Raw genomic sequence first — 114753 nt, forward strand, 5'->3', positions numbered from 1 at the left:
GCGGTCCAGGACGTTCCAGGACGGGACGTGCGGGTCGTGGTAGCTGACCGAGGCGCCCAGTTCCATCAGGCGGACCGCGATCTCCTGCGCGGGGCTGCCCTGGAGGTCGGCGAGGTCGGCCTTGTAGGTGACCCCGAGGAGCAGCACGCGCGCGCCGCGCGCCGACTTGCCGTGCTCGTTGAGCAGGGCCGCGGCGCGCTGCACGACGTAGCGGGGCATGCGGCCGTTGACCTCCTGGGCCAACTCGGCCATGCGCAGGGTGCGGCCGGCGTGCGCGGTGAGGTCCTGGGGGACGGTGTGGCCGCCGACGCCGGGTCCGGGGCGGAAGGCGAGGAAGCCGAAGGGCTTGGTCTCCGCGCAGCGCAGCACGTCCCACAGGTCGATGCCCAGGTCGTGGCAGAGGGCGGCCATCTCGTTGACCAGGGCGATGTTGACGTGCCGGAAGTTGGTCTCCAGGAGCTGCACCGTTTCCGCCTCGCGGGGACCGCGGGCGCGGACCACCTTGTCGGTGATGCGCCCGTAGAAGGCCGCCGCCGACTCGGTGCAGGCGGGGGTGAGGCCGCCGATGACCTTCGGCGTGTTGGCGGGGGTGTGGTCCCGGTTGCCCGGGTCGACACGGCTGGGGCAGTGGGCGAGGTGGAAGTCGCGTCCCGCGCGCAGGCCGGAGCCGGATTCCAGCAGCCGCAGCAGCGGACCCTCCGTGGTGCCGGGCGGCACGGGCGACTCCAGGATCACGGTGGTGTGCGGGCGGAGCTGCGCGGCGAGGGTGCGGGCGGCCGCCTCGACCTGGCCGAGGTCGAGCCCGCCGTCGGCGGCGGGCGCGGTGGGGGCGCAGATCACCGCGGTGCGCACCCGGCCGAGCTCGGTCGCGCTGGTGGTGACCCGGAAGCCCTGCGCGAGCATGCGCCGCTGTTCGGCGGGGCTGAGGGAGCCGGGCTCGGGGCCGGTCCGGTACCCGACGGTGGCGATGCCGGCGGCCACGGCGGCCTGGGCCAGGGGCAGTCCGAACGGGCCGAGTCCGATGACGGCGAGATCTGCGGGCATGGCGTGGACCGTCCTTCCCAATAGCCGGAGTGCGACAGGTGCGCAAGCGCTGAGGACTGGACAGGCGAGCGCAATGTCAGACTAGGAGTAAATATGACCGATATGTGGGATTGATCGGCTGGTTTTCGGTGAGTCGCCCTGCGGGGCGCCCAACGGTGTCCGGGCGGCGGGGTGTGCACGGGTGGATGGTCGCGCGGTTGTCCACAGCCCGAGGCGGCGTGTGGCTGAAGTCGGGCAACCCGGTCAGAATTTGGGCATGAGGGTGGGAGACCGGGCTTCGCCCGACGGGTGTGGCCGATGCGACCGATGAGCGGGAGGCAGCGGTGAGGGCAGCGACACTGGGGCCGGCGCAGCGCGCCGAATCACTGGCGTCCATGGCGGAGCGCGAGCTGGACGTACTGGTGGTGGGCGGCGGCGTGGTCGGCGCGGGCACGGCGCTCGACGCGGTGACGCGCGGCCTGTCCACCGGACTGGTCGAGGCGCGTGACTGGGCGTCGGGCACCTCCAGCCGCTCCAGCAAGCTGATCCACGGCGGCCTGCGCTATCTGGAGATGCTGGACTTCGCGCTCGTCCGCGAGGCGTTGAAGGAGCGCGGTCTGCTCCTGGAGAAGCTCGCCCCGCACCTGGTGCGCCCGGTGCCGTTCCTGTACCCGCTGCAGCACAAGGGCTGGGAGCGGCTCTACGCCGGCGCGGGCGTCGCGCTCTACGACACCATGGCGATGACCCACGGCCACGGACGGGGCCTCCCCGTGCACCGCCACCTGAGCCGCCGTCACGCCCTGCGGGTCGCACCCTGCCTGAAGAAGGACGCGCTGGTCGGAGCCCTGCAGTACTACGACGCCCAGATGGACGACGCCCGCTTCGTCCTCAACCTCGTGCGCACGGCGGCGGCGTACGGCGCCCGGACGGCGAACGGCGCCCGCGTCACCGGGTTCCTCCGCGAGGGCGAGCGGGTCGTCGGCGCCCGCGTGCAGGACGTGGAGGGCGGCGGCGAGTACGAGATCCGCGCCAAGCAGGTGGTCAACGCCACCGGGGTGTGGACCGACGACACCCAGGCGATGGTCGGCGAGCGCGGCCAGTTCCACGTGCGCGCCTCCAAGGGCATCCACCTGGTCGTGCCCAAGGACCGCATCCACTCCACCACCGGGCTGATCCTGCGCACCGAGAAGTCCGTGCTGTTCGTCATCCCCTGGGGCCGGCACTGGATCGTCGGCACCACCGACACCGGCTGGGACCTCGACAAGGCGCACCCGGCCGCGTCCAGCGCCGACATCGACTACCTGCTGGAGCACGTCAACTCCGTCCTCGCGGTGCCGCTCACCCGCGACGACGTCGAAGGGGTGTACGCGGGGCTGCGCCCGCTGCTCGCCGGCGAGTCGGACGCCACGAGCAAGCTGTCCCGCGAGCACACGGTCGCCCATCCGGTCCCCGGCCTGGTCGTGGTCGCGGGCGGCAAGTACACGACGTACCGGGTGATGGCCAAGGACGCCGTGGACGCCGCGGTGCACGGGCTCGACCTGCGTGTGGCGGACTGCGTCACCGAGGAGACGCCGCTGGTGGGCGCGGAGGGCTACCACGCCCTGTGGAACGGCCGGGCCCGCACGGCCGCCCGCACCGGCCTCCACCCGGTCCGGGTGGAGCACCTGCTCCAGCGGTACGGGTCGCTCGCCGAGGAGGTGCTGGACCTCGTCGCCTCCGACCCGTCCCTGGGCGAGCCGCTTCAGGCCGCCGACGACTACCTGCGCGCCGAGGTCGTCTACGCCGCCTCGCACGAGGGCGCGCGCCATCTGGAGGACGTGCTCACCCGGCGCACGCGGATATCCATCGAGACGTTCGACCGGGGCACGCGCAGCGCGCGGGAGGCCGCCGAGTTGATGGCGCCCGTGCTGGGCTGGGACAGCGGCCAGATCGACCGCGAGGTGCAGCACTACGAGAAGCGGGTGGAGGCCGAGCGGGAGTCGCAGCGCCAGCCCGACGACCTGACCGCGGACGCGGCCCGTCTGGGGGCGCCGGACATCGTGCCCCTGTAGACGGGCAGCCGGCTCGTCACACGCTGCGGCGGGGGCCGGGACCCGGCGTGCCCAGCGGCGTAACTCGGCCATTTGTGCGGCCGGTTCGGGGCCGGTGGTCAGTGCGGCCGCCGTGCCCCGCATCCCCGCCGACCTGGGCGACGGCGCGTCACGACGGCCCGGTCGTGACCGAATCGGCGCGCTTCGGATTTCGTCTTTGTCGTGACCCGTCCGGCAGAGTGGAGGAACGCTTCGTTCCCCCGCCTCTCCACCCTCCGTGTCCGGTGGGCGGACAGGGGCACCCTGGGCGTCGGGCGCTTGTCGGGTGAGGGACAATGAAGGCTCTGTCAGGGCGGGTTGCATGAGGGGACGCATGTCGGAGGCGGAGCGGGCGGGGACATCCCGTCAGGACAAGAGCGCACGTCTCCTCGCCGGGCGGTACCGGCTGGGAGACGTGCTCGGCCGCGGCGGCATGGGGACGGTGTGGCGGGCCGAGGACGAGACCCTCGGCCGCACGGTCGCCGTCAAGGAGCTCCGCTTCCCGTCGAACATCGACGAGGAGGAGAAGCGGCGGCTGATCACCCGGACGCTGCGCGAGGCCAAGGCCATCGCGCGGATCCGCAACACCAGCGCCGTGACCGTCTTCGACGTGGTCCAGGAGGACGACCGTCCCTGGATCGTCATGGAGCTCGTCGAGGGCAAGTCGCTCGCCGAGGTCATCCGGGAGGACGGCCTGCTGGAGCCGCGCCGCGCCGCCGAGGTCGGGCTCGCCGTCCTCGACGTGCTGCGGTCCGCGCACCGCGAGGGCATCCTGCACCGCGACGTGAAGCCGTCCAACGTGCTGATCGCCGACGACGGCCGCGTCGTCCTCACCGACTTCGGCATCGCCCAGGTCGAGGGCGACCCTTCCATCACCTCGACCGGCATGCTCGTCGGCGCCCCCTCCTACATCTCCCCGGAGCGCGCCCGCGGGCACAAGCCCGGTCCCGCGGCCGACCTGTGGTCGCTCGGCGGCCTGCTCTACGCGGCGGTCGAGGGCACCCCGCCGTACGACAAGGGCTCCGCGATCGCGACGCTCACCGCGGTGATGACCGAGCCGCTGGAGGAGCCGAAGAACGCCGGCCCCCTGCGCGACGTCATCCACGGCCTGCTCAACAAGGACCCCGCCCAGCGGCTCGACGACCGCGGCGCGCGCGCCATGCTGACCGCCGTCATCAGCGCCCCCGCCACCAAGGACGCCGACGGAGAGCCGGCCGACGCCACCCGCGTCGTGCCGCTGCCCGAGCAGCCCGGCACGCGGGACGGCGGAGCCAAGCGGGGCGAGGAGGCCGCGGAGAAGCTGCGCGGCGCTCTGCGCTCCGTACGCAAGGCAGCGGTGGCGGCCGGCGCGGCCGGTGCCGCCCGCACCAAGTCCGGCGCCTCCGCGTCCGGCTCCGCGCCCGCCCCCGCGTCCGGTGCGGCGGCCCGCACCCCGGACGCGAAGCCGGCCGCAGCGCGGTCCGCGACCGCCGCGAGCCCCGCCGCCGGGACGCCCGGGACGACGCCCGGCGCCAACGCGGCCACGGGCGGACGTAGTTCGGGCTGGCCCGTGATGACCCCGCCGGACCTGCCCGCACGGCCCGCGCCGCGCGCGTCGATCACCGACGTGGTGCCGCGCCGCACGCTCGTCGTCATCGCGCTGGTCGTGGTGCTCGCCGTGATCGGCACCGTGCTCGCACTCACCCTCGGCGGTGACGACGAGAGCGGCGGCGGCGCCCAAGGCGCCGGCGGCGACCGGACCGCGGCGGAGAGCACCCCCAGGGCGGACACCAGGAACGACGAGGAGGGCGGCACCCGTACCGACGGCACCGCCACCGCGTCCACCGGCACGGACGGAAGCGCGGCGGCCTCCCCCGACTCCACCGGGACGGCAGGCGGCGCCGCGCCGGGCAGCTCCTCGGACGCCGGGGACGGCGGAGCGGGCAAGGCGGAGGCGGCCACGACGCACCGGGGGAAGCAGGGGTACTCGATCGGTCTGCCCGCCGGATGGAAGTTCAAGTCCTCCGACGCGGCCGGCGACCGCTTCACCGGCCCGAACGGCCAGAAGCTGCTCATCGGCTGGACCACCACGCCCAAGGACGACCCGGTCGCCGACTGGACGAACCAGGAGCGCTTCATGGTGCGTCCCAAGTACAAGCGCATACGGATCGAGGCGGTGGAGTACCGCGGCTGGAAGACGGCCGACTGGGAGTTCACCTACGTCGACGGCGGCGTCACGTACCGGTCCGTGGACCGGGGCACCGTCGTCAACGACGGTTTGGGGTACGGGCTGATGTACACGGCCAGGGCCGACGCGTGGGACGGCGAACAGCGCAAGGACACGTGGCGGACGCTGACGGAGACGTTCCGCCCGAAGTCCTGATCCGACCGGCCCGCGGATCGGGACGCCAGATGTGTCATCCCCTCTCTGCGGGTTGCCTCCGGCACGTATCGTGAGTGGTTGCGGACCGTACGGAGCGGGAACGGGCCGTCCGGAGAACGGAACTGACCGACCGTAGTGCCGGGGGAGGCAACGTGGACGACTATGCGGGACGGGTTCTCGCCGACCGCTACCGCCTGCCCCTGCCCCCCTCCGACGAGTACGAGCTGACCGAGAGCCGCGCGTTCGACACCTACAGCGGCCAGGAGGTCCTGGTCCGGCAGGTGCCGCTGCCGGAGGTCGTCGAGGCCGAGGTGCTGGACGCCGAAGGGCTGCCCGAGGGCTTCACCGCCCGGGACGGCGCGCGGCGCGGCAGGGGCGTCCCAGGCGGCGGCCAGGGCGCGGTGCGCCGCCCCGCCGACCCGGTCGTGCGGCGCGCGGTGGAGGCCGCGCAGGCCGCGGCGGCCCTGCCCGACCATCCGCGCCTGGACCAGGTCTTCGACGTGTTCGCGGAAGGCGGTTCGCTGTGGATCGTCAGCGAGTACGTCGCCGCGCGCCCGCTGGCCGCGCTGCTCGCCGAGAAGCCGCTGTCCCCGTACCGGGCCGCCGAGGTCGCCTCCGACGTGCTCACCGCCCTGCGGGTGCTGCACTCCCACGGCTGGGTGCACCGCAACATCACCGCGCGCACGGTGCTGGTCTGCGAAGACGGCCGGGTCATGCTCACCGGGCTCGCGGTCGGCGCGGCCGAGGAGGCGCTGTGCGGCTACGACCCCGTGCCGCCCGCCGACGACGTCGAACCGGAGCCCGGCGCGGCGCTCGAGGCGCTCGGTCCGGGTACCGGAGGCGACGGCGGGCGCGGACCGGCCTGGCCGCCCGGGTTCACCGCCGACCCCGACCCGGACGCGGCGCGCCGCGCGGCCATCGAGGCGCGCGCCGGACGGCTCCCGGGCGGCGGCGGGACCGGCGGGCCCGCCGACCTCTCACCCGTGGTGGCGCCCCGCGCCCTGGACAGCGCGGGGGACGTGCGGGCGGCGCGGGCCGGGGCCATCGCCGCCTACCGCGCCGGCGCCCGCGCCGCGGCCCGCGTGCAGGAGGCCCAGCAGGGCTCCCGCGCGCTGCCCGGCGCGCGGCCCGCCCCCGAGGAGGGCGCCGAACAGCGGCCGTCGGCGCCCCCGGGGCAGATAGCCGACCCCTACGGAGTGGCCGCCTCCGGCTGGCACGGTGCCGCACCCCGCATCGGCGCCCAGGCGAGCGGCACGCCCGAAACCGCAGCCCTCGGACCCGCCGCCTCCGAACCCGCCGCCCCCGAGTCCGCCGCGCCGCCCGGCCGCTGGGACGAGCCCGCCAAGCACACCCCCGCGCGCCGGGGCCCCGCCACCGCGCTGGCCGCCGAGCGCGCCCGGCAGGCGCGGATGGCCGTCGTCGGGCCCGTCACCGAGCGCTGGGCGCCCGAACAGGCGGGCCCCGTGCACGAGAACTGGCAGCTCGCGCCGCCCATCGGACCCGTCACCGACCTGTGGGCGCTGGGCGCGCTGCTGTTCCGCGCCGTTCAAGGGCACGCCCCCTACCCGGAGGAGTCGACGGCCGAGCTGGTGCAGATGGTGTGCGCCGAGCCGCCGGCGTTCGCCGAGGAGTGCGGCCCGCTGCGCCCGGTCGTGGAGTCGCTGCTGCGCCAGGACCCCACCGAGCGCCCCGACTTCGAAGAGCTGCGCGGCTGGCTGCGGTCGCTGGTGCGCTCCGCGCCCGAGCCGGAGGCGGGCCTGAACGTCATCACGGCACCGCCGGTCGACGCGGGACGTCTCCCGGTCATAAGGCGCCGGGGCGAACTCGTGCGCAGGCGGCGCGCCGGACTGCCCGCGCAGCACGGACGGCACAAGAAGGCCGCGCCGCGCGCCGGTTCACCACGCCGCCTCGGCCGCACCCTGCTCCTGCTGGTGCTGCTCGCCATGGCGGCGGCGATCGCCTACGCGGTGCTGTTCATGCCGAAGGCCGGCGAGGAGACCACCGGGTCGCCCTCCGCGGGCCGCACCCCGGCCGCCGGAGGGGCCGCGCCGAGTTCCTCGGGTGACGCCCGCCCGGACGGCAGCAACTCCCCGGGCGGCGGCGACGGCGGGCCGAGCGCGCCGGAGGAGTCGGCCTCCACGAAGACGCAGACCACCGGCCCCGACGTCGCCGACGGCTTCACGCTGCGCAAGGACCCCGAGGGCTTCGAGGTCGCCGTCGCCGAGGGCTGGCAGCGCACCGGCAAGAACGGCAGCGGCCAGGTCGTCTACTCCAAGGGCGACTTCGAGCTCGTCGTGGTGCCGGGCCGGGACAGCGCCCAGCAGTTCGGCGGCGACCCCATGGCCTACCAGCGGGACGCCGAGCGCGAACTCCAGCCGTACCGCGACTCCAGCTGGGCCACCTCGACCGGCCTGAAGACCATCGAGGTCGGCGGACGGGTCATGGCCGAGGGCCAGTTCACCTGGACCGGAGACCGGGGCGAGCTGTACGTGCGCAACCTCGCCGCGCTGATCGACGGCCGCTACCACGTGCTCCAGGTGCGCGGCCCGGACGGCGAACGGGACGAGGTGACACGGCTCTACGAGCAGGCGGCCGCCACGTACCGGCACACCGGCTGACCACCGGTACGGCCGTGAGGGAGGACGCGACACGGGGGGCGCGACAAACCATCACAGTGCGGTCTCTCTGGCACCCCCTCGGTTCCCAGGACGGGCCGGGGTACCTACCCTGACCCTGTCAAGACCATTGCGGGGCAACGTGAATCAGATGCAGGGCTCGCTCGTCGCGGGCCGCTACCGACTCGGCGAATCCATCGGGAGCGGTGGCATGGGCCGGGTGTGGCGCGCACACGACGAGGTGCTGCACCGTTCCGTCGCCATCAAGGAACTCACCGCCGCGCTCTACGTCTCCGACAGCGAACAGGCCACCCTGCTGGCCCGCACCCGCGCGGAGGCGCGGGCCGCCGCGCGGATCAATCACTCGGCCGTCGTCACCGTGCACGACGTGCTGGAGCACGACGGCCGGCCGTGGATCGTCATGGAGCTGGTCGAGGGCCGCTCGCTGGCCGACGCGGTCAAGGAGCAGGAGCGCGTCGAGCCCCGCGAGGCCGCCCGCATCGGCCTGTGGGTGCTGCGCGCCCTGCGCGCCGCACACGCCGCCGGCGTCCTGCACCGCGACGTCAAGCCCGGCAACGTCCTGCTCGGCCGGGACGGGCGGGTGCTGCTCACCGACTTCGGCATCGCGCAGATAGACGGTGACGCGGCCATCACCCGCACCGGAGAGGTCGTCGGCTCCGTCGACTACCTGGCGCCCGAGCGGGTTCGCGGCCACGACCCCGGCCCCGCGTCCGACCTGTGGGCGCTCGGCGCCACCCTCTACACGGCGGTGGAGGGCCTTTCGCCGTTCCGCCGCACCTCTCCGCTCACCACCATGCAGGCCGTCGTCGAGGAGGAGGCCGAGCCGCTCCGGCACGCCGGCCCGCTCGCGCCCGTCATCAGCGCGTTCCTCCGGAAGGATCCGGCCACCCGGCCCGACGCGGCGACGGCCGAGCAGATGCTCGCCGAGGCCGCGGAGGGACGCCGGCCGCGCGCGGCGCAGGAGTACGTGCCGACCCAGGCCGTCGGCGCCCACGTCCCGCTGCCGCGCCAGGCAGGACCGCACCCCGGCGCGGGCGCACAGCCGTACCCGACCGCCACGCCGGCCCGCCCGCAGGGCAGCGGCTCCACCTCCGTGCAGGCGTCGTACGGGGCGCCGACGGTGCCCCGCCGGCGCTCGCGCGGGCGGACGGTCGCCCTGGTCGTGGCGCTGGCCGCGATCATCGGCGGCGGCACGGCGGTGGTGCTCCAGCAGCAGGACGACCGGGGCGGTGCCAAGGCCACACCGGGCAGGACCGCCGAGGCCCCCGCGACGCCCGGCGTGTCGGACACGGAGGGGACCGACACCGGCGGCCTGCCCGAGGGGTGGGTGCGCCGCAGCGACCCCTTCGGCTTCACCGTCGTGCTGCCCGGCGAGGACTGGGAACGGGTGGTGTTCGACGAGGAGACCCAGCAGGTCGACTACACCCCCGACGGCGGCAAGCACTTCCTGCGTATAGCCGCCGACGAGTCCCCGGACTTCGACGACCCGTTCGACCACCTCAGCGACCTCGACCAGCAGGTCGGCGGGCGTCTCGTCGACTACGAGCAGATCGAGCTGAAGCGCCTGACCTACCGCGACCGCGAGGCCGCGCGCCTGGAGTACAGCTGGACCGCGCTGCCCAAGGACACCGAGTTCCCCGGACCGTACCGGGCGGTGGACCACATGTACCTCACGCGCGACGGCGTGGAGTACGCCCTCTACATGGCCGGGCCCGCCGAGGACTGGGACGCGACCATGCAGCAGTTCGAGACGATTCTCAGAGGCTGGCGCGAGCCCTGACCGCCCCCGGCGTGCGCGGACGTGCGCCCGTTGGCCGAATCGCCGTACCGGAGCGGACACATCCGGTGGGGCATGATGGGCTCATGGTGACCGAGGGGGAGCCGGACAACGGGACCGACGGGGCCAACACCCGCGTCGTGGCGGGACGTTACCGTCTGGAAGGACTGCTCGGACGCGGCGGCATGGGCGTGGTGTGGCGGGCCACGGACCAACTGCTCGGCCGGGGCGTCGCGGTGAAGGAACTGCCCTTCGACGACACGCTCACCGCGGCCGACGCCCGGCGGCAGCGCGAACGCACCCTGCGGGAGGCGCGCGCTCTTGCACAGCTCAGCCACCCGAACATCATCGTCGTGCACGACGTCGTCGAGGACGACGAACGCCCGTACATCGTTCTGGAGTTGATTGACGGCCCGTCCCTCGCCGACCGGTTGGCGTCCGACGGGCCCGTGGACGCGGCGGAGGCCGCGCGGATCGGCGTCTGTCTGCTGGGCGCGCTGCGCGCCGCGCACGAGTCCGGGGTGCTGCACCGCGACCTCAAACCCGCCAACGTGCTGCTCGAGGACGGCACGGAACGGGTGCTGCTCACCGACTTCGGCATCGCCCAGATGCCCGGCTCGACCACGCTCACCGAGAGCGGGTCGTTCGTCGGCTCGCCCGAGTACACCGCCCCCGAGCGGATGTCCGGCGCGCGGACCGGGCCCGAGTCGGACCTGTGGTCGTTGGGCGCGCTGCTGTGCGCGGCGCTCAGCGGCGAGTCGCCGTTCCGCCGCGACTCGCTGAGCGGCGTGCTGCACGCGGTGGTGGTCGACGAGATCCGGCCGCCCGCGCAGGCGGCGCCGATCCTGCCGGTGGTGCTGGGCTTGCTGGAGCGCGACCCGGACCGGCGGCTGGACGCCGACCGGGCGGAGCGGATGCTGCGCGTGTTCCTGGCCACCGGCCGGACGCCCGAGACGGCCCCGCTCGACCTGCTCCCGGACCGCGACCCGCCCCGCCGCCGGCTGTGGCGGGAGGTGCCGGAGCCCGCCCCGCCGGGCGCGCCGGCAGGACGCGGCGTACGGCGCCAGCCCACCCGGGGCGCGCTGGTGGCGGCGCTGGTGATCGCCGCGCTGGCCGGGGCGGGCGTGTCCGCGGGGGCGCTGCTGCTCCAGGACCGGGGCGGCGAAGGGGGCGGCGGCACGCCGAGCACCACGGCGCCGGAGACGCCCGCGCCGGGGTCGACGCCCGGCCCGTTGCCGCCGGCCACCACCCCGCAGCGACCGGCGCCGTCACCCACGGGGGCCGGTGCCTCGTCCACGGGGGCCGGTGGCTCGTCCACGGGGTCCGGTGCCTCGTCCACGGAGGCCGACGACCCGGCCACGCCGCCGGAAGAGACGACTCCGCCCTCGCCGGCCACCTCCTCGCCAGCCTCGGCGGCCTAGGGTCTTTCCTCTGCGTCATCCCGGCGTCGCGAGGTCCGGTCGAGTTGACGTCCTCCTCCGCCTTGCGGCCGCACGCACCGGACCCCGCTCGGCCGGCCGAAGAGGGGCGCTGCCTCCCACAGCCAGGGTGATCCAGGCGCAAGCCCCTGGTCGCACGGGTGAGGTCGTACCCGCATAGACGCATAAAAGCGGCATAAGTCCCGGCGTGGGTCACGGGTCTGTGACCGGTGGCGGCCCGCTGTGGAGCGGTGGTGGTCCGGCACGATATGCATGGAGCCATGAGCAGTGACGGGGGAGCCCGCAACGGGGCCGACGAGCCGACCAGTTTTGGTCTGCAACCGCCCAACCAGAACCCGCCGGCGGCCGTGCCGCACCCCGGCAATCCGTACGCGGCCCCGACCGTCGTGGTCCCGCCCCAGGGGGACGGCCAGGCGCACGCGCACGGCCACGCGTCACACCCCGCGCCGGACGGCGCGCGGGGACGGGACGGCGCGCAGGCGGGCGGTCCGCGGCAGGCCGCCCCGGCGGGTGGCCCGGTTCCGTCCGGTCCGTCCGCGCCCGACCCCGGCGCGGGACGGGTGATCGCCGGCCGCTACCGGCTGCTCGCCAAGCTCGGCCACGGCGGCATGGGCACCGTGTGGCGGGCCAAGGACGAGACCGTCGACCGCGAGGTGGCCGTCAAGGAGCCCCGGGTCCCCGACCACCTTCCCGAACGTGAACGGGACAACGCCTTCGAGCGGATGCGCCGTGAGGCCCGCGCCGCCGCCCGCCTCGACCACCCCGCCGTGGTCAACGTCCACGACGTCGCCGTGGTCGACGGCCGGCCGTGGATCGTGATGGAACTCGTCCAGGGCCGCTCGCTCGGCGCGGTGCTCCAGGAGGAGGGCACGCTGTCCGCGCGCGAGGCCGCCCGCGTCGGCCTGGAGGTGCTCGGCGCGCTGGAGGCCGCGCACGCGGCGGGCGTCCTGCACCGGGACGTCAAGCCGGACAACGTGCTGCTGGGCCGGCACGACCGGGTCGTGCTCACCGACTTCGGCATCGCCCAGATCGAGGGCGAGACCAACCTGACCGACACCGGCGGCTTCGTCGGCTCGCCCGAGTACATCGCCCCGGAGCGGGTGCTGGGCCAGCGCCCCGGCCCCGCCTCCGACCTGTGGTCGCTCGGCGTGGTGCTGTACGCGGCGACGGAGGGCGTGTCGCCGTTCCGCCGCAGCAACACGCCCGCCACCCTCCAGTCCGTGCTCAACGCCACGCCCGCGCCGCCCGCCGCCGCGCAGGGCCCGCTGGCCGAGATCATCACGGCGCTGCTCCAGAAGGACCCGGCGCGCCGTCCGGGCGCCGCCCAGGTCCGCGCCGCCCTGGAGGCCGCCGCGAACCCGCCCGCGCCGCAGCCGACCCAGATGGCCCCGCTGCCCGCGCCGGGCCGCGAGAGCGGCATCCGCATCGGCCGCAGGGCACTGCTGGGGCTGGGCGCGGCGGTGGTCGCCGCGGCCGTCGTGGTGGGCCTCGTGATCGCGGACCCGTTCGCCGGGCCGCTGCCCGACGGCTGGAAGACCCACGACCTCGGTGACCGGGTGGGCGTCTCCCTCGCGGTGCCGGAGGGCTTCGTGAAGGACGAGCCGGCCGAGGACGCCGACGGCACCGTCGCCTCCTTCACCGACCCGAGCGGGATGGTGCGGATCGAGACCGACCGCGATCTGAAGGCCGACGACAAGGACGACAAGATCCCGGCGTCCGCGTCCGAGCAGGCGTTCGCCCACTGGAACGAGCTGAAGGACGGCGAGTTCTCCTGGGGGATCGCCGACACGCCGGCGCCGCAGGGGCGGCCCCGGGAGACGACGTACAAGGAGCAGGACGCGGCGACGAACACGATCGTCTTCACGACGACCACCACGCCGCCCCTGGAGCGCGAGGCGCAGGTCCTGTACTACCGGAACAAGGACGGCGACATGTACCGGCTCTGGGTCGTCTACCCCGCGAAGGGCTACTTCGCCGAGGACGGCCGCGAGATCGCCCGCACCGTCTTCGACACCTGGGACGTCCACAAGCGCTGACACTCCGCACGGTCACCGGCACCCCACGGGGCGCCGGTGACCGCAACGCGCTGATCAGCGGCTTCGTTGCCAGCGTTCACTGGCAATGTGTGAGCCCTGCGGGAATCTGTTACCGACGGGTACACAAAGTGTGTTCCCCGGCATACTCTGCGCCTCATGACGGACGCGCAGACCCGGGCAACGACCGGCACCAACCCCTTGGCCCCCGCCCCCCAGGGCGTACGCACCGCCGCCGACGTGGTGACGCCGGAACTGGTCGCCCAGCTCACCAAGGGCGTGGCGGGCTCCGGCCGCACCGCCAACCACACGCCGTTCACCGGCGAGAAGCTGGCCGACCTGCCCGAGTCGACGCCCGAGGACGTGGCGAAGGCGTTCGAGACGGCCCGCGCCGCCCAGGCCGTGTGGGCGCGGACACCGGTCGGGGAGCGCGCCGCCGTGCTGCTGCGCTTCCACGACCTGGTGCTCAGCCGCCAGGCGGAGGTGCTGGACCTGGTCCAGCTGGAGACCGGCAAGGCCCGGCTGCACGCCCACGAGGAGGTCCAGGCGGTCGCCGTCGCCGCCCGCCACTACGGCCGCCGCGCCGCCGCCTATCTGCGGCCCAAGCGGCACGCGGGCGCCGTGCCGGTGCTGACGAAGGTCTCCGAGCTGCGCCACCCGCGCGGCGTGGTCGGCCAGATCGCGCCCTGGAACTACCCGCTCGAACTGTCCGTCGGCGACGCCCTCCCCGCGTTCGTCGCGGGCAACGCCGTCGTCATGAAGCCCGACACGGAGACCTGCCTGACCGCGCTGTGGGCCCGAGACCTGCTGATCGAGGCCGGGCTGCCCGCCGACGTGTTCCAGGTCGTCCTCGGCGACGGCCCGGTCGTCGGCCCCGAGGTCGTCCGGCACGCCGACTACGTCTCGTTCACCGGCTCCACCCGCACCGGCCGCGAGGTCGCCCAGGGCGCCGCCGCCCGCCTGGTCGGCGTCTCCCTCGAACTCGGCGGCAAGAACGCCATGCTGGTGCTGGAGGACGCCGACCTCGACAAGGCCGCCGCCGGCGCCGTCCGCGCCTGCTTCTCCTCCGCCGGCCAGCTCTGCATCTCCATCGAGCGTCTCTACGTCCACGAGGCGGTCGCCGACGCCTTCCTGGAGCGGTTCGCCGCCCGCACCAAGGCGCTGCGCCTGGGCACCGCCCTCGCCTACGGCGCCGACATGGGCTCCCTGGTCGGGCAGCGCCAGCTGGACGCGGTCACCCGGCACGTCGACGACGCCGTCGCCAAGGGCGCCAAGGTCCTCGCCGGCGGCACCGCCCGCCCGGACATCGGCCCCTACTTCTACGAGCCGACCATCCTCGACGGCGTCGAGGCCCCGATGAGCGTCTGCACGGAGGAGACCTTCGGCCCGGTCGTCTCGGTCTACCGCTTCTCCTCCGACGACGAGGCGGTCGAGCGCGCCAACGGAACACCGTACGGGCTCAACGCGTCGGTGTGGACGCGCAACGCCCGCCGCGGCCGGGAGACCGCCGCCCGCCTGCGCACCGGCACGGTCAACGTCAACGAGGGCTACGCGCCCGCGTACGGCAGCGTGCAGTCCCCGATGGGCGGCATGAAGGAGTCCGGTCTCGGCCGCCGGCACGGCTCGGAGGGGATCCTCAAGTACACCGAGGCCCAGACCGTCGCCCAGCAGCGGCTGCTGCCGATGGCGCCGTCGCTCGGCATGGACGACGAGAAGTACGCGGCCTTCATGAGCCGCAGCCTGCGCCTGATGAAGGCGTTCCGTTTCCGCTAGGCCCTCTGCCGGGCACCCTTCCGCCAGGTCCCTCCGCCGGGTCCCCGCTCCCGGCGCCGCGGCTTCGAACGAGAGCTTTCGACGAGGAGAGCACGTGTCACAGGAGAACCCCGTCCCCGCCCCCGACGACGACGCCGGCTACGACTACGACGTCCTCGTCGTCGGCTCGGGCTTCGGCGGTTCCGTCTCGGCGCTCCGGCTGACCGAGAAGGGCTACCGCGTCGGCGTGCTGGAGGCCGGCCGCCGCTGGACCCGCGAGTCGCTGCCGAAGAACTCCTGGGACCTGAAGAACTACCTCTGGGCGCCCAGGCTCGGCATGTACGGCATCCAGCGCATCCACCTGCTGGGCAACGTGATGGTGCTGGCCGGCGCGGGCGTCGGCGGCGGCTCGCTGAACTACGCCAACACCCTGTACGTGCCGCCGAAGCCGTTCTTCGAGGACCCCCAGTGGGGGACCATCACCGACTGGCAGGAGGAGCTGGCGCCGTACTACGACCAGGCGCGGCGCATGCTCGGCGTGCGGCTCAACCCGACGGTGACCCCTTCGGACGTCCACCTGAAGGCGGCGGCCGAGAAGATGGGCTGCGGCGACACCTTCCACATGGCGCCCGTCGGGGTCTTCTTCGGCGACGGCGAGGACGCCGACGGAAAGGTCAAGGCCACGCCGGGCAAGGAGGTGCCCGACCCGTACTTCGGCGGGGCGGGCCCCTCGCGGCGGGCCTGCTCCGAGTGCGGCGAGTGCATGACGGGCTGCCGGCACGGCGCGAAGAACACCCTCAACGAGAACTACCTGTACCTCGCCGAGAAGGCGGGCGCGGTCGTGCACCCGATGACCACGGCCGTGTCGGTGACGGAGGACTCGCGCGGCGGCTTCGCCGTCGCCACCCTCCCCACGAACGACCGGCGCAAGGGCAAGGGCCGCACGTTCACCGCACGCCGGGTGGTGCTGGCCGCCGGCACCTACGGCACGCAGACGCTGCTGCACCGGATGCGCACGGGCGGGCAGCTCCCGCACCTCTCGGACCGGCTGGGCGAGATGACCCGCACCAACTCCGAGGCGCTGGTGGGCGCGCAGACCGACGACCGCCGCTACCGCAAGGCCACCGGCGAGCCGAAGGCCGACTTCACCCGCGGTGTGGCCATCACGTCCTCCATCCACCCGGACGAGAACACCCACATAGAGCCGGTCCGCTACGGCAAGGGTTCCAACTCGATGGGTTCCCTGTCGATCCTCCAGGTGCCGTACGCCGACAACGCCTCGGGCGCGGTGCGGGTGCTGGGCTGGCTGGGCAACGCGGCCCGGCACCCGTGGCTGATGCTGCGGTCGCTGTCCAACCGGCGGTGGTCGGAGCGGACCATCATCGGCCTGGTGATGCAGTCGCTGGACAACTCCCTGTCCACGTACCTCAAGCCGTCGGGGGTGGGCCGTGGGCTGCTGACCGCGCGCCAGGGGCACGGCGCCCCCAACCCCAAGCAGATCAAGGCGGCGTCCGACGGCGCGTCCGCGCTGGCCGCCGAGATCAACGGCTTCGCGGGCTCCAACGTGGGCGAGCTGACGGGCATGCCGCTCACCGCCCACTTCCTGGGCGGCTGCGCGATCGGCGACTCCTCGGAGACCGGCGTGATCGACCCGTACCACCGGCTGTACGGGCACCCCGGCATCACGGTCGTCGACGGTTCCGCGGTCTCCGCGAACCTCGGGGTGAACCCGTCGCTGACCATCACCGCGCAGGCCGAACGGGCCATGTCGTTCTGGCCCAACAAGGGCGAGGAGGACCCGCGTCCGGCGCAGGGCGAGGAGTACCGGCGGCTGAACCCGGTGGAGCCGAAGGCACCGGCCGTCCCGGCCGACGCGTTCGGCGCGCTGAAGCTGCCCTTCCTGGGTATGCCGGCGGTGCCGCCGAAGAAGTAGCCGCGCACGCCGGGCGCCCGGGCGTGACGTGGAGGAAAGGACCTGTGCCCCCCTCCGGGCTCAGGTCCTTTCCCCTTGTCACGGGGCCGCCACACGGGCGGCCGGGGTCACGCCTCGGCGCCGGCCTTGCGACGGCGGACGACGAACAGCGCACCCGCGCCGGCCACGACGGCGACACCGCCGACCAGGCCGATCACCGGCAGGGCGGAGTTCGAGCCGGTCTCGGCGAGGCTGCCGGTGACCTTCACCTCGCTGACCCTGTCGAGCTCCTTGACGCCGCCGGTCTGCGGCTTGGCGTCGTCGGGGTCACCGGCGTCGGAGCCGGCGGCGAGGATGTCGAAGAAGTAGATCCAGCCGTTCGGGTCGTCGGCGATCCAGCAGCCCTCGGTGTCCGAGTACTCGGCGAAACCGCCGGTGAGGCCCAGCGCGTCCGGCACCTTGCCGCTGACGGAGAGCCGCAGCTGGTAGGAGACGGACTGGCCGGCGCCCAGCGAGAACGCGGCGAACGTGGCGCCCTCGCCCGCGGCGCCCGCGAGCGTGTTCCACCTGCCGGTCGCCTTGTCGTACGCCTGGACCGTGATCTGGCCGGAGTAGTCGCGGACGTCCTCCCAGCCGACAGCGGCGACACCGATCAGCGGCCTGATGTTCTTGATCTCCTCGTCGCCGCGGTTGGTGACGTCGAAGGAGAACGTGGTCCAGCCGCTGCCCGCGACGATCGTCTCGGGCAGGCCCGACAGTCCGCTGCGCAGGGCGTCGCTGAGCTCGGCCGTGCTCTCGCCGTCCTCGTCGAGGCAGAGCTCCGGGTCCTCCTCGGCCGGGGTGCTCGCGCTGGGGTTCGGCGAGGGGGAGGCGGAGGTGGACGCCGAGGGCGAGGGGCTGGAGGAGGGGGAGGACGAGGCGGAGTCGTCGGCGCCGTCGTCGGTGCCGTTCCCGTCCTCGCCGTTCCCGGACTCGTCGGTGTCCTGCTCCGGCTGTCCGTCCTGCTCGCCGGTGCCGGACTCCGCGGACTCCGTCCCGTCGGGGGCGGTCGTCGGGGCGGACGGGGCCGTCTCCGTCTCCGTGGACAGGGTCGTGGCGGAGGACGGGTCGGTCGCGTGGGCGGCCGGGGCCGCGAGGAGGGCGGCCGGGACTATCGCTGCCGTCGCGGCCGCTGCGGCCAGGGCGCGGCGAAGCTTCATGAAGACCTCGGTGAGTCCGGCGTGCCGCGCGGTCGCGGCACGAGTCGAAGAGCGCCTCCGTGTGGGGCGCACGGGTCTGATCCCTGATGTCGGTGAGTTCGATCACTGAGGCCCGCGCAGGGTTGTCCTGGATCTCACAGAATCTTTACGTGATGTGGATCACGCGGAGGGATGGTGACCGTTGGGCTGGACTCACCGTCCGGGAGAAGGACCGCCGTCCTGCGGCCGAGAAGCCGTCCGAAGGGCCCCGCCCGGAGCCCGCCGCCCTGCCGGAGAGGCCGTCGACGCGAGAGGGGAAAGCCCGCCGCGCCCGCCCGGTCGAGGGGCCGGCGCACGGGTTCCGCCCTGGCAGGAGACGGTCGGCCGGGCCTCACGCGCTCACGCCGCCGCACGGTGTGGAACGGCGTCGGCGTGCTGACCGCCGCGGCCCTGGCCGTCGTCGCCGTCAGCCCGTCGGCCGCGCTGTGCCGGCTGCCCGGCGGGCTCGGCGCTGCGCATGGGCGCCGCCCGGAGCCCGCCGCCCTGCCGGAGAGGCCGTCGACGCGAGAGGGGAAAGCCCGCCGCGCCCGCCCGGTCGAGGGGCCGGCGCACGGGTTCCGCCCTGGCAGGAGACGGTCGGCCGGGCCTCACGCGATCACGCCGCCGCACGGTGTGGAACGGCGTCGGCGTGCTGACCGCCGCGGCCCTGGCCGTCGTCGCCGTCAACCCGTCGGCCGCGCTGTCCCGGCTGCCCGGCGGGCTCGGCGCTGCGCATGGGCGAGGCCCGGGACCCGTACGACCGCAGCGTGACGGTGTCCCGCGAGGGCGGGTGCGGGGTCGCCACCCGGACCTGCCCCCCGCGTGAGGAGGACACGCGCGTCGGCCGGCCCCGGGCGTCCCCGGGGCCGGCCGATCTCTCGCGTGACCGGGGCGGCTGTCCCCTGCCTCCCGGTCACCGGTACCGGAACGAGGTCCCACGACGCACGGCACGAGCCGTCCGTCTCATCGTTCCGGCGAGCCACGCGTGGTACTGCTCCGGTCCGCCCCTGGCTGGCGCGGACACCGGGACCAACGACCCGCCGGGCCCACCGGTCACGCACCGGACGGGTGAGAGGGGATCCGCACGCCAGTGCCGGGAACGCGGATTCAGATCTTGCCCCGGCACAGCTCCAGCAGGGTCATGGCGAGCGCGGTGCCCGGCTTGCCCAGGGCGTCCCGGTACGTGGCGAGGATCTCCATCTCGCGGGAGAGGTTCACACGGCGGCCGCCGGAGGCGATCCGTTCCTTCTGGATCACGGCGGACACCGCCATCCGTTCCTGCACCAGACCGATGATCCGGTCGTCCAGCGCGTCGATCCGCTCACGCGCGTCGCTGATCAGCTCGGCGGCCTCGGCCGTGCGGGCGCCGGTCTTCTCGGTGGGCTCGGTGGTGACGGCGGTCATGTCGGGGCTCCTCGGTGGGTGGTGGCCCCGGAGCGACACGGTCCGGTGAAACGCCAGGCGCCCCGGACCTGTCGGCCCGGGGCGCCTGGGAAGTCGCTTGTCAGTTGCTCAAGCAGCACGACCATGGCAGCCGGCGGGCCGGGTGCCATAGGTAAAGAGGAAGGTCGGGTGCGTGAGCATGGGGCCAGTATGCCCGGTCGGCCCGGTCCGTCCAACGCCCGGCCCGCATGGTGAGACGTGGCGGGGGGACGCCGGGCGCGGATCGGACCGGGACGGAACGCGTCGCCGTCTCGGTAGAATCGGGAGGCACAAGACCCCCGCCCCACCGCCGGAAGGCACCTCGTGTCATCAGCGACTCCCGCTGCCAACGCGCCCGACACCGTCCTGGTCGTCGACTTCGGCGCGCAGTACGCCCAGCTCATCGCCCGTCGCGTCCGCGAGGCGCGGGTCTACAGCGAGATCGTGCCGAGCACCATGCCGGTCGCGGACATCCTCGCCAAGAACCCCGCGGCGATCATCCTCTCCGGCGGCCCCTCGTCCGTGTACGAGGAGGGCGCCCCCCGCCTCGACCGCGAGCTCTTCGAGGCCGGCGTCCCCGTCTTCGGCATGTGCTACGGCTTCCAGCTCATGGCCCAGACCCTGGGCGGCCAGGTGGACAACACCGGCGCCCGTGAGTACGGCCGCACCGACCTGCACGTCGCCAGGAACTCCTCCACCCTCTTCGAGGGCACCCCCGAGGAGCAGGCGGTCTGGATGTCGCACGGCGACGCCTGCTCCGCCGCCCCCGAGGGCTTCACCGTCACCGCGTCCACGGACGTCGTCCCGGTCGCCGCCTTCGAGAACGACGAGAAGAAGCTCTACGGCGTCCAGTACCACCCCGAGGTGATGCACTCCACGCACGGGCAGCAGGTGCTGGAGCACTTCCTGTACCGCGGCGCGGGCCTCACGCCGAACTGGACCACCGGCAACGTCATCGACGAGCAGGTGGCCGCCATCCGTGAGACGGTCGGCGACAAGCGCGCCATCTGCGGCCTGTCCGGCGGTGTGGACTCCGCCGTGGCCGCCGCGCTGGTGCAGAAGGCCATCGGCTCCCAGCTCACCTGCGTCTACGTCGACCACGGTCTGATGCGCAAGGGTGAGACCGAGCAGGTCGAGAAGGACTTCGTCGCCGCGACCGGGGTCCAGCTCAAGGTCGTCGACGCCGAGGAGCGGTTCTTGAAGGCGCTGGCCGGGGTCTCCGACCCCGAGCAGAAGCGCAAGATCATCGGCCGTGAGTTCATCCGGGTCTTCGAGCAGGCCCAGGCCGAGATCATCGCCGACGAGGGCCCCGCGGTGGAGTTCCTGGTGCAGGGCACCCTCTACCCGGACGTCGTCGAGTCCGGCGGCGGCAGCGGCACCGCCAACATCAAGTCCCACCACAACGTGGGCGGTCTGCCCGAGGACCTCGAGTTCCGGCTGATCGAGCCGCTGCGCAAGCTGTTCAAGGACGAGGTCCGGATGGTCGGCCAGGAGCTCGGCCTGCCCGAGGAGATCGTCCACCGGCAGCCCTTCCCCGGCCCTGGCCTGGGTATCCGCATCGTCGGCGAGGTCACCAAGGAGCGGCTCGACCTGCTCCGCGAGGCCGACGCGATCGCCCGCGAGGAACTGACCGCGGCCGGCCTGGACCGTGACATCTGGCAGTGCCCCGTGGTGCTGCTCGCCGACGTCCGCTCGGTCGGCGTCCAGGGCGACGGCCGCACCTACGGTCACCCGATCGTGCTGCGCCCGGTGTCCTCGGAGGACGCCATGACCGCCGACTGGTCGCGGCTGCCGTACGACGTCCTCGCGAAGATCTCCACGCGGATCACCAACGAGGTCCGGGACGTCAACCGGGTCGTGCTGGACGTCACGTCCAAGCCGCCGGGCACCATCGAGTGGGAGTAGTCCCCGCGGTCACGTCCGTTTGAGCGTGCGCACCGGCGCTCCGGGCTTCCAGACCTGCACGACGAGGTACTTCTCGTCCTCCACGGAGGTCCGCACGACCTCCGTGACCTCGGTGCGGAAGAGGTGGAACGGCTCCGGCGGTTCCACCTCTTCGGCGTACCGGGCGCGGGTCGCCGTGTCGTCCTCCGGCACCTCGACCGCCCGTCCGGCGATCCGCACGTCGCCGCCGCCCATGGTCGTGCCCTCGCCCGGGTTGGCCTGGAGCGAGAAGCGGGGATCGCGGCGCACGTCCAGCGCCTTCATCGACCCCGGCATCATCCCGAACCACAGCTCGCCGTCCAGGAAGCGCACCTCCAGGCCCGTGGTGCGCGGCGAGCCGTCCTTGCGGAGGGTCGCGAGGACGTGGTGCGTGTGGGCGGCGAAGCGCTCCTCGACGGTCCGCGCCAGTTCCGGCTCGGCCGCGGCGAACGCTCCCCAGGTGACGCCGGAGTCTTCCCGGCCGTCCGTGTGCGTGTCCGTGCTCATGCAGCGAGTGTGTCCCGGAAAACCGACACCCTCTGTCGGGTATCCGGGTGGTCCGCCGGGTATCCGGACGGATGTCCGGTGTTACGGAACAGAGCTGTCGTACGGCGCGCCCCCCGGGTAACTTCCGCCCCGTACGCGAACCCCCGCGGGAGGACTCATGCACGGGCCCACTCCGCCCCTGCCGGTGCCCACCGACAAACTGCAGTTCGCCATGCCGCCCATGCACGAGTCCCTCGAGGACGAGCGCAGGCACCGCAAGGAGCGGCTGGCGGGCGCGCTGCGGCTGTTCGGCCGGCTCGGCTACGAGGACGGCGTCTCCGGGCACATCACCGCACGCGACCCCGAGTTCAGCGACTGCTTCTGGGTCAACCCGTTCGGCATGCCGTTCCGGCACGTCACCGTGAGCGACCTGGTGCTCGCCAACCGGGACGGCCAGGTCGTCGAGGGCGGACACCACGTCAACCAGGCCGCGTTCGCCGTCCACGCCCAGGTGCACGCGGCCCGGCCGGACGTCGTCGCCGTCGCCCACTGCCACTCCGTGCACGGCCGTGCGCTGGCCGCCCTCGGCGACCTGCTCGACCCGATCACCCAGGAGAGCTGCGCCTTCTACGAGGACCACGCCCTGTACGACGCCTACACCTCCGTCACCGTCGACCCCGAGGAGGGCCGCCGCATCGCCGCCGCCCTCGGCACCCGCAAGGCGCTGGTGCTGCGCAACCACGGACTGCTGACCGTGGGCGACTCGGTGGACGCGGCGGCCTGGTGGTTCATGACCATGGAACGCTCCTGCCAGGTGCAGCTCGCGGCGCGGGCGGCCGGCCGTCCCGTGCTGATCGAGCACCGCCAGGCGGTGGCCACCCGGGAGCAGCTGGGCGGGGACCTGGTGGCGTGGATCAACTACCAGCCGATGTGGCGGGAGATCACGCGGAGCGAGCCGGATCTGCTGGACTGAACGCGCGTATCGCGGAGGCACGGGGGAGGGCGGGGGAGCGCGTCAACACGGCGCCTGGAGGTTCACCCGTGGCGACCGGGCCCGGCGGACGGGACGGGCGTGGCGTAGGGCACAATTCGCTCTCGACGCGGGGGAGTTGTCCGGCGGCCGCCGAGGGCGGTCGTGGTGTGTCGGGATGTGTCGGGTAGTGCGGGAAGGCGGCTTCGGGCGTGGCGGTGCAGGAGGCGAGACAGGGCGGAGCGGATCCGGCTGCCCACGAGGGCGGCTGCACCTGCGGGGACTGTCCGCACGGTGCGCGTGAGGGGCACCGGCGCGCGGTCGCCGCGTTCCTGGTGAAGCGGGACGAGTTCGCCACCGGCCAGGGACTCCCTGCCGCGGTGGCCCACTCCGCCTCCGCCTCCCGGCAGTGGGTCTCCGAGGAACTCGCCCAGGCCGCCGAGGCGGTGGCCGAACGCGGCCGGGCCGAGGGCGCCGCCTGGCTGGCCCGGCTGTGGCAGCGCACGGCGGTCGTCGTCTGGGCCGGTGTCCTGGCGCTGCTGCTCGTACAGGCGCTCACCGCGATCGGCGCGGGCTGGACCTCCGCGCGCACGGCCGGGCTGCTGGCCGCGGTGCTGGTGGCGGGGGCGCTCACCGCGGCGTCCTGGTTCCACCGGGCGCGCGGCGGCGCGCTCGCCCCGGTCGTCGGCGAGGACAACCGGCTCTCCACGTCCCGGGCGGTGGCCGGCTCCTGGGTGCTGCTCGTCGCGTTCGCCGTCCTCGTGCTGGTGGGGCGGCTCGCGGCCGCCTCCGACCACCGGGAGCGCGACGCGCTGATCGACGGCCTGGAACTCGCCCGCGGCGCCGGCGTCGTGACCGTGCTCGCCGTGGTCTGCGGGATCGCCGTCCTGGTGCGCCGGGTGGTCGGGCTGCGGGTGCAGGGGCAGCGGCTCCAGAAGGTGCGCGCCCACCGGCCCAGGGCGGCCGACCTGCTCACCGACGACTCCGGACGCGGCAGCTTCGCCGACATCCAGTACGTCATCATCAACGCCGTCGCCCTCGCCTTCGCCGCCGTACGGCTGGCCCGCCGCCCCGACCAACTGCCCGACCTGCCCTGGGGACTGGCCGTGGTGGTGCTGGTGTCGGCGGGCACCTACCTCGCGGGCAAGTACGCCGAGGGCGGGCGTCCGGTGATCCTCTCCGTGGTGCGGGCCCGGGAGGCCGGGGACCTGGACGCGCCCATCCGCACCGGGGACGACATCGAGATCCGCGGCACCGGGTTCGTCCCGGCCGGGGCGCAGGGCGCGGACCGCCTGGCGCGCATGGTGGTGCGGGTCGGCCCGGTGAACGTCCATGTGCCGCTGGTGCCGGTGGTGGGCGGCTTCGACAACCCGGCCGACGACCTGCTGACCGTGCCGGTCCCCGCCGACGTGGAGCCCGGCCGCGTCGACGTGCAGGTGGTCACCGCGGCCGGAGTGGAGACCAACCGCTACACCATCGACGTCACGGAGTGACGGCGGGACGACGGAGCGGAGCCGCAGTCGACGGGTCGCTGTCGCTTCCCTGACAAAACGCTGTCGACCGGGTTCGTCCCACGCCGATTGCCGTACGTTCGGTCTGTCCAGGAGGGCCCGGAGTCGGAAGGCGGCGACGACATGACGCACGGCATGCGCGCAGACAGTTACACCCCACGTCCCGACGGCGACGGCGGGCTGCGGGACACCGCCGCCCGCTACGCCCTGCTGCCGCTGCGGATCTTCCTCGGCGTCACCTTCGTCTACGCCGGCCTCGACAAGCTCACCGACAGCGCCTTCCTCAAGGACTCCGGGGCCGGCTCGATCGGCGACATGATGCGCGCCGTCCGCGACTCCTCCGCGATCCCGGCGCTGGTCGACATGGCGCTGGAGAGCCCCGTCGGCTTCGGCTACGCCATCGCCTTCGGCGAACTGGCCGTCGGCATCGGCACCCTGCTCGGACTGCTCACCCGGATCGCCGCCCTCGGCGGGGCGCTGATCTCGCTCAGCCTGTGGCTGACCGTGAGCTGGGCCGCCGATCCGTACTACTACGGCAACGACCTGCCGTACCTCATGGCCTGGACCCCGCTGATCCTGGCCGGGGCCCCGCTGCTGTCGGTGGACGCCGCCCTCCGCGCACGGCGACGCCGCGGAACCTTCTAACCTCCCGTCGTGCGCGCGTGGTCGGCCGTGTCCGTGCCCTCCGGAGCCGGGCGGACGCGGCGGCGGCGCACCAGTCCGGTCACGGCACCCACCCCGCCGGCCAGGCAGAGGCCGCCCACGACGAGCGGGACCACCACGAACCACGGTGTCTCCCAAGCCCCTCCCGCGTCCCCGCCGTAGACCACCGCCGCCGCGACGAGGGCGGTGCCCGCGATCAGCCGGCCGGGCTGGAACTCATGACGCAGCACGGCTCACCTCCGCCTGCCCCGCGCCGACCCGGAGGTCGAGCCGCAGCGTGCCCGCCTTCCCGGCACCGGGCGGTGGCTCCAGGGTCATCTCCTCGTACTTGCCCGGTGCCACGTCCACGTCCTTCCGTCCGTCACCCGGCACCTGGATGTCACCGAGCCCGACCTCGACGCGCAGCCGCACGGTCGCGTCCCGGGGGACGATCACATGGATGCGGCCCAGTCCCACCTCGACCTGCGTGGAGACCGTGTCGCCCGCGGGGACGCGGACCGTCGACAGGTCCAGCTTCCCCTCGCCGGCGCCCAGGTCGTACATCGGACGGATCTGCGCGGCCGAGGCGGGCCGCCAGCCCGTGCGGGTCCAGTCCGTGCCGATGTCGTCGGGCATGGCCGTCGATCCGGCGAGCAGACCCGCCGTGAGGACCGCGAGGACGATCGACCCGGCTCCCGTGCGGCCCAGGAAGGCGCTCACCGCGATACCGAGGCCGAAGACGCCCAGGGCGCACGCCAGACCCGTCTGCAGGCTGGTGCCGAGGGGCTGCGTCTCCCAGGTGAGGCCCGTGCCCAGACCGGCCGCGAGCAGCGCGAACAGGAAGACCCAGCCGCCGATCCCGCGAGGGCCTCTCGGCTTGGGCGGGCGCGCCTGGGGCGGCCGCCACACGTCCTTCGCGCCGCCGCCGCTCCCGGAGCGGACCCCGACGCCGACCGCGGTGGCGATGTCCAGGTCCCGCGAGTCCTCCGGGCCCCACAGGTAACCCGTGCCCCCGACATAGGTGCCGTCCTTGACGATGGGCTCGCGCCACCACGACGGATACGCGGCCGGGGCCGGCGGGGCCTGCGGTTCCGGCGGGGCGTCGGCGGCGGCCTGCGCGGCGATCGGGTCCGGGCTCGGCGTGCCGCGCCGCCGCGACCAGTAGGCGGCGCCCGCGAGCAGCAGGGACAGTATGACGGCGAAGCTCAGCACCCCGTCGTTGCTCAGCATGGACAGGAAGAGGCCGCAGCCGACCAGTGCGAAGAGCACCGCCGCCAGCGTGTGGCCGTCGACCCGGCCGGTGAGCAGCCGGCGGACCTGGTTCTCGTCCTCGTCGTCGTACGGGACGAACAGCCAGGCGAAGCCGTAGAAGATGAGGCCGATGCCGCCGGTCGCGGACAGCACGGCGAGCGTGATCCGGAAGATCACCGGGTCCATGTCGTACTGCCGGGCGAGACCGGAGCAGACACCGCCGAACATCTGGTGCCGCCGGTCGCGCCGGAAGTGCCGGCCGGGGTCGACGGCCCCCGCCGGTGCGCCGGCCGTCCCCTCCTTCCCCGCGCCCGCACGCGAGGGGCCCGCGGCGGGCGCACCGGGCCCGGCCCCGGGACGCGATCCCGGGTCCGACGCGGCGTGCTGGTGATCCGTCATGCGTCCATGGTGACGTCCGAGCCGCCCGAGCGGCAGTCGGAACGACCCTGGCCGGACCCTGATATCCGCCCCCGAGGCCCGCCTCGGGGACGGCGGTTCCGCGACCGGACGCCCCGAAGCCCGGGGCTCGGCCCCTGTCCCTGCGACCCGAAGCCCGGGACTGGGCCCCTGCCCCCTGCGACGCGGGGCCGGGCGGCCCTCGGCCCGGGCCGGGAGCTCCGTGGCCCGTGGCCCGGAGCCGCATCACCCGCGCCGGGGCGGGGCTCCGGTGCACCGGGGCCGCACGCCTTCACGGTCCGGGGAGGCGCCCTGCGGTCCGGGCCCGTCCCGAGGGTCCCGGGGGCCGGGGCGCACGCCCCGGTGCTCGGAGACGGGCCCCGGCGGCTCGGGTGTCGGTGGCCCCGATGTCGGGATCAGGGGTGTTTCCGGGGCGGACCCTGATGCCCTGGACTGCTCGGCGTGTGACCATCGTTGGCATGTCGGAAGCCGCAGCAGCGCCCCTCGCCGAGCCGCGGCCGCCGCGCAAGCTCTACCGCAGCAGTGACGGACGCTGGCTCGGGGGAGTGGCGCGGGGGCTCGCCGGGCATCTCGGCCTGCCCGTGATCTGGGTGCGTCTCGCGTTCGTCGCCCTGTTCATGGCCGACGGTCTCGGGGCCCTGCTGTACGCCGCGTTCTGGTTCTTCGTGCCGCTCGGGGTGGGCGGCGTCGACGCGCAGAAGCCGCCCTCGCCCGTCACCACCGAGACCACCCCGGACGGCCGCCGCAGACTCGTCACGCGGAAACCGGACAAGGGACAGATCGTCGCCCTGCTGCTCATGGTCGTGGTGGCCATGATCTTCGTGGGCAGCGTCAACCTCACCAACGGCGCCCGGGCCTACCTGTGGCCGACCGTCCTGGTCGGCGCGGGCGTGGCCCTGGTGTGGCGGCAGGCGGACAACGCCCGCCGGGCCCGCTGGATGGAGGTCGGCCGCCGCAGGCGGACGGTCACGCTGCTGCGGGCGGTGGCGGGCGTGCTGCTGGTGACGGCGGGCGCCTCCGGCATCTTCGTCCTGCGCGGCTCCGGCAGCCACCTCGGCGCGGTGCTGCAGGCCGCCCTCGCGGTCCTCGTCGGCGTCACCCTGCTCGCCGGGCCGTACCTCGTCCGTATGACCCAGGACCTCTCCGAGGAGCGCCTGATGCGCATCCGCGCGCAGGAGCGCGCCGAGGTCGCCGCCCACGTCCACGACTCCGTGCTGCACACCCTCACCCTGATCCAGCGCAACGCGGACCGCCCCAGCGAGGTGCGCCGCCTGGCGCGGGCCCAGGAGCGCGACCTGCGCGCCTGGCTCTACAAGCCGGAGGGGAACGGCAAGGACGAGGACGAGGAGCCCACCACCCTCGCCGAGGCGGTCAAGCGCAACGCCGCCGAGGTAGAGGACAAGCACGGCGTCCCCCTGGAGGTCGTCGTCGTGGGCGACTGCCCCCTGGACGAGAAGATCGGTGCGCAGATGCAGGCCGCGAGGGAAGCGATGGTCAACGCCGCCAAGTACGGTGGCGAGGGAGGCGCGGTCCAGGTCTACGCGGAGGTCGAGGGGAGGACGGTGTTCGTGTCCGTCCGGGACCGAGGTCCCGGGTTCGACCTCGACTCGATACCCGCCGACCGCATGGGCGTCAGAGAATCGATCATCGGCCGCATGGAACGCAACGGCGGCACGGCGCGGCTGCGCGCGGTGCCGGACGGGGGCACCGAGGTCGAGCTGGAGATGGAGAGGGCGGAGAAGACGTCATGAGCGAGCCGACCGAGGCGAACGCAGCGGCGGAAGCGGCACCGGCGGACGGGACCGCGGAGCCGGCCGGCGGCACCGGGCGGCGCCATGTGCGCGTGGTCCTCGTCGACGACCACCGCATGTTCCGCACGGGGGTCCAGGCGGAGATCGGGCAGACCGAGCAGACCGGCGTCGAGGTCGTCGGCGAGGCCGCCGACGTCGACCAGGCGGTCACGGTCATCACCGCGACCCGGCCCGAGGTGGTGCTGCTCGACGTGCACCTGCCCGGGGGCGGCGGCATGGAAGTGCTGCGGCGCTGCACGTCGTTGATGGGTGACCCGGAGCGGCCGGTGCGGTTCCTCGCGCTGTCCGTGTCGGACGCGGCGGAGGACGTCATCGGCGTCATCCGGTCCGGCGCGCGCGGCTACGTCACCAAGACGATCACGGGTACCGACCTGGTCGACTCGATCTTCCGGGTGCAGGAGGGCGACGCGGTGTTCTCGCCCCGGCTGGCCGGGTTCGTGCTGGACGCCTTCGCGTCCACGGACGCCCCGCCGGTCGACGAGGACCTCGACCGTCTCACCCAGCGTGAGCGGGAGGTGCTGCGGCTGATCGCCCGCGGCTACGCGTACAAGGAGATCGCCAAGCAGCTGTTCATCTCGGTGAAGACGGTGGAGTCGCACGTCTCCGCGGTGCTGCGCAAGCTGCAGCTGTCCAACCGCCATGAGCTGACCCGCTGGGCGACGGCCCGCCGCCTGGTCTGAGCCGGCGGACCGACCCGGCCGGACAGGCCCGGCCCGGTCACACCACCCGCGTCGCCCCCGCGAACGGCATCTGGTCGACGGGGGCCACGCGGACCGGGGCCGAGGGGTTCGGGGCGTGGATCATCTGCCCGTCGCCGATGTACAGGCCGACGTGGCTGATGCCGGAGTAGAAGAACACCAGGTCGCCGGGGAGCAGTTCGGAGCGGGAGACCCGTCGTCCCGCGTCGATCTGCGCGTACGTGGTGCGCGGCAGGGAGACGCCCGCGGAGCGGTAGGCGGCCAGCACGAGGCCCGAGCAGTCGAAGGCGTCCGGGCCGGTCGCGCCCCACACGTACGGGCTGCCGAGCTTCCGGTGCGCGTACGCGACGGCCTGCGCGGCGCGCGCGTTCGGCGCCTGTGACAGGGCGGCGTCCCGGGCCGTACCGCCGGCCGAGCGGGCGGCGCGGTCGGAGCCGCCGGTGATCCGGGCGCGTTCCTCGGGTGACATCCGGGCCAGCGCCTGGCGGGCGGCGGACAGCTTCTCGGTGATCGTCCGCTTGTGGCGCCCGAGTTCGGCCCGGCGGGTGGTGAGCGTCTTCACCTCGACGCGGGCCGCGCCCCGCAGCTTCTCGATCTCCCGGAGCTGGGCGCGCACCCGGCCCAGTTCGGCGTGGTGGCGGCTCCCGGCGCGTTCGGTGAGGGCAGCGCCGTCGAGGTAGGCGTCGGGGTCGTCGGACAGCATCAGACGCAGGGCGGGGTCGAGGCCCCCGTCGCGGTACTGCGCCGCCGCGACCGTCCCCAGGGCCTCGCGGGCCTTGTTCAGCCGCGCCTGGGCGCGGGCCGTCTCGTCCTGGAGGTCGCGCAGCCGCTCCCGCGCCGAATCCGCCTTCTCCTCGGCACCGTTGTACTTCTCGGTGGCGACCTCGGCCTCGCGGTACAGGCGGTCCACCTCGGCGCCCGCCGGAGCCGGCCGAGGAGCCGCGTGGGCCGCTCCGCCCGAACCGGCCGTCGTGGCCGCTCCCGCCAGGACGAGGGTGACGGCCGCACGGGCCGTGGTGCCGCCCACCGGGCGCTGCCGTGACCTGCGGTGCGCTGCCACCCTCGAAGCCGTCCTTCCCGTCGACGCCCGCCGGGGCCGGACGACGGTCCGGCGGTCCGGCGGCGGGGTGACAGGGGAGCCGTCCGCCGCCGGAGCCTTTCCTCGGCGGTGGTGTCCGGCCGCCGCTCCTGACCGAGCGGCGATGCGGAGCCGGTCACCTGGGGCAGGACGCTAGGCCCGGCCGCGCGGCGCGGGATACGGGTTGTGCGGAACTGTCGTCCCCGGAGCATCGGATGACCGTAAGTGACCGTTGAGCCGTGCAGGGCGCTTCGTTCTCACTCAGGGTGATGACCGATGTGGTGAAGGCGGGAAAGACGAGGGCGGCGGAATGCTAGGGGATACCCCTGGCTAGGCTCCGGCCTCATGGACGTACTCCTCCACATCTTCGTCGGTCTGCACATCATCGGCATCGCGTCGCTGCTCGGCGGCTTCCTCACCCAGATGAAGGCGATGGGCGCGGGCACCGCCCGCTTCGTCCCCGCGATGCTGCACGGCGCGCTGACGATGCTGGTCACCGGCGTCGCCCTCGTGGGTCTCAACGAGGCCCAGGATTACTCCGTCGACCACGTCAAGATCGGCGTGAAGCTGGCGCTGCTGATCGTGATCCTCGGCCTGGTCTACGTGAAGCGGGACGAGGAGAAGGTGGACAAGGGCGTCTTCGGCCTGGTCGGCCTGCTGACCGTGGCCAACATCTTCATCGCGGTCCTCTGGACCTGAGCCCCTCGTCCCGGAACACCGGGCGCCGCCGTGGACACGGAAACCGCCGACCGAGCCGTCACCGGCCCGGTCGGCGGTTTCGTTTCCGCGCGTCGAGAGGCCCGTCAGGCCGGGCGGACGATGCTGTGGATCGCGGAGTCGCCGTCGTAGTAGATCGACTCCTCGCGGACGTACGTGCCCGGCTTCGGGGCGTGGATCATCATGCCGTTGCCGATGTAGATGCCCACGTGGGTGACGTCGTCGTAGAAGAAGACCAGGTCACCGGGTTGCGCCTGGGACACCGGGACGGTGGTGCCCGCGTTCACCTGGTCGTACGTGGTGCGCGGGAGGGAGACGCCGGCGGCCTTCCAGGCGGCCTGGGTCAGCCCCGAGCAGTCGTAGGAGCCGGGTCCGGTCGCGCCCCAGACGTACGGCTTGCCGATCTGCGCGCGGGCGAAGGCGAGGGCCTTCTCCGCCTTGGTGCCGTACGACGAGTCGGCCGGCGGGGTCTCGGCCGAGCCGGTGGACCCGGAGCCCTCCGAGGTGCCGCCGCCCTGCTGCGCGGCCTCCTCGCGAGCCTGCTCCTGCTCCGCCTGCTGCCGGGCCAGCTCCGCGGCCTTGCGGGCGGCCTCCTCCTGCTTGCGCTTCTCGATCGCGGCGAGCCGCGCCTTCTCCTCCGCGGTCAGCTTCGACAGCAGTTCGCGCGCGTCGGCGAGCTTCTTCTGGACGGTGGCCTTGGCCGTCTTCAGGTCGCCCTGCGTCTCGGTGAGCGTGCGGAGGCTCTCGGTGGCCTCCTGCCGCTTCTTCATCGTCTCGGTCTGCTGGGTGACGTAGTCGTCCACCGCCGCCTTCTGGCGGCCGGTCATCCGGTCCAGCACCTGACGCTGGTCGAAGATGTCCTGCGGGGTCTCCGCGAGCAGGAACGTCGCGGTGTCCGGCATGCCCGCGCCGGTGCGGTACTGGGCGGCGGCGTAGGAGCCCAGCTCCGAGCGCGCGTCGTTCAGCTTCTGTGTGCGCTTCGCCACGTCGTCGAGGAGGGTGTCGACGCGCTTGCGCTGCTTGGTGGTCTTCTCCTTGGCCGCGTTGTACTTCTCGGTCGCCGACTCGGCCTGGCGGTAGAGGTCGCCGACCTTCTTCTCCACCTCCTCCAGGCTCGGCCGGTCCCCTCCGGGGGAGGCGTTGGCCGTCTGGGAGAGCAGGGCCACAGAGGTGAGCGCGGCCGTGGCGAGGGCCGGGGTGCGTATGCCTGCCACGCGCGTGCCGGGGGTGCGCGACTTGCGGTGCGACGCCAAGGGAGGCGACTCCTTCCGGTGCTCCGCCTACCGGGTTAGCTGTCGGGTTCGGGCGGGTGGAAGGGTTGCCCTACGGCCTCTCCGAAGAGTGGGCCGATTCACCCCAAGTCTCGGTGGGTCCCCGGCTCCGGCTGCCCTGGCGGACAGTGACGGACTCGGCGGGGGCCGCGCGGCCCGGCGAGGTTCGCCGGCAGGGGACGAGCGGCCCGGACGGCACGGTAGCCAACTGGTGTGGCCCTTGTGAAGGTTGATGGGTGATATGCCCGATACATTTTCGTGACCTTCTTGTGGATGTCACGCACGGTGAGGCGCTGGCCGTGGAGGGTGCCCGCCGCGGCGCCCCGGGGAGGGGCCGGGGGATGTTTCCGGGGCGGGCCCGGGTTGTCGGTGGAGCGCCCTAGACTCGGAGAGCGATGAGCAGCCTCTTTGACGACAGCTTCCTGGCGGACCTCCAGGCCCAGCGCGGCCCGGCGGACGAGCCCCCGCCGCCGCCCGAGGACGAGCACGCCCCGGAGCCCCTGCCGGACGACCTGTTCGGCGGGAAGTTCGACGTGCCCCCGGAGCGGGACTCCTACTACCGGGACGGCGCCCCGCGCCCGGTGATCGACTCCGCCGCGCTGCTCGAGGGGCTGAACGACAACCAGCGCGCCGCGGTCGTGCACTCCGGCTCCCCGCTGCTCATCGTCGCCGGAGCCGGGTCCGGCAAGACCCGTGTGCTCACCCACCGCATCGCCCACCTGCTCGCCGAGCGGGGCGTCCACCCGGGCCAGATCCTCGCGATCACCTTCACCAACAAGGCCGCGGGCGAGATGAAGGAGCGCGTCGAGCAGCTCGTCGGCCCCCGGGCGAACGCGATGTGGGTGATGACCTTCCACAGCGCGTGCGTCCGCATCCTGCGCCGCGAGTCCAAGAAGCTCGGCTTCACGTCGTCCTTCTCGATCTACGACGCCGCCGACTCCAAGCGTCTGATGGCCCTGGTCTGCCGTGACCTGGACCTCGACCCCAAGCGCTTCCCGCCGAAGTCCTTCAGCACCAAGATCAGCAACCTGAAGAACGAGCTGATCGACGAGGAGGACTTCGCCGCCCAGGCCACCGACGGCTTCGAGAAGACCCTCGCCCAGGCCTACGCGCTCTACCAGTCCCGCCTGCGCGAGGCGAACGCGCTGGACTTCGACGACCTGATCATGACGACGGTCAACCTGCTCCGCGCCTTCCCCGACGTCGCCGAGCACTACCGCCGCCGCTTCCGGCACGTCCTGGTCGACGAGTACCAGGACACCAACCACGCCCAGTACGCCCTGGTGCGCGAGCTGGTCGGGGGCGCCTCCGAGCACCCCGTCGACGTCCCGCCGGAGGCCGAGGTGCCGCCCGCCGAGCTGTGCGTGGTGGGCGACGCCGACCAGTCCATCTACGCCTTCCGCGGCGCGACCATCCGCAACATCCTCCAGTTCGAGGAGGACTACCCGGACGCGACGACCATCCTGCTGGAGCAGAACTACCGCTCCACGCAGACGATCCTGTCCGCCGCCAACGCCGTCATCGAGCGCAACGAGTCCCGCCGCCCGAAGAACCTGTGGACCAACGCGGGCGAGGGCGCCCGCATCACGGGGTACGTCGCGGACACCGAGCACGACGAGGCGCAGTTCGTCGCCGACGAGATAGACCGCCTCACGGACGCGGGCGAGGCCAAGGCCGGCGACGTCGCCGTCTTCTACCGCACCAACGCCCAGTCCCGTGTCTTCGAGGAGATCTTCATCCGCGTCGGCCTGCCCTACAAGGTCGTCGGCGGCGTGCGCTTCTACGAGCGCAAGGAGGTCCGGGACGTCCTGGCCTACCTGCGGGTGCTGGCCAACCCGGAGGACTCGGTGCCGCTGCGCCGCATCCTCAACGTCCCCAAGCGCGGCATCGGCGACCGCGCCGAGGCCATGATCGACGCGCTCGCCCAGCGGGAGAAGATCAGCTTCCCGCAGGCGCTGCGCCGCGTCGACGAGGCGTACGGCATGGCCGCCCGGTCGGCGAACGCCGTCAAGCGGTTCAACACGCTGATGGAGGACCTCCGCACGGTCGTCGAGTCGGGCGCCGGACCGGCGACGGTGCTGGAGGCCATCCTCGAACGCACCGGCTACCTCGCCGAGTTGCAGGCCTCCACCGACCCGCAGGACGAGACCCGCATCGAGAACCTCCAGGAACTCGCGGCCGTCGCCCTGGAGTTCGAGCAGGAGCGCGGCGAGGGCGAGACGGGCACGCTGGCCGACTTCCTCGAGCAGGTCGCGCTGGTCGCCGACTCCGACCAGATCCCCGACGAGGAGGACGGCGACGGCGTCATCACGCTGATGACCCTGCACACCGCCAAGGGCCTGGAGTTCCCGGTCGTCTTCCTCACCGGCATGGAGGACGGCGTCTTCCCGCACATGCGCGCCCTCGGCCAGACCAAGGAGCTGGAGGAGGAGCGCCGCCTGGCCTACGTCGGCATCACGCGGGCCCGCGAGCGGCTCTACCTCACCCGGTCGGTGATGCGCAGCGCCTGGGGCCAGCCGTCGTACAACCCGCCGTCGCGTTTCCTGGAGGAGATCCCGGCCACGCACCTGGACTGGAAGCGGACCGGGGCGAGCGGCCCCGTGGCCAACGGCCCGGTGTCCGGGGTGGCCGCGTCGCTGTCGTCCTCCCGCTCCCGCTCGTCCGCGTCGGGCGCCTCCGGCTTCGCCACCCGGCGCACCTCGGAGAAGCCCGTGGTGTCGCTGGCCGTCGGGGACCGGGTCACGCACGACCAGTTCGGTCTGGGCACGGTCGTCGCGGTGAAGGGCACGGGGGCGAACGCCGAGGCGACGATCGACTTCGGCGACGAGAAGCCCAAGCGCCTGCTGCTGCGGTACGCGCCGGTGGAGAAGCTCTAGCCGACCGGGCGGTGGCACGTCGCGGGGCCGGAGTCCGCTCCGGCCCGGCAGGCCCTACGTCGGTTCGATGCCGTGGCTGCGGAACCAGGCGAGCGGGTCGATCGACGAGCCGCCGCCGGGGCGGACCTCGAAGTGCAGGTGCGGGCCGGTCGAGTTGCCGGAGTTCCCGGAGAACGCGACCTGGTCGCCGGCCTTGACGGTCGCGCCGGAGGGCACCTGGTAGCTGGAGAGGTGGCAGTACCAGGTCTCCGTGCCGTCCTTCGCCGTCACGATCAGCATGTTGCCGTAGGCGGAGTTGTACTGCGTGCGCACCGTGCCGTCGGTCGCCGCCAGCACGGGCGTGCCGTACGAGACGGGGAAGTCGATGCCGGTGTGGAGGGACATCCAGTTGATGCCGGACTGGCCGTAGTAGGCGCTGAGTCCGTGCTGCGCCACCGGGAGCGCGAACTTCGGGCGGAGCCGCTCCTTGCGGGCCGCCTCCTCGGCCGCCCGCTTGCGCTCGAGCTCCTGCTGGGCCTTGAGGTCGATGCGGCCCTGGGCGCGGCTGGCCCGGTCGGCGAAGTCGTCGGCGCCGGCGGCGACACCCTCGAGCTGGGTGTCCAGCTTGACGTTGACGGCGGACGGCTGGACGGGCTGGGCGTCCGCGGCGGTCGTCCGCGCCTCCTGGCCGCCCTCCTCGGACAGGTCGCCCACCGAGGCGGCGGCGATGCCGGCGACCCCCATCACGCACGCCGAGGGCACGGCCACGGTCAGCAGCGCGGAGCGCTTGGGCGGGGTGCGGCGGCGTGAGCGGGACCCGGAGCGTGAGGCGGCGCGCGGTGCGGGGGCGACCTCCTCCTGCTCGTCGAGGAGGGAGACGGCGGGGAGTTCGCCGGTGTCGGCCGGTTCACCGGCCCCGGGTTCGTCCGGACCGGGCTCGCCGCGGTAGTCGTCCTCCGCGTACGGCTGGTCGGGCGCGCCCTGGTCGTAGGACTCCTGCGCGAAGTCCTCGTGCGCCGCGAGGTTCTCCTGCTCGTACGGCTCTCCGCCGTACTGCGCGTCCGGTGCGGGCGTCGCACCGCCGTCGGAGTTCCACTGGGTGGCGTCGTAGACGCCGCTGTCGAAGGTCTGCGTGCCCCAGTCCCACTGCTGGGTCGGGTCCGCGGGCTGCTCGGCCTGGTCGGGCTGGAGCCACGCGTTCGCGTCCCACTGGCCGGTCTCCGGGGATCCGCCCTGCTGGGGGATCACCGCCATCGGCTGCTGCCCGGTGGTCCAGGCGGTCGCGTCGTGGCCGCCGGTGTCGTACGCGGCCTGCTGGAAGGCGTAGGCGTCGTAGTGCCCGGTGTCCTGCGCGCCGGCCGTCCACTGGCCCGTGGTCCAGGCGGCCTGCGCGGGGTCCTCGCCCGGCATGCTCCCGAAGAGGGGGTCGGCGGCGAAGGTGCCGGCGGTGTGCTCACCGGTGCCGTAGTAGGTGGCGTCGTAGCCGGCGTAGGAGGTGACGTCCCCGTACGGGACCTCCTGGCTGCCGTACGACGCGTAGGGCGCCGAGGCGGCATCGGAGGCCGGAGCCGGGGTCATGGTCCCCGACGGGTGACGGTCGTTCACCAACTTCTCTTTCGCCTCGACAACAGGGGCTGCCAGAGCAGTGCGGCGACTGTACCCGGCGGTATGCGGGCGCGACAATCTTCCACAGGTTTCGCGCCCGCAGGAAACGGGCATTCGGTCGGGTTTCGGTGGCCGGTGGGCGCGGTCTTGGCTCTACGTTCGACTTGTGTTCGAAATTGGGACGCATGGGCGTCGACAAGTCGGCCGTCGCTGACCGTTGTTGTTCGCTTCTGGACGCGGAAGATCGCTCCGTGGGAGGGAGAGGCGCGGGCGTGTCGTGCGCCCCCAGCGCCTCAGGCCACCGTGAGACCGTTCGCCCGTCCGCCGGACGGTTCACCCGGATGCGCCGTGTCCAGCGCCTCCCGGATGCCCGTCGCCACCGCCGGGTGCACCGGCAGCGCCAGGTGCCCCACCCCGCTCACCCGCACGTTGACCGCCTTCAGGTCCGGGTGCTCGACGCACGCGTTCTCCAGCGGATCCATGATGTGGTCGAGGTCGCTCCAGAACGCCACGAAGTGCGTACGGCACCCGGGCGCGGGCCGGGCCAGCTCCTCCAGCACCGGGGAGCCGGGACGCATCTGCCGCACGATCGGATGGGCGTTGGCCAGCGGCGCCACGCGCGTGCCGGAGTGCGGGGTGCCGAGCGTGACCAGCGTCCGCACCCTCCGGTCACCGCCCAGCCGCTGCACGTAGTACCGCGCGATCAGCCCGCCGAGGCTGTGCCCGACCACGTCCACCCGCTCGCTGCCCGTGCGCTCGCAGACCTGCTCGACGTGCCGGCCGAGCAGCTCGGCCGCCGTGCGGATGTCGCACGTCAGCGGGGAGTAGTTGAGCGACTCGATCTGCTGCCGGCCGTGCTGGGCCAGACTGCGGCGCAGCAGGACGAAGACCGAGCGGTTGTCGATGAAGCCGTGCAGCAGCACGACCGGCGGCTTGGCCTCCGTCGGCAGCTGCGCCGTCCCCTCCGGGGCGGTCAGCGCCGAACGGTCGGGGCCGCGCCGCTCCTGGATGATGCCGGCGGGATAGAGGAGGACATGGCCCGCCAGGATCGCCAGCTCCAGGGCGGTGGCCTTCAGCAGGCCCACGGAGAGATCCGCCAGCCGGGCCGGCAGCAGACGCCGGCAGAGGGGCAGGAACGGAAGAGCTGCCTGGGTGACCTTCATGGCCGACCTCCTGTCGGCACGCGAGGGGACAGCCTCGTCCCCCGTGTGCCCTCGTGGAATGGCGCTCCGAGTGCGGTCGACGGTGCGCGCCGGTGAAGCGCGGACGGTGCGCGGTGGTGGGTCGACCTCGAGGCGCATCCCTTATGCGCATGTTCCCACTGTTGTCCCTGTGTCGCACGAGCACTCGGCCTCGGGGCCGGGCCCGGGAACGCTGCGCGACGGACGTGTCCCACCGTGTGATTTCCCCCTCCCTGTGCACCGTGAAACTGCCGGTTGCGGGATGCTGGAGATAACGTTCGTTCACTTCTGCGGCCGGTTCCGGCCGGGGAATCCGTGCGATGTGTGCGGTACTGGTCGATACGGATGGATGTAGTCGCTTCATGGAGGCAGTGATGGGTGTGGCAGCCGGTCCGATCCGCGTGGTGGTGGCCAAGCCGGGGCTCGACGGCCACGATCGCGGGGCCAAGGTCATCGCGCGGGCCCTGCGCGACGCCGGTATGGAGGTGATCTACACCGGGCTCCACCAGACCCCCGAGCAGATCGTCGACACCGCGATCCAGGAGGACGCCGACGCGATCGGCCTGTCCATCCTCTCGGGCGCGCACAACACGCTGTTCGCGAAGGTCATCGAGCTGCTGAAGGAGCGGGACGCGGAGGACATCCTCGTCTTCGGCGGCGGCATCATCCCGGAGGCGGACATCCCCCCGCTGAAGGAGAAGGGCGTCGCGGAGATCTTCACGCCGGGCGCCACCACGGCGTCCATCGTGGACTGGGTGCGGGCGAACGTCCGCCAGCCCGCGGAGGCGTAGGCGCGGGGTCGCCGCGGGGAGCGGGTGGCGTGCCGCCGGGGCGGATGCGCCCGTTGTGGGCGCCGGTGTGGTGGCAGTCGCGGGCGTCCGGGTTTCCCAGGAGGGTGCCGGGGCGTCCGAGGCGGGCGCGCAGAGTGCCGATGAGGTGACGGCGTCCGATGTCGGCGCGGCCAGGACAGCGTGTGCCGACGTCGCGAGGGCCGTCGGGGCCCGTGCTTCCGGTGCTCGCGACACGGGAGCCGTGGCAGCCGCCCTTGCGACGGCGGGCGGCGGGATGCCCGTCTCCGGCCGCCGGCGCCGAGGGTGTCCGTCGGCGTGCGCGGGTCCGCCCCGCACGGCTTCGGTGGTGAGCGTGGGCGTGACGGGACCGGCCGGGCCGGTCAGGGCGCCGGTTCCTCCGGAGCCAGCTCCGCCAGCATCGCGCCGCGCAGCCGCAACGTGGTCACCAGGCGCTGGAACGCCTCCGACCAGTAGCTCGCGGCGCCGGGCGCCGCGTCCTCCGGCTCGTCCGGTATCGCCAGCAGCGCGTCCAGACGGCTCGCCTCGGACGGGTCGAGGCAGCGCTCGGCCAGGCCCATGACTCCGCTGAAACTCCATGGATAACTCCGCGCGTCCCGCGCGATGTTGAGCGCGTCGACCACGGCCCGTCCGAGCGGCGGGGCCCAGGGCACCGCACACACCCCGAGCAGCTGGAACGCCTCGGACAGGCCGTGCGTCTCGATGAACCCGGCCACCCACGCCGCCCGTTCACCGGCGTCCAGGGTGGCCAGCAGCCGGGCGCGCTCGGCCAGGGACACCGCCCCCGGGCCGCCCGCCTCCGGCGCGGACGGCTCCCCGAGCAGCGCGCGCGACCATGCCGCGTCCCGCTGCCGCACCGCCGCCCGGCACCAGGCCGCGTGCAGCTCGCCCTGCCAGCCGTCGGCGACCGGCAGCGCCACGATCTCCTCGGGCGTACGCCCGCCGAGCCGCCCCGGCCAGGTACCGAGAGGCGCCGCCTCCACCAACTGACCGAGCCACCACGAGCGTTCCCCGCGACCGGCCGGCGCCGTGGCCGCCACACCGTCACGCTCCATCGCCGCGTCGCACTCGTGCGGAGCCTCCACCACGATCGTCGGCACGTCCCGCGTACGGTCCACCGCCACGCACACCGCGGCGCGCGCCCCCATCCGCGCGGCCAGCGCCGAGGCGGGCAGCGCCGACAGCAGCTCGGCCGCCGTCGCCCGTACGTTGCGGCTGCGGTCGGCCAGCGCCCGCTCCAGGAAGGTCTCGTCGTCCGGGCCGAGTCCGGCGCGCAGGGAGTCCAGGAACATCAGCCGGTCCTCGGCGCGCTCCGTCGTCCACGTCTCCTCCAGCAGGGTCCGCGCGGCCGCCGCGTCCCGGGAGCGCAGAGCGGTGAGCAGCGTGACCCGCTCGGCGAAGAGGCCCTCCTGCCAGAGCCGCCGTATGCCCTGCGGATCCCGGAGGTCGGGCGCCGAGGGGCCGCCGCCGGGGGCCGCGCGCAGGGCGAACCGCCAGTCCGGGTTGAGCCGGGCCAGCCACAGCGCGCGCGGGCCCGCGAACCGCAGCGCCGCCGGTCGCAGGTCGGTGCGGCCCCGCGCCGCGTCGAGCAGGGCGGGCAGCGCCTGCGGGGGCGCCGCGTAGCCACGGGCGTTCGCCGCCTGGAGCCACTGCGGCAGCAGCTCCATCAGGTCCGGCGCCGCGCCCCGGCGGCCGGCGCCGGACGCGCCGGGACGGTCGGCGAGCAGCGCCCCGAGCCTGCGGGCGGCGGCCTGCGGCAGTGGAGGGCGCGGGTCCTCGGGGGCGGGGCGCAGCCGCTCGGCGGGCCGCGCGGGGCGCAGCCCGGCCCGTCGCCGTACGGTCGCCGCCGCGGCCCCGTCGAGCAGGTCGGACGGCGCCTGTGGTCCGGGCGCCGCGCCCGGCGGGACGCGCCGGTCGGTGCCCAGCAGAGCCGCGGTCACCAGCTCCTCCCAGTGGTCCGGGAGGGACGCGGCCACGGTGGCGGTCGTCCTGCTCATGAGCTTCCTTTCCGACGGGGGTCCCGGTGCGGTCGAAGACTCACGCGCACCGAGTGTCCAGCGATGTCCGAAAGATGCATGGAGGCGGTGGGACCGAAGGTGGTCGAGAGGCGGAAGTGGCTGGTCAGCACAGGGAGACCGCCTCTCCCGGACCCTGCGGCCAGGCCGCCAGGGGAGTGAAACCGCGGGGGCCGCACTCGCCGAACACCCGGACCGGGGCGCCTCCGGAGAGGGCGACCAGCCGCCACAGTGCCGGGCGGGACCGGGCCGCCGCGCCGACCGGCAGGGCATGGTCCTCGTCGGCGTCGGCCAGCTGCCAGCCGTCACCGTCCGGGACCGGCTCCACACGGTCGAGCGTCACCGGGACCGACTCCCGCCACGGGTCGTCGCGCAGCGCGGCGCCGTAGCGGGCGAGCGCCCCGGACGTCGTCGTGCCCGGCGGGCGCACGGTCGTCGGCACGGGCACCCCGAACCGCTCGGTCAGCGCCATCCGTGGCTGCCCGGCGCCCGGGTACGGGGTCAGCTCCGCGTCGACCGCCAGCCCGGCCGGGAGCGTCAGGTCGGGGGCGCGGCCGGCCGCCCCGTAGGAGAGGAGCAGCGCCGTACGGCCCGACGCCGTGCCGTGCAGCCAGATGCGACGGGTGGTCAGGCGGCCGTCCGAGGTGTCGTACTGGGCGAGGACCAGCCAGTCGTCGCGGATCGCGGGGCCCTCCGGCGACGCGGTCAGGCCGACACGGGAGCGGACCGTCGCGGCGAGCGGCTCGGGCAGCCGGTCGCGCCGTAGCCAGGCACGGGCCAGGAGATGGAGCAGAGCGCACTCCTCCAGCAGACGTACGGGGGCGTCGCCGCCCGCGCCGGCGCTCGCGAGCGCCCCCAGGTCCCGGACCCGGCCGGCCAGGCCCGGGGCCTGCGCGTCGACCATGCGGGCCGCGGTCTCCTCCCACAGGGCGGGACCGGACTGCGCGGCCGAGATCAGCCCCCCGCGGAGCAGGTCCGCCAGCCGCTGCTCCAGCTCGGCCGCCCCCGCCGTGATCCGCTCGGTCCGGCGCTCGGCACGCCGCCGGGCGGCCGGGGAGACGGGCGGTGGGGACGCGGCGGCAGCGGCCTCCGCCTCTCCCGCGCCGTCCGACGCGGCGTCACATGTCTGTGCCGGTGCCCGGGTCACGGTCCTGCGCACCCCCCGATCAGTCATGTCTCCGACGGTAGGTCCCGCCACTGACAGTCCGTGTCGGCCGGGCATGTGTGCAGGTCGGGGGTGATTGTCAGTGGCGTGGTGCACGGTGGGTGACAGATCCGAACCGGCCGAGCTGGAGGGGGGACCCAGCCATGTCTGCGTCCGCAGAACCGACGTCCGTCGACCCGCGTCGGAACGGCTCCGTGCCCGCGGACACCGGCACCGTGCGGCCGGACACCCTGCGTCCGCACGCCGAGCACGCCTTCGCGGACGAACTGGCCGCGCTGGCCGCCCAGGACGACCGTCCGCGCCCCGCCCGCTGGCGGCTGTCGCCGTGGGCCGTCGCCACCTACCTGCTCGGCGGGACGCTGCCGGACGGCACGGTGGTCACCCCCAAGTACGTGGGCCCGCGCCGGGTCGTGGAGGTCGCGGTGACCACACTCGCCACCGACCGCGCCCTGCTGCTGCTCGGCGTGCCCGGCACCGCCAAGACGTGGGTCTCCGAGCATCTGGCCGCCGCTGTCAGCGGCGACTCGACGCTGCTGGTGCAGGGCACGGCCGGCACTCCGGAGGAGGCCATCCGCTACGGCTGGAACTACGCCCGGCTGCTCGCCCACGGCCCCAGCCGCGACGCCCTGGTCCCCAGCCCCGTGATGCGGGCGATGGCGGAGGGCAGGACGGCCCGCGTCGAGGAGCTGACCCGGATCCCGGCCGACGTCCAGGACTCCCTGATCACGATCCTGTCGGAGAAGACCCTGCCGATACCGGAGCTCGGGCAGGAGGTGCAGGCCGTCCGCGGCTTCAACCTGATCGCCACGGCCAACGACCGGGACCGCGGGGTCAACGAGCTGTCCAGCGCCCTGCGCCGACGGTTCAACACGGTGGTGCTGCCGCTGCCGGAGAGTCCGGAGGCGGAGGTCGACATCGTCACCCGCCGGGTGGAGCAGATCGGGCGGTCGCTGGACCTGCCGGCGGTGCCCGACGGCGTCGACGAGATCCGACGGGTCGTCACCGTCTTCCGCGAACTGCGCGACGGTGTGACCGCCGACGGGCGGACGAAGCTGAAGTCGCCCAGCGGCACGCTGTCGACGGCCGAGGCGATCTCCGTCGTCACGGGCGGTCTGGCCCTCGCCGCCCACTTCGGCGACGGCGTACTGCGGGCCGGTGACGTCGCCGCGGGCGTGCTCGGGGCGGTCGTCCGCGACCCGGCGGCGGACCGTGTCGTCTGGCAGGAGTACCTGGAGACCGTCGTCCGTGAGCGCGACGGCTGGTCGGACTTCTACCGGGCCTGCCGCGAGGCCGGCGCATGAACGGGGGCCAGGCACGGGACGCGGGGCAGCCGCTGCTGCTCGGCGTGCGCCACCACGGGCCCGGGTCGGCGAGAGCCGTGCGGGCCGCGCTGGAGGCGTCCCGGCCGCGCGTCGTGCTCGTCGAGGGCCCGCCCGAGGCCGACCCGCTGGTCCCGCTGGCCGCGTCGGAGGACATGCGCCCGCCGGTCGCCCTGCTCGCCCACGCCGTGGACGAGCCCGGCCGGTCGGCGTTCTGGCCGCTCGCCGCGTTCTCCCCGGAGTGGGTCGCGCTCCGCTGGGCGCTGGAGCACGGGGTGCCCGCCCGCTTCATCGACCTGCCGGCCGCCCACACGCTCGCCTGGGAGCGGGACGAGGAGGACGAGGAGGACACGGACGAGCAGGACGGGGACGGCGGAGACAAGGACGGGGAGGAAGGCGGCACGGACGCGGGGGAGCAGGACGCCCCGGGCGAGGACGTGCGGGTCGATCCGCTCGGGGTGCTCGCCGGCACCGCCGGGTACGACGACGCCGAGCGCTGGTGGGAGGACGTCGTCGAGCACCGGGGCGCGGGAAAGGGGGACGCGCTCGCGCCGTTCACCGCCCTGGAGGAGGCCATGACGGCGCTGCGGGAGACGTACGGCAGCGGCGGGTACCGGCGGGACCTGATCCGTGAGGCCCACATGCGGCTGCGGATACGGGACGCGCGGCGGGAGTTCGGGGACGGCGTGGCCGTGGTCTGCGGCGCGTGGCACGTGCCGGCGCTCCGGCGGCGTACGGGCGTGACGGCCGACCGGGCGCTGCTCAAGGGGCTGCCGAAGGTGAAGACGGACGTGACATGGGTGCCGTGGACGCACCGCAGACTGTCCCGGGCCGGCGGGTACGGCGCGGGCATCGACTCGCCCGGGTGGTACGCGCATCTGTTCGCCGCCCCGGACCGGCCGGTCGAGCGGTGGCTGACCAGGGTCGCGGGACTGCTGCGGGCCGAGGACCGCACCGTGTCGCCCGGGCATGTCATCGAGGCGGTGCGGCTCGCCGAGACCCTCGCCGCCCTCCGCGGACGGCCGCTGCCCGGCCTGGGCGAGGCCACCGACGCCGTACGGGCGGTGATGTGCGAGGGCTCCGACGTGCCGCTGGCGCTGGTGCGCGACCGGCTGGTCGTCGGCGACGTGCTGGGGGAGGTGCCGGACACGGTGCCCGCGGTGCCGTTGCAGCGGGACCTGGAGCGGACGCAGCGCCGGCTGCGGCTCGGACCGGAGGCGGTCGAGCGGGAGCTGGACCTCGACCTGCGCGAGGACACCGGAGCGGAGCGCAGCCGGCTGCTGCACCGGCTGCGGCTGCTCGGCATCGACTGGGGACGCCCGGCCGCCTCACGCCCCGGCACCGGCACCTTCCGGGAGACCTGGCGCCTGCGCTGGGAGCCGGAACTGGCCGTGCGCACCGCCGAGGCGGGGGTGTGGGGGACGACCGTGCTCGCGGCTGCGACGGCCAAGGCGGAGGCGGACGCGGTCACCGCGCGCGGCCTCGCCGACGTCACGGCTCTCGCGGAGCACTGCCTGCTGGCCGCCCTGCCCGACGCCCTGCCGGTGGTGATGCGCGTCCTCGCCGACCGCGCCGCCCTCGACACCGACGTCGCCCACCTCGCGCAGGCGCTGCCCGCCCTCGTCCGGTCCCTGCGCTACGGCGACGTCCGCGGCACCGACACCGCCGCTCTCGCCGAGGTCGCCGTGGGCCTCGCCGAGCGGGTCTTCGTCGGACTGCCCCCGGCCTGCGCCGGGCTGGACGCCGACGCGGCCGAGGAGATGCGGGGCCATGTCGACGCGGTGCACGGCGCGCTGGGCCTGCTCGCCGACGTCCCCGCGGCGCGCGACGGGAGACTGCGCGCACGCTGGCGGGCCGTGCTGCGGACGCTGTCCGCACGGGACACCGTGCCCGGGGTGCTGCGCGGGCGGGCGGTGCGCCTCCTGCTCGACGAGGGTGAGCTGGCGCAGGACGAGGCGGCGCGGCTCATGGGGCTCGTGCTGTCGCCGGGCACACCCCCGGCGGACGCGGCCGGGTGGATCGAGGGGTTCGTCGGCGGCTCCGGCGGCGGGCTGCTGCTGGTCCACGACGAGCGGTTGTTCGGCCTGGTCGACCGGTGGCTGACGGCGGTCCCGGCGGAGGCGTTCACGGACGTGCTGCCGCTGCTGCGCCGCACGTTCTCGGCGTACGAGCCGGGGGTGCGGCGCACGCTCGGGGAACTGGTGCGCCGGGGACCGCGGCGACGTGACCGCACGGACCGCGCGGCGGCCGGAGCACCCGGCTTCGGGCCGGGCGTGGACGAGACGCGGGCGGACGCCGTCTCGCCGGTGCTGCGGCTGCTGCTGGGGCCGGACGGCGACGAGGGGACGCGCGGGGAGCGAGTGGAGGTGCGGCGATGACGGAGGACGCGGCGGGGGAGCGGCTGCGCCGGTGGCGGCTCGTACTCGGCGGCGACGCGGCCGACGGCACCGGACACGCGCTGTCCGGACAGGACACCGCGGTCGACGACGCCCTCACCGCCCTCTACGGCAGGGACGACACCCCCACGGCGGGGCGCGAACGGGCGGGAGGACTGGGGGCGTCGGCGCCGTCGGTGGCGCGCTGGCTCGGTGACATCCGCACCTACTTCCCCACTTCCGTCGTCCAGGTCATGCAGCGCGACGCCATCGACCGGCTCGGCCTCGGCACGCTGCTGCTGGAACCCGAGATGCTGGAGGCGGTCGAGGCCGACGTGCACCTCGTCGGCACGCTGCTCTCCCTCACCCAGGCGATGCCCGAGACGACGAGGGAGACGGCACGGGAGGTCGTGCGCAAGGTCGTCGAGGACCTGGAGAAGCGGCTCGCCACCCGCACCCGGGCCACCCTCACCGGCGCCCTCGACCGCGGCGCCCGCGTCCGCCGGCCCCGCCACCACGACATCGACTGGAACCGCACCGTCGCCGCCAACCTCCGGCACTACCTCCCCGAGCACGGCACCGTCGTGCCCGAGCGGCTCGTCGGCCACGGGCGCGCCTCGCGGTCGGTGCGGAAGGAGGTCGTGCTCTGCGTGGACCAGTCCGGCTCGATGGCGTCGTCGGTCGTGTACGCGTCGGTGTTCGGGGCGGTCCTCGCGTCGATGCGGGCGGTCGCCACCCGGCTCGTCGTCTTCGACACGGAGGTCGTCGACCTGACCGAGCGACTGGACGACCCGGTGGACGTCCTCTTCGCCACCCGGCTCGGCGGCGGCACGGACATCAACCGGGCGCTCGCGTACTGCCAGTCGCGCATCACCCGGCCCGCCGACACGGTCGTCGTGCTGATCAGCGACCTCTACGAAGGCGGGATACGCGACGAGATGCTGAAGCGGGTGGCGGCGATCAAGGCGTCCGGCGCGCAGTTCGTGTCGCTGCTCGCCCTCTCCGACGAGGGCGCGCCCGCGTACGACAGGGAGCACGCGGCGGCCCTGGCGGCGCTGGGCGCGCCGGCGTTCGCCTGCACCCCCGACCTCTTCCCCGAGGTGATGGCGGCGGCGATCGAGAGGCGGCCGCTGCCGATACCGGACGCGGGGGCGGCCGGGCCCGACTCCCCGCGCTGAAAACGGACATGAGTGCCCATCGGTGACACGGGGGTTGCGGGATCGCGGGCGGCGCGTGCAAGGATCGGGGGCGTTCGATCGAGGACCCGTGAAGGTGTCCCGGTGGTCCCCGCAGTCCGGAGAGGGAACGCCCTGTCGACCTGGTCAGCAACAGCCCTGCCCGGGGCCGCCGCGCGCGTGGTGCGCGCCGCGGCCCGCAGGCGTGCGGTGCGGCTGGCGCTGGTGGCGGGGGCGGTGTTCGTCCTGGGCGTCCTGTTCGGGGAGCGGGCCCAGGCCGCGGACGGCCCGTCCGCCGGGGTGGTGCGGATGGACGCCGGGAGCGTCGGATCCGTGCTGGACGGCCTCACGGCGGGCGGCGACGGACGTGTGTCCAGGACCGACGGGCCTCAGCCCGAGAAGCCGGCCGGGAGCGCCCTGCGCCCTGCTGCTGACCCTCTGCAGCGCGAGCGGGGCTCGCGGCCTGACGCCGGGGCGGTCGCGCAGCCCGTGACCGGGACCGATGCGCGGCCTGCCCAGACGCGGGCGGCGCAGCCGGGCGGTGAGCAGGCGGCGCGGCCCGGCGCCGAGATCCATGCGCGGTCGGGGGTGAAGCGGGCCGCGCTGTCTCTCGGTGAGGCGGTGCGTGTCGCGGACGAGCGGGTGGTGCGACCTGTCGTGGAACGGGTTGTGCAGCCGGTCGCCGGGCAATCGGACGAGCAAGGGCGCCCTGTGGAGCCACAGGTCTCTGCCGGAAGGCCGCTCGGACCCGTTCTGCGGCCCGTCGGGCAGGTGGTCCGTGGCGTGACCCAGGAGTTGGGCGCCGTCACCTCGACCCTGTCCGCAGTGTCCCAGTCCGCCGTGTCCCTGCCTGCCGTGTCCCTGCCCGTCCTGGAGCACCCCGCCGTGCTGCCGCCTCAGGTGTTGCCGGGGCTCCCCGTCCTGCCGGCCCTCCCGGAGCTCGCGGGCCTCCCCGCGCGTCTCCTCCCCGTTCCCGCCGCTCCGGCCGCCCCCGGCAAGCAGGCGCCCGTGCCCCCGCCGACGGCGGTAGACACCCCCGCCACTCCATCTGCCCCCGTCACCCAAGGCCCTCGGCCCTCCGTGACGACCACCCCCGACGGCGTTCCCACCGCCCCTGAGCCGGCTCCCGCCTCCCGGGCGACCGCCGCCCCGCCCCAGGCGCCCCCCGTCCCCACGGACAGGGGGAAGGGCGACGGCGCTCTCGGCAGCCGGTCGTCCGCCGACCAGGGCACCGCCCGGCACGCCGACGCCGGTGCCGTGCCCGCCGCCCACCGGCCCGTGCCCCGGCTCGTGCCGGGTGCCGCCGCGCCCGCGGAGACCCCGCGCACGCGCGAGCACAGCCGGGACGTCCACGTCCCGCCCGCCTAGGCCGTACGGCGACCTTCCCGCGCAGGCGCGCGCAGCCGTCCGTACGGACAGATGCCCCGTCCCGGCCGAAACCGCCGTGGACCGGCCGTCCCTTCGTCCTCCGGTGCGCACCCGCCTGTCACCCGTTCCTGACTCACGGGTAACAAAGGACTCCGCGGGGAAGGACCCGGACAGCCGAAAGCCGTCGGTTCGTCCGGCCGCGACCTCGCGGAGGGGAGGCCGGCCCCCATTGGGGAATGGGGGCCGACCGCCCCGCAACCCCGGATCAGGGCTTCACCGCCCGTCCGGGTTGTTCGGCAGGGCCTCACCGGGCCAACCCCAGCCCGGTGAGGCCCCTCACGCGCGGCACGCGGTGCCGGAGAAGCCGACATCATGTGACAGGTATCACCGCTCACGTGTGACTCGCGATTTAGAGGCTCCCCCCATGCGGCGATAACCTGCGAGACGGACATGCCGCGCGCTCGGACACCGTGTGCGCCTCCCTTGTGACAGAGCGGACGTCACGTTGCCCTTCGCGGCACGCCCACGCATCCAACGAACCGCGAGATCACTGATAGGGACGGAAGCGCGTGGACCTGTTCGAGTACCAGGCGAGGGACCTCTTCGCCAAGCACGATGTACCGGTGCTGGCCGGTGAAGTCATCGACACGCCTGAGGCGGCCCGCGCAGCCACTGAGCGTCTCGGTGGCAAGTCCGTCGTCAAGGCCCAGGTGAAGGTCGGTGGCCGCGGCAAGGCCGGCGGCGTGAAGCTGGCCGCGAGCGCGGACGAGGCCGTGGCCCGTGCGACCGACATCCTCGGCATGGACATCAAGGGCCACACGGTCCACAAGGTGATGATCGCCGAGACGGCCCCGGAGATCCTGGAGGAGTACTACGTCTCCTTCCTCCTCGACCGTGCCAACCGCACCTTCCTCTCCATCGCGTCCGTCGAGGGCGGCATGGAGATCGAGGAGGTGGCGGCCACCCGTCCGGAGGCCGTCGCCAAGATCGCGATCGACGCCATCGACGGCGTGGACGAGGCGAAGGCCCGCGAGATCGTCGAGGCCGCCAAGTTCCCGGCCGAGGTCGCGGACAAGGTCGCCAACGTCCTGATCAAGCTGTGGGACACCTTCATCAAGTCGGACGCCCTCCTCGTCGAGGTCAACCCGCTCGCGAAGGTCGCCTCCGGCGACGTCATCGCCCTGGACGGCAAGGTGTCGCTCGACGACAACGCCGAGTTCCGTCACCCCGAGTACGAGGAGCTCCACGACAAGGCCGCGGCGAACCCGCTCGAGGCCGCCGCCAAGGAGAAGAACCTCAACTACGTCAAGCTCGACGGCGAGGTCGGCATCATCGGCAACGGCGCGGGTCTCGTCATGAGCACCCTGGACGTCGTCGCGTACGCCGGTGAGAAGCACGGCGACGTCAAGCCGGCCAACTTCCTGGACATCGGCGGTGGCGCCTCCGCCCAGGTCATGGCCAACGGCCTCGAGATCATCCTCGGCGACCCGGACGTCAAGTCCGTCTTCGTCAACGTCTTCGGCGGCATCACCGCCTGCGACGAGGTCGCCAACGGCATCGTCCAGGCCCTGAAGCTGCTGGAGGACCGCGGCGAGAAGGTCGAGAAGCCGCTCGTCGTGCGCCTCGACGGCAACAACGCCGAGCTCGGCCGGCAGATCCTCACCGACGCCAACCACCCGCTGGTGCAGCGCGTCGACACCATGGACGGCGCGGCCGACAAGGCCGCCGAGCTGGCCAACGCCGCCAAGTAAGCACTCAGGACGAGGACACAACACACCATGGCTATCTGGCTCAACAAGGACAGCAAGGTCATCGTCCAGGGCATGACCGGCGCCACGGGCATGAAGCACACCAAGCTCATGCTCGGTGACGGCACCAACGTCGTGGGCGGCGTCAACCCGCGCAAGGCGGGTCAGACCGTGGACTTCGACGGCACCGAGGTACCCGTCTTCGGCACCGTCAAGGAGGCCATCGAGAAGACCGGCGCCAACGTCTCCGTCATCTTCGTGCCGGAGAAGTTCACCAAGGACGCGGTCGTCGAGGCCATCGACGCCGAGATCCCGCTGGCCGTCGTGATCACCGAGGGCATCGCCGTGCACGACTCGGCCGCCTTCTGGTCGTACGCCGGCAAGAAGGGCAACAAGACCCGGATCATCGGCCCGAACTGCCCCGGCATCATCACCCCGGGCCAGTCCAACGTCGGCATCATCCCGGGCGACATCACCAAGCCGGGCCGCATCGGCCTGGTCTCGAAGTCCGGCACGCTGACGTACCAGATGATGTACGAGCTGCGTGACATCGGCTTCTCGACCGCCGTCGGCATCGGTGGCGACCCGATCATCGGCACCACGCACATCGACGCGCTCGCCGCGTTCGAGGCCGACCCCGAGACCGACCTGATCGTCATGATCGGCGAGATCGGCGGTGACGCCGAGGAGCGTGCCGCGGAGTACATCTCGAAGAACGTGACCAAGCCGGTCGTCGGCTACGTCGCGGGCTTCACCGCGCCCGAGGGCAAGACCATGGGCCACGCCGGCGCCATCGTCTCCGGCTCCTCCGGCACCGCGCAGGCGAAGAAGGAGGCCCTCGAGGCCGCCGGCGTCAAGGTCGGCAAGACGCCGACCGAGACCGCCAAGCTGGCGCGCGCGATCCTCGCCGGCTGAACCGCCGGCGCGACAGCGCATCGTACGGGTGGGCCCGTTCCCCTGGCCGGGGGACGGGCCCACCCGTCGTTTCCCGCGCGGACGCGGCTCAGCGGGCCTGTGGGGAGAGGCGTTCCGGGCCGTCGAGCAGGGCCTCGCGCAGGTGGTCGCGCAGCTCGCGCTGCTTGTCCGAGAGGGGACCCGGCGCCACCCGGGGCGGCACGCCCCGCACCGTCTCGCCCGGCGGCACGGGCGGTACGTAGTGCGTGGGCGCCGTGCTCAGGGTCATCGCCGTGCTGCCGATCAGGACGACGGTGACGGCCGCCGCCGTCCGCGTCCACAGACGCGCCCGGCGCTCGCCGCCGCCGCGGACCGCCGCCGGTTCCGCCGCCCGCGTCCGGCCGGTGGACGCCAGCTCCGCCAGCCGGTCGTGCAGCTCCCCCGGATCGGCCAGCTCCGGCAGCCGCTCCGCGAGGACCTCCCGCGCGTGCGTCAGCCGCCCGGCCGTGGCGCGCGTGCTGGCCTCCGTCTCCGCCGCGGTCTCGGGCAGGTCCAGGCCGACGCCGTCGTACAGCACGAGCGCGCGGCGGTACGACGGCGGCAGGCTCAGCAGCGCGTCCAGCAGCGCGCGGTCGTCCTCCTCGGGCGGCGGGGGCTCGGGGTGCCGGTAGCGGCGGCGGAGGCGGTGCCAGGGGGACAGCGCCCAGTCGTGCGCGGCCGCCCGTACCCACCCCGCCGGGTCAGGGTCGCGGGCCACCTCCGGCCAGTGGTCCCACGCGCGCTGGAAGGCCCGCTCCACGGACTCGTGCGCGAGGTCGCGCCGCCCGGTGAGCAGGTACGCCTGCCGGACGAGGGCGGGAGCGCAGTACGCGTACAGCGCGTCGAAGGCCTGCGCGGGCGTCAGATACGGCCCCGCACCCCGCGCGGCGGGGACCACCCGTGACGCGCGCTCCCGCCCCGACGGCCGCAGCACCCGAGCCCAGGAGGGTCGCCGACGCCCACCGCCCTCGTCCGCCCGGCCCGGCGCCGGCAGGGCTCCACCGCGGGACGGCCCCCGGCGCGCCGACACGGAGTCGGGCCCGCCCACCGGTACAGCGTTCCGCTCCGGTGGCGACGCGGGGCCCGGTTCAGCTTCACGGGCCGGCCCGGAGGCGCCTGTCGGCGCCGCCTCCCGCCCCGACGCAGGATCGCCCTTCGACTCGGGCCCCCGCTCAGGCTCCGATCCGCCGTTCGACGCCGGCTCGCCGTCCAACTCGGTCCCGCTCTCCGGCTTCCTGCCTGGGCCCGGCGCTCGCCCGGCCTCCCGCGCAGGTCGGTCCGCCGACGACGCGTCCGGACCCGACGACGTGTCAGCCGGCTGCGGCGACACGAGCGCCGTCGGGGTCAGGGCGAACTCGGCGGGGTCCAGGGCTGCCGCGCCTCCACCGCCCTCGACCTGTGCCGTACGGATCGTCACCCCGTCGACCACGTGCGGCGTCTGACGGGCCGTGTCCGCCGTCAGCGTGGACAGCAGGTCCGCGTACGCGACCCTGTTGCGCCCCCGAGGTGTGCTGCGCCCCGACTCCCAGGCGCGCACCGTGTCGGGGCGCACCCCGAGACGTTTCGCGAGCTGAGCGCGCGTCAGCGCGCAGGCCTCCCGCAGGCGTCGGCGTTCGTTCGGCGGGGGGAGCGGAACGGCAGGGCTCCGCGTCACTGGACGTCCCTCAGTACAGAAAAGTACATAAACGTATATTGAGCGACACAGCCGAGCTTCGCCTGTTACGCCGGTAAAGCGCGTGTCGTTGGGAGCATGGCGGGCGTGATCCAGACGACCGTACGCCGATCGATGCCGGCCTCCCTGCTCCGCCGGGTGCGTCACCGCTCGCCCGGGCTGGCCAACGGCCTGGTCGGCGGCGCCCTCGCGGCCGGGCTGGGCCTCGCGGCGTTCACCGTGCTCGTGATGCTGCTGTGGGTCAGCTCGCCCTACCCGGACAGCGGACCCGGCGGCGCCCTGCACGTCGCGGCGGCCCTGTGGCTGCTGGCGCACGGCGCCGAACTGGTCCGCGTCGACACCCTCTCCGGCGCCCCCGCCCCGATGGGCGTGCCCCCGCTGCTGCTGGCCGTGGTGCCGGTGTGGCTGCTGCACCGGGCGGCACGGGACACCGCCGAGGGGGACGCCCGCGACAACGCCCCGCTGATGCCGGGCCGCATCGCCTGGGCGGGTGTCGTCCTCGGCTACCTCGCCGTCGCCGCCCCCGCCGCCCTCTACGCAACCGGCGGTGCCCTGCGCCCGTCGTGGGCGTGGACGGCGCTGTGCGTGCCGCTGGTCGCGTTCGTGGCCGCCGGGGCGGGCGTGTGGACCGCGTACGGACGGCCCAGCGGACCGCTGGAGCAGGTGCTGGGCGCCGTGCTGCCCCGGAGCGCGCGGCACCTGGTGCTGGGCCCCGACGGCCGTCCCGGAGTCGCGGCGCGCGCGGCGGCGGCCGGGGCGACGGTGCTGGTCGCGGGTGGCGCGGTGCTGCTGACGGTGTCGCTGGGCTGGCACCTCGGCGAGACCCGCCGTACGTTCGGACGGCTGACCGAGGGCTGGTCGGGGTGGCTGGCGGTGCTGCTGCTCTGCGTCACGCTGCTGCCGAACGCGGCGGTGTGGGCGGCGGCCTACGCCCTCGGTCCCGGCTTCCTGCTCGGCACGGACGTCGCGGTGACGCCGCTCGGTGCGCAGGCGGCGCCGCTGTTGCCGCCGTTCCCGCTGCTGGCGGCGGTGCCGGACCCCGGAGCGGGCACGGCGCTGCACGGGACGGTCGCGGCGCTGCCGCTCACGGCGGGGGTCGTGGTGGGGTGGTTCGTCGGTCGGGGATCCGTGTCGGGCGGCGGACGCTTCGGCATCCGGACGCCCGGGCGGACCGCCGGTGCGGCGGCGTTCGCGGCGGGGCTGTGCGGGCTGCTGATGGCGCTGCTCGCCGGGCTGGCGGGCGGCCCGCTGGGCACGGCCGCGCTGGCCCGGTTCGGCCCGGTGTGGTGGCAGGTGGGCCTGGCCACGGCGGTGTGGCTCGGGCCGGCGGCCGCCGCGACGGCCCTGACCGTGCGGGCCTGGCGCCTGCGGGGGGCGTACGGGAGGGGCGAGCGTCGTCCGGACCGTGTGGCCGCGCGCCGTCGCCGTCCGGCCCTCCCGCGCCCGGCCCTGAGGGAACGGCTCCCTCGCGGCACCTGGTTCCAGCGGAAGCGCGCAGGACGCTCGCCCGCCCCCGGGCCCGCCGCCGCGGACGAGCCCTACCTGCTCCTCGACGACGACGGCGACCTCGACGCCCTCCGTACGGACGCGGACCCCCTGGGCCTTGTCCCGCGTTCCGCCCCCACCTCACCCCTGGAGGACCTCGCGCCCCCGCGCGACCCCGGGCCCGCGAACGACCTCCCCAAGGACACCGGCCCCCGCCCACCCGCGTGAGCGCACGCACCACACCCACCGCCCGCCCCGCCCGGCCCCGGACGACACCGGCCCCCGTCCACCCGCAGAAGCGGGTGGACGGGGGCCGGTGCGGAAGCGAAGAGCGTCCCGAGGACGAACCGTCAGCTCTCCTCGTCCAGCAGGCCCCGCAGCTGCTCCGGCAGGTGGTCCCCGCAGGACTGGCGTGCCTCCTGCGTGAGGGCGTCGCTGGTGCACTCGTAGTAGTCGCTGTAGATCAGACGGGCGCCGAAGACACCGGCCACCAGCAGCAGCGCCAGGGATGCCGTGACGAGGCCGCTCACCGCCGCCGTAGTCTGCGGGCGGCCCTTCTGCTCGGACGCCGGGGCGTCCGGGTCCTGCCCGCGGGGCTTGGCGCGCAGGGCGCTGATGCTCCAGTACAGGGCGAGCGCGCCCAGGAGCAGCGCCAGGTACGGCCAGTTGAACAGGGCGAAGAAGAAGGCCCACATGCCGCCCAGCAGGGCGTAGCGCGCGCGGCGCTGGGCCGGGTCCGTGGGGTCCCAGCGCATGCCCGGACCCTGCTGTCCGCCGCCCTGCCCCTCGGGGCCTCGGGGACGCTCGCCGAAGCCGCCGGAGGAGCGGCCGGGCTGCCGGTCGCTCCAGTTGCGGCCCCAGGGGTTACGGCCGCCCCGGTCGTCGCCGCCCTCGTCGCCCGAGGGGTGGCGCGGCTGCCAGGGGCGGTCGGGCGTGCCCTCCGGCGGGGGCGCGAACGGGTTGTCGTCCTGGCCCTGGCCGTCGCGGCGGTCGTCGCCGTCACCTCGGGGGGCGTCGGGCGGCGAGGAGGGGCGCTCCCGCAGCAGCACGGCGCCACGCTCCCCTCCCTGGGCCGACTGCTGGGGGAACGTGAGGAGTCGCAGGCTGCGGTCCGGCATCAAGTGAGCGTCTTCCCCTTTGTGAAGCACGGCGTGAGTGCGGTGTGACCGCCTCGCGCGACGTATCGACTACGAGTGAGCGGTGAGCTGGTGCGTTCCCGTCAGCTCCGCGCGGCCCGGGTCCGTCGCCCTGTGAACGAACGGTGCGCGGTCGGCGTTCCCGTGCGCCCCGGCGTCCAGAAGCTGCGTACCCCGGCCGGCTCCTACCAGACGCTACCTTCCGGCCACGCCCCCGTCCCGCGGGGGCCCGTCGGGAGTGCCGGTATCGTTGCTGCCGGTCGGCCGCTTCGTAGGCTTCCCCGTATGAGGGGGCGCGAAGCATTCGTAGGAATGTACAAAGCGCTGTGCCGCCGACCGTACAGGCGCTTCCCGAGAAAGGGCCCCACCGTGGCCGCCAAGCCCGTGGCCGAGCGCGCCAGGCGTCGTCTCGTCGTGCTGGTCTCCGGATCCGGCACCAATCTGCAGGCGCTCCTCGACGAGATCGCCGCCGTCGGACCCGACGCCTACGGGGCCGAGGTCGTCGCCGTCGGCGCGGACCGCGAGGGCATCGAGGGGCTGGCCCGGGCCGAGCGCGCCGGGCTGCCGACCTTCGTGTGCAAGGTCAAGGACCACCCCGCCCGCGAGGAGTGGGACGCGGCGCTCGCCGAGGCCGTCGCCGCGTACGAGCCCGACCTCGTGGTGTCCGCCGGGTTCATGAAGATCGTGGGGAAGGAGTTCCTCGCGCGCTTCGGCGGGCGGTTCGTGAACACCCACCCCGCCCTGCTGCCCAGTTTCCCGGGAGCCCACGGCGTACGGGACGCGCTCGCGTACGGCGCCAAGGTCACCGGCTGCACCGTCCACTTCGTCGACGACGGCGTCGACACCGGGCCGATCATCGCGCAGGGCGTGGTGGAGGTCCGGGACGAGGACGACGAGAGCGCTCTGCACGAGCGCATCAAGGAAGTCGAGCGAAAGCTGCTCGTCGAGGTCGTGGGGCGCCTCGCCCGCAACGGCTATCGCATCGAGGGACGAAAGGTAGTTATCCAGTGACCGCCGAGAGCAACAAGCGGGCCATTCGACGGGCGCTCGTCAGCGTCTACGACAAGACCGGCCTCGAGGATCTCGCGCGCGGCCTGCACGAGGCCGGGGTGGAGCTGGTCTCCACCGGGTCCACCGCCGCGAAGATCGCCGCCGCGGGCGTCCCCGTGACCAAGGTCGAGGAGCTGACCGGCTTCCCCGAGTGCCTGGACGGCCGGGTCAAGACGCTGCACCCCAAGGTGCACGCCGGCATCCTCGCCGACCTGCGTCTCGCCGACCACGGGCAGCAGCTCAAGGACCTCGGCGTGGAGCCGTTCGACCTGGTCGTCGTGAACCTCTACCCGTTCCGCGAGACCGTCGCCTCCGGCGCCTCGCCCGACGAGTGCGTGGAGCAGATCGACATCGGCGGCCCCTCGATGGTCCGTGCCGCCGCCAAGAACCACCCGTCGGTCGCCGTCGTCACCAGCCCCGCCCGCTACGGCGACGTCCTCGCCGCGGTCCAGGGCGGCGGCTTCGACCTCGCCACCCGCAAGCGGCTCGCCGCCGAGGCCTTCCAGCACACGGCCGCGTACGACGTCGCCGTCGCGAGCTGGTTCGCCTCCGAGTACGCCCCGGTGGACGACTCGCAGTTCCCCGACTTCCTCGGCGCCACCTGGGAGCGCAAGAACACGCTCCGCTACGGCGAGAACCCGCACCAGCCGGCCGCGCTGTACGTCTCGGGCACGGGCGGTCTCGCCGAGGCCGAGCAGCTGCACGGCAAGGAGATGTCGTACAACAACTACACGGACACGGACGCCGCGCTCCGTGCCGCGTACGACCACGACGCCCCGGCCGTCGCGATCATCAAGCACGCCAACCCGTGCGGCATCGCGGTCGGCGCGGACGTCGCCGAGGCGCACCGCAAGGCGCACGCCTGCGACCCGCTGTCCGCGTTCGGCGGTGTGATCGCCGTGAACCGCCCGGTGTCCAAGGAGATGGCCGAGCAGGTCGCGGAGATCTTCACCGAGGTCATCGTCGCCCCGGACTACGAGGACGGCGCCCTGGAGGCGCTCACCAAGAAGAAGAACATCCGCGTGCTGCGCGCCCCCGAGGCGCCGTCCGCCCCGGTCGAGGTCAAGCCGATCGACGGCGGCGCGCTGCTCCAGGTCACCGACCGGCTCCAGGCCGAGGGCGACGACCCGGCGACCTGGACGCTGGCCACCGGCGAGGCCCTCTCCGAGGCCGACCTGGCCGACCTGGCGTTCGCCTGGAAGGCCTGCCGCGCGGTGAAGTCCAACGCGATCCTGCTCGCCAAGGACGGCGCGTCGGTCGGCGTCGGCATGGGCCAGGTGAACCGCGTCGACTCCGCGAAGCTGGCGGTCGAGCGGGCCGGCGCCGAGCGCGCCCGTGGCTCCTTCGCCGCGTCCGACGCGTTCTTCCCCTTCCCCGACGGCCTGGAGATCCTCACCGAGGCCGGCGTGAAGGCGGTCGTACAGCCGGGCGGTTCGGTCCGCGACGAACTGGTCGTCGAGGCCGCGAAGAAGGCGGGCGTGACCATGTACTTCACGGGCACGCGGCACTTCTTCCACTGACGCGCGCGAGCGGGCCGTGTCCCCCCGGGGACACGGCCCTCCGCGTGGCGGATCAGCAGGGGCGCAGGGACCAGATCGGGTCCCAGGTGGCCGTGCCCGACTCGTAGGCCGTGGACGTCCAGCGGACGCTGCCGTCCTGGTTGTAGAAGCGGGCGACCGTGCCCGGGGTCTGGTTGTTGGTGAAGGGGCCGTCGCCGGTCCAGTTGCTCAGTTCCCACGTCTGGCACTTGTAGAAGTCGAACTTGGTGTTCTTGACGAGCATGCACAGGTGCCCGTAGTCGCAGGCCAGGGCCTGGGTGCTCGCCTTGCCCCGCGGCGCCTCGGTGACGGTCAGGCCGTCGTAGACGACCGCGTCGGCGGTCACCCGCACGGGCTCGACGTCACCGCCCAGCACCTGCTCGGCCGTCCGCTGGAGCGAGGTGACCCGGGTGCCGTCCGGGTCGGGGGCGGCGGTGGCCGCGACCGAGCTGCCGGCGACGAGGGCCGTTGCCGCGACGAGCAGCGCGGCGGACTTGAAGGTGTTCACTGTTTCCCCCATGAACGAACTGGTCGGTGCACCGCGGAAGCGGTGCGTTCACACCGTGCCGGGGGAGCGCGCCGTCCGGTACCTCGCACCTGTGAGGGTCACCTCCGGCCGGGCGGGCTGTACTCCTTCAGGTAATGGGAGACACGGTCGGCGTAGGAGCGGTACTTCGCGGGGACGCCTCCCGCGTCGTTCACCCTGCGCCACGACGTGCGGTAGGCGGCGGCGATCAGCACCCGCCGGTCCTCCCGCAGTTCGCCGTCCAGGCGGGGCGCGATCCAGCACAGGTAGCGGCCCATCGCGGGCACCGACTCGGCGGGCGGGAACGGCGGTTCGGGCACGGTCTCGCCCGGTGTGCCGTCCTCGTTCATCCACCACCGCAGCACCTTCGGCGTCCAGCGCGCGATGCCGTACTCGTTGCTGCCCGGGTCGGACAGGTCGGGGTCGAAGTCGCTCTCGACCTTCAGCATGGCCGCGATCAGCGGCGCGGTGACGTCCTCGCTGCGGCAGTCGTGCGCGGTCTCCACGATCAGCAGCCGGTAGGCGGCCGGCACGCCCCGGTCGGTGCGCAGCACGTCGGCGCCGTACGCGGCGGAGGCGTTGGTGCGCGCGCTCGGCTCGCCGCCGGACAGGGCCCACCGGTCGACGCCGTACCCGAGGCCGGCCACCGTGGCGGTCGCGAGGGCCGCCGAGACGGCGACCGTACGCCGACGGTAGCCGCGCCGCGCGGGCAGCAGCCGGGGCAGCCGGAAGGGACGCCCCGCGCCGGCCGCGTCCCGCACCCGGCGCAGCAGCTCCTCCACGCCGATCCGCTCCGCGTGCGTACGGGACAGACAGGCGCGGACCACGTCCCGCCAGGCGTCCGGGAGGTCGGGGGAGAGCCGCAGCTCGTCGGTGCCGGCGGCGTACGCGGCGGCTGCCGTGCGACGGGCCGCCGGGGTGGCGCCGGGCAGCGGGAACGCGCCGGTGAGCACGCGATGGGCGAGCACGCCGAACGCCCACACGTCGGCGGACGCGCGGATCCGGCGGCCCCGCTCGTCGATCTCGGACCACAGCAGCTCGGGCGGGGTGTAGTCGGGCGTGGAGAACGCGGACGTGTAGGCGTGCGTGCCCTCCAGCTCGGCGGCCGTGTTGAAGTCGGCGAGGCGGACCGAACCGTCCGCCATCAGCAGCACGTTGGCCGGTTTCAGGTCGCCGTGCACCCAGCCCGCCCGGTGCAGCTGGGCCAGCCCCTCGCAGATCTGGGCGAGCAGGCCGGGACCGGCGCCGGGCCTGGGAGCGGCGTCCAGCAGCGCGGACAGCGAGCCCTCCGCCTTCTCCAGCACCAGCACGGTGGCGCCGTCCAGCTCCGGGTGGCCGGCGTCGTCGACGGTCAGCGTCTCGAACATCCGGATGAGACGCGGCTGCTTCAGGCGGCGCAGCAACTCCACCTCACGCTCGGCCAGCTCGCGCAGGTGGTGCAGCTGGCGCGGGGTGCGGGTGCCGGTGGGCAGGAACTTCAGCGCGACGTCACGCGGCCCGTCCCCGCCGCCTCGGGTGCGGCGGCCGGCGTACACGCTGCCGAACGCGCCCGTGGCGATGGGCTCGCGCACCTCCCAGGAGCCCACCCGGTACCCCTTGGGGACCGGCACGGCGTACGTCTCCGTCACCGGGCCCCCTGGCGGAGCGGGGCCGCCAGGACCGTCAGGTCGTCCTCCCGGACCAGGTCGAAGCGGAGGGCCAGGGAGACCAGCGACTCCTTCTTGCCGTTCAGCCGCGGACCCGGCTCCGCCGTCTCGGGGCCGGGCTTGAGGCGCAGCTTCACCGCCAGGTAGTCGATGTTCCACTGCACCGCGGTGCGGGACGCGGCCGGCCACAGCGGGCGCAGCCGTTCCACCACCTGCTCCACCGTGGGCAGCGGCGCGTGCGGCGCCCCGCGCAGCCGCGGCTCGCACAGCGCGGCCAGCACGGCGAAGTACCGCTTGGAGCGGTCCAGGGAGAAGGCGGGCGCGGTGGCGGCGCCGTCGTCGCAGGCGTCGACGCGGACGTGCTCGTGGCAGGGCGCCCACACCTCCAGCGGCAGCAGGTCGCCGCAGGCCGGCAGCACGATCCGGGAGAACTCGAACGGCACCGGCGCGTCCAGGCGGCCCGGCCCGACCTTGATGTGCTCGCCCGCGCCCTCCGGGTTCTCCACGACGTACGTCTGCTCCCTGCTGAGGTTGCTCAGCAGCCAGAAGGCGCCCTGCGCGGTGATCTCACCCGCTCTGCGGGACACCCCGTCGTGCGCGATGCGCAGGCCGTCGCCCTGCGGGGCACGGCCGAAGGAGAGGCGCTCGCCGGGCGCCAGACGGAGCCGGCCGCGGCGGCCGGAGTCCTCCGGCACGGTCGCCGGAGGTACGACGATGAGGCTGTACACGATGCATCCCCCCATGCCTGACAGCTACTCGGCCAGGGTAGAGGGACGCCCCGCCGCCGGACCTCCCCCGATCGGGTGCGACACGGGCGCGCGGCGGAATTGGCGCGAACCGGACGGGTCCGTCGCCCAGCGCCCCGCCGGAAACACCGAGGCCGTGTCCCCCCGCGTGGGGCGGACACGGCCTCGTGGTGGAACGTCGGCGGGACGGTCTCCCGGGGTCAGTACCTCGGGCGCCGGAACCACTCGGCGCTCGCCCGCTTCGCGCAGAACACGATCACCAGGATCGACACGACCCAGATGACCAGGCCGAGCAGGTAGAAGGCCAGCGCGAAGAGACCGCTGACGATCGCGAACGAGGCGTAGACGATCGAGCAGACGCGGACCGAGTTGCCGCCCTTGGCGTACTGGAGCAGGAGGATCAGGCCGAGGATCGCGAAGACGGCGGCCAGACCGGCGAAGAAGACGACGACGCCCTTGCCCAGGTCGGCGTACTGCTCGGCCTCGGCCGTGAGGTCCGCCTGGCTCATGGCCTCGTCCCACTGCGCCAGCGCCGCGGCGTAGAAGACAGCGATGACGACGTGTGCGAGCGCGATCACGCCGACCATGACCTGCGCGGCGCGCGTGATGCCGGGCATCTGGGTGGGGACGTAACCGCCGCCGTAGGGCTGGCCCACCGGGGGCGCCGACGGGTAGCCGTATCCGGGCTGGGCGGGCTGGCCGGGCTGCTGGGGGTAGCCGTAGCCGGGGCCGGCCTGGGGCTGCTGGGGCGGCTGCCCGTAGGGGTTGTTCGGGTCGCCGAAACTCATGGCGGTTCTTCCTCCGTTGCGCTTCAGTTGCGGGGACGACGCGAGGCACGGCGCGGAGGAAGTACTACAGATGCGGTCCGTCCCCCCGGTGCTGCCCGCGGCACTGTGCGTTCATGGTTCTTGACCGTTCCTTTCCTTGTCCAGCGGTACGACATATGTGTTGTGCAAGTGCAACATCGCGATCTTGCTCGCATTGCCGCCGATGGTGAGCGAATGCCCCGTCCTGGCGTCGCGGCCGACCGGAATGCGGGCTGATTGGAACAGGGGCCCGGTCATCCGCGAGGATGGGGTCATGACCGCCCAGATTCTCGATGGCAAGGCCACCGCAGCCGAGATCAAGTCCGATCTGACCGCCCGCGTGGCGGCGCTGAAGGAGAAGGGCGTCACGCCCGGCCTCGGCACGATCCTCGTGGGGGACGACCCCGGCAGCCAGAAGTACGTCGCCGGCAAGCACCGCGACTGCGCCCAGGTGGGCATCGCCTCGATCCAGCGCGAACTGCCCGCCACCGCCACGCAGGAGGAGATCGAGGCGGTCGTCCGCGAGCTGAACGAGGACCCGGCCTGCACCGGCTACATCGTCCAGCTCCCGCTCCCCAAGGGCATCGACGAGAACCGCATCCTCGAGCTGATGGACCCGGAGAAGGACGCCGACGGCCTCCACCCGATGAACCTCGGCCGTCTCGTCCTCAACGAGCCCGCCCCGCTGCCCTGCACGCCGAACGGCATCATCACCCTGCTGCGCCGCCACGGCGTCGAGATCAAGGGCGCCGAGGTCGTGGTCGTCGGGCGCGGTGTCACCATCGGCCGTCCGATGCCGCTGCTGCTGACCCGGCGCAGCGAGAACGCCACCGTGACCCAGTGCCACACCGGCACCCGCGACCTGTCCGCGCACCTCAAGCGCGCGGACATCGTCATCGCGGCGGCCGGCAGCGCCCACCTGATCCGCCCCGAGGACGTCAAGCCGGGCGCGGCCGTCCTGGACGTCGGCGTCTCCCGCAGCGCCGAGGGCAAGATCGTCGGCGACGTCCACCCGGGCGTGGCCGAGGTGGCCGGCTGGGTCGCTCCCAACCCCGGCGGCGTCGGCCCGATGACCCGGGCGCAGCTGCTCGTCAACGTGGTCGAGGCGGCGGAGCGCAGTGTCGGCTGAGCGGAAGGCACCGGCCGCCCCCGAGGCGCCCGCGACGGAGGAGGCCCCCGAGGACGTCACCGTGCGCGACGCGGTCAGCGCGCCCGACGCCGAGGGCGCCCCGCGCCGCGCCACCCGCAGGTTCCCGCTGTTCACGCGGGACACCGCGCGCCCCGAGGGCGGCGGCCGCGCGGCTCCCGGCGACGCCCCCGCGCCCGCCCGGCAGTGGCCGATCCTGGCCGTGCTGCTCACCGTGGGTCTGGGCCTGCTGCTGACGGCGCTGGACGTGTTCCGGGTCGGGCTGCTGGTGATCGGCGCGGCGCTGGTGGCCGGGGCGGTGCTCCGGTGGGCGGTGCCGGACGTCGGCATGCTCGCCGTGCGCTCCCGCTTCACCGACATCGTCACCTACGGCGGTCTCGGCCTGGTGATCGTGCTGCTGGCGCTGATGATGCAGCCGGATCCGCTGCTGCGGTTCCCGTGGCTGCAGGACATGCTGCACTTCACGGTCGACAGCTAGGACCGGCCCGGCCGCCCGGGCGACGGACGGAACGGCGGCCCGTCCACACCCCCGTGAGAGGAGGGGCCGCCGCCGCGCACCACGTTCCTGCACGGCGGACGGCCCGATCAACGGAGGCCCGGCCGCTGTGGCACGGAAGTAACCGTTCCGGTACGCGCCCCGGAATCCCCGTACACCCTTGCGATGACCCCGGCACCGGTTCGCGACACGGATGACCGCGCAGGGGTGATGTGGCCGCGGACACCTCCGCGTCCGGGCGCCGGGGTGGTAGGACAGGAGGACGGTAGGACGGTCGTACCGGTCCGGTCCGCGCGGGCCGCGGGTTCCGGGGTTCCGTTCGGCCGGGGGGCCGGCCGGTGGGACACTGGAGCGCAAGCGACTGGGCGTGCAGCGCCGCACGCGCCCTGTTGCTCCCGTGCGCCCCCACCCCGGGAACTGAGACCCGTCCCGGTGGCATCCCTGTGGGTAGCCAGACGGGACGTGGCAGTGGGCACCATGCGCGAGGGAAACACCAGCACGAACCGGGGGGAAGAGGGGGAGAGCAATGCCTCGTTGGAAGGCTTTGCCGGATGAACTCGATCCGCAGATCAGGGAGTTCACCAGTCAGCTCAGGCGGCTGGTGGACCGCAGCGGGCTGAGCGTGGCGTCGGTCGCCGACCGCACGGGCTACAGCAAGACGTCCTGGGAGCGCTATCTGAACGGCCGGCTGCTCGCGCCGAAGGGCGCGATCGTGGCGCTGGCCGAGGTCACCGGGACCAACCCGGTGCACCTGACCACCATGTGGGAGCTCGCCGAGCGCGCCTGGAGCCGCTCGGAGATGCGGCACGACATGACCATGGAGGCGATCCGGATCTCGCAGGCGCGCGCCGCGCTGAGCGAGCTGGCCGGGCCGCCGTCGGGCGGAGGCGGTCGCTCCCGCGGCGGCGGGGCCCGCACGGGGGTCGCCGGTCCCGCCGGGGTGTCGCCGAGCGTGCCGCCGCAGCCGACCGCCACCGACGTGCGCGACGCGTCGGGCAGCGGCAACTCCTGGGGGGTCGCGCATCTGGACGCCGGTCACCCGGGGGCGTACGGCCCCGGAGCGCCCGCGGCGGGCGGGTACGGCCCGCCGCCCGCGGAGCCGTCGGGCCAGGCCGGTGGTCCCGGCCGTCCCACGGGCAAGCGGCGCACGGCGATGTTCCTCGTCGGCGCCCTCGGCGCGCTGGTGGTGGTCGCCGCCGGGCTGTACGTCACCGAGACCCAGGGCGACAAGAAGGAGGCCAGGCCCTCCCCGTCGCCCAGCGTCACCAAGGAGGCGCAGCTGCCTCCCGGCGTGAAGTGCAGCGGCAAGAGCTGCGCCGGCAAGGACGCCGAGGTGATGGGGTGCAGCGGCGACCTGGTCACCACGGCCGGCTCCGCGGTCGTCGGCGCCACCACCGTCGAGGTCCGCTACAGCGAGGTCTGCGCCGCCGCGTGGGGGCGCATCACGCAGGCCACGCAGGGCGACACCGTCGAGATCAGCTCGGGCGCGTCCCGGCAGACCGACTCGGTCGACGCGCCGGGCGACACGGTCGCCTACACGATGATGGTGCCGGTCGCCTCCGCGACGGAGGCGAAGGCCTGCGCGGTGCTGGCCGCGACGGGCGAGAAGAGCTGCACCGACTGACGGTCCGGCCGCTCCCCGGGGGCGGCCGGACCCCGGCCACCGGCCCCGCCGGGCCGGGGGTGGCCGATTCCCTCGCGCGAGTAGGCCGTACGGGTCGTGACATGTGAGGGAAGCGTGGTGACGTGAATGCGGCCGCGTGGGGCGGGCACGCGAGAAGTACCCCCACGGGATACCGGCACGGTCGGTCCCGGACGGCGGCCGCCCCGCCCTCACCTCTCCCGGACGGAGCGGCCGCCCCCTCTTCTCTCTCACCTCGCCGCCGCACTCGGTTACCCGCGTGCGTGCGCGGTCACTCTGTGGGACGGGCCACAGGGAGCCCGGCCGTGCGGGTCGGCGGATGCGCGATAGCCTGACCGCTGGATCTCTCTTGACGCCAAGAGATCGATCATTCGAACCGGTGATCGATCATCGTGGCGGCCACCGGTCACGAGCCGGAGCGGGGATCCCGCACCAGGGGGCAGGGACCGCCCCACCGCCAGCTGTCATACGGAGAACGCCATGACCCGCACTCCCGTGAACGTCACCGTCACCGGCGCGGCCGGCCAGATCGGTTACGCCCTGCTCTTCCGCATCGCCTCCGGCCAGCTGCTCGGCGCGGACGTGCCGGTCAAGCTGCGCCTGCTGGAGATCACCCCGGCGCTCAAGGCCGCCGAGGGCACCGCCATGGAGCTGGACGACTGCGCGTTCCCGCTGCTGCAGGGCATCGACATCACGGACGACCCGAACGTGGCCTTCGACGGCGCCAACGTCGGCCTCCTCGTCGGCGCCCGGCCGCGGACCAAGGGCATGGAGCGCGGTGACCTCCTCGAGGCCAACGGCGGCATCTTCAAGCCGCAGGGCAAGGCCATCAACGACCACGCCGCGGACGACGTGCGCATCCTGGTCGTCGGCAACCCGGCCAACACCAACGCCCTGATCGCCCAGGCCGCCGCCCCGGACGTCCCGGCCGAGCGCTTCACCGCCATGACCCGCCTGGACCACAACCGCGCGCTGACCCAGCTCGCGAAGAAGACGGGCTCCACGGTCGCAGACATCAAGCGCCTGACCATCTGGGGCAACCACTCCGCCACCCAGTACCCGGACATCTTCCACGCCACCATCGCCGGCAAGAACGCCGCCGAGGTCGTCAACGACGAGAAGTGGCTGGCCGAGGACTTCATCCCGACCGTCGCCAAGCGCGGCGCCGCCATCATCGAGGCCCGCGGCGCCTCGTCGGCCGCCTCCGCCGCCAACGCGGCCATCGACCACGTCTACTCCTGGGTCAACGGCACCCCGGAGGGCGACTGGGTCTCCATGGGCATCCCGTCCGACGGCTCCTACGGCGTCCCCGAGGGCCTCATCTCCTCCTTCCCGGTCACCGTGAAGGACGGCGCGTACGAGATCGTCCAGGGCCTGGAGATCAACGAGTTCTCCCGCACCCGCATCGACGCCTCCGTCAAGGAGCTCGAGGAGGAGCGCGAGGCGGTCCGCTCCCTCGGCCTCATCTGAACCCGGCCACCACGGCCTTCGCGGGGCCCCGTACCGGTTCGTCCGGTACGGGGCCCCGCGCGTCGTGCGATCCCGTCAACCCCTGTGGCCGATCCGGTTCGCACCCGCCCGCCCTTCCCCTATGCTGATGCCCCGTCACTCCGCGTGGTGGTGACGTCCGTCCGCGTATCGGGGGATCCGCGTGAGCACTGCCTTCGTACCCCAGCAGCCACAGCACCCGGGTGGGACGCCCGACGGTCCGCCGCCCGTGCCCCCGTACGCCAGTGAGGCCTCCCGGCTGCTGTGCGCGGGGACCTACCTGGACGCCGGCTACCGCGACCGGGTGATCGAGGAGCTCTACCTCAACGAACAGCGGGTCGTCGCGCCCTCGCTGGGCTTCGACGCGGCCCGCGTCCTCGCGCACGCGCTGCGCGCGCGGCGGCTGGAGATGCTGTGGGCGGGCGCGGTCGTCGGACTGTGGATCGTCGGCGCGTTGGTCAGCGGCGGCCTGCTCGCCTACTTCCTGATCCCCAGTGTGCTGCTCGCCGTCGCACCCCGGGTGCCCGACGCCGCCGAGCCCCTGGTCCGCTGGAGCGGCCGCGTCCTCACCGCGTTCCTCCTGTACATCCTCGGCGTCGCCGCCTTCGGCGGGGCGGACGGCGGCTCCGGGTACGGGTCCGCCTACGCATCCGGCGGTGACAACCCGCTGAGCGGGATCAGCGACGGCATCGCGGGGAGCGCCGAACCCTGGCAGGCATGGTTCGGGATCGGCGCGCTCGTGGTGATCGGCCTGTGCGTGGCGGGACGGCGTGACCAGTTCGCCCGCGTCCTCGCCGAGGAACTCTCCAGGGAACGCTTCCCCGACGCCGCCGGCGACCGCGCCGAGCAGTCCGGCGGGCAGCGCCTGCGGAGGCTGATCCAGCGCATCCGGCTCGAGCAGCACACGCCGCTCGTCATGTATCACGAGGCGCACCCTTTCTGCGGGGCGGGAACGCGGCGCGACACCTGGGTGCTCGCCGTCGAACTGCGGCCCGACGAGGACGCGGACCAGCAGCCGCTGAGCAACAGGGCCATCCTCGACCGGGTCAGGCCCCTCATCGAGCAGCTGCGCGTTCCGGCCGAACACGCGGGCCCCGGCGTACGGGACCGGCTGCGGCGGCTGGAGATCGACGAGTGCGTGTTCCTGCCCGTCGAAGGGCTGCGGCACCGCGACGAGGCGCCGTACGCGCCGGAGGACTTCGAGCAGCACCGGACGCGGGCCGTCGAGGAGGGCGGCGAGAAGCGGAGGCACTTCCTGCGCATCCGCGTCGGAGGCTGGGAGGAGGAGCTGGTCGTCACCGTCCACGTCCGCGTCCACACCCAGGGCCGGATGCTGACGCTGGAGATCGCACCGCACGTCCTGCTGCCGGTGCGCGCGGACTTCAAGGACGCCGACCGTGCCTTCCAGGACGCCCGAGACGACCGGACGGGCCGGATCGCCGGCGCCGCCGTCCTGGTGCCCCGCTCCGCCGGTGAAGCACTGATCACACTCGGCCGGGGCCTGCCCTTCGCGTGGCGGCTGCTGACCGGCGGCCACGCCCACGCGCTGCCCGACGGGCCCGCCCTGTCCGTGCGGGAGCTGGGCTCGGCGCCCGCCGGATCCACGTTCCAGGACATGGACGTCGCCCGGTACCTGCGCAGCGTCCAGGACCGCGTCAGCCGCGGGGTGCGGCTGGCGCTGGGCGAAGCCGGCTACGAGACCGGCGAGTTCGTGCAGAAGATCGTCAACATCAGCGGCGGCGCGGTGCACATCGGGCGCGCAGACAACTCGTCGTTCGCCTTCGGCGGCCACGCGCGCGCACAGACCACGACCGGCGGCCCCGCGCCGCGGAGGGGATCCGACTGACCATGGCAACCGACGAACCGAACGTCAGCATCGGCCGCGCCGACAACTCCTCCTTCGCCTTCGGCGCCAACGCCCGCGCCGAGACGCACAACACCACGGCCCCGGCGCGCGACGAGACCGCCGAGCAGCTGCTGGCCGCCGTGCGGGAACTGCGCGAGGACCTCGCCCGGCTGCGGGAGAACGAGCAGGTCGCGCGGCTGGACTCCACCCTCGCCGACACCGAGGAGGAGATCACCCGCACCGGAACCGCCGGCGAGAGCCGCGTACAGCGGCTGCGCGAGGCGCTCACGGACGCCCAGAGCGTCCTGACCCTGTTCTCGTCGGCCGGGGCCGTCGCCGGGCTGCTGGGGATGTGAGAGGGGCGCCATGACCGGGGGACAGCGGTACTGGAACGAGGACGCCCAACGCTGGGAGGACGCCGGGGGTGCCGGAGCCGGCGCCGGCTCCGGCGCGTCGGTGACTCCGCCGCCTCCTCCGCCGTCCTTCCAGCCGGTCGTGCCCACGTCCGCCCCGGGCGGGGTGACCGATCCCGATGCCCCGGCGGCCGGGGGGTGGTCCGTCCCGGAGCCGCCGAAGCCGGGGGCGTCCGGCGCGGGGCGGCGGCGGATGGTGTGGGGTGTGCTGGGCGGGGCCGCGGCGGTGGGGGTCGCGGTGGCGCTGGTGCTGAGCCTGGTCGTGGGGGACGACGGCGGGGGTGGTGGCGCGGACGACCGGGCGGGGGGTCCGGGTACGAGTGCCCCTCAGGAGTCGCCGTCGCCCACGCCGGAGGGGGAGTCGGAGGCGGTGCCTACGAAGACCTCGACCACCGGGTCGCCCTCCGCCGACCCGTCGGCGCTGCCCGAGGGGTACGAGCTGCACCAGGACGCCGAGGGGTTCACCATCGCCCGGCCCACCGGGTGGGAGCGGGAGACGGTGCCTTCGCAGCACGGCTTCGACGTCGTGAACTACCGGAGTCCGGACGGGTTCCGTCGCCTTCAGGTGTACGAGATCGCGGAGTCCTCGCCGGAGGAGTCCTTCGAGCTGTACCTGTCGGAGGACACGCCGAAGCCGGACGGCTTCCAGCAGGTCGAGATGGTGCCGTTGGACGCGGGCGTCGAAGGGGTGCGTCTCGAGTACCTCGCCGACTCGCTGCGGGGCGAGCCCGAGGTCGGCAGCTGGCACGTCCAGGACGTCCGCTTCCGGTCTCCGGAGGACGGGAAGGTGTACGCGGTGGCGGCGTACGGGGCGCCGACGGACGGAGTGGACCCGGAGTTGGAACTGGTGCTCGTGGCGGTGGAGCATTTCTGCCCTCCGTCGGCGACGTGCGGCTGATCTGACGTCCCGTCGGCTGTGGTCGGCGGGGGGCGTTCCCGCACCTCGGCGCTGACGAGGTGCCGCCGCGCCCACCCGTGCCGCCCCAGCGGCACGAATGCCCGCGGCTGCGGCGCCCCCAGGGGCGCGGGGAACTGCGCGACCAGCCAGGGACGACCCGCACCCGGCGTCGAAGGGTGCCGCAGGTGACTGCGTGACGAAGCGCACTCCCCGCATCGATTCCGCATGACTTCCGCCCGGAAGGGCAGGCGCACCCGGTCTCGGGGGTAACAGGCATGTGACTCACGGGCGCGGAAAAGAACGGAAGGCAGTACCCACCATGGCGGACAGCACAGCATTGCGGGCGCGCGACACCATCCACGCGGGAGGCGAGTGGCGGGCCGCCGCCTCCGGGGCCACCCGGGAGATCCTCGACCCGGCCGACGCCCGGCCGTTCGCCGTGGTCGCGGAGGGCGACGAGAAGGACACCGACCTCGCGGTCGCGGCGGCGCGCCGCGCCTTCGACGAGGGGCCCTGGCCGCGCACCCCCGTCACCGAACGGGCCGCGCTGCTGCGCCGTGTCGCCGACCTCCTGGTCCGGGACCGCGAGGAACTGGGCGCGCTGGAGGCCCAGGACGCGGGCAAGACCGTGGAGGAGGGCCGCGTCGACATCGACTGCGTGGCCGACGCCTTCCGCTACTTCGCCGACCTGGTCGCCGCCGAGGCGCCCGGCCGGGTCGTGGACGCGGGCTCGCCCGACGTCCACAGTGTGGTCGTGCACGAGCCGGTCGGCGTCTGCGCCCTGATCACCCCCTGGAACTACCCGCTCCTCCAGGCCAGTTGGAAGATCGCCCCGGCGCTCGCCGCGGGCAACACCTTCGTGGTCAAGCCCAGCGAGATCACCCCGATGACGACCGTCGCCCTGATCGGCCTGCTCACCGAGGCGGGTCTGCCCGCCGGCGTCGCCAACATCGTCACCGGCCCCGGTCACACCGTCGGCGCGCGGATGGCCGAGCACCCCGACGTCGACCTGGTCTCCTTCACCGGCGGCCTGGTCAGCGGCACCAAGGTCGCCCAGGCGGCCGCGCCGACCGTGAAGAAGGTCGCCCTCGAACTCGGCGGCAAGAACCCCAACGTCGTGTTCGCCGACGCCTGCGCCACCGAGGAGGGCTTCGACACCGCCGTCGACCAGGCCCTCAACGCGGCCTTCATCCACAGCGGCCAGGTCTGCTCGGCCGGTGCGCGCCTCATCGTCGAGGAGTCCGTGCGGGATCGTTTCGTCGCCGAACTCGCCCGCCGGGCCGAGAAGATCCGGCTCGGCCGGGGCACCGAGGACGGCGTCGAATGCGGCCCGCTCGTCTCCGCGCAGCAGCGCGAGAAGGTCGAGGCGTACGTCGAGTCCGCGCTCAAGGAGGGCGCTGTGCTGCGCTGCGGCGGCAAGCGTCCCGAGCCGGCGCCCGAACGCCCCGCGTCCGGCTACTTCTACGAGCCGACCGTCCTCGACCGCTGCCACCGCGAGATGCGCGTCGTGCGCGAGGAGGTCTTCGGACCGGTCCTCACCGTCGAGACGTTCCGCACCGAGGACGAGGCCGTCGCCCTCGCCAACGACACCGAGTACGGCCTGGCCGGCGGTGTATGGACCGCCGACCCGGGCCGCGCCCGCCGGGTGGCCGGACGGCTGCGCCACGGCACCGTGTGGATCAACGACTTCCACCCCTACCTCCCGCAGGCCGAGTGGGGCGGCTTCGGCAAGAGCGGTACCGGGCGCGAACTCGGGCCGGCCGGGCTCGCGGAGTACCGCGAGACGAAGCACGTGTACCAGAACCTGGCGCCGGCGCCGGTTCGGTGGTTCCGCGGCTGAGGCCGCCGCGTCCCGGCGGTGCCGCGTCGCCTCGTGGGCGGGCGCGGCGCCGTGGGGGCTGATCGCTCAGTTCCCCGCGCCCCTTCCGGGCGCCTCATGTCCTGGAGTACCTCCATGAACACACCTGTCTACGACTACGTCGTCATAGGCGGCGGGACCGCGGGTTCCGTCATCGCCTCGCGACTCACCGAGAACCCGGACGTCACCGTCGCCGTCATCGAGGGCGGCCCCAGCGACGTCGGCCGGGACGACGTGCTGACGCTGCGCCGCTGGATGGGCCTGCTCGGCGGCGAGCTCGACTACGACTACCCCACCACCGAGCAGCCACGCGGCAACTCGCACATCCGGCACAGCCGCGCCCGCGTCCTCGGCGGCTGCTCCTCGCACAACACGCTCATCGCGTTCAAGCCGCTGCCGTCCGACTGGGACGAGTGGGAGCAGGCCGGCGCCAAGGGCTGGGGCGCCGTGCAGATGGAGGCGTACTACGCCCGGCTGAAGAACAACATCGTCCCGGTCGACGAGAAGGACCGGAACGCCATCGCCCGCGACTTCGTCGACGCCGCGCAGACCGCCCTCGAGGTGCCCCGCGTCGAGGGCTTCAACAAGAAGCCGTTCGCCGAGGGCGTCGGCTTCTTCGACCTCGCCTACCACCCCGAGGACAACAAACGGTCCTCCGCGTCGGTGGCGTACCTGCACCCGGTGATGGACGAGCGGACCAACCTGACGCTCTGGCTGGAGACCTGGGCGTACAAGCTGGAGCTGAACGGCACCCGCGCCGAGGGCGTCCACGTGCGCACCAAGGACGGCGAGGAGGTGCTGATCCGCGCCCGCAACGAGGTGGTGCTGTGCGCCGGCGCCGTCGACTCGCCGCGGCTGCTGCTGCACTCCGGCGTCGGGCCGCGCGAGGACCTGGAGGCGCTCGGCATCCCCGTGGCGCACCATCTGCCGGGCGTCGGCGAGAACCTGCTCGACCACCCCGAGTCGGTGATCGTGTGGGAGACGAACGGGCCCATCCCGGAGAACTCGGCGATGGACTCCGACGCCGGTCTGTTCGTCCGCCGCGACCCCGAACACGCGGGCCCCGACCTGATGTTCCACTTCTACCAGATCCCGTTCACGGACAACCCGGAGCGACTGGGCTACGAGCGGCCGGAGTTCGGGGTCTCCATGACGCCGAACATCCCGAAGCCGAAGAGCCGCGGCCGGCTGTACCTGACCAGCGCCGACCCCGAGGTGAAGCCGGCGCTGGACTTCCGCTACTTCACCGACGAGGACGACTACGACGGCCGCACGCTCGTCGACGGCATCCGCATCGCCCGCGAGATCGCGAAGACCGAGCCGCTCGCGCACTGGCTCAAGCGGGAGGTGGCGCCCGGGCCCGACGTCACCGGTGACGAGGAGCTGAGCGAGTACGCCCGCAAGGTCGCGCACACCGTCTACCACCCGGCCGGCACCTGCAAGATGGGCGCCGCCGACGACGAGACCGCGGTCGTCGACCCCGAGCTGCGCGTCCGGGGCCTTCAGGGCATCCGCGTCGCCGACGCCTCCGTCTTCCCGACCATGACCGCCGTCAACCCGATGATCGGCGTACTGATGGTCGGCGAGCGGGCCGTCGATCTCCTCGGCGGTGACGCCCGATGAGCGTGGCGACAGCGGCCGTCCCCGCCGCCGACCCGGCCCCCGCGTCCGACGCGGGGGCCCCGCCCGTCTTCTCCGTCGAGGGACTGTGGAAGGTCTTCGGGCCCCGCGCCGACAGGGTGCCCGCCGACCCCGCACTCGCCTCCCTGGACGCGGCCGGGCTGCGCGCCCGCACCGGCTGCACGGCCGCCGTGCGGGACGTCTCCTTCGACGTCCGCAAGGGCGAGGTCTTCGTCGTCATGGGCCTGTCCGGCTCCGGCAAGTCCACGCTGGTGCGCTGCCTGACGCGGCTGATCGAACCGACCGCGGGCCGTATCGCCATCGACGGCGAGGACGTCCGCGCGATGGACCGGACCCGGCTGCGGGAACTGCGGCGCCATCGCGCCGCCATGGTCTTCCAGCACTTCGGCCTGCTGCCGCACCGCACCGTCCTCGACAACGTCGCCTACGGCCTGGAGATCCAGGGCATGGGCCGCGCCGCGCGGCGGGAGAAGGCCGCCGAGGTCGTCGCCAAGGTGGGTCTCGCGGGCATGGAACAGCGCAGGCCCTCCCAGCTCTCCGGCGGTCAGCGGCAGCGGGTCGGGCTGGCCCGCGCGCTCGCCGTCGACCCCGAAGTCCTGCTGTTCGACGAGCCGTTCAGCGCGCTCGACCCGCTGATCCGGCGGGACATGCAGGACGAGGTGGTGCGGCTGCACCGTGAGGAGGGCCGCACGATGGTCTTCATCACGCACGACCTCCAGGAGGCGCTGAGGCTGGGTGACCGCATCGCGCTGATGCGGGACGGCCGTGTGGTGCAGCTCGGCACGCCCGAGGAGATCGTGGGCGCGCCGGCCGACGACTACGTCCGCGCGTTCGTCCAGGACGTGCCGCGCGAGCAGGTCCTCACCGTCCGGACGGCCATGCGCCCCGCCTCACCGGCGGAACGGACGGCCACGGGTCCGACGGTCACCCCCGACACCACGGTGTCGCAGGCCATCACCACGGTCTCCCGCGAGGGCGCCCCCGCCCGCGTCCTGGACGGCGACGACTGCCTGGGCATCGTGGACGCGGAGACCCTCCTCAACGTGGTGGCCGGCCACCCCACCACACCGACCGAACCGGCTCCCGCTGCCGGAGACGCCGACGGCTCCGCCGTACGGGGCGCGGACGTGCCCGCCGGGAGCCCGGCGGCCGGCGGAGACGCAACGACCGGCCCGGTCGCGGGTGCATCCGCGCCTGACGCTGTGGGCGGTTCCGCCGACCAGGCGCCGGCCGGACCGGCTGCCGCTGCCGGAGACGCCGACGGCTCCGCCGTACGGGGCGCGGGCGCGCCCGCCGGGGGCCCGGCGGCAGGCGGAGACGCTCCGACCGGCCCGGGCGCGGGTGCATCCGCGCCTGACGCTGTGGGCGGTTCCGCCGACCAGGCGCCGGCCGGACCGGCTGCCGCTGCCGGAGACGCCGACGGCTCCGCCGTACGGGGCGCGGACGTGCCCGCCGGGAGCCCGGCGGCCGGCGGAGGCGCAACGACCGGCCCGGGCGCGGGTGAAGCCGCGCAGGACGCAACGGGAGCCGGCCCCGCCGACGAGGCGCCGGACGAACCGGTCGCCGCTGCCGGAGGCCCCGAGGGCTCCGCGGCCAGAGGCGCGGACGCGCTCGCCGGGGAGCCGGCCGCCGGCGAGGCGGCCCCCGTCGCCGGTGAGGAGTCCGTCTGATGGCGGCGGTCACCGCTACCGCGCGGGGGACCGCGACATCCGGCGTCCTGGGCAACCCCCTCGTCCGCAAGCTCGGCGTCCTCCTCGTCCTCGCCGCCGTCGTCGTGCCGTTCGCGGCGAGTCGGTGGGGGAGCGGGGCGTGGCCCGGGGCGTTGACCGTCGACGTGTCCGGGCCGCTCGGCACCGTCAGTGACTGGATCGTCGACAACCGCGACTCCCACCCCCTGTTCCTCTACTTCCTCGGCCACGTCAGCAACGCCGTCGTCATCGCCGTACGCGCCGTCTATCTCGCCCTCCTCGCCGTCGGCTGGGCGGGAGTGACGGCCGTGGCCGCGCTGACCGCCTGGCGGGTCGCGGGGATCCGGCTCGCGCTCGGGACCGCCGCCGCGTTCCTCGCCTGCGGGCTGCTGGGCATGTGGGTGCCCACCATGCAGACGCTCGCGCTCATGGTGGTCGCGGTCGCCGCGTCCGTCGTGGCGGGCGCGCTGCTCGGGCTCGCCGCCGGGCTGTCCGACCGTATGCACCGCGCGCTGCGGCCGGTCCTCGACACCATGCAGGTCCTGCCGGCCTTCGCCTACCTGCTGCCCGTCGTGCTGGTCTTCGGCATCGGCGTCCCCGCGGCCGTGCTCGCCACGGTCGTCTACGCCGCCCCGCCGATGGCCCGCCTCACCGCGCTCGGGCTGCGCGGCGCGGACAGGGAGGTGCTGGAGGCCGTCGAGTCGCTCGGGACGACCGCGCGCCAGCGCCTGCTGACCGCCCGCATCCCGCTCGCCCGCAAGGAGCTGCTGCTCGGCCTCAACCAGACGATCATGATGGCCCTCTCCATGGCCGTCATCGCCTCCGTGATCGGCGCGGGCGGCCTCGGCGACCGCGTCTACCAGGCGCTCGCCTCGGTCGACGTGGGCGCCGCGCTGGCCGCGGGCATCCCGATCGTGCTGCTGGCGGTCGTCCTGGACCGGGTGACCGGTGCGGCCGGCGCCCGGCTCGGGGACGCGCCCGCCCCGAACGCCCGTCTGCTCGGCGCGTGCGCCCTGGCCGCCGCGGCCGTCGTCGCGGTCGCCGGACGTCTCGCGGGCCGGCTGGAGTGGCCGGAGAGCTGGGTCGTCGGCATCGCGGAGCCGGTCAACCGGGCCGTCGGCTGGATGACCGCGCACCTGTACTCGGGCGTGCCCGTGGTCGGCGGCACCGCCGACTGGGCGGGCCGCTTCACCACCTGGGTGCTCGACCCGCTCCGCGACGGACTCCAGTGGCTGCCCTGGTGGAGCGTGCTGCTGGTCGTCGCCGCCCTGGCCTGGCTGATCGGCACCTGGCGCACCGCCCTCACCGCCGTGCTCGCGATGGCCGCCATCGGTGTGCTGGGCGTGTGGGGGCCGTCGCTGGACACGTTGTCGCAGGTGCTCGCCGCCGTCGCCGTGACCCTCGTCATCGGGTTCGCCGCGGGCATCGCCGCCGCGCGCAGCGACCGCGTCGAGCGGCTGCTGCGTCCGGTGCTGGACGTGTTCCAGACGATGCCGCAGTTCGTGTACCTGATCCCGGTGGTCGCCCTGTTCGGCGTGGGCCGCGCCCCGGCGGTCGCCGCCGCGGTCGTCTACGCGCTGCCCGCCGTCGTCCGCATCACCACGCAGGGGCTGCGGCAGGTCGACCCGGCCGCCCTGGAGTCGGCGCGCTCGCTCGGCGCGACCTGCGCCCAGCAACTGCGGCAGGTGCAGCTCCCGCTGGCCCGCCCGGCGCTGCTGCTCGCCGTCAACCAGGGCGTCGTCCTGGTCCTGGCCGTGGTCATCATCGGCGGCCTGGTCGGCGGCGGCGCCCTCGGCTACGACGTCGTCTTCGGCCTCGCGCAGGGCGACCTGGCGACCGGTCTGGTGGCCGGCGCCGCGATCGTCTGCCTGGGCCTGATGCTCGACCGGGTCACCCAGCCCACCGGACGCCGCGCGACGAAGGGAGCGTGACATGCGGATCCGTACGATGCCCGCCGTGGCGGCGGGCTGCGCGCTCCTGCTGCTGACCGGCTGCGGGGCCGCCGACATGACCAAGCAGGCCTCGCCGTTCGCCAACGCGCGCGGGGCGAGGACGGTCACCCTGTCGGTGCAGTCCTGGGTCGGCGCCCAGGCCAACGTGGCCGTCGCCCAGTACCTGCTGGAGCACGAACTGGGCTACCGCGTCGACACCGTGCAGGTCGACGAGGTGCCCGCCTGGGACGCCCTCAGCCAGGGCCGCGTGGACGCGATCCTGGAGGACTGGGGCCACCCCGACCAGGAGCAGCGGTACGTCGAGGACAAGAAGACGATCGTGAACGGCGGCGACCTGGGTGTCACCGGGCACATCGGCTGGTTCGTGCCGACGTACTTCGCCGAGCGGCACCCGGACGTCACCGACTGGAAGAACCTGAACAAGTACGCCGACCAGTTCCGCACCGCGGAGAGCGGCGGCAAGGGCCAGCTCCTCGACGGCTCCCCCTCCTACGTCACCAACGACAAGGCGCTGGTGAGGAACCTGAAGCTGGACTACCGGGTGGTGTTCGCCGGCTCCGAGGCCGCGCAGATCACCCAGATCCAGCAGTTCGCCAAGGAGAAGAAGCCGTTCCTCACCTACTGGTACACGCCCCAGTGGCTGTCCGAGCAGGTGCCGATGACGGAGGTGAAGCTGCCGCCGTACGAGGAGGGCTGCGACGCGGACCCGGAGAAGGTCGCCTGCGCCTACCCGCACACCCCGCTGCAGAAGTACCTCAACGCGGACTTCGCGCGCGGCGGCGGCAAGGCGGCGGAGCTGCTGAGGAACTTCGAGTGGACGACCGAGGACCAGAACGAGGTGTCCCTGATGATCGCCGAGCAGAAGCTGTCGCCGGGCGAGGCGGCGAAGAAGTGGGTGGACAGCCACCGCTCCGTCTGGGAGAAGTGGCTGCCCTGAGACGCGGCTAGTTGTATTGCCCTGTGAGGTTGGGGACGCGGCTGGCGGGTGGTTGCCCTTTCAGCGCGGTGTGTCCGCGGTGGTGATTGTAGGTGTGCAGCCATTGCGGGAACGCTTGGCGGCGCTCGGCTTCTGACCGGTAGGGGCGTGCGTAGGCCCACTCGTCCAGCAGGGTGCGGTTGAAGCGTTCGACCTTGCCGTTCGTCTGGGGCCGGTAGGGCCGGGTTCGCTTGTGGGCGATCCCGGTCGCTGCCAGGGCATCGCGCCAGTCGCGTGAGCGGTAGCAGGAGCCGTTGTCGGTCAGTACCCGTTCGACGGAGATCCCGGCCTGGGTGAAGAAGGTGTGGGCCCGCTGCCAGAAGGCGGTGGCGGTCTCCTTCTTCTCGTCCGCGTGGATCTCGCTGTAGGCGAGGCGGGAGTGGTCGTCGACGGCGGTGTGCAGGTAGCTGTAGCCGAGGTTGGGACGGCCGTGGACGGCGCGGGGCCGGGCGGGGTCGCGGTGCGCGGAGCTGTTGCGGCTGCCCTGAGCCCTGCCATGGACCTTGTGTCCGCCGCCGTCGGGGATGTTGCCCAGTTTCTTGATGTCGACGTGGACGAGTTCGCCGGGCCTGGCGCGTTCGTAGCGGCGCACCACGCGGCCGGTGGTCCGGTCGAGATGAGACAGGCGGGCCAGGCGGTAGCGGGTGAGCACGCGGTGCACGGTCGAGGGCACCAGGTGCAGGAAGTGCGCGATGCGGGCCGGTCCCCACCGGCGCAGCAGACGGACCTTGATGATCCGCCGCTCGGTACGGGTGGGAGTGCGGCCCGGGCTCGTGCGTGGGCGGCTGGAGCGGTCGGCCATGCCGGCTTCCCCCAGGCGGCGGTAGCGGTCGGCCCACCGCTGGGCGGTGGTGGGCGAGACCTGGAAGCGTTCGGCGGCCCGGCGCAGGGGCCAGCCGTCCTCGACCACGCAACGGGCCAGGCGCAGCCGTCCGGTCTCGGTCAGGGGTGCATTACGGTGGGGCACGAGGGCCTTTCTGGTTGGTGTAGACGTCGCAATCCACACCGAACCGGAAGGCCCTCACCCGTTCAAGATCCCTCGGCCGAGACCTGTCTCACCGTTCACAACCTCCCCGGACAGAACAGCAGTGGTGCTGTCCCGGCTGGTAGTGGCCGGGCGTCATCCGGCAGGTCACGCCGAACCGGTTCCAGGCGTTGATCACCGCGATGGCGGCGATCAGCTGGGACAGCTCCGCCTCGTCGAACTGCTTCGCGGCCCGCTCGTACACCTCGTCGGGCACGAAGCCGTCGGTGAGGACGGTGACCGCTTCGGTCAGCTCGATCGCGGCGATCTCCTTCTCCGTGTAGAAGTGCCGTGACTCCTCCCACGCGGACAGCTGGATGATCCGCTCGGCGCTCTCGCCGGCCGCGAGGGCGTCCTTGCTGTGCATGTCCAGGCAGAACGCGCAGTGGTTGAGCTGCGAGGCGCGGATCTTGACCAGCTCGGCCAGCTTCGGGTCCAGCCCCTTCCGGGCCGCGACGTCCAGCCGGACCATCGCCTTGTAGACCTCGGGGGCGTGCTTCGCCCACTCCATGCGGGCGGGCTCCTCCGCCGCGTAGGGGACCGTCCCGGTCGTGTCGGTGTTCGTCATGCCGTCGAGCGTAGGAGCCGGGCAGCCCAGGAGTATGGTCCAGTTCCATGGCGGAACGCTGGGCCACTTTCGGTATCGACCTCCATCTGGACCCGAGCGGTCCGGGGCTGCGGCGCGGCCTCACGGACGCCCTGCGGGAGGCCGTCCGCGGCGGTCGGCTCGCCCCCGGCACCCGGCTGCCCTCCTCCCGCTCCCTCGCCGCCGACCTGGGCATCGCCCGCAACACCGTCGCCGACGCCTACGCCGACCTGATCGCCGAGGGCTGGCTCACCGCCCGCCAGGGTTCCGGTACCCGCGTCGCCGCACGTGCCGTCCCCGAACGCCCGGCCGCCCCCACACCTCACCGCACCCCGGGCCGGCTCCCGTACAGCCTGATGCCCGGCACCCCCGACCTCGCGTCCTTCCCGCGCGCCGAGTGGCTCAAGGCCACCCGGCGCGCCCTCGCCGCCGCGCCCCACGACGCCTTCGGCTACGGCGACCCGCGCGGCAGGCCGGAACTGCGCGAGGCCCTCGCCGGCTACCTCTCCCGGGTGCGGGGTGTGCGCGCCGACCCCGGGCACGTCGTCGTCTGCTCCGGCTTCGCACACGGCCTCCAGCTGCTGTCCCAGGTGCTGCGCGCCCGCGGCGCCCGCACGCTCGCCGTCGAGCCGTACGGCCTCGACGCCCACTGGGACCTCGTCCACCGCGCCGGCCTCGAGACCGCGCCGCTCGCCCGGGACGCACTCGGCACCCGCGCCCAGGACCCGGGTGACGCCGACGCGGTGCTGCTCAGCCCGGCCCACCAGTTCCCGCTCGGCGGGGCGCTCCTCCCGGAGCGCCGGGCCGCCGTGGTCGAGTGGGCGCGCCGCACCGGCGGCCTGATCCTGGAGGACGACTACGACGGCGAGTTCCGCTACGACCGCCAGCCCGTCGGCGCCCTCCAGGACCTCGACCCCGGCCGGGTGGTGCACCTCGGCACCGCCAGCAAGTCCCTCGCCCCCGGCCTCAGGCTGGGCTGGATGGTGGTGCCGCCCTGGCTGCTGCCGGACGTCGTCGACCACGGCGGCGGCCGCACGGTAAGCGTCGTGGAACAGCTCGCCCTCGCCGAGTTCCTGACCTCCGGCGCCTACGACCGCCAGGTCCGCGCCGCCCGCCTGCGCTACCGGCGCCGCCGCGACGCCCTCGTGCGGGCCCTCGCCGACGGGGCGCCGCACGTCCGCGTCACCGGCATCGCGGCCGGACTGCACGCCGTGCTCGAACTGCCGCCCGGCACCGAGCAGTCGGTCCAGCGGTCGGCCACCTGGCAGGGCCTCGCCGTGAAGGGCCTGGACTCCTTCCGCCACCCCGGCGTGACCGACCCCGCCGGCGACGCCCTCGTCGTCGGCTACGCCACCCCGCCCGACCATGCCTGGGCCGGCACCCTGGACGCGCTGCTGCGCTCCCTTCCGTGACGGCGGTCCGGCGGCCCCACGGCGAGTACGTCCCGTGGTCCGCCACGACCGGACTCCGCCGCCCGGCGCGACGGCCCTGCCACCGAACGGCCGGGCGGCCCGCAGCGCCGTACGTACCGGCAGGACGCGCGGGAACAGGCCCACCGCGTCACCGGTACCGGGCTCGTCACGTCCGGCGAACGGCATGCCGAGCACTCCGTCCTCCTCGCCGGACCAGGCGTGCGGCAGCGGGCACCGCACGGGGAGGAGCACCCTGGCGGGGCCGGCGCCTTCGCGGGCGGCGAGCGCGCGCAGCGCGGCCAGGCTTCCCGCGACCCGGACCAGCGGCTTCCCGAGGCCGGGTTCCCCCGCCTGCCCGAGGTCGGGTTCCCCCGCCTTCCGCGACGCGGGACTTCCCGCCTTCCGGGACCCGGGTTTCCGTGCCTTCCGCCTTCCGGGACCCGGGTTTCCCTGCCTTCCACGACCGGGGCCCGTGGTCTTCCGCGCCGGGAGACCACACCCCCCTAGCGGCACCCGCGACCCACACCTGTGGATCTTCCGTGAGCGCCGATCGCCCATACCCTGCCACACGGTGACAAACCATCAGCCGTGACAGGTGCGGGCCCGGGGGCTGCCGTGCGTCCCCGCCGGACGGTCTCTAGGCTGTCCGCCGCGAGCCGGGCGACACGGGAACGGTCCGGCGCGACACGAGGGGGAGCGAAGGGCATGGCGCAGACACGGCGACGGCTGCGGTCCAGCACGGTGGTGCTGGGCGGCATGGGTGTGCTCGCGGCGGCACTTTCGGCCTGCGGGTCCGACCCGGACCGGCGGTGCGTGGACCGCAACAGCTACACGCTCGGCGACGGGTACAAGGTCGTCTCCGACAAGAACTGCTCCGGCGGCTCCTCCGGCTCCCTCGGCAAGGGCAAGAGCAGGTCCCGCTCCACCGACGCCGACTGGTACTACGACTCCGACGTCCGCAACGGCTACGCCGAGCACGGCACCTTCAGCCGCAGCGAGGCCGTCGACCGGGGCGGCTTCGGCTGCTCCGGCAGCGGCGGGGGCTGACCCGCCGTGGAACGGCGCACCATCGAGCCCCGCCCCGGCTGGCAGCAGACCGTCGAGGAGCAGGGGCTCATCTACCCGCTGACCCGCTACCCCGACGACTCCCTGCGCCCCTACTGGGACGAGAGCGCCCACTACGTCTTCGGCCTGGACGAGGTCGAGGCGCTCGAGGAGACCGTCGAGGAACTGCACGCGATGAGCCTGGCCGCGGCCGGTCACATCGTCACCGAGGGCCGCTTCGCCGACCTGGGCATCACCGACCCGCGGGTCGTGGACGCCGTCACCGAGTCCTGGCGCCGCAGGGACGAACTGCCGTCCCTGTACGGCCGCTTCGACCTCCGCTACGACGGCACCGGCCCGGCGAAGCTCCTCGAGTACAACGCGGACACCCCCACCTCCCTGGTGGAGGCGGCCTCCCCGCAGTGGTTCTGGATGGAGGAGCGCTTCCCCGGCGCCGATCAGTGGAACTCCCTGCACGAACGGCTCGTCGACGCCTGGAAGAGGCAGTCCGCGCTGCTCCCGCCGGGCAGTCCGCTGTACTTCGCCCACACCGCGGGCGACGAGTGCGGCGAGGACCTGATGACCGTCGCCTACCTCAAGGAGACCGCCGAACAGGCGGGCCTGGAGACCGACTGGCTGTCCATGGAGGAGATCGGCTGGGACCGCCTCTCGGGCCGCTTCGTCGACAACCGTCTGCGGTTCATCCGCAGCATCTTCAAGCTGTACCCGTGGGAGTGGCTCACCACGGACCGGTTCGCCGGTCACGTCCTCGACACCCTCGACAACGGCGGCGGCACCGGCTCCACCCTGTGGATCGAACCCGCCTGGAAGATGCTGCTCAGCAACAAGGCCCTGCTGGCGATCCTCTGGGAACTCCACCCCGGCCACCCCAACCTCCTGCCCGCCTACCTCGACGGCCCCCGTGAACTCGCGGACACCACCGGCTGGGTCGCCAAGCCGCTGCTGGGCCGCGAGGGCGCCGGCGTCACCGTGCACGAGCCCGGCACCCCGCCGGAGCTCCGCGACGAACCCTGCTGCTACCAGCAGCTCGCCCCGCTGCCCGACTTCGACGGCAACCGCGTCGTCCTCGGCACCTGGGTCGTGGAGAACGAGGCCGCCGGCCTCGGCATCCGCGAGTCCTCGGGCCTGGTCACCGACGGGTACGCCCGCTTCCTGCCGCACGTCATCCTCTGACCGGCCGCCCCGCCGACGGCAGGGGCGGCCGGTCACTCCCGCATCGCGGACACCCGCCGCGCCGCCCCCGGCCCACCCGGTAACCTGGCCCGCGGGCCGTGACTGGCGCGCTGGGATGGGACCAACCATCGGGGAGCGGCCCGCGAGAAACGTGCCGTGCGCCTGGGCCATCCGTACCGTGAACGCTGAACGCTACGTCCGGAGGTCCCCCATGTCTGCCGAGCAGTCGCTCACCCCCGAGTCCACCGCCTTCCGCTCCGCCCTCGACGTGATCCGCGCCGTCGAGCCGCGCGTCGCCGACGCGATCGGGCAGGAGGTCGCCGACCAGCGCGAGATGCTCAAGCTGATCGCCTCCGAGAACTACGCCTCCCCGGCCACCCTGCTGGCGATGGGCAACTGGTTTAGCGACAAGTACGCCGAGGGCACCGTCGGCCGCCGCTTCTACGCCGGCTGCCGCAACGTGGACACGGTCGAGTCGCTCGCCGCCGAGCACGCCAAGGAGCTGTTCGGCGCCCGCCACGCCTACGTCCAGCCGCACTCCGGCATCGACGCCAACCTGGTCGCCTTCTGGGCCGTCCTCGCCGACCGCGTCGAGGCGCCCTTCCTGGAGAAGACCGGCGTCCGCCAGATCAACGAGCTCTCCGACGCCGACTGGGCCGAACTGCGCCAGGCCTTCGGCAACCAGCGCATGCTCGGCATGTCCCTGGACGCCGGCGGCCACCTCACGCACGGCTTCCGGCCCAACATCTCCGGCAAGATGTTCGACCAGCGCTCCTACGGCACCGACCCGGCCACCGGCCTGATCGACTACGAGGCGCTGCGGGCCACCGCCCGCGCGTTCAAGCCGCTGATCATCGTCGCCGGCTACTCCGCCTACCCCCGTCTCGTGAACTTCCGGATCATGCGGGAGATCGCCGACGAGGTCGGCGCCACGCTCATGGTCGACATGGCGCACTTCGCGGGTCTCGTCGCCGGCAAGGTCCTCACCGGCGACTTCGACCCCGTGCCGCACGCCCAGATCGTCACCACCACCACCCACAAGTCGCTGCGCGGCCCGCGCGGCGGCATGGTGCTGTGCGACGACTCCCTCAAGGACCAGGTCGACCGCGGCTGCCCGATGGTCCTGGGCGGCCCGCTGCCGCACGTCATGGCCGCGAAGGCGGTCGCCCTCGCCGAGGCCCGGCAGCCGTCCTTCCAGGACTACGCGCAGCGGATCGTCGACAACTCCCGCGCGCTCGCCGAGGGCCTGATGCGCCGCGGCGCCACCCTCGTCACCGGCGGCACCGACAACCACCTCAACCTGATCGACGTCGCCACCTCCTACGGCCTCACCGGCCGCCAGGCCGAGGCGGCGCTGCTCGACTCCGGCATCGTCACCAACCGCAACGCCATCCCGGCCGACCCCAACGGCGCCTGGTACACCTCCGGCATCCGGATCGGCACCCCGGCGCTGACCACGCGCGGGCTCGGCACGGCGGAGATGGACGAGGTCGCCGGTCTCATCGACCGCGTCCTCACCACGACCGAGCCCGGCACCACCAGGTCCGGTGCGCCGTCCAAGGCGTCCCACGTCCTCGACGAGAAGGTCGCCGACGAGATCTCGCGCCGGGCCACCGATCTGGTCGCGGGCTTCCCGCTGTACCCGCAGGTCGACCTCGGCTGAGGACGCCTGACGGCTCCGTCAGGCGTCCAGGAGCTCCTGGCGGGGTCCGTCGTCCCGGTTACCGCGGTCGCGTATCGCGGCCGCGCCCCGGAGCGCGTACGGGCGCAGTACCAGGGCCAGGACGGCTCCCGCCGCCAGGCCCGGTACCGCCCACCACCAGGCGGCGGCGTCACCGCCGCCGTCCGTGGCGGAGGCGGCCGCCGGCGTGGGGGCCACGAGCAGGTCCTCACGCGGGGTCGGCTGCGCGGCGGGCGCGGAGACGCCGGTGCCCGTCACGCCGAGCTGCGCGAGCAGCGCGCGGAGCTTCGCCGGGGACGTGGCGCGGTGCCACACGCCGTCGTTGCCGTCGGTGATGCGGGTGGAGGTGTGGATCCACACGTCCTGGCCGCCGTCCGGGAGGGCGATCTGGTCCACCCGCCACGGGGTGACGTCGTGGACCATCCAGGTCACGTTGATGTGCTGGCCGGAGGCGGTCGCGAGCCGGGGCGGCTCGGTGCGGGTGCCCTGGTGCATGGGGCCGAGCAGGCGCTCGAGTTCCGTGTAGCGCTTGTCGGCGTAGTGCAGCGAGGCGGTCTTGCCGGTGGTCGCCGAGACGATCAGGACGCTGGTGGGGCCTCCTGCGGAGGCGGGTGTGCCGCCGCACAGGATCAGGGTCAGCACCGTGAGCGTGATCGCCGTCAGGTGTCGTCGTACGCAGTCCTTCCAGGTGTGCATGTCGGTCCCCCACTGGGCTGGTCGAACCTCGTGCGGCTCTCTCTGCGAGCCGCCTGCCACTTGTGATACACCGGCCGGTCCGTCGGGGTTCCCACCGGGGGTTTCCTCGCCCCCGCCGCCCCTTCCCCTCCCGTCCCCGGGGCTGCGCCCCAGACCCCCTCATCGGCCCTGGCGGGCCTCGTCCTCAAACGCCGGACGGGCTGGGATCGACGGACGCCGCGATCTCGTGGGCCCGCGCGCGGGAACCCACCCCCTCCAGGCGGAGGGTGATCTCACCCGCGGGGCTCCACAGGAGGGTCGGTCCCGCCGTACGCTCCTCGCGCGTCAAGCGGCGGCCCTCCGCATCCGTCATCCAGAACGTCAGCACGTGAGGCCGTGGGAACCACAACGCCTGACCGCCCACGTCCAGCCACTGCGGCTGTTCCCGCACCGTCTTCGTGAACGAGAAGTCCAGGCGGCCCGGGAACTGGTCCAGGCGGACCGTCCGGCCGTCGTCGCCCCTCCAGCACAGGCTGACCAGGGACCGCCCGTGCGGCAGTGCGCCCACGGAGACCGCGTCCGGCGGGCCCAGCGCCTCCGGGACCACCGGGGTGAAGCCGGCCCGCCGCGACGCCTCCTCCAGCCGCACCGGAGCGGCGCAGTCCGGCACCCGGCCGCCCGGCGAAGGCACCACCGACGGGTCCTGCCGTACCTGGACGCCGTGGAAGCCGAACCAGTCGCTCACCGTCGCCCGCACCGGCGGCGTCAGCACCAGCACCGTCAGCAGACCGCACAGGGCGGCCAGCAGGGTGCGCCGGCGGGCCCGCGCCCAGTGCCGGACCGCCCGCAGGCGGGACCGGGGGGCCGGCTCGGGGACGGGGGCCCGCTCGGCGAGTATCCGGGCGACCACCCGCTCGGCCATCGTCTCCGCGCCCGCCGCCCCGTCCGGCGCGTCCAGGGAACGGCCGTAGGCGCGCAGTTCCTCGCGCAGGCGCCGCAGCTCCTCCTCCCGCGGTCCGCTCACGCCGGCGCACCCCCTTCCGGCAGCAGCCGCTGGAGCCGGCGCAGGGCGCGGTTCAGCCGGGACTTCACCGTGCCCCGGGGCCAGCCCAGGGCCTCGGCGGTCTCCCGCTCGTCCATCTCCAGCAGATAGCGGTACGTGACGACCAGCCGGTGCTCCTCGCTCAGCTGCTCCAGGGCGGCCAGCAGGGCCGCGCGGCGCTCGGTCTCCAGCGTGGCGACGGCGGGGTCGGCCGACTCCGGTATCACCGGCTCCGCCCCGACGAGGGCCGCCTCCCGGCCGGCCAGGGTCGTCCTGCGTGCCGCCGCGCGCACTGTGTTCCTCGTCTCATTGGCCACGATCGACAACAGCCACGGCCGGAAGGCCGCGCAGTCCCGGAAGCGCCCGAGCGCGCAGTACGCCTTGACGAAGGCCTGCTGCACCACGTCCTCCGCGTCCGGCCCCGCCCCGAGCGCGGCGGCCGCCCTGAGCGCGATGCCCGTATGGGCGCGCACCAGCTCCGCGTACGCCTCCGGCTGCCCGGCGCGTACGCGTGCGATCACCGCGGCCTCATCGACGATGCGGCCCCCCTCCCGCGTCCTCACTCTCTTGTTACACCGCGCGGAACGGATCGGTTCCCACCTGTTCCGGACTCGTTCCGGACCGCCCCGCGGAACCTGAGAGAATGGGAGGCATGGCGATTGACCGACCCCGCGTGCTCTCCGGAATCCAGCCCACAGCAGGCTCCTTCCACCTCGGCAACTACCTCGGTGCCGTCCGCCAGTGGGTGGCGCTCCAGGAGACCCACGACGCCTTCTACATGGTCGTCGACCTGCACGCGATCACGGTCCCGCAGGACCCCGAGGAGCTGCGGGCCAACACCCGGCTCGCCACGGCCCAGCTCCTGGCCGCCGGCCTCGACCCGGACCGCTGCACGCTCTTCGTGCAGAGCCATGTGCCGGAGCACGCCCAGCTCGCCTGGGTGATGAACTGCCTCACCGGATTCGGCGAGGCCTCCCGCATGACCCAGTTCAAGGACAAGTCCGCCAAGCAGGGCGCCGACCGCGCCTCCGTCGGCCTGTTCACGTACCCGATCCTCCAGGTCGCGGACATCCTGCTCTACCAGGCGAACGAGGTGCCGGTGGGTGAGGACCAGCGCCAGCACATCGAGCTGACCCGCGACCTCGCCACGCGCTTCAACGGCCGGTTCGGCGACACCTTCACGCTCCCGAAGCCGTACATCCTCAAGGAGACGGCGAAGATCTACGACCTCCAGGACCCGGCGGTCAAGATGAGCAAGTCGGCGTCCACCCCCAAGGGCCTGATCAACCTGCTCGACGAGCCGAAGGCCACCGCCAAGAAGGTCAAGAGCGCCGTCACCGACACCGACACGGTGATCCGCTACGACGTGGCGGAGAAGCCCGGCGTCAGCAACCTGCTCACGATCTACTCCGTCCTCACCGGGACCGGCATCGCGGACCTCGAGGAGAAGTACGCGGGCAAGGGCTACGGCGCGCTCAAGACGGACCTGGCCGAGGTCATGGTCGACTTCGTGACCCCGTTCCGGGAGCGCACCCAGCAGTACCTGGACGACCCGGAGACGCTCGACTCGATCCTCGCCAAGGGCGCCGAGAAGGCCCGTGCCGTCGCCGCGGAGACCCTCGCCCAGGCGTACCAGCGGGTCGGCTACCTGCCCGCCAAGCACTGAGAGCCCCGCGCCGGCCACGACACCGGCGCGGTGAACGGGCCCACGTGCCCCGTCCGTACCACCGCACAGCGCTGTACATCACTCCGACTGCGCCTGCCCGCATCCGGGTCGTGGTCGTACAGTCGGAAGCGGGTGGCCGCCTCGGCGGCCACCCGGATGCGCACCCGCTCCACCACCGCGCTTCACCACCACAACGACAGGAGACGACGTGGGGACCGTAACGATCGGCGTGTCGATCGCGGTCCCGGAGCCTCACGGCAGCCGGCTTCAGCAGCTGCGCGCGGGCTTCGGCGACGCCGCCGCCTACGGCATCCCCACGCACGTCACCCTGCTGCCGCCGACGGAGGTCGCCGACACGGCCGTCCCGGCCGTCGAGGCGCACCTCGCCGAGGTCGCGGCGGCGGGCAGGCCGTTCCCGATGAGGCTGTCGGGCACGGGCACCTTCCGGCCGCTGTCGCCGGTGGTGTACGTCCGGGTCGTCGAGGGCGCCGAGGCCTGCACGCGGCTGCAGCAGCAGGTCCGCGACCCCGCCGGGCCCGTCGCCCGCGAGCTGCAGTTCCCGTACCACCCGCACGTCACCGTGGCGCACGGCATCGACGAGGCGGCCATGGACCGCGCCTACGAGGACCTCGCGGGCTACGAGGCGGAGTGGCCCTGCACCGGCTTCGCCCTCTACGAGCAGGGCGCCGACGCGGTGTGGCGCAAGCTGCGCGACTTCCCCTTCGGGACCGTCGTGGTGCCCCCGCAGGCCGGACACGTCGACCGGGGCTCGGTCTCCGCGCGTTGACCCGGGCGGCCGGCCCTCACACCGGCAGCCGGCGGAACACCCCTCGCGGCAGATGCCGCAGCGCCGACATCACCACGCGCAGCGCGCCCGGCACCCACACCGTCTCCGAGCGGCGCCGCAGCCCCAGCTCCACGGCCGCCGCCACCGCCTCCGGGGTGGTGGCCAGCGGCGCCTCCGGCAGCCCCGCCGTCATCCGGGTGCGCACGAACCCGGGGCGCACCACCATCACGTGCACGCCCGTGCCGTACAACGCGTCGCCGAGGCCCTGCGCGAACGCGTCCAGACCGGCCTTGCTGGAGCCGTAGATGAAGTTGGCGCGGCGGGCACGCTCGCCCGCGACGGACGACAGCACCACCAGCGAGCCGTGTCCCTGCGCCTGGAGCGCGCCCGCGCAGACCAGGCCCGCGGAGACCGCGCCGGTGTAGTTGGTCTGGGCGACCCGCACCGCGGCCCCCGGGTCCCGCTCGTCGCGCGCCTGGTCGCCCAGCATGCCGAAGGCGAGCAGCACCATGTCGACGTCGCCCTCGGCGAAGACCTTGCCGAGCGCGTCCTCGTGGCCGGCCGGGTCGAGCGCGTCGAAGTCGACGGTGTGCACCTCCGCGCCGAGCGCGCGCAGTTCTCCGGCCGCCTCGTCGAGGCCGGGGGAGGGGCGGCCGGCCAGCCACACCGTGCGGGTGCGGCGGGCGATCAGCCGCCGCGTGACCGCCAGCGCGATCTCGGAGGTACCGCCGAGCACGAGCAGGGACTGGGGGAGGCCGAAGGCGTCCTTCACGACAGCTCCTCACGGGGGCCGGGAGAGGGGAGGGGGTCACAGGCACAGGCGGCGGGACAGGTCCGAGGTGAACACCCCGCGCGGGTCCAGCTCGGCGCGCAGGGCGCGGAAGTCGTCCAGCCGGGGGTACATGGCCGCGAGCAGCTCGGGGCGCAGCCGGGAGTCCTTGGCGAGGTAGACACGGCCGCCCGCGTCCGCGACCTCCTCGTCGAGCTCGTCGAGGAACGCGCCGAGGCCGGGCAGCGACGCGGGGATGTCCAGCGCCAGGGTCCAGCCGGGCACCGGGAACGACAGCCAGCCCGGGTCGGCGTCCCCGAACCGCTTGAGGACGGCGAGGAACGACGGGCAGCGGCGCTCGGAGATCCGGCGCACGATCCGGCGCAGGGTCTCCTCCCGGCCGTGCCCGACGACGAACTGGTACTGCACGAAGCCGCCCCGTCCGTAGATCCGGTTCCAGTGCGGCACGCCGTCCAGCGGGTGGAAGAAGGCGGGGATCCGCTGGAGCTCCCCGGTCCGCGCGCGGGGCGCCTTGCGGAACCACAGCTCGTTGAACAGCCCCACGGTCGTCCGGCTGAGCAGCCCCTCCGGCACGAAGGAGGGCGCGGCGGGCAGGCGCGAGGTGCGGAACGACAGCGGCTCACGGCGGGCGGAGCGCGGCAGGGCCTCGAGCGGGGCGTGGTCGCCGCGGGTGAGGACCGCGCGGCCGGTGGCCTTCCCGCGCGCCAGCAGGTCGATCCAGGCGACCGAGTAGCGGTAGCGGTGGTCGGTGTCGGCGAGACGGGCCATCAGACCGTCCAGGTCGGACGCGCGTTCGGTGTCGACGGACATCCAGGACGTCCGCACGGGCTGGAGCCGGACCGTCGCGGTGAGGATCACCCCGGTCAGCCCCATGCCGCCCGCGGTCGCCTCGAACAGCGGCGTGCCCGGCACCACCGTGCGCACCTGCCCGTCGGCGGTGAGCAGCTCGAACGACAGCACATGGCGCGCGAAGGACCCGCTGACGTGGTGGTTCTTGCCGTGGATGTCGGCGCCGATCGCCCCGCCGACCGTCACGTACCGGGTGCCGGGGGTGACCGGCACGAACCAGCCGAGCGGCAGCAGCACCTCCATCAGCCGGTGCAGGGACACGCCCGCGTCGCACAGCACGGTGCCGCCGTCGGCGTCGATCGCGTGGATCCGGTCCAGGCCGGTCATGTCGAAGACCTCGCCGCCCGCGTTCTGCGCGGCGTCCCCGTACGCCCGGCCGAGGCCGCGCGCGATGCCGCCGCGCGCCCCGCACCCCCGGACGGCCAGGGCGGCCTCCTCGAACGTCCGCGGACGGACCAGCCGGGCGGCGGACGGAGCGGTGCGGCCCCACCCCGTGACGGAAACGGTGTCGGCAGGCATGACGGCGACCGTATCGCCCCTCTGTGAGCCGTTGGTTTTGAAACGTCAATCCCGTCCCCGAAACGGGTGATTAATGGGATGTCGCCCCGAAGCGATGGAATTCCGGTGCGCCGGGGGTGAACAGTGAGCCACATGGACGACCAGCACGACCTCTTCCGGCCCCGCGGTCTTCACGGGGTGGACCACCGGATCGTCTCCGCGCTCAGGGCGTGCGGCTCCGACCCGCGCGTGGCCGGGGCCGCGCGCGCCCTGTCCTGGGCGGGGGAGCACGGCGCCGTATGGGTCGCGGCGGGCCTCGCGGGCGCCGTCGTGGACCGTCCCCGGCGCGGCGCCTGGCTGCGCGGCACCGCGCTCACCGCGGGCGCGCACGCGGCCAGTTCGGTGGTGAAGCGGGTCGTGCGCCGGCCCCGCCCCGCGCACGTCGAACCGCTGGTGGGCACCGTCGGACGGCACTCCTTCCCCAGCTCCCACGCGACCTCCGCCGCGGCCGCCGCCGTCGCCTTCGGCGCGCTCGGCGCCCGCGCGGTGCCCCCGCTGGCCGCCGCCGTGTGCGTGTCCCGGCTGGTGGCCGGCGTCCACTACCCGTCGGACGTGGCCGCCGGCGCCGCCCTCGGGGCGCTCACCGCCAGGCTCGGCGCCCGCTGGATGACAGGAGGCACGGCGTGACGCTGCTGCGCGAGCGCTCCGACCGCGGGCAGGCCGCGCCGTCCGCCCGGGGCGGGCTCCTCACCGGTCTGCTGCGCACCGCGCGCCCCAAGCAGTGGGTCAAGAACGTCCTGGTGGCCGCCGCCCCCGCCGCCGCGGGCGTCCTCTTCACCGCCCACGCCCTGACCCGGCTCGCCCTGGTGTTCCTGCTGTTCACCGCCTGCGCCGCCGCCGTCTACCTGGTCAACGACGCGCGCGACGCCGAGGCGGACCGCGCCCACCCCGTCAAGTGCCGCCGCCCGGTCGCCGCCGGACAGGTCCCGGTGCCCGTCGCCTACGCCGCCGGGATCACCCTCGGCGTGCTCGCCCCGGCCGCCGCCGCGCTGCTGTGCCCGCCGACGCTGGCCGCGCTGCTCGCCGGCTACCTCGCGCTGCAACTGGCCTACTGCGTCAGCCTCAAGCACGTCCTCGTCATCGATCTCGCCGTGGTCACCTCCGGGTTCGTGATGCGCGCGGTCGCCGGCGGGCTCGCCCTCGGCATCCCGCTGTCGCGCTGGTTCCTCATCACCACCGGCTTCGGCGCGCTGTTCATGGTCGCCGCCAAGCGCTACTCCGAGGCCGTGCAGCTCGCGGGCAACGGCGGCGCCACGCGCGCGCTGCTCACCGAGTACACCACCGGCTACCTGCGGTTCGTGTGGCAGCTCGCGGCCGGGGTCGCCGTCCTCGGCTACTGCCTGTGGGCCCTGGAGGAGGGCGGCGTGCCGCACACCAGCGTCCTGCCCTGGCGCGAGCTGTCCGTCGTCGCCTTCGTCCTCGCCGTGCTGCGCTACGCCGTCTTCGCCGACCGGGGCACCGCGGGCGAACCGGAGGACGTGGTGCTCGGCGACCGCGCCCTCGCCCTCATCGGCCTGGTGTGGGCGGCGATGTACGCCGCGGCGGTGGCCGACTGGTGAGGGACCGCCTGCGCAGGCACCGGCGGGAGCTCCTCGGCTTCGCGACCGCGGGACTCCTCGCCTACGCCGTCGACCTCGCCCTCTTCACCTACCTGCGCGGCCCCGGCGGACTCGGGCCGCTCACCGCGAAGGCACTGTCCTTCGTCGCCGGCTGCACCGTCGCCTACACGGCCAACGCCCACGGCACCTACCGCGACCGGCGCGTGCGCGGCGCCCGCCCGTACGCCGTGTTCTTCGCCGTCAACCTGGCCGGCGCCGCCGTACAGCTCCTCTGCCTCGCCGTCAGCCACTACGGGCTCGGCTACACCTCGCAGCGCGCGGACACCGTGTCCGGTGCGGTGGTCGGCATGGCACTGGCCACCGTCGTCCGTTTCTGGGGCACCAGGACATTGGTCTTCCGTGACGCGGGCAGAGTCGGTTCGTGGACTGGCTGAAGAAGCTCCCCGTGGTGGGGCCGTGGGTGACCCGGCTGTCGCTGACGCACGCCTGGCGGTCGTTCGAGCGGCTGGACCGGGTGCACTGGACGCGGCTCGCCGCGGCGATGACGTTCCGCAGCTTCGTCGCGCTGTTCCCGCTGCTCACCGTGGCCGCCGCGATCGGCGCGGCGACCCTCGGCAAGGAGCGCCAGGACGCCCTCCAGAACACCATCACCGACCAGGTGCCCGGCATCTCCGACCAGCTCGACGTCGGGGAGCTGGCGGACAACGCGGGCACCGTCGGCCTGATCGCCGGCGCCGCCCTGGTGTTCACCGGGATCAGCTGGGCCGGCCTCATGCGGGAGTGCCTGCGTGTGGTGTGGGAGCTGCCCGACGACGACGAGAACGTCCTCCTGCGCAAGGGCAAGGACGCGGGCATCCTCGTCGGCCTCGGCGGGGCGGTCCTCGTCACGCTGGCCGCCTCCGCCGTCGCCACCGCCCTGGTCGGCCGGATCAGCGACGCCGCCGGGCTGGAGAAGGGCGGCTGGGGCGGGGTCGTCCTGCAGATCGCCGCGTTCGCCGTCGCCGCCGGCACCGACTTCCTGCTCCTGCTCTACGTCCTGACCCTGCTGCCCGGCGTCCATCCGTCCCGGCGCCGGGTGACCGTGGCCGCGCTCACCGGCGCCGTCGGTTTCGAACTGCTGAAGCTGCTGCTCAGCGGCTACATCCAGGGCGTCGCCGCGAAGAGCATGTACGGTGCGTTCGGCGTCCCCGTGGCGCTGCTGCTGTGGATCAACCTCACCACGAAACTCGTCCTGTTCTGCGCCGCCTGGACGGCCACGCCCGGCAAGGAGGACGGGACCGACGAGGTCACGGACGGGAGCGGCGGCGCACCAGGTCCGGCAGCGGCCAGCGCCGGTTGACCAGGAACACGCCGCCCGCGAGCAGCACCACCACCCCGCCGGCGATGCCCAGCGCCACCCCCATGCCGTCGGCGCCCCCGCCGGTGTGCGCGCTCGCCACCGGCTTCGCCCCGGCGCCGGTACCGCCGCCCGCCTGGCCGGGCGACGCGGACGGACCGGCCGCGGCGTTCGCCTCCTCGACGCTCTTCGGCGGCACCAGCTCGCCCACCGGCTGCACCTTGCCGGCCGCGGCGAAGCCCCAGTCGAAGAGGCGCGCGGTCTCCTTGTAGACCTCGTTCGACTCCTTCTTCTGCGGGTTCATCACGGTGACCAGCAGCACCTTGCCGTCGCGTTCGGCGACGCCGGTGAAGGTCGCCCCGGCGTGGGTGGTGTTGCCGTTCTTCACCCCGGCTATGCCCTGGTAGACGGGCACGTCGTAGTCGCCGCTGAGCAGCCGGTTGGTGTTCTGGATCTCGAAGGACCCGCGCACCCGCTTGCCCTTCTTGTTCTTCTTCGTCTCCCCGGGGAACTGCGCCCGCACCGTCGAGGCGTACTCCCGGAAGTCCTTCTTCTGCAGCCCGGAGCGGGCGATCAGGGTCAGGTCGTACGCGGAGGACACCTGGCCCGGGGCGTCGTAGCCGTCGGGGCTGACGGCGTGCGTGTCGAGGGCCTGCAGTTCCTCGGCGTGCTCGTTCATCTCCTCGACGGTCCTGTCCACGCCGCCGTTCATCGCGGACAGCACGTGCACGGCGTCGTTGCCGGAGCGCAGGAAGACACCCAGCCACAGGTCGTGGACGGTGTACGACTCGCCCTCCTTGACGCCCACCATGCTGGACCCGGCGCCGACACCCGCCAGGTCCGAGGACTCCACCCGGTGCGTCGTCGTCCCCGGCCACTTCGGCAGCAGCGTGTCCGCGAACAGCATCTTCAGGGTGCTCGCCGGGGCCAGCCGCCAGTGCGCGTTGTGCGCGGCGAGCACGTCGCCGCTCTCGGCGTCCGCGACGATCCACGAGCGGGCGGACAGCTCCTTCGGCAGCACCGGCGTCCCGGGGGCCAGGTTCACCTGGGTCCCGGGCTTCGCCAGCCGTTCGCCGCCGACGACCGACGTGTGCGCCGGGGGAGTGGCGGACGGGGTCGGCCTGGGCGCCGCGAGGGCGGCCGGCGCGGTCAGCGCGGTGGACAGCAGGACGGCGGAGGCGACCAGCGCGGAGCGCCGGACGGTCTTCTCGGTAGCGGGCACGGTCCGCAAGGTACATGCCATTTCCGTGGACGTCCCTGCCCGGGCCCCACCCCGCGCAGGGAACCGGACACCGCGCGGCGATACTGGACGCATGAAGCTCAGCCGCCCCGTCTCCTGGTTCCTGCTCGCCTTCGGGGTGTGGAGCTGGGTCATCTGGATCACTTTCGTCAAGAACCTGGTCAAGGACAGCAGTGGGCTCGCCTTCGACGACGGGCACCCCACGGCGTACTTCTTCGTTCACCTGACGCTCGCCGTCGTCTCCTTCGTACTGGGGACGGTCGTCGGGGGCATCGGGTTGCGCGGTCTGCGCGCATTGGGCCGGACGTCACGGGCCTCGTGACGCCGTAACGGGAAACAGGGGAAGTCCGCCTCGTGGCCATCGTCTTCGTACTCGTCGCACTGCTTGTCGTCGCCGTCCTGGTGACGGGCAACTGGTACGTGTGGCGCCGGCTGTTCCGGGACACCACGGCGGGGCCCGGCCCCGTTCGCCGCATCGGAGCGGCGGTGGTCGCCGGAGGGTGGCTGCTGTTCATCGGCGGCATGGTGGCCTCCCGCACGGACGCGCCGTTCACCCTCCAGCGCGTGCTGGCCTGGCCGGGGTACCTGTGGCTGGCCCTCACGCTGTACCTGCTGCTGGCCCTGCTGGCCGGCGAACTGGTCCGCCCCGTGCTGCGCGGGGTGCTGGAGCGGCGGGCGCGGGCCTCCGCCCCGGAGCCGGCGCCGGCCCGCGACCCGATACCGGCGGGCCGGGCGGAGGGCGCCGACCCGGAGCCGGCGGAGAGCCCGGAGACGACGGGCCCGGCGCAGGACTCCACGACGACGGAGGCCAGCCCCGAGACGGGCCCCGCGACGGACGGTTCCGGCCCCTCCCGGCGGCTGTTCGTCTCCCGGGTCGTCGGCGGAGCCGCCGCCGCGGCCGCGGTCGGAACCGTCGGGTACGGGACCTACGGCGTCCTGCGCGGCCCGAAGGTCAAGCGGGTCACCGTGCCGCTGGCCAAGCTGCCGCGCGCCGCGCACGGTTACCGGATCGCCGTGGTCAGCGACATCCACCTGGGTCCGGTGCTGGGGCGTGGCTTCGCGCAGAAGGTCGTCGACACGATCAACTCGACCCAGCCCGACCTGATCGCGGTCGTCGGCGACCTCGTCGACGGCAGCGTGAAGGACCTCGGTCCGGCGGCCGCCCCGCTGGCCCAGCTGAGGGCGCGTCACGGGTCGTTCTTCGTCACCGGCAACCACGAGTACTTCTCCGGCGCCGAGCAGTGGGTCGAGGAGGTCCGCCGGCTCGGTCTGAACCCGCTGGAGAACGCCCGCACGGAGCTGCCCCACTTCGACCTCGCGGGCGTGAACGACGTCGCCGGCGAGGATGAGGGCCAGGGGCCGGACTTCGCCCGCGCCCTAGGCGACCGGGACCGCGCGCGGGCCTGCGTGCTGCTGGCCCACCAGCCGGTGCAGATCCACGACGCCGTCGACCACGGCGTGGACCTCCAGCTCTCGGGCCACACCCACGGCGGCCAGCTCTGGCCGGGCAACCTGATCGCCGGCGGCGCGAACCCGACCCTGGCCGGCCTCGACCGCTACGGCGACACCCAGCTCTACGTCAGCCGAGGCGCCGGCGCGTGGGGCCCGCCCACCCGGGTGGGCGCCCCCTCCGACATCACGGTCATCGAACTGGCCTCCCGCCAGGCGTAGCCCGTCGGCCTCCGGCCCGCACCGACCGCTGCCGCGTGCGACGGTGGCCGACGGCCCGCAGCCGCCCTCGGCCCTCGGCCGGGCGGAGGCGCTGGTGCTGGGTCATCGGCGGTCCGCGATGGGTCCGTGGGGCCTGTCGGTGTGCTGGGCCCGGGCTTTTGGGTTGGTGGGAGCGTTCGCTGCTGTGTGCTGCGGGGTGGCCGACGGCCTGCGGCCGCCCTCGGGGCGCTCGGTCTCCGGCCGGGCGGAGGCGCCCGTGCTGGGTCATCGGCGGTCCGGGATGGGTCTGTGGGGCTTGTCGGCGTGCCGGGCTCGGGCTTTTGGGTTGGTGGGAGCGTCCGTCTGCCGCGTTCCCGGGGCGGGCCGAGGCCCGCGAGGTGACGTGACCGCCTGCCCGCCGGAGGCGCCCGCTCAGTCCGCCTGCGCGGCCTTCTCCGTGCACGACGGCAGCGTCACCGTGGCCGTCAGCCCCTCGGCCGGGGCCGTGTCCACCGTGACCTCGCCGCCGTGCGCCCGTACGACACCCTGCACGATCGCCAGGCCCAGGCCGCTGCCCGCGCCGCCGCCCGCGCGGAAGAAGCGGTCGAAGACCCGGGCCGCGTCCTCCGGGGCCAGGCCCGGGCCCTCGTCCGCGACCCACAGCCGCACCTCGCCGTCGGCGCGGGCCACCCCGAGCCGTACCGGCACGTCGGCGGGGGTGTAGGTGCGGACGTTGCCGACCAGGTTGCCCAGGATCTGGCGGAGGCCGGCCTCGTCGGCGTGGACCAGGACCGCGCCGTCCGCGTCCACCCGTACCGGACGGTCCGGCTGCTGGACCCGCAGGTCCTGCGCCGCGTCCCGCGCCAGCCGGCACACGTCCACGTTCCGCTTCCGCAGCTCCGGCCGCTGGTCGAGGCGGGCCAGCACCAGCAGTTCGTCGACCAGCCGTCCCATCCGGTCGGACTCGGTCGTCATCAGCGCGCTCAGCGAGTCGATCTGCCGCAGCGTCAGCTCCGAGCCGCCGAGGGAGTCGCGGGTGCGGACCAGCTCGGTGTCGAGCTGGTCCAGCAGGTAGTAGCGCATGCCGAGGACGCTCACCGCGGTCGCGGCGACGATGCCCAGCGCCAGCAGCACCACGTTCGCCACCGTGAGCTGCGCGCGCAGCGACCGCACCGGGGGACGGCCGGGGTGCGGCAGGCGTGTCCGGCGTGTCACGTCGGCCCGTACCCGACGCCGCGCCGGGTGGTGATGACCGGCGGACCGAGGGTGTCCAGCTTGCGCCGCAGATAGCTGATGTAGGTCTCCACGACACATCCCCGAGGCGGGCGTCCAGGCGCACGTCGGCGGTGTGACGGCGGTGTCCAAGGACTTCGCCTCGGTGACCGGCGACCGGCTGCCCCTCTTCGTCGGCACGATCATCGGCCTGGGATTCCTGCTCCTGCTGCTCGCGTTCCGCTCCCTGGTGGTGCCGCTGACGGCCGCCGTGATGAACCTGCTCGCGGCCGCGGCCTCGTTCGGCGTGCTGGTCATGGTGTTCCAGTGGGGCGTCGGCCTGGACGTGCTGGGACTCGGCACGGAGGGCCCGATCGCGTCGTTCCTGCCGATCATCATGCTGTCGCTGCTGTTCGGGCTCTCCATGGACTACCAGGTGTTCCTGGTGAGCCGGATGCACGAGGAGTGGGTGCACACCCGGGACAACGCCCGCGCGGTACGGGTCGGCCTGGCGGAGACCAGCCGGGTCATCAACTCCGCCGCCATGATCATGGTCTGCGTCTTCCTCGCCTTCGTGCTCAGCGGCGACTACGGCGCCGCCATGGCCGGCGTGGGTCTGGCCGCCGCGGTCGCGCTGGACGCGTTCGTGCTGCGCACGGCGCTGGTCCCGGCGGTGATGCACCTGCTGGGGCGGGCCAACTGGTGGCTGCCGGCCGGACTGGAGAAGCGGCTGCCGCACCTGGCGGCCGAGCCGAAGGAGGAGGACGATGTCACGCCGGTGCCCGCGCCCGAGGAGAAGGCCGTCGACGGAGCCGCCTCGGTGGTGCACGGCTTCGTGCGCACCCCGGAGGGCGAGCCGGTGCGGGGCGCGGCCGTCACGCTGCTCACCCCCGGCGGCCGTCAGCTGGACCGGGTGGCGTCCCTCGCCGACGGGGCGTACGTCGTGGCGGTCCCGTCACCGGGCACCTATCTGCTGGCGGTGTCGGCCTCGCCGCACGGGGCGCGGGCGGCGCACCTGACCGTGGGGGAGGGGCCGCTCGTCCACGACGTGGAGCTGACGCCCGGCGGGGTCGACCTCGTCAACTGACGGGCACGGCCGACGGCGACGGCCGACGGCGACGGCCGGCGGCGACGTCAGCCGTCGTCGCCGGGGCGCTCCTCCTCGTCGTCCCCCGCGCCCTTGCCCCGCCGGCCGGAGTCCTTCCGGCCGGCGGGGTCGGGCAGCGCCCGGGTCATCCCGGGCAGGAACTCCGTGAACAGTTCGTGCACGTCCCGCACCAGCGGCCGCAGCACCCGGAACCGGGCCAGGGCGACGCCCCGCGCGGTGAGCCGGGCGCCCCGCTCGGCGAGCCGGTAGCTGCGCTCACGGCCCTCGGTGCGGTCGAAGATCCAGTACAGGCACAGACCCATCTGGGACAGCCACATCAACTCGGGCAGGATGTCCCGCAGTTCCTCGGGCACCTTGGTCTTCGTCCCGGCCAGCACCGCCCGGTGCACGCTGATCGCCTCCTCGCGCGCGTGCTCCGACTCGGGCGAGAAGGGGCTGAGCGGGCTGTCCGGGTCGGCGGCGTTCTTGAAGAACTGCACCGCGAACTCGTGGTACGGCGTGGCGATGTCCAGCCACGCCTTCAGCACGCCGGCGAGGCGGGCCTCCAGGTCGGTCTCCCGGGCCAGGATGTCCCGGACCGCCACCTGGTGCTCGGCGGCGATCCGGTCGTAGAACCCCTGGATCAGGTGTTCCTTGCCCTCGAAGTAGTAGTACGCGTTGCCGACGGAGACCCCGGCCTCCTTGGCGATCGCCCGCATGGTGGTCCGGTCGTACCCGCGCTCCTGGAACAGCCGCATGGCCGTCTCCAGGATCAGGGCGCGGGTCTGCTCGGACTTGCTGAGGTGGGCGCCGGGGTCGGGGCCGTCGTTCTTCGCGGGCACGGGAACAGAGCCTAACGGTCGCCGTGCGCGGCCTACGGGGCGGCGCAGGCGTCGGAGCCGCAGCCGGGCGGGGTGTGGTGCCAGCCGTCGCGCGGGTCGTACGTCCACCCGTCGGCCGGGCCGTACGCCCGGCCGACGGCCGGCGCCGTCACCCCCGCCACTTGGCGGCGGCCAGCACCGCGCCCTTGGCGAACCTCATACCGGAGGGCGTGCTCAGCCGGTGCGCCAGTCGCCGGTGGTCGCGCAGCGCCCACAGGGTGACGATCCAGGCGGCCGCGCCCCGGTACACCTGCCCGCCGTCCCCGACCACGGTGATCTCGGCCAGGGTGGAACCGTGGTCGAGGCCGGGGAAGCGGGTGCGGGCGGCGGGTGACCCCGCCGGGACGAACTCCAGGGGGACGAGTTGGGGCCGCTTCGTGAGCCAGTCGCGGATGTGCGTGCAGAGGGGGCAGTCCGCGTCGTACAGCACGGTCAGACGGCGGACCGGGACGCCGTACCCACGGCCGAGGGGGTGCCTCGCCGTGTCGTACGCCGGGTGCGGCCCGTCGGGGGCCGGTCGCGCAGTTCCCCGCGCCCCTGAGGGTGTTGATCCGCCGGGGTCAGGCAGATCGGCGCCCCGCGCCCCTGGGGGTGTCGGCCCGTCCGCGAACTCGTTCATGCCTGGGCCGCCGGGGCGGTCCAGCCCTGCGGGGGAACCGGCGGGTTCTGCTCCCGCTCCATCACCCCGCGGCGCCGGATCTTGTTCAGCACGTACACGTTGGCCAGGTGCATCACGCCCAGGACCAGCAGCACCACGCCCAGCTTGGTGGAGAGCGCCTCGAAGACGCCACGGGTGTCGGTGACGGTGTCGTCGTCGCTCAGGTAGAGGGCGACGAAACCGAGGTTCACCAGGTAGAAGCCGACCACCAGGAGGTGGTTGACGGCGTCCGCGAGCTTTTCGTTGCCGTGCAGCACGTCGGCGAGGAAGACCCGCCCGTTGCGGCTGAGCGTGCGGGCCACCCAGACGGTCAGTCCGATGCTGACGACCAGGTAGATGACGTAGGCGATGACGGTGCGGTCCATGCCCCACCCCTTCTTGAACGCGTTCAAAACGCTGACGGGGACGACTGTAGCGCCTTCTTTTGAACATGTTCAACTCGCTTGTCGCGGGCGGCCGTGTGTCGTGTCCCGGCACCAGGACCACGCCGCAACTGGTGCGTACGCACCAGGCGAAGACGGTGACGGGCGACGATGCCCGCAGGGGCCGCCGGACGGAACCGTGGGACGTGTTCGCCGACCCCTACGAGAACGGGACGTCCATGTCCGACACCCTGCTCACGCCGCCGCGTTTACGGCGGCCCGCGATCGCCGCCCTCGGGGTGCTGGCGCTCGCCCTGGGCGCGCTCCAGTCCGTGGTGGAGCCCGCGCTCCCGCTGCTCCAGCGCGAACTGGGGCTCGGCCCCTCCGAGGGCGCGCTGGTCGCCAACACCCTGCTCGTCACCGGCGCGGTCCTCACTCCCGTCGCCGGGAAGCTCGGCGACCGCTACGGCGGCAAACGCGTGCTGATGCGGCTGATGGCCGTCGTCGCGGCCGGCGGACTGCTGGCCGGGCTGGCCCCCGGACTGCCGGTGCTGCTGCTCGGCCAGGTCCTCCAGGGCGCCATGGTCGGCGTGCTGCCGCTCTCCTTCATCCTGGTCCGCGCCCATCTGCCGGCCGGGCGCACCCAGGCGGCGATCGGCGTGGTCGTCGCCCTGTTCACCGGCGGCGGCATGCTCGGCATGCTCGGCGCCGGAGTGATCGCCGACCATCTCTCCTGGCACTGGATGTTCGTGCTGCCCACCCTCGTGGTCGTGGCGGCGGCCGTCTTCGTGGCGCGGCTGATGCCGTCCGACGCACCGGCCCGGCAGGGCGAGCGGATCGACTGGCCCGGCGTGGTCCTGCTGAGCGCCACCCTGCTCGCCTTCATGCTCGGCCTCGTCCTCCTGACCGGCGGCGGCCTCCCGCCCCTCGCCGCGGCCGCGCTGCTCGTGCTCGTGGCCGTGCTCGGCACCGCCTGGGTGCGCGTCGAACGCCGGGCCGTCTCCCCGATGGTCGACCTGCGCATGCTCGCCCGGCCTGCGATGTGGCAGGCGTGCCTGCTCACCCTGCTCGTCACCGTCACCCTCGGCATGGTCACCCTGCTGCTGCCGCAGCTCCTCGCCGTGTCGGGCGACGGCTACGGCTTCGACGCCGACACCACGGACATCGGCCTCTACCTGCTGCCCGGCGCGATCGCCGGGGCCATGAGCGACGCGGTCGGCGGGGTCGCCGCCCGCCGGTTCGGCGCCCGTGCCGTGGTCGCCGTGGCCGTGCTCGCGACCGCCGTCGTCATGTTCGGCCTCGCGGCCCAGCACCACTCCGCCTGGCAGCTCGCCCTGGCCAAGACGCTCACCGCGTTCGCCGCGGGCATCGCCACCACCGCGCTGCTGGCCGGCACCGCCACCACCGTCGACCCCGGGGACACCGGCATCGCCACCAGCCTGCTCGTGGTCACCCGGGTGATCGGTGTCGTCGTGGGCGCCCAGATCGCGGGCGGGCTGCTCGCCGCGGGGACCGGCCCCGGCACGGACCTGCCCACCGAGGCGGCCTTCACCACCGGATTCGCCGTCACCGGCGTCACCGCGGCGCTCGGTCTGCTCCTCGTCCGCGCCACACGCGCCTCCCGGCCCCCGCACCCCGGCGAGCCCGCTCACACCCCCGTGAAGGAAGGAACCCGTTCATGACCGGCCCGCGCACCGTCCTCATCTCCGGAGCCAGCGTCTCCGGACCCGCCCTCGCGCACTGGCTCCACCGGGCCGGGTTCGCGGTCACCGTCGTGGAGAAGGCCGGCGCCCTGCGCGGCGGCGGCTACCCCGTCGACATCCGCGGCACGGCGACCGAGGTGGTCCGGCGGATGGGCCTGTGGCCGCGGCTGCGCCAGGCGCACGTCGGCCCGCGCCGCGCCACCTTCCTCGACGCCGCCGGCCGCGCCGTCGCCTCCCTCCGGGCCCCCGCCGACGCGGGCGAGCCCCGCGATCTGGAGATACGGCGGGGCGACCTCGCCGACGCCCTGTACGGGCTGGTCCGCGACGACGTGGAGTTCCTCTTCGGCGACTCCGTCTCCCGCTTCGACCCGGCCGCGCACGGCGTGGACGTGACCTTCCGCAGCGGGCGGCAGGGCACGTACGACCTGGTGATCGGCGCGGACGGCATGCACTCGGCCACCCGGGCCGCCCTCTTCGGCCCCGAGGACCGCTACCACCGCTATCTCGCCTACTGCTTCGCCCTCTTCACCCTGCCGAACCCCGCGCGCCTCCACCGCGAACTGGTCCTGTGGAACGCCCCGGGGAAGGCCGCCGCCCTCTACGCCACCGGCGAAGGACCCGAGGTGCACGGCTTCCTCACCTTCCACCGTCCGGAACCCCCGCGCGACGCCCTCCGTGACCCGGACGCCCGGCGCGCCCTGGTGGCCGAGGTGTTCGCGGGGGAGGGCTGGGAGATCCCCCGCATGGTGGCGGCCGTGCGCGACACCGACGACCTGTTCTTCGACACGGCCGGACAGATCCGCATGCCCCGCTGGACGCACGGCCGCGCCGCCCTCGTCGGCGACGCCGCGTACGCCCCGTCCTTCCTCACCGGCCAGGGCACCAGCCTCGCGCTGTCCGGCGCCTACGTGCTCGCCCACGCCCTGGCCGCCCACCGGGACCACACGGACGCCTTCGCCGCCTACGAGGACCGTATGCGCCCCTACGTGACGGCCAACCAGGCGCTCGTCGACGAGGGCGGCGCCACGCTCTTCCCCGTCACGGCCCAGGCACTCGAACGGCGCGACGCACGCCTGCGCACCCTCGACGCGCTGCCCTCCGCGCGGCCCCGGCCGGCCCACACCGCCCTGGCCCTGCCGGACTACGAGGGGCGTCCGGCCCCGTCCTCCGGGGTGACCCGCGCCAGGCCGGTCCGGTAGGCGATGACGACGAGCTGCGCGCGGTCGCGGGCCTCCAGCTTCGTCATCGCGCGCTGCACATGGGCGCGTACGGTGAACGGGCTGAGGACCATCCGCTCGGCGATCTCCTGGTTGGACAGGCCGGTCGCCACCAGCGCCACCATCTCGCGTTCGCGCGGGGTGAGCACGTCCAGCCGGCCGGCGTCCTGCGGAGGGGCGCCGGCCGGCGCGGCGAGGAACCGGGCGACGAGGGAGCGGGTCGCGGCCGGGGACAGCAGCGTCTCGCCCTCCGCGACCGTCCGCACCGCGTCCGCCAGTTCCTCGGCGCCGATGCCCTTTCCCACGAAACCGGCGGCGCCCGCGCGCAGCGCCTGAGCCACGTTCTCGTCCGTCTCGTACGTGGTGAGGATCAGCACGCGGGTGGCCCGCAGGTCAGGGTCCGCGCAGATCTCCGTGGTGGCGGCGAGGCCGTCCGCCTCCGGCATCCGGATGTCCATCACCACGACGTCGGGACGCAGTTCGCGGGTGAGCCGCACCGCCTCCCGGCCGTCGCCGGCCTCGCCCACCACGGTGATGTCGTCGGTGCTCTCCAGCAGCAGCCGGAACGCGCCACGCAACAGCGCCTGATCGTCGGCCAGCAGCACCCTCAGCGTCATGCCGTCCCTTCCTTGTCCGTGGCTCCGGGCGTTTGCCCCGTCCCCTCAGCGCCCGCCGGGCCCCGGGGGGATGCCAGGAGCCGTCCGCCCGGTCGCCGTTCGCGGGGCAGCAGCCGCCCCGCCTCCCAGCGGTCGGCGCGCGGCACTCTCGGGGTCATGGGGGTCCTTCCTTCGTCCGTGGCCTCGGGCGTCTGCCCTGTCCTCTCAGCGCCCGCCGGGCCCCGGGCGGGTGGCAGGAGCCGTCCGTCCGGCCACGGTCCGCGGGCCAGCCACGCCGCCTTCCTGCCGATTGCGCCCAGCACTCTCGGCGTCATGCGGGCCGTCCTTCGTTCGTGGCTCCGGTCGTCCGCCCCGTCCTGTCAGCGGCGGCCGGGTCCCGGGCGGGTGGCGGGAGCCGTCCGCCCGGACGCCGTTCGCGGGGCAGCCGCCCCGCCTCCCGGCGGTCGGAGCGCGGCACTCTCGGCGTCATGAGGTCCGTCCCTCCCCGTCCCGTTCGGGCGGCAGGGGCAGGCGGGCGGTGACCAGGAAGCCGCCCTCCGGGCGCGGGCCCGCCGTCAGCTCCCCGCCCACCGCCGCCGCGCGTTCCCGCATGCCGATCAGCCCGTACCCGGGCGGCCGGTCCGACAGGGCGGGCGGTCCTGCCGGGGCGCCCCCGTCGTCGGACACGGTGACGGTCAGCCGCCCGCCGCCCCAGTCCAGACCCACCCGGGCGCCACGGCCCGCCGCGTGCTTGGTCACGTTGGTCAGCGCCTCCTGCACGATCCGGTACGCCGTGAGGTCCGCGCCCGGCGACAGCGACCGCGCCCGGCCCTCCTCGCGTACCGCCACCTCGAGCCCCGCCCGCCGGAACGACTCCAGCAGGTCCGGCAGTCGCGCCAGCCCGGGCGCCGGCCCCTCGGAAGCAGCCGCGTCCCCGTCCCCGGTCTGCCGCAACAGGCCCACCGTGGCGCGCAGTTCGTCCAGGGCGTGCCCGGTGGTCTCCACCAGCTCGCGCAGGCTGACACGGGTCTGCTCCGGGCGGCTGTCGAAGAAGTGGGCGGCGACCGTGGCCTGCGCGTTGGCCAGCGTGATCTGATGCGCCACCAGGTCGTGCAGCTCACGGGCGATCCGCACCCGCTCCTCCGCGACCCGCCGCCGCGCCTCCAGCTCCCTGCTCTCCTCGGCCCGCCGCGCCCGCTCCTCCACGGCCGCGAGATACGCCCGCCGGGTCCGTACCGCGTGCCCGATCAGCCCCGCCACCAGCGGCGCCGCCACCACCGTCCCCATCCGGCTCACGTCCCGCCAGGAGACGTCCTCGGACAGCGGCTCAGCCCCGGCGAGCAGGGCCACGGCGGCCAGCGCGACGGCGCCCGCCGCACGTCGTTCTCCGGGGACGTGCAACGTGCAGGCGTAGGCGGCGACCAGGGCGGGCGTGGCCATGGGAGGACTCAGCACCAGGCCGAGGGGCTGGGCCACGACACCGGCCGCCGTGGTGACGGCCAGCACGGTCAGGGGACGCCGGTGCCGCGCGGGCAGCACGGCGCAGGACACCAGGGCGAGCAGCCAAGCCGCGAGGGGCGGCGCGGTGAGGGTGTCCTCGACCCGCACGGTCCCCCCGAGCAGACAGACCACGAACGCGGCCGCCACGACCGCGGCCTCCCGCCCCCGTCCGGGACGCGGCGCCCCCGTGTCCGGGGTGTCCGGTGTCGGCAGCACGCGGCCCAGCCTAGGGGCCCTGTTCACGGAAGTGCGCATACTTCCACCCTCCGGGCCTGCCCCCGGCCGGGCATCGTCCTCAGGAGTGGTCCCCACTGGTGCGTACGCAGCAGTGGAGCGCGCCGTCTGGTGCGTACGCACTACCCGGCCCGCGCCCGGGGACGCCCGAGGGCCCCGTCTCCAGCCGGAGACGGGGCCCTCGGGACCTACGGGCGGGGTGCCTCAGTAGCGGCGCGTGATGAGCGCGCGCTTCACCTCGGCGATCGCCTTGGTGACCTCGATACCGCGCGGGCAGGCGTCCGTGCAGTTGAACGTGGTGCGGCAACGCCACACGCCGTCCTTGTCGTTGAGGATCTCCAGCCGCTGCTCGCCGGCCTCGTCACGCGAGTCGAAGATGAAGCGGTGCGCGTTGACGATCGCGGCCGGGCCGAAGTACTGGCCGTCGTTCCAGAACACCGGGCACGACGACGTGCACGCGGCGCACAGGATGCACTTGGTCGTGTCGTCGAAGCGCTCGCGGTCCTCGGCGGACTGGAGCCGCTCACGCGTCGGCTCGTTGGTGTCCTTCGTGATCAGGAAGGGCATCACGTCCCGGTACGCCTGGAAGAACGGCTCCATGTCCACGACCAGGTCCTTGAGGACCGTCAGGCCCTTGATGGCCTCGACCGTGATCGGCTTCTCGGGGTTGATGTCCTTGATCAGCGTCTTGCACGCCAGGCGGTTCTTGCCGTTGATCCGCATGGCGTCGGAGCCGCAGATGCCGTGGGCGCAGGAACGGCGGAAGGTCAGGGTGCCGTCCAGGTCCCACTTGATCTTGTGCAGCGCGTCGAGGACACGCTCCTTGGGGTCGATCTCCAGCTGGAAGTCTTCCCAGGTCGCCTCCGCGGAGACCTCCGGGTTGAACCGGCGGATCCGCAGGGTGACGGTGATGTAGGGGGAGTCGGCGAAGCCGGGCTCGGGGGAGCCGGCCGCGTCCGCCTTGTCCAGTACGGGGGTAGCCATCAGTACTTACGCTCCATCGGCTGGTAGCGGGTCTGGACGACCGGCTTGTAGTCCAGACGGACGGTCTCGGTGCCGTCGGCGCCGACCTCGCGGTACGCCATCGTGTGGCGCATGAAGTTGACGTCGTCGCGGTTCGGGTAGTCCTCGCGGTAGTGACCGCCGCGGGACTCCTTGCGGGCCAGGGCGGACACGGCCATGACCTCGGCCAGGTCCAGCAGGTTGCCCAGCTCGACGGCCTCCAGCAGGTCGGTGTTGAACCGCTTGCCCTTGTCCTGGATGGCGACGTTCTTGTAGCGCTCGCGCAGCTCGGCGATCTTCTCGACCGCCGTCTTGATGGTCTGCTCGGTGCGGAACACCATGACGTTGGCGTCCATGGTCTCCTGCAGCTCGCGGCGCAGCTCGGCCACCCGCTCGTTGCCGGTGGAGGACCGCAGGCGCTCGATCTGGCCGACCACGAAGGACTCCGGGGCCTCCGGCAGCTCGACGAAGTCCGCGGTCTGCGCGTACTCCGCCGCCGCGATGCCGGCCCGCTTGCCGAACACGTTGATGTCCAGCAGCGAGTTGGTGCCCAGACGGTTGGCGCCGTGCACCGACACGCAGGCCACCTCGCCGGCCGCGTACAGGCCGGGGACCACCGTGGTGTTGTCCGCGAGGACCTCACCCTTGACGTTGGTCGGGATGCCGCCCATCGCGTAGTGCGCGGTGGGCTGGATCGGGATCGGGTCCGTGTAGGGCTCGATGCCGAGGTAGGTCCGCGCGAACTCCGTGATGTCGGGCAGCTTGGCGTCCAGCTGCTCCGGCGGGAGGTGCGTGAGGTCCAGGTAGACGTGGTCGCCCTCGGGACCGCAGCCGCGTCCCTCGCGGATCTCCGTGTAGATGGAGCGGGAGACGACGTCACGCGAGGCGAGGTCCTTCATGACGGGCGCGTACTTCTCCATGAAGCGCTCGCCGTCCTTGTTGCGCAGGATGCCGCCCTCACCGCGGGCGCCCTCCGTGAGCAGGATGCCCATGCGCCAGATGCCGGTCGGGTGGAACTGGAAGAACTCCATGTCCTCCAGCGGCAGGCCCCGGCGGTACACGGCGGCCTGGCCGTCACCGGTCAGGGTGTGCGCGTTGGACGTCACCTTGAAGAACTTGCCGGTGCCGCCGGACGCGTAGATCACGGACTTCGCCTGGAAGATGTGGATCTCGCCGGTCGCCAGCTCGTACGCCACGACGCCGGACGACTTCTTGACGCCGTCGACCTCGGTGATCAGCTGGTCCAGGACGTAGAACTCGTTGAAGAACTCCACGCCCTCCTTGACGCAGTTCTGGTACAGCGTCTGGAGGATCATGTGGCCGGTGCGGTCCGCGGCGTAGCAGGACCGGCGGACCGGGGCCTCGCCGTGGTTGCGGGAGTGGCCGCCGAAGCGGCGCTGGTCGATGGTGCCGTTCGGCGTGCGGTTGAACGGCAGGCCCATCTTCTCCAGGTCGAGGACGGAGTCGATGGCCTCCTTCGCCAGGATCTCGGCGGCGTCCTGGTCGACCAGGTAGTCACCGCCCTTGACCGTGTCGAAGGTGTGCCACTCCCAGTTGTCCTCCTCCACGTTGGCCAGCGCGGCGGCCATGCCGCCCTGCGCGGCGCCCGTGTGGGAGCGGGTGGGGTAGAGCTTGGTCAGCACGGCGGTGCGGCTGCGCTTCGTCGACTCGATGGCGGCGCGCATACCGGCGCCACCGGCGCCGACGATGACGGTGTCGTACTTGTGGATCTTCATGATTCTCGCAGCCCCGTGCCTAGCGGATGTTCGGGTCGAAGGTGAAGATCACCAGCGTGCCCAGCAGGATGGTGAACACCGTGGCCGTGTAGAGCAGGCCCTTCAGCCACAGGCGGGTGTTCGGCCGCTCGGCGTAGTCGTTGATGACCGTGCGCAGGCCGTTGGCGCCGTGCAGCATCGCCAGCCACAGCATCGCCAGGTCCCAGACCTGCCAGAAGGGGCTCGCCCAGCGGCCCGCCACGAAGGCGAAGCCGATCTTGGAGACGCCGCCGTCCAGCACCAGCTGGATCAGCAGGTGGCCGATGACCAGCACGACCAGGACGACACCGGACAGGCGCATGAACAGCCACGCGGCCAGCTCGAAGTTGCCGCGGGTGCTCTTCGGGGTCTTCTTGGTCCGCTTGCGCGGGGGCTCGATGACCGGCGCCGGGTTGTCGACGGAGTACGGCGAGGCGCCTTCGACGGGGCCGACGCCCGAGGCGGAGGTTTCAGTCGTGGACATCTGCGTCAGCTCCCGAACAGTTCACGAGCGGCGTGGCCGAGGACGGGGTAGATCGCCCCGAGCATCAGCACGATCCACACGGCGACGACGGTCCAGAGCATCTGCTTCTGGTACCGGGCGCCCTTGATCCAGAAGTCGACGGCGATGACACGCAGGCCGTTGAGCGCGTGGAAGAGGATGGCGGCCACGAGGCCGTACTCCAGCAGCGCGACGATCGGCGTCTTGTACGTGGCCACGACGTCGTCGTAGGCCTCCGGGGACACTCGCACGAGAGCGGTGTCCAGCACGTGAACGAACAGGAAGAAGAAGATGAGGACGCCGGTGACTCGGTGAGCCACCCAGGACCACATTCCTTCCCGGCCGCGGTACAGCGTTCCAGCCGGCACGGAAATTTCCTCCGGGAGCGGGGATTGGGGCCGCGCCGGCTTTCCTTGTCGGTCGGGCCCGGCCGGGTACGGTCCACCGGCCCCCAGCATGGTAGCGACGGTTGCCTGCGGCGCTTACGGGGGGCCTGCCGGTGTGATCAAACTTGCACCCGAAAAGGGGGGCCGTGGTGCGGATGCGGCCACCGGGGTGGGGGGTTTGCGGTCATTTGCCGGGTGCGGCGTCGCGGGGGCCGGTCGCGCGGTCCCTCGCGCCCCCGAGCGTGTCGGTCAGGCGCTCCCGGGCCAGGAGGCGGAGTTGGTCCCTGGTGACCGTGTGCTCCTCCTCGGGATCGTTCGCCAATCGTGACCGGATGTCCTCCAGGACGCGGTCGAGGACCTCGTCCTCGGGGACGCCGTCCAGGCAGAGGACGAAGACGTGTCCGAACTTCGCCTCGTAGGCCGCGTGCGCGGCGTTCAGGGCGGTGTGGGCGGCCGAGTAGGTGTCCTCGGGGAGCGAGGGGAGGGGCTCGGAGACCAGGGCCTCGGCGATCTCCTCCGGCGAGAGGTCGTACGCCGCCTCGTCCGCGGCGGCCAGGAGGGACGCCGTGTCGGGGTACGGGCGGTGGCCGGCCAGCAGGCGGGCCCAGCGGGGGCTGTGCAGGCAGGACAGCAGGGCGCGCTCGGCGTCCGGCCCGGGAGCGTCGTTGAACCACTCCAGCGGGGGCGGGGTTCCGGGCGTGCCGCGGGACTGTTCGGGTATGGCGACTCGGCCGGGGAGGTCTGGGAGTCGGTGCGCAGGCAGCGTGGGTCCTCGTGGGCGTCGCGTGAGTGTCGTTGGCAGATGCTGTGAGAGTTGTGACGTCACGTTATCGAGTGAGTCCGAGACGTGTCCGATCGGTACCCCCATTTCACCCGGACGGCAGAGTTTGAGAACGGCTCATGGACGCTTCTCACCCGAACGGGTCGTACGTTGGCAGGGTGAGTCGGCACAGGCAGCACGGTCAGCGCAGGCGCGGTCCCGGCGCCGAGGCGACGGCGAGGCGGCGGAGGATCACCGCCGTCGCGGTCGCCGTGGGGGCGGTGGTGGTGGCCTCCGGGGTGGGAATCGGCCTGTGGGCCTCGGGCGACGACGACGGTCCGGCGGCCGCCCCCTCCTCGCCGTCGCCGACGCCGAGCCCCACCCGCAGCTACCCGCTGTCCGAGGCGCCGCGGACCATACCCGCCGTGCGCGAGCACACCGCGGAGCGCGGCCCCGGCTGGCGGCCCGTCCCCGGGCGCCGGGTGGTCGTGTCCGACCCGGCGCTCGCCGACGAGGGCCGGCTGACCGCCGGGGAACTGGGCCTGACGTACGCGGGGGAGAAGGACGACGAGCGGCCCGGCGACGTGCGCCTGGAGCTGAACCGCGACTCCGGCGCGAACCCGGAGTCGTACACCCTGACCGTGCGCGGCGGGCGGGTCACCGTAAGCGGGCCGGGGGAGGCGGGCGTCTTCTACGGCACCCGCACCCTCAAGCAGGAGATACGCGGGGCCGGCGCCGCCCCCGAGGGCGTGGTGCGCGACGAACCCGCCAAGCCGCGGCGCGGCATGATGCTGGACATCGCGCGCAAGCACTACGACGCCGGCTGGATAGAGGACCGCATACGCGAGCTGGGCGACCTCAAGTACAACGAGATCGGCCTGCACTTCTCCGACGACCAGGGCTTCCGCATCGAGTCCGGCTCGCACCCGGAGATCGTGTCGAAGGACCACCTCACCAAGGCGCAGGTCCGGAAGATCGTCGAGCTCGCGGAGAGCCGGCACATCACCGTCGTCCCCGAGATCGACTCGCCCGGACACCTCGGCGCCGTCATCGACGCCCACCCCGACCTCCAGCTGCGCAGGGCGAACGGCGAGGCGGTGCGCGGCGCCATCGACATCGCGAATTCCGAGTCCGCCGAGATCGTCGACGACCTGCTCGACGAGTACGCCGGTCTCTTCCCCGGCGGCCGGTGGCATCTCGGCGGCGACGAGTACCAGGCCCTCGTCGTCCCCGACCCCGAGGCGACCTTCCCGGGCCTCGCCGCCGCGGCCCGCGAGAAGTACGGCTCGGGCGCCACCGTCGAGGACCTCACCACCGGCTGGCTCAACGACCGCGCCGCCACCGTCCGCGCGAACGACCGCGTCCCCCGCGCCTGGAACGACGGCTTCTTCACCGGCGGGTCCGTCCAGGCCGACGAGGACATCGAGGTCGCCTACTGGACCGGCAAGGAGATCGGCGCGCGCGACCCCGTCGAGTACCTCTCCGAGGGCCGCGACGTGATCAACTACAACGACGAGTTCCTGTACTACGTCCTCGGCGAGCCGCTCACCTTCGTCTACCCGACCGGCGAGCGCATCTACGAACAGTGGACCCCGCGGGTGCTGCGCGGCACCGAGCCCGTCCCCGCCAGGTACGACCGCCAGATCCTCGGCGGCTCCTTCGCCATCTGGGGCGACCTGCCCCGCTCCCAGACCCAGGAGCAGGTCGCGGCCGGCATCCGGATGCCGCTGCGGGCCCTCGCCCAGAAGCTGTGGGACGCGGGCGAACCCACGCTGTCCTGGGCCGAGTTCCGCACCCTGGCGGGCCGGCTCGGCTGACGGATTGCCGCGAACGCCTGCGAACCCCCGTACGGCTGTGGTGATGTTCTGGGCGAGCCGACGGCTCGGCACGCCGGGCCGGGAACCGACACGCGGGGGGAACACCGGCACATGGGCTACTGGGGTTATTTCGTCGTGGGCCGCGCGGAGCGGCCGCTGGCCGCACTGGACGCGCTGGCCGGTACGGCCGGGGAGCTGACCCTGCGCACCGAGGCCCCGGACGGCTGGCAGGTGTGGGAACTGCCCGGCCGCGAGGGCGAGCTGGGCAGCATGAACGAACTGGCGAAGGAGACGGGCGCGCCCGCGCTGTTCGGCTACGTGATGGCCGGCGAGTGCGTGGCCGTGGAGGCCGCGTCCCCCGAGAGCGGGGTGTGGACGGCCTGCCTCGGCCGGGACGCGATGGCCGGGTACCTCGACGGGCGCCAGGAGGGCCTCACCGTCGACGACTACTTCCTGGAACCGGCCGATGCCGCCGAGCGGGCCGTCTTCTGGGCCGAGGAGGCCGGGCGCGAGGTCGCCGCCGAGGACGTCCTGGAGGTGCTGACCGCCGACCCCGGGCCGATGGCTGAAAACGGTTTCTTCCGGCTGCTCGACCGGTTGCGCGTGGTGCCCGAGTGACACTCCCGGCTTGTCGCACGCAGTAAGGGGAAATGCGGGCTCCGTGAGGGACGACGCCCGTCAAGGCCTCATCAGGGGGCCTGCGGGATCCGCAGAGGGAGGCGTGCATGAGCCTGGAGGAACTGATCGCACAGGCCGACGAGCGCGGACTGGCCGTCAGCGGGGTGGCTTGTTTGGATCGGTGCGTGCCGCTGCTGGGCGGTGACGACGAGGCGCTGCGGCCGCTGTGGGGCACCCTCGCCGGGGGTCCCTCCGACGGCGACTGGGGCGAGGTGCTCCAGCAGACGCGCGAGAAGCTGGACGCGGCGGCGGACGAGGCCGCGGCCGGCGGCGCCGGCGAGGCGGCGGAGCTGGCGCGGGGCATGCTCGCCACCGCCCCCCTGGACCGGTCCGGGACGGCGCTGCGGCAGTGGGCCGACCGGTGCTCGGCCGACGCGCTGCGGATCCACCAGTTGCTGGACGGCGCGGGTGACGCCGGCGCCACCGACCTGACGGCCGCCCGCCGTGAGGGCCGCAGGGACGGGCTGTCGCCGCTGCTCGCCGCGGAACTGCGGCGGCAGACCGCCGTCCTGGAACTCGTCGCCGCCCACGGAGCGGCCGGACTGCGCGGCGCGCTGGAGGTGTCCACGGAAGGGCGCCGGGTGCTGCGCGCGGCGGTCTCGCGCCGCAGCCGCCGCGATGCCTGACACGACGTCGGAGCTTCGGGTCGAGGACGTGCGGCGACGGCCCTGTGAGTGTCCTGGGGCGGTCGTGCACCCGTTGTGGGGAACCGCGGGATCGGGGTGACGAAACGCTTCGCCGCAGCGCTCTCCAGAGTGTGACGACTGCGACGACTGTGACGACACAGCAGGAGACCAGGCCCTCGGCGGCGACGAAGCCGGTCCGCTGGGCGGCGGACGCGGTGGCGGCGATGCGCGAGGGCGCACGGCTGCGCCTCGACTACTCGGCGCGCAGTCTGTGGAGCGTCGACCGGATGATCGAGGACATCCGCCGGGAGTCGGCCCCGTACGCCGCCGTGGAGCTGGTGCTGCGCGGCTTCGGGGCCTACGCGGGCGAGGTGATCGTGCGCCAGGCCGGCGGTGAGTGGTGGGCCTCAGGCGGAGACCACTGGGTCCGCACCCCCGACGGCCGCCTCTGGGACCCCATCGACGAGGCCCGCCGCTGCTACACCCAGGACGGCTCACTCCGGCTCCTGTGCCGGGACGCCACGACGGGGGCACGGCGGGACTGAGGTCCGTCGGCGGGCCCCGGGGCGTCCGGGGGCGGTGTGCCGCCGTGGCGTGCGGGGTCCCTGAGGGGCCTGGGACGTGCGGTGACCTGTGACACTTTGGCCGCCCCGCACGCTGAGGTCGCTGGGGGTGTGACACGGCGGACGTGCACACGTCATGCGAGGCGCATCGCGCTCGGTACGGACGAGGACGGTTCTTGGGCCACGGAGGGGAATCCCGCCGCACGCAGGCGTTCGACGGGGAACTGGGTGACGCCGTCGCGCGCGCCCAGCAGGGCGACGAGGCCGCGTTCGCCGTGGCCTACCGGCTCGTGCAGCCCGGACTCCTCGCGTACGTCAGGGGACTGGTCGGCGCCGAGGCCGAGGACGTGATGTCCGACGCCTGGCTGGAGATCGCCCGTGACCTCGGCCGGTTCAAGGGCGACGGCGCCGGGTTCCGCGGCTGGACGGCCACCATCGCCCGGCACCGAGCCCTCGACCACCTGCGCCGCCAGCGCGTACGCCCCCGCGCGTCCGCGTTGGTGCAGG

General features: G+C 73.7%; 93 protein-coding genes, 5 pseudogenes and 2 riboswitches (2 of these 100 cut by a window edge). Of the genes and pseudogenes, 58 read left to right on the plus strand and 40 right to left on the minus strand.

The features are described 5' to 3' along the window. A protein-coding gene (locus tag ACQZOG_RS18070) for a nucleotide sugar dehydrogenase (RefSeq protein ID WP_033272415.1) crosses the window boundary here: on the minus strand, positions 1–1044 show its 5' portion. Its footprint begins 165 nt before the window's first position; only the first 1044 of its 1209 coding nucleotides appear in the window; its start codon is at positions 1042–1044; its stop codon lies beyond the left edge, outside the window. Between the two features lie 323 nt (positions 1045–1367). Here ACQZOG_RS18070 and ACQZOG_RS18075 point away from each other — a divergent pair, with 323 nt between their 5' ends. From ACQZOG_RS18075 to ACQZOG_RS18110, 8 genes are all read left to right on the plus strand, one after another. Continuing rightward, positions 1368–3074 (plus strand): glycerol-3-phosphate dehydrogenase/oxidase, encoded by a 1707-nt coding sequence (locus ACQZOG_RS18075; RefSeq protein WP_430741647.1) that lies wholly within the window; start codon positions 1368–1370, stop codon positions 3072–3074. Between the two features lie 352 nt (positions 3075–3426). Then, positions 3427–5454, plus strand: coding sequence for a serine/threonine-protein kinase (locus ACQZOG_RS18080; RefSeq protein WP_058916802.1), 2028 nt, complete (start codon positions 3427–3429; stop codon positions 5452–5454). Between the two features lie 152 nt (positions 5455–5606). Beyond that, a complete protein-coding gene (locus tag ACQZOG_RS18085; protein WP_430741648.1) occupies positions 5607–8072 on the plus strand; it encodes a protein kinase domain-containing protein in 2466 nt (821 codons plus the stop codon). A gap of 148 nt (positions 8073–8220) precedes the next feature. Continuing rightward, complete coding sequence (locus ACQZOG_RS18090) at positions 8221–9870, plus strand: serine/threonine-protein kinase (protein WP_406716332.1); 1650 nt, start codon at positions 8221–8223, stop codon at positions 9868–9870. 83 nt (positions 9871–9953) lie between these two features. After that, a complete protein-coding gene (locus tag ACQZOG_RS18095) occupies positions 9954–11288 on the plus strand; it encodes a serine/threonine-protein kinase (RefSeq protein ID WP_058916805.1) in 1335 nt (444 codons plus the stop codon). 278 nt (positions 11289–11566) lie between these two features. Continuing rightward, complete coding sequence (locus ACQZOG_RS18100; RefSeq protein WP_033272409.1) at positions 11567–13342, plus strand: serine/threonine-protein kinase; 1776 nt, start codon at positions 11567–11569, stop codon at positions 13340–13342. A gap of 156 nt (positions 13343–13498) precedes the next feature. After that, positions 13499–15112 carry a succinic semialdehyde dehydrogenase gene (locus ACQZOG_RS18105; protein WP_203550273.1) on the plus strand — a complete coding sequence of 538 codons (1614 nt, stop codon included), beginning with the start codon at positions 13499–13501 and terminating at the stop codon, positions 15110–15112. Between the two features lie 94 nt (positions 15113–15206). Next, positions 15207–17024, plus strand: coding sequence for a GMC oxidoreductase (locus ACQZOG_RS18110; RefSeq protein ID WP_037641137.1), 1818 nt, complete (start codon positions 15207–15209; stop codon positions 17022–17024). A gap of 107 nt (positions 17025–17131) precedes the next feature. Here the strand turns inward: ACQZOG_RS18110 and ACQZOG_RS18115 are convergent, their stop codons facing one another. Together ACQZOG_RS18115 and ACQZOG_RS18120 are read right to left on the minus strand one after the other, a co-directional pair. Then, entirely contained in the window at positions 17132–18202 is a 1071-nt protein-coding gene (locus ACQZOG_RS18115) for an LAETG motif-containing sortase-dependent surface protein (protein WP_033272406.1), read from the minus strand. 1125 nt (positions 18203–19327) lie between these two features. After that, entirely contained in the window at positions 19328–19624 is a 297-nt protein-coding gene (locus ACQZOG_RS18120) for a chorismate mutase (protein WP_037641140.1), read from the minus strand. A gap of 342 nt (positions 19625–19966) precedes the next feature. Here ACQZOG_RS18120 and guaA point away from each other — a divergent pair, with 342 nt between their 5' ends. Continuing rightward, positions 19967–21547, plus strand: coding sequence for a glutamine-hydrolyzing GMP synthase (guaA, locus tag ACQZOG_RS18125; protein ID WP_033272404.1), 1581 nt, complete (start codon positions 19967–19969; stop codon positions 21545–21547). Positions 21548–21556: 9 nt separating this feature from the next. On the opposite strand, the gene ACQZOG_RS18130 is transcribed toward guaA, so the two are convergent. Further along, entirely contained in the window at positions 21557–22072 is a 516-nt protein-coding gene (locus tag ACQZOG_RS18130; protein ID WP_193466692.1) for a pyridoxamine 5'-phosphate oxidase family protein, read from the minus strand. A 157-nt stretch (positions 22073–22229) separates the two neighbouring features. On the opposite strand from ACQZOG_RS18130, the gene ACQZOG_RS18135 reads away from it, so the two are divergent. The 3 genes from ACQZOG_RS18135 (at position 22230) to ACQZOG_RS18145 (ending at position 25177) form a co-directional block, all read left to right on the plus strand. Then, positions 22230–23024 carry a class II aldolase/adducin family protein gene (locus tag ACQZOG_RS18135; protein WP_387757574.1) on the plus strand — a complete coding sequence of 265 codons (795 nt, stop codon included), beginning with the start codon at positions 22230–22232 and terminating at the stop codon, positions 23022–23024. Between the two features lie 209 nt (positions 23025–23233). Continuing rightward, positions 23234–24514, plus strand: coding sequence for a hypothetical protein (locus tag ACQZOG_RS18140; protein WP_430741649.1), 1281 nt, complete (start codon positions 23234–23236; stop codon positions 24512–24514). 141 nt (positions 24515–24655) lie between these two features. Then, positions 24656–25177, plus strand: coding sequence for a DoxX family protein (locus ACQZOG_RS18145; RefSeq protein ID WP_033272400.1), 522 nt, complete (start codon positions 24656–24658; stop codon positions 25175–25177). Here ACQZOG_RS18145 and ACQZOG_RS18150 read toward each other — a convergent pair. Beyond that, on the minus strand, positions 25174–25425 hold the full coding sequence (locus ACQZOG_RS18150; RefSeq protein ID WP_430741650.1) for a hypothetical protein: 252 nt from the start codon (positions 25423–25425) through the stop codon (positions 25174–25176). The two genes, ACQZOG_RS18145 and ACQZOG_RS18150, sit on opposite strands and share 4 nt — an antisense overlap. Continuing rightward, a complete protein-coding gene (locus ACQZOG_RS18155) occupies positions 25412–26824 on the minus strand; it encodes a PspC domain-containing protein (RefSeq protein ID WP_430741651.1) in 1413 nt (470 codons plus the stop codon). The genes ACQZOG_RS18150 and ACQZOG_RS18155 overlap by 14 nt, the downstream gene beginning before the upstream one ends. A gap of 476 nt (positions 26825–27300) precedes the next feature. Here ACQZOG_RS18155 and ACQZOG_RS18160 point away from each other — a divergent pair, with 476 nt between their 5' ends. After that, positions 27301–28593 (plus strand): ATP-binding protein, encoded by a 1293-nt coding sequence (locus ACQZOG_RS18160; RefSeq protein ID WP_033272397.1) that lies wholly within the window; start codon positions 27301–27303, stop codon positions 28591–28593. After that, positions 28590–29333: a LuxR C-terminal-related transcriptional regulator gene (locus ACQZOG_RS18165; protein WP_033272396.1), complete on the plus strand. Its 744-nt coding sequence runs from the start codon at positions 28590–28592 to the stop codon at positions 29331–29333. The genes ACQZOG_RS18160 and ACQZOG_RS18165 overlap by 4 nt, the downstream gene beginning before the upstream one ends. A 37-nt stretch (positions 29334–29370) precedes the next feature. Here ACQZOG_RS18165 and ACQZOG_RS18170 read toward each other — a convergent pair whose 3' ends face one another. Continuing rightward, the gene (locus ACQZOG_RS18170; protein ID WP_037641153.1) at positions 29371–30411 is read right to left on the minus strand and encodes a C40 family peptidase; all 1041 of its coding nucleotides are present in this window, start codon (positions 30409–30411) and stop codon (positions 29371–29373) included. Positions 30412–30774: 363 nt separating this feature from the next. Here ACQZOG_RS18170 and ACQZOG_RS18175 point away from each other — a divergent pair, with 363 nt between their 5' ends. Then, on the plus strand, positions 30775–31128 hold the full coding sequence (locus tag ACQZOG_RS18175) for a hypothetical protein (RefSeq protein WP_033272394.1): 354 nt from the start codon (positions 30775–30777) through the stop codon (positions 31126–31128). Between the two features lie 104 nt (positions 31129–31232). Here the strand turns inward: ACQZOG_RS18175 and ACQZOG_RS18180 are convergent, their stop codons facing one another. Then, positions 31233–32399 (minus strand): NlpC/P60 family protein, encoded by a 1167-nt coding sequence (locus ACQZOG_RS18180; protein ID WP_430741652.1) that lies wholly within the window; start codon positions 32397–32399, stop codon positions 31233–31235. Between the two features lie 24 nt (positions 32400–32423). After that, positions 32424–32560: riboswitch (cyclic di-AMP (ydaO/yuaA leader) on the minus strand. 252 nt (positions 32561–32812) lie between these two features. On the opposite strand from ACQZOG_RS18180, the gene pcrA reads away from it, so the two are divergent. Next, entirely contained in the window at positions 32813–35293 is a 2481-nt protein-coding gene (pcrA, locus tag ACQZOG_RS18185) for a DNA helicase PcrA (protein ID WP_430741653.1), read from the plus strand. Positions 35294–35347: 54 nt separating this feature from the next. Here pcrA and ACQZOG_RS18190 read toward each other — a convergent pair whose 3' ends face one another. Both ACQZOG_RS18190 and ACQZOG_RS18195 read right to left on the minus strand, forming a co-directional pair. Further along, the gene (locus tag ACQZOG_RS18190) at positions 35348–36991 is read right to left on the minus strand and encodes a peptidoglycan DD-metalloendopeptidase family protein (RefSeq protein ID WP_409350489.1); all 1644 of its coding nucleotides are present in this window, start codon (positions 36989–36991) and stop codon (positions 35348–35350) included. A 179-nt stretch (positions 36992–37170) separates the two neighbouring features. After that, the gene (locus ACQZOG_RS18195) at positions 37171–38040 is read right to left on the minus strand and encodes an esterase/lipase family protein (RefSeq protein WP_033272390.1); all 870 of its coding nucleotides are present in this window, start codon (positions 38038–38040) and stop codon (positions 37171–37173) included. A 392-nt stretch (positions 38041–38432) separates the two neighbouring features. Here ACQZOG_RS18195 and ACQZOG_RS18200 point away from each other — a divergent pair, with 392 nt between their 5' ends. Beyond that, positions 38433–38849 carry a cobalamin B12-binding domain-containing protein gene (locus tag ACQZOG_RS18200; protein ID WP_033272389.1) on the plus strand — a complete coding sequence of 139 codons (417 nt, stop codon included), beginning with the start codon at positions 38433–38435 and terminating at the stop codon, positions 38847–38849. Positions 38850–39229: 380 nt separating this feature from the next. Here ACQZOG_RS18200 and ACQZOG_RS18205 read toward each other — a convergent pair whose 3' ends face one another. Continuing rightward, positions 39230–40864, minus strand: coding sequence for a DUF5691 domain-containing protein (locus tag ACQZOG_RS18205; RefSeq protein WP_430741654.1), 1635 nt, complete (start codon positions 40862–40864; stop codon positions 39230–39232). Between the two features lie 124 nt (positions 40865–40988). Then, positions 40989–42056, minus strand: a complete 1068-nt coding sequence (locus ACQZOG_RS18210) for a hypothetical protein (RefSeq protein ID WP_430741655.1) — start codon at positions 42054–42056, stop codon at positions 40989–40991. 134 nt (positions 42057–42190) lie between these two features. Here ACQZOG_RS18210 and ACQZOG_RS18215 point away from each other — a divergent pair, with 134 nt between their 5' ends. From ACQZOG_RS18215 to ACQZOG_RS18225, 3 genes are read left to right on the plus strand one after another with little or no spacing between them, the layout of a single operon-like run. Continuing rightward, on the plus strand, positions 42191–43348 hold the full coding sequence (locus ACQZOG_RS18215) for an ATP-binding protein (protein WP_033272387.1): 1158 nt from the start codon (positions 42191–42193) through the stop codon (positions 43346–43348). Next, positions 43345–45744 carry a DUF5682 family protein gene (locus ACQZOG_RS18220; protein ID WP_430741656.1) on the plus strand — a complete coding sequence of 800 codons (2400 nt, stop codon included), beginning with the start codon at positions 43345–43347 and terminating at the stop codon, positions 45742–45744. Before ACQZOG_RS18215 ends, ACQZOG_RS18220 begins: the two co-directional genes overlap by 4 nt. Further along, positions 45741–46919 carry a VWA domain-containing protein gene (locus ACQZOG_RS18225; protein WP_430741657.1) on the plus strand — a complete coding sequence of 393 codons (1179 nt, stop codon included), beginning with the start codon at positions 45741–45743 and terminating at the stop codon, positions 46917–46919. Before ACQZOG_RS18220 ends, ACQZOG_RS18225 begins: the two co-directional genes overlap by 4 nt. 144 nt (positions 46920–47063) lie before the next feature. Here ACQZOG_RS18225 and ACQZOG_RS18230 read toward each other — a convergent pair whose 3' ends face one another. Continuing rightward, a complete protein-coding gene (locus tag ACQZOG_RS18230) occupies positions 47064–47618 on the minus strand; it encodes a hypothetical protein (RefSeq protein WP_430741658.1) in 555 nt (184 codons plus the stop codon). Between the two features lie 81 nt (positions 47619–47699). On the opposite strand from ACQZOG_RS18230, the gene ACQZOG_RS18235 reads away from it, so the two are divergent. The 3 genes from ACQZOG_RS18235 to sucD all read left to right on the plus strand — a co-directional run bounded on the left by ACQZOG_RS18235 (position 47700) and on the right by sucD (position 50947). Next, positions 47700–48284, plus strand: a complete 585-nt coding sequence (locus ACQZOG_RS18235) for a hypothetical protein (RefSeq protein ID WP_430741659.1) — start codon at positions 47700–47702, stop codon at positions 48282–48284. Between the two features lie 569 nt (positions 48285–48853). Further along, a complete protein-coding gene (gene sucC / locus ACQZOG_RS18240) occupies positions 48854–50035 on the plus strand; it encodes an ADP-forming succinate--CoA ligase subunit beta (RefSeq protein ID WP_033272383.1) in 1182 nt (393 codons plus the stop codon). Between the two features lie 27 nt (positions 50036–50062). Beyond that, entirely contained in the window at positions 50063–50947 is an 885-nt protein-coding gene (sucD, locus tag ACQZOG_RS18245; protein ID WP_033272382.1) for a succinate--CoA ligase subunit alpha, read from the plus strand. An 88-nt stretch (positions 50948–51035) separates the two neighbouring features. On the opposite strand, the gene ACQZOG_RS18250 is transcribed toward sucD, so the two are convergent. Together ACQZOG_RS18250 and ACQZOG_RS18255 are read right to left on the minus strand one after the other, a co-directional pair. Continuing rightward, complete coding sequence (locus tag ACQZOG_RS18250; protein ID WP_286199466.1) at positions 51036–51863, minus strand: RNA polymerase sigma factor; 828 nt, start codon at positions 51861–51863, stop codon at positions 51036–51038. A gap of 588 nt (positions 51864–52451) precedes the next feature. Further along, a pseudogene (locus ACQZOG_RS18255) lies at positions 52452–52784 on the minus strand (helix-turn-helix domain-containing protein); the annotation flags it as partial. On the opposite strand from ACQZOG_RS18255, the gene ACQZOG_RS18260 reads away from it, so the two are divergent. Then, positions 52716–54350 (plus strand): cell division protein PerM, encoded by a 1635-nt coding sequence (locus tag ACQZOG_RS18260; RefSeq protein WP_380825187.1) that lies wholly within the window; start codon positions 52716–52718, stop codon positions 54348–54350. The pseudogene ACQZOG_RS18255 and the gene ACQZOG_RS18260 sit on opposite strands and share 69 nt — an antisense overlap. Positions 54351–54472: 122 nt before the next feature. Here the strand turns inward: ACQZOG_RS18260 and ACQZOG_RS18265 are convergent, their stop codons facing one another. Further along, complete coding sequence (locus ACQZOG_RS18265; RefSeq protein WP_230229108.1) at positions 54473–55240, minus strand: hypothetical protein; 768 nt, start codon at positions 55238–55240, stop codon at positions 54473–54475. A 387-nt stretch (positions 55241–55627) separates the two neighbouring features. Between ACQZOG_RS18265 and purN the strand changes: the two genes are divergently transcribed. Both purN and purH read left to right on the plus strand, forming a co-directional pair. Next, on the plus strand, positions 55628–56269 hold the full coding sequence (gene purN / locus ACQZOG_RS18270) for a phosphoribosylglycinamide formyltransferase (protein ID WP_037641175.1): 642 nt from the start codon (positions 55628–55630) through the stop codon (positions 56267–56269). Continuing rightward, positions 56266–57828 carry a bifunctional phosphoribosylaminoimidazolecarboxamide formyltransferase/IMP cyclohydrolase gene (gene purH / locus ACQZOG_RS18275; RefSeq protein WP_037641177.1) on the plus strand — a complete coding sequence of 521 codons (1563 nt, stop codon included), beginning with the start codon at positions 56266–56268 and terminating at the stop codon, positions 57826–57828. Before purN ends, purH begins: the two co-directional genes overlap by 4 nt. A 52-nt stretch (positions 57829–57880) precedes the next feature. Here the strand turns inward: purH and ACQZOG_RS18280 are convergent, their stop codons facing one another. The 4 genes from ACQZOG_RS18280 to ACQZOG_RS18295 all read right to left on the minus strand — a co-directional run bounded on the left by ACQZOG_RS18280 (position 57881) and on the right by ACQZOG_RS18295 (position 61552). Then, entirely contained in the window at positions 57881–58366 is a 486-nt protein-coding gene (locus ACQZOG_RS18280) for a hypothetical protein (protein WP_203550258.1), read from the minus strand. 86 nt (positions 58367–58452) lie between these two features. Next, entirely contained in the window at positions 58453–60000 is a 1548-nt protein-coding gene (locus ACQZOG_RS18285) for a protein kinase domain-containing protein (RefSeq protein WP_037641182.1), read from the minus strand. Continuing rightward, positions 59997–60746 (minus strand): FHA domain-containing protein, encoded by a 750-nt coding sequence (locus ACQZOG_RS18290; RefSeq protein WP_037641184.1) that lies wholly within the window; start codon positions 60744–60746, stop codon positions 59997–59999. The genes ACQZOG_RS18285 and ACQZOG_RS18290 overlap by 4 nt, the downstream gene beginning before the upstream one ends. Positions 60747–60964: 218 nt before the next feature. After that, positions 60965–61552: a hypothetical protein gene (locus tag ACQZOG_RS18295; protein WP_033272375.1), complete on the minus strand. Its 588-nt coding sequence runs from the start codon at positions 61550–61552 to the stop codon at positions 60965–60967. A 292-nt stretch (positions 61553–61844) separates the two neighbouring features. Here ACQZOG_RS18295 and ACQZOG_RS18300 point away from each other — a divergent pair, with 292 nt between their 5' ends. The 12 genes and pseudogenes from ACQZOG_RS18300 (at position 61845) to ACQZOG_RS18355 (ending at position 77576) form a co-directional block, all read left to right on the plus strand. Beyond that, positions 61845–62699, plus strand: coding sequence for a bifunctional methylenetetrahydrofolate dehydrogenase/methenyltetrahydrofolate cyclohydrolase (locus ACQZOG_RS18300; protein WP_033272374.1), 855 nt, complete (start codon positions 61845–61847; stop codon positions 62697–62699). Next, positions 62689–63195, plus strand: coding sequence for a DUF3017 domain-containing protein (locus ACQZOG_RS18305; protein ID WP_033272373.1), 507 nt, complete (start codon positions 62689–62691; stop codon positions 63193–63195). The genes ACQZOG_RS18300 and ACQZOG_RS18305 overlap by 11 nt, the downstream gene beginning before the upstream one ends. 544 nt (positions 63196–63739) lie before the next feature. After that, a complete protein-coding gene (locus ACQZOG_RS18310; RefSeq protein WP_261675517.1) occupies positions 63740–64837 on the plus strand; it encodes a helix-turn-helix domain-containing protein in 1098 nt (365 codons plus the stop codon). Between the two features lie 498 nt (positions 64838–65335). Continuing rightward, on the plus strand, positions 65336–66325 hold the full coding sequence (locus tag ACQZOG_RS18315) for a malate dehydrogenase (protein ID WP_033272371.1): 990 nt from the start codon (positions 65336–65338) through the stop codon (positions 66323–66325). A 181-nt stretch (positions 66326–66506) separates the two neighbouring features. Further along, on the plus strand, positions 66507–68189 hold the full coding sequence (locus tag ACQZOG_RS18320; RefSeq protein WP_033272370.1) for a hypothetical protein: 1683 nt from the start codon (positions 66507–66509) through the stop codon (positions 68187–68189). Positions 68190–68191: 2 nt separating this feature from the next. Then, positions 68192–68545, plus strand: coding sequence for a hypothetical protein (locus ACQZOG_RS18325; protein WP_033272369.1), 354 nt, complete (start codon positions 68192–68194; stop codon positions 68543–68545). Between the two features lie 10 nt (positions 68546–68555). After that, complete coding sequence (locus ACQZOG_RS18330; RefSeq protein ID WP_033272368.1) at positions 68556–69500, plus strand: hypothetical protein; 945 nt, start codon at positions 68556–68558, stop codon at positions 69498–69500. A gap of 319 nt (positions 69501–69819) precedes the next feature. Next, a complete protein-coding gene (locus tag ACQZOG_RS18335; protein ID WP_033272367.1) occupies positions 69820–71340 on the plus strand; it encodes an aldehyde dehydrogenase family protein in 1521 nt (506 codons plus the stop codon). 114 nt (positions 71341–71454) lie between these two features. Beyond that, the gene (locus tag ACQZOG_RS18340) at positions 71455–72981 is read left to right on the plus strand and encodes a GMC family oxidoreductase (protein ID WP_058916818.1); all 1527 of its coding nucleotides are present in this window, start codon (positions 71455–71457) and stop codon (positions 72979–72981) included. Further along, positions 72978–74099: pseudogene (locus tag ACQZOG_RS18345) on the plus strand (quaternary amine ABC transporter ATP-binding protein); the annotation flags it as partial. The gene ACQZOG_RS18340 and the pseudogene ACQZOG_RS18345, both read left to right, overlap by 4 nt. A 569-nt stretch (positions 74100–74668) precedes the next feature. Beyond that, a complete protein-coding gene (locus ACQZOG_RS18350; protein WP_365168002.1) occupies positions 74669–76618 on the plus strand; it encodes an ABC transporter permease in 1950 nt (649 codons plus the stop codon). A gap of 1 nt (position 76619) precedes the next feature. After that, entirely contained in the window at positions 76620–77576 is a 957-nt protein-coding gene (locus tag ACQZOG_RS18355; protein ID WP_033272364.1) for an ABC transporter substrate-binding protein, read from the plus strand. A gap of 7 nt (positions 77577–77583) precedes the next feature. Here ACQZOG_RS18355 and ACQZOG_RS18360 read toward each other — a convergent pair whose 3' ends face one another. After that, positions 77584–78582: an IS481 family transposase gene (locus ACQZOG_RS18360; protein ID WP_037639777.1), complete on the minus strand. Its 999-nt coding sequence runs from the start codon at positions 78580–78582 to the stop codon at positions 77584–77586. 88 nt (positions 78583–78670) lie between these two features. Then, on the minus strand, positions 78671–79207 hold the full coding sequence (locus ACQZOG_RS18365) for a carboxymuconolactone decarboxylase family protein (RefSeq protein WP_430741660.1): 537 nt from the start codon (positions 79205–79207) through the stop codon (positions 78671–78673). Between the two features lie 47 nt (positions 79208–79254). On the opposite strand from ACQZOG_RS18365, the gene ACQZOG_RS18370 reads away from it, so the two are divergent. The 4 genes from ACQZOG_RS18370 (at position 79255) to ACQZOG_RS18385 (ending at position 84538) form a co-directional block, all read left to right on the plus strand. After that, a complete protein-coding gene (locus ACQZOG_RS18370) occupies positions 79255–80637 on the plus strand; it encodes a PLP-dependent aminotransferase family protein (RefSeq protein WP_033272362.1) in 1383 nt (460 codons plus the stop codon). Positions 80638–81342: 705 nt separating this feature from the next. Beyond that, entirely contained in the window at positions 81343–81684 is a 342-nt protein-coding gene (locus ACQZOG_RS18375) for a hypothetical protein (protein ID WP_033272361.1), read from the plus strand. A 6-nt stretch (positions 81685–81690) separates the two neighbouring features. Then, complete coding sequence (locus ACQZOG_RS18380; protein ID WP_261675525.1) at positions 81691–82875, plus strand: glutathionylspermidine synthase family protein; 1185 nt, start codon at positions 81691–81693, stop codon at positions 82873–82875. Between the two features lie 88 nt (positions 82876–82963). Next, positions 82964–83050, plus strand: a riboswitch (ZMP/ZTP riboswitch). 36 nt (positions 83051–83086) lie between these two features. Beyond that, the gene (locus ACQZOG_RS18385; protein WP_058916822.1) at positions 83087–84538 is read left to right on the plus strand and encodes a glycine hydroxymethyltransferase; all 1452 of its coding nucleotides are present in this window, start codon (positions 83087–83089) and stop codon (positions 84536–84538) included. Between the two features lie 18 nt (positions 84539–84556). Here the strand turns inward: ACQZOG_RS18385 and ACQZOG_RS18390 are convergent, their stop codons facing one another. The 3 genes from ACQZOG_RS18390 to ACQZOG_RS18400 all read right to left on the minus strand — a co-directional run bounded on the left by ACQZOG_RS18390 (position 84557) and on the right by ACQZOG_RS18400 (position 86794). Further along, on the minus strand, positions 84557–85252 hold the full coding sequence (locus tag ACQZOG_RS18390; RefSeq protein WP_033272358.1) for a hypothetical protein: 696 nt from the start codon (positions 85250–85252) through the stop codon (positions 84557–84559). A gap of 184 nt (positions 85253–85436) precedes the next feature. Continuing rightward, a complete protein-coding gene (locus tag ACQZOG_RS18395) occupies positions 85437–86255 on the minus strand; it encodes a hypothetical protein (RefSeq protein WP_058916823.1) in 819 nt (272 codons plus the stop codon). Further along, positions 86252–86794: an RNA polymerase sigma factor gene (locus ACQZOG_RS18400; RefSeq protein WP_203550251.1), complete on the minus strand. Its 543-nt coding sequence runs from the start codon at positions 86792–86794 to the stop codon at positions 86252–86254. Before ACQZOG_RS18400 ends, ACQZOG_RS18395 begins: the two co-directional genes overlap by 4 nt. A 131-nt stretch (positions 86795–86925) precedes the next feature. Here ACQZOG_RS18400 and trpS point away from each other — a divergent pair, with 131 nt between their 5' ends. Together trpS and ACQZOG_RS18410 are read left to right on the plus strand one after the other, a co-directional pair. Next, positions 86926–87939 (plus strand): tryptophan--tRNA ligase, encoded by a 1014-nt coding sequence (gene trpS, locus ACQZOG_RS18405; RefSeq protein ID WP_430741661.1) that lies wholly within the window; start codon positions 86926–86928, stop codon positions 87937–87939. Between the two features lie 208 nt (positions 87940–88147). After that, positions 88148–88726 carry a 2'-5' RNA ligase family protein gene (locus tag ACQZOG_RS18410; protein ID WP_033272355.1) on the plus strand — a complete coding sequence of 193 codons (579 nt, stop codon included), beginning with the start codon at positions 88148–88150 and terminating at the stop codon, positions 88724–88726. 16 nt (positions 88727–88742) lie between these two features. Here ACQZOG_RS18410 and ACQZOG_RS18415 read toward each other — a convergent pair whose 3' ends face one another. Both ACQZOG_RS18415 and ACQZOG_RS18420 read right to left on the minus strand, forming a co-directional pair. After that, positions 88743–89498, minus strand: coding sequence for a decaprenylphospho-beta-D-erythro-pentofuranosid-2-ulose 2-reductase (locus tag ACQZOG_RS18415; RefSeq protein ID WP_033272354.1), 756 nt, complete (start codon positions 89496–89498; stop codon positions 88743–88745). Positions 89499–89534: 36 nt separating this feature from the next. Beyond that, positions 89535–90884, minus strand: coding sequence for an FAD-binding oxidoreductase (locus ACQZOG_RS18420; RefSeq protein ID WP_037641212.1), 1350 nt, complete (start codon positions 90882–90884; stop codon positions 89535–89537). Between the two features lie 132 nt (positions 90885–91016). On the opposite strand from ACQZOG_RS18420, the gene ACQZOG_RS18425 reads away from it, so the two are divergent. From ACQZOG_RS18425 to ACQZOG_RS18440, 4 genes are read left to right on the plus strand one after another with little or no spacing between them, the layout of a single operon-like run. Then, a complete protein-coding gene (locus tag ACQZOG_RS18425; protein ID WP_033272352.1) occupies positions 91017–91550 on the plus strand; it encodes a phosphatase PAP2 family protein in 534 nt (177 codons plus the stop codon). Then, positions 91547–92482 carry a decaprenyl-phosphate phosphoribosyltransferase gene (locus ACQZOG_RS18430; protein ID WP_037641216.1) on the plus strand — a complete coding sequence of 312 codons (936 nt, stop codon included), beginning with the start codon at positions 91547–91549 and terminating at the stop codon, positions 92480–92482. Before ACQZOG_RS18425 ends, ACQZOG_RS18430 begins: the two co-directional genes overlap by 4 nt. Next, positions 92479–92916 carry a GtrA family protein gene (locus ACQZOG_RS18435; protein ID WP_058916825.1) on the plus strand — a complete coding sequence of 146 codons (438 nt, stop codon included), beginning with the start codon at positions 92479–92481 and terminating at the stop codon, positions 92914–92916. Before ACQZOG_RS18430 ends, ACQZOG_RS18435 begins: the two co-directional genes overlap by 4 nt. Then, complete coding sequence (locus ACQZOG_RS18440) at positions 92904–93821, plus strand: YihY/virulence factor BrkB family protein (protein WP_033272349.1); 918 nt, start codon at positions 92904–92906, stop codon at positions 93819–93821. The genes ACQZOG_RS18435 and ACQZOG_RS18440 overlap by 13 nt, the downstream gene beginning before the upstream one ends. Here the strand turns inward: ACQZOG_RS18440 and ACQZOG_RS18445 are convergent. Then, positions 93769–95040: a D-alanyl-D-alanine carboxypeptidase family protein gene (locus tag ACQZOG_RS18445; RefSeq protein ID WP_430741662.1), complete on the minus strand. Its 1272-nt coding sequence runs from the start codon at positions 95038–95040 to the stop codon at positions 93769–93771. The genes ACQZOG_RS18440 and ACQZOG_RS18445 overlap by 53 nt on opposite strands. Positions 95041–95131: 91 nt before the next feature. On the opposite strand from ACQZOG_RS18445, the gene ACQZOG_RS18450 reads away from it, so the two are divergent. Together ACQZOG_RS18450 and ACQZOG_RS18455 are read left to right on the plus strand one after the other, a co-directional pair. Next, entirely contained in the window at positions 95132–95380 is a 249-nt protein-coding gene (locus ACQZOG_RS18450) for an SCO4848 family membrane protein (protein ID WP_033272348.1), read from the plus strand. Positions 95381–95412: 32 nt separating this feature from the next. Further along, positions 95413–96729: a metallophosphoesterase gene (locus ACQZOG_RS18455; RefSeq protein WP_058916827.1), complete on the plus strand. Its 1317-nt coding sequence runs from the start codon at positions 95413–95415 to the stop codon at positions 96727–96729. Between the two features lie 411 nt (positions 96730–97140). On the opposite strand, the gene ACQZOG_RS18460 is transcribed toward ACQZOG_RS18455, so the two are convergent. After that, entirely contained in the window at positions 97141–97923 is a 783-nt protein-coding gene (locus ACQZOG_RS18460) for a sensor histidine kinase (RefSeq protein WP_430741663.1), read from the minus strand. Beyond that, a pseudogene (locus ACQZOG_RS18465) lies at positions 97920–98033 on the minus strand (winged helix-turn-helix domain-containing protein); the annotation flags it as partial. The pseudogene ACQZOG_RS18465 and the gene ACQZOG_RS18460, both read right to left, overlap by 4 nt. On the opposite strand from ACQZOG_RS18465, the pseudogene ACQZOG_RS18470 reads away from it, so the two are divergent. Beyond that, positions 98021–99007, plus strand: a pseudogene (locus ACQZOG_RS18470) (MMPL family transporter); the annotation flags it as partial. The pseudogenes ACQZOG_RS18465 and ACQZOG_RS18470 sit on opposite strands and share 13 nt — an antisense overlap. 47 nt (positions 99008–99054) lie before the next feature. Here ACQZOG_RS18470 and ACQZOG_RS18475 read toward each other — a convergent pair. The 3 genes and pseudogenes from ACQZOG_RS18475 to ACQZOG_RS18485 all read right to left on the minus strand — a co-directional run bounded on the left by ACQZOG_RS18475 (position 99055) and on the right by ACQZOG_RS18485 (position 100911). After that, positions 99055–99849: a TetR/AcrR family transcriptional regulator gene (locus ACQZOG_RS18475; protein WP_193455607.1), complete on the minus strand. Its 795-nt coding sequence runs from the start codon at positions 99847–99849 to the stop codon at positions 99055–99057. A gap of 32 nt (positions 99850–99881) precedes the next feature. Further along, positions 99882–100318 (minus strand): annotated as a pseudogene (locus ACQZOG_RS18480) (thiol-disulfide oxidoreductase DCC family protein). A gap of 185 nt (positions 100319–100503) precedes the next feature. Then, entirely contained in the window at positions 100504–100911 is a 408-nt protein-coding gene (locus ACQZOG_RS18485; protein ID WP_033272343.1) for a membrane protein, read from the minus strand. Positions 100912–101147: 236 nt separating this feature from the next. Here ACQZOG_RS18485 and ACQZOG_RS18490 point away from each other — a divergent pair, with 236 nt between their 5' ends. Both ACQZOG_RS18490 and ACQZOG_RS18495 read left to right on the plus strand, forming a co-directional pair. Then, positions 101148–102590 carry an MFS transporter gene (locus tag ACQZOG_RS18490; RefSeq protein ID WP_037644066.1) on the plus strand — a complete coding sequence of 481 codons (1443 nt, stop codon included), beginning with the start codon at positions 101148–101150 and terminating at the stop codon, positions 102588–102590. Further along, positions 102587–103810, plus strand: a complete 1224-nt coding sequence (locus tag ACQZOG_RS18495; RefSeq protein ID WP_380827311.1) for an FAD-dependent monooxygenase — start codon at positions 102587–102589, stop codon at positions 103808–103810. Before ACQZOG_RS18490 ends, ACQZOG_RS18495 begins: the two co-directional genes overlap by 4 nt. Here ACQZOG_RS18495 and ACQZOG_RS18500 read toward each other — a convergent pair. The 7 genes from ACQZOG_RS18500 to ACQZOG_RS18530 form a co-directional block, all read right to left on the minus strand. Next, entirely contained in the window at positions 103753–104445 is a 693-nt protein-coding gene (locus ACQZOG_RS18500; protein ID WP_033272341.1) for a response regulator transcription factor, read from the minus strand. The genes ACQZOG_RS18495 and ACQZOG_RS18500 overlap by 58 nt on opposite strands. Positions 104446–104910: 465 nt before the next feature. After that, complete coding sequence (locus ACQZOG_RS18505) at positions 104911–106167, minus strand: sensor histidine kinase (RefSeq protein ID WP_430741664.1); 1257 nt, start codon at positions 106165–106167, stop codon at positions 104911–104913. Positions 106168–106362: 195 nt separating this feature from the next. Next, positions 106363–107142, minus strand: a complete 780-nt coding sequence (locus ACQZOG_RS18510; protein ID WP_033272340.1) for a succinate dehydrogenase iron-sulfur subunit — start codon at positions 107140–107142, stop codon at positions 106363–106365. Next, the gene (gene sdhA, locus ACQZOG_RS18515; protein ID WP_033272339.1) at positions 107142–108896 is read right to left on the minus strand and encodes a succinate dehydrogenase flavoprotein subunit; all 1755 of its coding nucleotides are present in this window, start codon (positions 108894–108896) and stop codon (positions 107142–107144) included. The genes ACQZOG_RS18510 and sdhA overlap by 1 nt, the downstream gene beginning before the upstream one ends. 19 nt (positions 108897–108915) lie before the next feature. Then, the gene (locus tag ACQZOG_RS18520; protein WP_033272338.1) at positions 108916–109398 is read right to left on the minus strand and encodes a succinate dehydrogenase hydrophobic membrane anchor subunit; all 483 of its coding nucleotides are present in this window, start codon (positions 109396–109398) and stop codon (positions 108916–108918) included. 5 nt (positions 109399–109403) lie between these two features. Continuing rightward, positions 109404–109784 (minus strand): succinate dehydrogenase, cytochrome b556 subunit, encoded by a 381-nt coding sequence (sdhC, locus tag ACQZOG_RS18525; RefSeq protein WP_026244279.1) that lies wholly within the window; start codon positions 109782–109784, stop codon positions 109404–109406. 202 nt (positions 109785–109986) lie between these two features. After that, positions 109987–110628, minus strand: coding sequence for a 2-oxo-4-hydroxy-4-carboxy-5-ureidoimidazoline decarboxylase (locus ACQZOG_RS18530; protein ID WP_203550244.1), 642 nt, complete (start codon positions 110626–110628; stop codon positions 109987–109989). Positions 110629–110741: 113 nt separating this feature from the next. Here ACQZOG_RS18530 and ACQZOG_RS18535 point away from each other — a divergent pair, with 113 nt between their 5' ends. The 5 genes from ACQZOG_RS18535 to ACQZOG_RS18555 form a co-directional block, all read left to right on the plus strand. Beyond that, positions 110742–112379 (plus strand): beta-N-acetylhexosaminidase, encoded by a 1638-nt coding sequence (locus tag ACQZOG_RS18535; protein ID WP_430741665.1) that lies wholly within the window; start codon positions 110742–110744, stop codon positions 112377–112379. 111 nt (positions 112380–112490) lie between these two features. Further along, entirely contained in the window at positions 112491–112997 is a 507-nt protein-coding gene (locus ACQZOG_RS18540) for a hypothetical protein (protein WP_033272336.1), read from the plus strand. Between the two features lie 107 nt (positions 112998–113104). Beyond that, the gene (locus ACQZOG_RS18545; RefSeq protein WP_058916831.1) at positions 113105–113683 is read left to right on the plus strand and encodes a hypothetical protein; all 579 of its coding nucleotides are present in this window, start codon (positions 113105–113107) and stop codon (positions 113681–113683) included. 149 nt (positions 113684–113832) lie between these two features. Then, positions 113833–114228 carry a hypothetical protein gene (locus tag ACQZOG_RS18550; protein ID WP_051724323.1) on the plus strand — a complete coding sequence of 132 codons (396 nt, stop codon included), beginning with the start codon at positions 113833–113835 and terminating at the stop codon, positions 114226–114228. A 194-nt stretch (positions 114229–114422) separates the two neighbouring features. Then, positions 114423–114753, plus strand: the 5' portion of a protein-coding gene (locus tag ACQZOG_RS18555; protein ID WP_391604911.1) for an RNA polymerase sigma factor. The gene runs 287 nt beyond the window's last position; only the first 331 of its 618 coding nucleotides appear in the window; its start codon is at positions 114423–114425; its stop codon lies off the right edge, out of view.

Source organism: Streptomyces sp. P13-3-3, from assembly GCF_050571355.1.
In the GTDB taxonomy this organism is placed as follows: domain Bacteria; phylum Actinomycetota; class Actinomycetes; order Streptomycetales; family Streptomycetaceae; genus Streptomyces; species Streptomyces althioticus.

Excerpts from the sequence above, each read along its gene's own strand:
- ACQZOG_RS18080 (WP_058916802.1), top strand. The coding sequence starts at position 3,427 with ATGTCGGAGGCGGAGCGGGCGGGGACATCCCGTCAGGACAAGAGCGCA.
- ACQZOG_RS18090 (WP_406716332.1), top strand. The coding sequence starts at position 8,221 with ATGCAGGGCTCGCTCGTCGCGGGCCGCTACCGACTCGGCGAATCCATC.
- ACQZOG_RS18095 (WP_058916805.1), top strand. The coding sequence starts at position 9,954 with ATGGTGACCGAGGGGGAGCCGGACAACGGGACCGACGGGGCCAACACC.
- ACQZOG_RS18100 (WP_033272409.1), top strand. The coding sequence starts at position 11,567 with ATGAGCAGTGACGGGGGAGCCCGCAACGGGGCCGACGAGCCGACCAGT.
- ACQZOG_RS18105 (WP_203550273.1), top strand. The coding sequence starts at position 13,499 with ATGACGGACGCGCAGACCCGGGCAACGACCGGCACCAACCCCTTGGCC.
- ACQZOG_RS18115 (WP_033272406.1), bottom strand. The coding sequence starts at position 18,202 with ATGAAGCTTCGCCGCGCCCTGGCCGCAGCGGCCGCGACGGCAGCGATA.
- ACQZOG_RS18120 (WP_037641140.1), bottom strand. The coding sequence starts at position 19,624 with ATGACCGCCGTCACCACCGAGCCCACCGAGAAGACCGGCGCCCGCACG.
- ACQZOG_RS18130 (WP_193466692.1), bottom strand. The coding sequence starts at position 22,072 with ATGAGCACGGACACGCACACGGACGGCCGGGAAGACTCCGGCGTCACC.
- ACQZOG_RS18135 (WP_387757574.1), top strand. The coding sequence starts at position 22,230 with ATGCACGGGCCCACTCCGCCCCTGCCGGTGCCCACCGACAAACTGCAG.
- ACQZOG_RS18145 (WP_033272400.1), top strand. The coding sequence starts at position 24,656 with ATGACGCACGGCATGCGCGCAGACAGTTACACCCCACGTCCCGACGGC.
- ACQZOG_RS18155 (WP_430741651.1), bottom strand. The coding sequence starts at position 26,824 with ATGACGGATCACCAGCACGCCGCGTCGGACCCGGGATCGCGTCCCGGG.
- ACQZOG_RS18160 (WP_033272397.1), top strand. The coding sequence starts at position 27,301 with ATGTCGGAAGCCGCAGCAGCGCCCCTCGCCGAGCCGCGGCCGCCGCGC.
- ACQZOG_RS18165 (WP_033272396.1), top strand. The coding sequence starts at position 28,590 with ATGAGCGAGCCGACCGAGGCGAACGCAGCGGCGGAAGCGGCACCGGCG.
- ACQZOG_RS18175 (WP_033272394.1), top strand. The coding sequence starts at position 30,775 with ATGGACGTACTCCTCCACATCTTCGTCGGTCTGCACATCATCGGCATC.
- pcrA (WP_430741653.1), top strand. The coding sequence starts at position 32,813 with ATGAGCAGCCTCTTTGACGACAGCTTCCTGGCGGACCTCCAGGCCCAG.
- ACQZOG_RS18190 (WP_409350489.1), bottom strand. The coding sequence starts at position 36,991 with ATGCCCGTTTCCTGCGGGCGCGAAACCTGTGGAAGATTGTCGCGCCCG.
- ACQZOG_RS18195 (WP_033272390.1), bottom strand. The coding sequence starts at position 38,040 with ATGAAGGTCACCCAGGCAGCTCTTCCGTTCCTGCCCCTCTGCCGGCGT.
- ACQZOG_RS18200 (WP_033272389.1), top strand. The coding sequence starts at position 38,433 with ATGGGTGTGGCAGCCGGTCCGATCCGCGTGGTGGTGGCCAAGCCGGGG.
- ACQZOG_RS18205 (WP_430741654.1), bottom strand. The coding sequence starts at position 40,864 with ATGAGCAGGACGACCGCCACCGTGGCCGCGTCCCTCCCGGACCACTGG.
- ACQZOG_RS18210 (WP_430741655.1), bottom strand. The coding sequence starts at position 42,056 with ATGACTGATCGGGGGGTGCGCAGGACCGTGACCCGGGCACCGGCACAG.
- ACQZOG_RS18215 (WP_033272387.1), top strand. The coding sequence starts at position 42,191 with ATGTCTGCGTCCGCAGAACCGACGTCCGTCGACCCGCGTCGGAACGGC.
- ACQZOG_RS18220 (WP_430741656.1), top strand. The coding sequence starts at position 43,345 with ATGAACGGGGGCCAGGCACGGGACGCGGGGCAGCCGCTGCTGCTCGGC.
- ACQZOG_RS18225 (WP_430741657.1), top strand. The coding sequence starts at position 45,741 with ATGACGGAGGACGCGGCGGGGGAGCGGCTGCGCCGGTGGCGGCTCGTA.
- sucD (WP_033272382.1), top strand. The coding sequence starts at position 50,063 with ATGGCTATCTGGCTCAACAAGGACAGCAAGGTCATCGTCCAGGGCATG.
- ACQZOG_RS18260 (WP_380825187.1), top strand. The coding sequence starts at position 52,716 with ATGGCGGGCGTGATCCAGACGACCGTACGCCGATCGATGCCGGCCTCC.
- ACQZOG_RS18265 (WP_230229108.1), bottom strand. The coding sequence starts at position 55,240 with ATGCCGGACCGCAGCCTGCGACTCCTCACGTTCCCCCAGCAGTCGGCC.
- ACQZOG_RS18280 (WP_203550258.1), bottom strand. The coding sequence starts at position 58,366 with ATGGGGGAAACAGTGAACACCTTCAAGTCCGCCGCGCTGCTCGTCGCG.
- ACQZOG_RS18295 (WP_033272375.1), bottom strand. The coding sequence starts at position 61,552 with ATGAGTTTCGGCGACCCGAACAACCCCTACGGGCAGCCGCCCCAGCAG.
- ACQZOG_RS18300 (WP_033272374.1), top strand. The coding sequence starts at position 61,845 with ATGACCGCCCAGATTCTCGATGGCAAGGCCACCGCAGCCGAGATCAAG.
- ACQZOG_RS18310 (WP_261675517.1), top strand. The coding sequence starts at position 63,740 with ATGCCTCGTTGGAAGGCTTTGCCGGATGAACTCGATCCGCAGATCAGG.
- ACQZOG_RS18315 (WP_033272371.1), top strand. The coding sequence starts at position 65,336 with ATGACCCGCACTCCCGTGAACGTCACCGTCACCGGCGCGGCCGGCCAG.
- ACQZOG_RS18325 (WP_033272369.1), top strand. The coding sequence starts at position 68,192 with ATGGCAACCGACGAACCGAACGTCAGCATCGGCCGCGCCGACAACTCC.
- ACQZOG_RS18330 (WP_033272368.1), top strand. The coding sequence starts at position 68,556 with ATGACCGGGGGACAGCGGTACTGGAACGAGGACGCCCAACGCTGGGAG.
- ACQZOG_RS18335 (WP_033272367.1), top strand. The coding sequence starts at position 69,820 with ATGGCGGACAGCACAGCATTGCGGGCGCGCGACACCATCCACGCGGGA.
- ACQZOG_RS18340 (WP_058916818.1), top strand. The coding sequence starts at position 71,455 with ATGAACACACCTGTCTACGACTACGTCGTCATAGGCGGCGGGACCGCG.
- ACQZOG_RS18350 (WP_365168002.1), top strand. The coding sequence starts at position 74,669 with ATGGCGGCGGTCACCGCTACCGCGCGGGGGACCGCGACATCCGGCGTC.
- ACQZOG_RS18355 (WP_033272364.1), top strand. The coding sequence starts at position 76,620 with ATGCGGATCCGTACGATGCCCGCCGTGGCGGCGGGCTGCGCGCTCCTG.
- ACQZOG_RS18365 (WP_430741660.1), bottom strand. The coding sequence starts at position 79,207 with ATGACGAACACCGACACGACCGGGACGGTCCCCTACGCGGCGGAGGAG.
- ACQZOG_RS18370 (WP_033272362.1), top strand. The coding sequence starts at position 79,255 with ATGGCGGAACGCTGGGCCACTTTCGGTATCGACCTCCATCTGGACCCG.
- ACQZOG_RS18375 (WP_033272361.1), top strand. The coding sequence starts at position 81,343 with ATGGCGCAGACACGGCGACGGCTGCGGTCCAGCACGGTGGTGCTGGGC.
- ACQZOG_RS18385 (WP_058916822.1), top strand. The coding sequence starts at position 83,087 with ATGTCTGCCGAGCAGTCGCTCACCCCCGAGTCCACCGCCTTCCGCTCC.
- ACQZOG_RS18390 (WP_033272358.1), bottom strand. The coding sequence starts at position 85,252 with ATGCACACCTGGAAGGACTGCGTACGACGACACCTGACGGCGATCACG.
- trpS (WP_430741661.1), top strand. The coding sequence starts at position 86,926 with ATGGCGATTGACCGACCCCGCGTGCTCTCCGGAATCCAGCCCACAGCA.
- ACQZOG_RS18420 (WP_037641212.1), bottom strand. The coding sequence starts at position 90,884 with ATGCCTGCCGACACCGTTTCCGTCACGGGGTGGGGCCGCACCGCTCCG.
- ACQZOG_RS18425 (WP_033272352.1), top strand. The coding sequence starts at position 91,017 with ATGGACGACCAGCACGACCTCTTCCGGCCCCGCGGTCTTCACGGGGTG.
- ACQZOG_RS18450 (WP_033272348.1), top strand. The coding sequence starts at position 95,132 with ATGAAGCTCAGCCGCCCCGTCTCCTGGTTCCTGCTCGCCTTCGGGGTG.
- ACQZOG_RS18485 (WP_033272343.1), bottom strand. The coding sequence starts at position 100,911 with ATGGACCGCACCGTCATCGCCTACGTCATCTACCTGGTCGTCAGCATC.
- ACQZOG_RS18490 (WP_037644066.1), top strand. The coding sequence starts at position 101,148 with ATGTCCGACACCCTGCTCACGCCGCCGCGTTTACGGCGGCCCGCGATC.
- ACQZOG_RS18495 (WP_380827311.1), top strand. The coding sequence starts at position 102,587 with ATGACCGGCCCGCGCACCGTCCTCATCTCCGGAGCCAGCGTCTCCGGA.
- ACQZOG_RS18500 (WP_033272341.1), bottom strand. The coding sequence starts at position 104,445 with ATGACGCTGAGGGTGCTGCTGGCCGACGATCAGGCGCTGTTGCGTGGC.
- ACQZOG_RS18510 (WP_033272340.1), bottom strand. The coding sequence starts at position 107,142 with ATGGCTACCCCCGTACTGGACAAGGCGGACGCGGCCGGCTCCCCCGAG.
- sdhA (WP_033272339.1), bottom strand. The coding sequence starts at position 108,896 with ATGAAGATCCACAAGTACGACACCGTCATCGTCGGCGCCGGTGGCGCC.
- ACQZOG_RS18520 (WP_033272338.1), bottom strand. The coding sequence starts at position 109,398 with ATGTCCACGACTGAAACCTCCGCCTCGGGCGTCGGCCCCGTCGAAGGC.
- ACQZOG_RS18540 (WP_033272336.1), top strand. The coding sequence starts at position 112,491 with ATGGGCTACTGGGGTTATTTCGTCGTGGGCCGCGCGGAGCGGCCGCTG.
- ACQZOG_RS18545 (WP_058916831.1), top strand. The coding sequence starts at position 113,105 with ATGAGCCTGGAGGAACTGATCGCACAGGCCGACGAGCGCGGACTGGCC.